This is a genomic window from Frankia sp. EI5c (assembly GCF_001636565.1).
GTDB lineage: Bacteria > Actinomycetota > Actinomycetes > Frankiales > Frankiaceae > Parafrankia.
The window spans coordinates 1-94,731 of record NZ_LRTK01000017.1 but is presented as its reverse complement, the minus strand read 5'-3'; the positions used below and the strand labels follow the sequence as shown (position 1 = coordinate 94,731).

General features: G+C 72.5%; 65 protein-coding genes and 29 pseudogenes. 40 read left to right on the top strand and 54 right to left on the bottom strand.

Annotation, left to right across the window (positions count from 1 at the left end; translation table 11 throughout):
- Nucleotides 1-559: 559 nt before the first annotated feature.
- Nucleotides 560-1,027, top strand: coding sequence for a hypothetical protein (locus UG55_RS10655; protein ID WP_066066580.1), 468 nt, complete (start codon nucleotides 560-562; stop codon nucleotides 1,025-1,027).
- A 207-nt stretch (nucleotides 1,028-1,234) separates the two neighbouring features.
- Nucleotides 1,235-1,954: an ABC transporter ATP-binding protein gene (locus UG55_RS10650; RefSeq protein ID WP_066066530.1), complete on the top strand. Its 720-nt coding sequence runs from the start codon at nucleotides 1,235-1,237 to the stop codon at nucleotides 1,952-1,954.
- Between the two features lie 47 nt (nucleotides 1,955-2,001).
- Here the strand turns inward: UG55_RS10650 and UG55_RS35195 are convergent.
- The 3 genes and pseudogenes from UG55_RS35195 to UG55_RS10645 form a co-directional block, all read right to left on the bottom strand.
- Nucleotides 2,002-2,174, bottom strand: a pseudogene (locus tag UG55_RS35195) (arginase family protein); the annotation flags it as partial.
- Nucleotide 2,175: 1 nt separating this feature from the next.
- Nucleotides 2,176-2,241: pseudogene (locus UG55_RS35190) on the bottom strand (hypothetical protein); the annotation flags it as partial.
- A gap of 1 nt (nucleotide 2,242) precedes the next feature.
- On the bottom strand, nucleotides 2,243-3,072 hold an 830-nt coding region (locus tag UG55_RS10645; protein ID WP_242424139.1), incomplete at its 3' end, for an agmatinase family protein.
- A 144-nt stretch (nucleotides 3,073-3,216) separates the two neighbouring features.
- On the opposite strand from UG55_RS10645, the gene UG55_RS10640 reads away from it, so the two are divergent.
- Entirely contained in the window at nucleotides 3,217-3,681 is a 465-nt protein-coding gene (locus tag UG55_RS10640; RefSeq protein ID WP_128422929.1) for a DUF2752 domain-containing protein, read from the top strand.
- 662 nt (nucleotides 3,682-4,343) lie between these two features.
- Here the strand turns inward: UG55_RS10640 and UG55_RS10635 are convergent.
- Nucleotides 4,344-5,207: an RNA methyltransferase gene (locus UG55_RS10635; RefSeq protein ID WP_066066525.1), complete on the bottom strand. Its 864-nt coding sequence runs from the start codon at nucleotides 5,205-5,207 to the stop codon at nucleotides 4,344-4,346.
- 186 nt (nucleotides 5,208-5,393) lie between these two features.
- On the opposite strand from UG55_RS10635, the gene UG55_RS10630 reads away from it, so the two are divergent.
- Both UG55_RS10630 and UG55_RS10625 read left to right on the top strand, forming a co-directional pair.
- Nucleotides 5,394-6,761: an 8-oxoguanine deaminase gene (locus UG55_RS10630; RefSeq protein WP_066066520.1), complete on the top strand. Its 1,368-nt coding sequence runs from the start codon at nucleotides 5,394-5,396 to the stop codon at nucleotides 6,759-6,761.
- 390 nt (nucleotides 6,762-7,151) lie between these two features.
- Nucleotides 7,152-8,510 carry a DUF6986 family protein gene (locus UG55_RS10625; RefSeq protein WP_066066517.1) on the top strand — a complete coding sequence of 453 codons (1,359 nt, stop codon included), beginning with the start codon at nucleotides 7,152-7,154 and terminating at the stop codon, nucleotides 8,508-8,510.
- Here the strand turns inward: UG55_RS10625 and uraH are convergent.
- The 6 genes from uraH to UG55_RS10595 form a co-directional block, all read right to left on the bottom strand.
- Nucleotides 8,495-8,821: a hydroxyisourate hydrolase gene (uraH, locus tag UG55_RS10620; RefSeq protein ID WP_066066514.1), complete on the bottom strand. Its 327-nt coding sequence runs from the start codon at nucleotides 8,819-8,821 to the stop codon at nucleotides 8,495-8,497. The genes UG55_RS10625 and uraH overlap by 16 nt on opposite strands.
- A gap of 91 nt (nucleotides 8,822-8,912) precedes the next feature.
- Entirely contained in the window at nucleotides 8,913-10,475 is a 1,563-nt protein-coding gene (locus UG55_RS10615; RefSeq protein ID WP_066066511.1) for an allantoicase, read from the bottom strand.
- A gap of 49 nt (nucleotides 10,476-10,524) precedes the next feature.
- Nucleotides 10,525-11,931, bottom strand: coding sequence for an allantoinase AllB (gene allB / locus UG55_RS10610; RefSeq protein ID WP_066066508.1), 1,407 nt, complete (start codon nucleotides 11,929-11,931; stop codon nucleotides 10,525-10,527).
- A gap of 5 nt (nucleotides 11,932-11,936) precedes the next feature.
- Complete coding sequence (gene pucD, locus UG55_RS10605) at nucleotides 11,937-14,270, bottom strand: xanthine dehydrogenase subunit D (protein ID WP_066066505.1); 2,334 nt, start codon at nucleotides 14,268-14,270, stop codon at nucleotides 11,937-11,939.
- The gene (locus UG55_RS10600) at nucleotides 14,267-14,872 is read right to left on the bottom strand and encodes a (2Fe-2S)-binding protein (RefSeq protein ID WP_066066502.1); all 606 of its coding nucleotides are present in this window, start codon (nucleotides 14,870-14,872) and stop codon (nucleotides 14,267-14,269) included. The genes pucD and UG55_RS10600 overlap by 4 nt, the downstream gene beginning before the upstream one ends.
- Nucleotides 14,869-15,762, bottom strand: a complete 894-nt coding sequence (locus UG55_RS10595) for a xanthine dehydrogenase family protein subunit M (RefSeq protein WP_066066498.1) — start codon at nucleotides 15,760-15,762, stop codon at nucleotides 14,869-14,871. The genes UG55_RS10600 and UG55_RS10595 overlap by 4 nt, the downstream gene beginning before the upstream one ends.
- A gap of 158 nt (nucleotides 15,763-15,920) precedes the next feature.
- Here UG55_RS10595 and UG55_RS10590 point away from each other — a divergent pair, with 158 nt between their 5' ends.
- Together UG55_RS10590 and UG55_RS10585 are read left to right on the top strand one after the other, a co-directional pair.
- The gene (locus UG55_RS10590; protein WP_242424134.1) at nucleotides 15,921-17,171 is read left to right on the top strand and encodes an aromatic ring-hydroxylating dioxygenase subunit alpha; all 1,251 of its coding nucleotides are present in this window, start codon (nucleotides 15,921-15,923) and stop codon (nucleotides 17,169-17,171) included.
- Nucleotides 17,134-18,420, top strand: coding sequence for an ATP-binding protein (locus UG55_RS10585; RefSeq protein WP_242424133.1), 1,287 nt, complete (start codon nucleotides 17,134-17,136; stop codon nucleotides 18,418-18,420). Before UG55_RS10590 ends, UG55_RS10585 begins: the two co-directional genes overlap by 38 nt.
- Before the next feature lie 76 nt (nucleotides 18,421-18,496).
- Here UG55_RS10585 and UG55_RS35185 read toward each other — a convergent pair.
- The 8 genes and pseudogenes from UG55_RS35185 to UG55_RS10560 all read right to left on the bottom strand — a co-directional run.
- Nucleotides 18,497-19,114, bottom strand: a pseudogene (locus tag UG55_RS35185) (adenine deaminase C-terminal domain-containing protein); the annotation flags it as partial.
- Between the two features lies 1 nt (nucleotide 19,115).
- On the bottom strand, nucleotides 19,116-19,474 hold a 359-nt coding region (locus UG55_RS35180), incomplete at its 3' end, for an amidohydrolase family protein (RefSeq protein WP_242424137.1).
- A 1,388-nt stretch (nucleotides 19,475-20,862) separates the two neighbouring features.
- Nucleotides 20,863-21,311: pseudogene (locus UG55_RS35175) on the bottom strand (ABC transporter permease); the annotation flags it as partial.
- A 1-nt stretch (nucleotide 21,312) separates the two neighbouring features.
- Nucleotides 21,313-21,837 (bottom strand): annotated as a pseudogene (locus tag UG55_RS35170) (hypothetical protein); the annotation flags it as partial.
- Nucleotides 21,834-22,802: an ABC transporter permease gene (locus UG55_RS10570; RefSeq protein ID WP_396230866.1), complete on the bottom strand. Its 969-nt coding sequence runs from the start codon at nucleotides 22,800-22,802 to the stop codon at nucleotides 21,834-21,836. The pseudogene UG55_RS35170 and the gene UG55_RS10570, both read right to left, overlap by 4 nt.
- Before the next feature lie 85 nt (nucleotides 22,803-22,887).
- Nucleotides 22,888-23,231 (bottom strand): annotated as a pseudogene (locus UG55_RS35165) (ABC transporter ATP-binding protein); the annotation flags it as partial.
- A 1-nt stretch (nucleotide 23,232) separates the two neighbouring features.
- Nucleotides 23,233-23,751, bottom strand: a 519-nt coding sequence (locus UG55_RS35160; RefSeq protein ID WP_242424131.1) for an ABC transporter ATP-binding protein, incomplete at its 3' end; no start/stop codon positions are given.
- A gap of 2 nt (nucleotides 23,752-23,753) precedes the next feature.
- Nucleotides 23,754-24,839, bottom strand: a complete 1,086-nt coding sequence (locus UG55_RS10560; protein ID WP_066066491.1) for an ABC transporter substrate-binding protein — start codon at nucleotides 24,837-24,839, stop codon at nucleotides 23,754-23,756.
- Between the two features lie 358 nt (nucleotides 24,840-25,197).
- Between UG55_RS10560 and UG55_RS10555 the strand changes: the two genes are divergently transcribed.
- From UG55_RS10555 to UG55_RS10540, 6 genes and pseudogenes are all read left to right on the top strand, one after another.
- Entirely contained in the window at nucleotides 25,198-25,500 is a 303-nt protein-coding gene (locus UG55_RS10555; RefSeq protein ID WP_066066565.1) for an urease subunit gamma, read from the top strand.
- The gene (locus UG55_RS10550) at nucleotides 25,497-25,856 is read left to right on the top strand and encodes an urease subunit beta (protein ID WP_066066488.1); all 360 of its coding nucleotides are present in this window, start codon (nucleotides 25,497-25,499) and stop codon (nucleotides 25,854-25,856) included. The genes UG55_RS10555 and UG55_RS10550 overlap by 4 nt, the downstream gene beginning before the upstream one ends.
- Nucleotides 25,853-26,109: pseudogene (gene ureC, locus UG55_RS35155) on the top strand (urease subunit alpha); the annotation flags it as partial. The gene UG55_RS10550 and the pseudogene ureC (UG55_RS35155), both read left to right, overlap by 4 nt.
- A gap of 1 nt (nucleotide 26,110) precedes the next feature.
- A pseudogene (gene ureC / locus UG55_RS35150) lies at nucleotides 26,111-26,335 on the top strand (urease subunit alpha); the annotation flags it as partial.
- A 1-nt stretch (nucleotide 26,336) separates the two neighbouring features.
- The coding region (locus UG55_RS10545; RefSeq protein ID WP_242424130.1) for an urease subunit alpha at nucleotides 26,337-27,580 on the top strand (1,244 nt) is incomplete at its 5' end.
- A 135-nt stretch (nucleotides 27,581-27,715) separates the two neighbouring features.
- Complete coding sequence (locus tag UG55_RS10540; RefSeq protein ID WP_066066482.1) at nucleotides 27,716-28,060, top strand: cell division protein SepF; 345 nt, start codon at nucleotides 27,716-27,718, stop codon at nucleotides 28,058-28,060.
- Here the strand turns inward: UG55_RS10540 and UG55_RS10535 are convergent.
- Entirely contained in the window at nucleotides 28,041-28,928 is an 888-nt protein-coding gene (locus UG55_RS10535) for a phytanoyl-CoA dioxygenase family protein (protein WP_083986649.1), read from the bottom strand. The two genes, UG55_RS10540 and UG55_RS10535, sit on opposite strands and share 20 nt — an antisense overlap.
- A 161-nt stretch (nucleotides 28,929-29,089) precedes the next feature.
- On the opposite strand from UG55_RS10535, the gene UG55_RS10530 reads away from it, so the two are divergent.
- From UG55_RS10530 to UG55_RS47015, 4 genes and pseudogenes are all read left to right on the top strand, one after another.
- Entirely contained in the window at nucleotides 29,090-29,881 is a 792-nt protein-coding gene (locus UG55_RS10530) for an urease accessory protein UreF (protein WP_083986648.1), read from the top strand.
- A gap of 194 nt (nucleotides 29,882-30,075) precedes the next feature.
- Nucleotides 30,076-30,855, top strand: coding sequence for an urease accessory protein UreG (ureG, locus tag UG55_RS10525; protein WP_066066479.1), 780 nt, complete (start codon nucleotides 30,076-30,078; stop codon nucleotides 30,853-30,855).
- Nucleotides 30,813-31,229: pseudogene (locus UG55_RS35145) on the top strand (urease accessory protein UreD); the annotation flags it as partial. The gene ureG and the pseudogene UG55_RS35145, both read left to right, overlap by 43 nt.
- Nucleotide 31,230: 1 nt before the next feature.
- A partial coding sequence (locus UG55_RS47015; protein ID WP_242424129.1) for an urease accessory protein UreD occupies nucleotides 31,231-31,685 on the top strand: 455 nt, incomplete at its 5' end.
- 342 nt (nucleotides 31,686-32,027) lie between these two features.
- Here the strand turns inward: UG55_RS47015 and UG55_RS10520 are convergent.
- Nucleotides 32,028-33,119, bottom strand: a pseudogene (locus tag UG55_RS10520) (glycosyltransferase); the annotation flags it as partial.
- Nucleotides 33,120-33,559: 440 nt separating this feature from the next.
- Between UG55_RS10520 and UG55_RS10515 the strand changes: the two are divergent.
- The 3 genes and pseudogenes from UG55_RS10515 to UG55_RS35130 form a co-directional block, all read left to right on the top strand.
- Nucleotides 33,560-35,173, top strand: coding sequence for an MDR family MFS transporter (locus UG55_RS10515; protein ID WP_066066476.1), 1,614 nt, complete (start codon nucleotides 33,560-33,562; stop codon nucleotides 35,171-35,173).
- Nucleotides 35,174-35,180: 7 nt separating this feature from the next.
- Nucleotides 35,181-35,521, top strand: a pseudogene (locus UG55_RS35135) (TetR family transcriptional regulator); the annotation flags it as partial.
- Between the two features lies 1 nt (nucleotide 35,522).
- Nucleotides 35,523-35,855 (top strand): annotated as a pseudogene (locus tag UG55_RS35130) (TetR/AcrR family transcriptional regulator); the annotation flags it as partial.
- 341 nt (nucleotides 35,856-36,196) lie between these two features.
- Here UG55_RS35130 and hpnH read toward each other — a convergent pair.
- The 14 genes and pseudogenes from hpnH to UG55_RS10460 form a co-directional block, all read right to left on the bottom strand.
- On the bottom strand, nucleotides 36,197-37,204 hold the full coding sequence (gene hpnH / locus UG55_RS10505) for an adenosyl-hopene transferase HpnH (RefSeq protein WP_066066469.1): 1,008 nt from the start codon (nucleotides 37,202-37,204) through the stop codon (nucleotides 36,197-36,199).
- Between the two features lie 727 nt (nucleotides 37,205-37,931).
- Nucleotides 37,932-38,307 (bottom strand): annotated as a pseudogene (locus tag UG55_RS35125) (4-hydroxy-3-methylbut-2-enyl diphosphate reductase); the annotation flags it as partial.
- A gap of 1 nt (nucleotide 38,308) precedes the next feature.
- Nucleotides 38,309-39,800: 4-hydroxy-3-methylbut-2-enyl diphosphate reductase (locus tag UG55_RS10500; protein WP_242424128.1), on the bottom strand; the 1,492-nt coding region annotated here is incomplete at its 3' end.
- A pseudogene (locus tag UG55_RS35120) lies at nucleotides 39,797-40,737 on the bottom strand (prenyltransferase/squalene oxidase repeat-containing protein); the annotation flags it as partial. The pseudogene UG55_RS35120 and the gene UG55_RS10500, both read right to left, overlap by 4 nt.
- Nucleotide 40,738: 1 nt before the next feature.
- Nucleotides 40,739-40,823, bottom strand: a pseudogene (locus UG55_RS35115) (hypothetical protein); the annotation flags it as partial.
- Nucleotide 40,824: 1 nt separating this feature from the next.
- Nucleotides 40,825-41,974, bottom strand: a 1,150-nt coding sequence (locus tag UG55_RS35110) for a prenyltransferase/squalene oxidase repeat-containing protein (protein ID WP_304440399.1), incomplete at its 3' end; no start/stop codon positions are given.
- Nucleotides 41,975-42,062: 88 nt separating this feature from the next.
- Entirely contained in the window at nucleotides 42,063-43,079 is a 1,017-nt protein-coding gene (locus UG55_RS10490; RefSeq protein ID WP_066066462.1) for a polyprenyl synthetase family protein, read from the bottom strand.
- Nucleotides 43,076-44,770, bottom strand: a complete 1,695-nt coding sequence (gene hpnE, locus UG55_RS10485) for a hydroxysqualene dehydroxylase HpnE (RefSeq protein ID WP_066066459.1) — start codon at nucleotides 44,768-44,770, stop codon at nucleotides 43,076-43,078. The genes UG55_RS10490 and hpnE overlap by 4 nt, the downstream gene beginning before the upstream one ends.
- Nucleotides 44,767-45,669, bottom strand: a complete 903-nt coding sequence (hpnD, locus tag UG55_RS10480; RefSeq protein WP_066066456.1) for a presqualene diphosphate synthase HpnD — start codon at nucleotides 45,667-45,669, stop codon at nucleotides 44,767-44,769. Before hpnD ends, hpnE begins: the two co-directional genes overlap by 4 nt.
- Nucleotides 45,666-46,820 (bottom strand): squalene synthase HpnC, encoded by a 1,155-nt coding sequence (gene hpnC, locus UG55_RS10475; protein ID WP_083986646.1) that lies wholly within the window; start codon nucleotides 46,818-46,820, stop codon nucleotides 45,666-45,668. Before hpnC ends, hpnD begins: the two co-directional genes overlap by 4 nt.
- A 508-nt stretch (nucleotides 46,821-47,328) precedes the next feature.
- Nucleotides 47,329-47,810, bottom strand: a pseudogene (locus UG55_RS10470) (SDR family NAD(P)-dependent oxidoreductase); the annotation flags it as partial.
- A gap of 1 nt (nucleotide 47,811) precedes the next feature.
- On the bottom strand, nucleotides 47,812-48,057 hold a 246-nt coding region (locus UG55_RS35105), incomplete at its 3' end, for an SDR family NAD(P)-dependent oxidoreductase (RefSeq protein ID WP_313954601.1).
- Between the two features lie 512 nt (nucleotides 48,058-48,569).
- Nucleotides 48,570-48,908 carry a DUF192 domain-containing protein gene (locus UG55_RS10465; RefSeq protein WP_242424126.1) on the bottom strand — a complete coding sequence of 113 codons (339 nt, stop codon included), beginning with the start codon at nucleotides 48,906-48,908 and terminating at the stop codon, nucleotides 48,570-48,572.
- A gap of 246 nt (nucleotides 48,909-49,154) precedes the next feature.
- A complete protein-coding gene (locus UG55_RS10460; RefSeq protein ID WP_066066449.1) occupies nucleotides 49,155-50,198 on the bottom strand; it encodes a TetR/AcrR family transcriptional regulator in 1,044 nt (347 codons plus the stop codon).
- Between the two features lie 297 nt (nucleotides 50,199-50,495).
- Between UG55_RS10460 and UG55_RS35100 the strand changes: the two are divergent.
- From UG55_RS35100 to UG55_RS10450, 4 genes and pseudogenes are all read left to right on the top strand, one after another.
- Nucleotides 50,496-50,765 (top strand): annotated as a pseudogene (locus UG55_RS35100) (MMPL family transporter); the annotation flags it as partial.
- 1 nt (nucleotide 50,766) lies between these two features.
- Nucleotides 50,767-50,907, top strand: a pseudogene (locus tag UG55_RS35095) (hypothetical protein); the annotation flags it as partial.
- A 1-nt stretch (nucleotide 50,908) separates the two neighbouring features.
- On the top strand, nucleotides 50,909-52,683 hold a 1,775-nt coding region (locus UG55_RS10455), incomplete at its 5' end, for an MMPL family transporter (protein ID WP_242424125.1).
- A 255-nt stretch (nucleotides 52,684-52,938) separates the two neighbouring features.
- The gene (locus UG55_RS10450) at nucleotides 52,939-54,147 is read left to right on the top strand and encodes a glycerate kinase (protein ID WP_066066443.1); all 1,209 of its coding nucleotides are present in this window, start codon (nucleotides 52,939-52,941) and stop codon (nucleotides 54,145-54,147) included.
- 4 nt (nucleotides 54,148-54,151) lie between these two features.
- On the opposite strand, the gene UG55_RS10445 is transcribed toward UG55_RS10450, so the two are convergent.
- Nucleotides 54,152-55,294 (bottom strand): ABC transporter substrate-binding protein, encoded by a 1,143-nt coding sequence (locus UG55_RS10445; protein WP_066066440.1) that lies wholly within the window; start codon nucleotides 55,292-55,294, stop codon nucleotides 54,152-54,154.
- A gap of 56 nt (nucleotides 55,295-55,350) precedes the next feature.
- Complete coding sequence (locus UG55_RS28410) at nucleotides 55,351-55,896, bottom strand: NUDIX hydrolase (protein ID WP_128422930.1); 546 nt, start codon at nucleotides 55,894-55,896, stop codon at nucleotides 55,351-55,353.
- A gap of 691 nt (nucleotides 55,897-56,587) precedes the next feature.
- Here UG55_RS28410 and UG55_RS10435 point away from each other — a divergent pair.
- Nucleotides 56,588-57,397, top strand: coding sequence for an RluA family pseudouridine synthase (locus UG55_RS10435; protein ID WP_066066556.1), 810 nt, complete (start codon nucleotides 56,588-56,590; stop codon nucleotides 57,395-57,397).
- On the opposite strand, the gene UG55_RS10430 is transcribed toward UG55_RS10435, so the two are convergent.
- From UG55_RS10430 to UG55_RS10410, 4 genes are all read right to left on the bottom strand, one after another.
- A complete protein-coding gene (locus UG55_RS10430) occupies nucleotides 57,375-58,790 on the bottom strand; it encodes a DUF692 domain-containing protein (protein WP_083986654.1) in 1,416 nt (471 codons plus the stop codon). The genes UG55_RS10435 and UG55_RS10430 overlap by 23 nt on opposite strands.
- A gap of 1,720 nt (nucleotides 58,791-60,510) precedes the next feature.
- A complete protein-coding gene (locus UG55_RS10420) occupies nucleotides 60,511-60,843 on the bottom strand; it encodes a YnfA family protein (RefSeq protein WP_396230863.1) in 333 nt (110 codons plus the stop codon).
- Nucleotides 60,844-61,061: 218 nt separating this feature from the next.
- Nucleotides 61,062-61,637 carry an SRPBCC family protein gene (locus UG55_RS10415; protein ID WP_066066431.1) on the bottom strand — a complete coding sequence of 192 codons (576 nt, stop codon included), beginning with the start codon at nucleotides 61,635-61,637 and terminating at the stop codon, nucleotides 61,062-61,064.
- A 768-nt stretch (nucleotides 61,638-62,405) separates the two neighbouring features.
- Nucleotides 62,406-62,780 carry a nuclear transport factor 2 family protein gene (locus tag UG55_RS10410; RefSeq protein ID WP_066066429.1) on the bottom strand — a complete coding sequence of 125 codons (375 nt, stop codon included), beginning with the start codon at nucleotides 62,778-62,780 and terminating at the stop codon, nucleotides 62,406-62,408.
- A 587-nt stretch (nucleotides 62,781-63,367) separates the two neighbouring features.
- Between UG55_RS10410 and UG55_RS10405 the strand changes: the two genes are divergently transcribed.
- Together UG55_RS10405 and UG55_RS10400 are read left to right on the top strand one after the other, a co-directional pair.
- On the top strand, nucleotides 63,368-65,644 hold the full coding sequence (locus UG55_RS10405) for a glycoside hydrolase family 26 protein (protein ID WP_242424124.1): 2,277 nt from the start codon (nucleotides 63,368-63,370) through the stop codon (nucleotides 65,642-65,644).
- Between the two features lie 357 nt (nucleotides 65,645-66,001).
- Nucleotides 66,002-67,294 (top strand): sulfite oxidase, encoded by a 1,293-nt coding sequence (locus UG55_RS10400; RefSeq protein ID WP_066066544.1) that lies wholly within the window; start codon nucleotides 66,002-66,004, stop codon nucleotides 67,292-67,294.
- On the opposite strand, the gene UG55_RS28405 is transcribed toward UG55_RS10400, so the two are convergent.
- The 6 genes and pseudogenes from UG55_RS28405 to UG55_RS29940 all read right to left on the bottom strand — a co-directional run.
- On the bottom strand, nucleotides 67,249-67,518 hold the full coding sequence (locus UG55_RS28405) for a TerD family protein (RefSeq protein WP_128422927.1): 270 nt from the start codon (nucleotides 67,516-67,518) through the stop codon (nucleotides 67,249-67,251). The two genes, UG55_RS10400 and UG55_RS28405, sit on opposite strands and share 46 nt — an antisense overlap.
- Nucleotides 67,519-67,741: 223 nt before the next feature.
- The gene (locus tag UG55_RS47010) at nucleotides 67,742-69,526 is read right to left on the bottom strand and encodes an ABC transporter ATP-binding protein (protein WP_396230865.1); all 1,785 of its coding nucleotides are present in this window, start codon (nucleotides 69,524-69,526) and stop codon (nucleotides 67,742-67,744) included.
- Between the two features lie 349 nt (nucleotides 69,527-69,875).
- Nucleotides 69,876-71,485 (bottom strand): ABC transporter ATP-binding protein (locus UG55_RS47005; RefSeq protein ID WP_396230862.1); only part of this gene is annotated, 1,610 nt, incomplete at its 3' end.
- 406 nt (nucleotides 71,486-71,891) lie between these two features.
- Nucleotides 71,892-72,283: pseudogene (locus UG55_RS47000) on the bottom strand (LysR substrate-binding domain-containing protein); the annotation flags it as partial.
- A 1-nt stretch (nucleotide 72,284) separates the two neighbouring features.
- Nucleotides 72,285-72,578: LysR substrate-binding domain-containing protein (locus UG55_RS46995; RefSeq protein ID WP_396230864.1), on the bottom strand; the 294-nt coding region annotated here is incomplete at its 3' end.
- A gap of 45 nt (nucleotides 72,579-72,623) precedes the next feature.
- Nucleotides 72,624-72,821, bottom strand: a 198-nt coding sequence (locus UG55_RS29940; protein WP_206779357.1) for a LysR family transcriptional regulator, incomplete at its 3' end; no start/stop codon positions are given.
- A 429-nt stretch (nucleotides 72,822-73,250) separates the two neighbouring features.
- Between UG55_RS29940 and UG55_RS10385 the strand changes: the two genes are divergently transcribed.
- The 11 genes and pseudogenes from UG55_RS10385 (at nucleotide 73,251) to UG55_RS10355 (ending at nucleotide 80,196) form a co-directional block, all read left to right on the top strand.
- Nucleotides 73,251-74,027 carry an SDR family NAD(P)-dependent oxidoreductase gene (locus tag UG55_RS10385; protein ID WP_066066426.1) on the top strand — a complete coding sequence of 259 codons (777 nt, stop codon included), beginning with the start codon at nucleotides 73,251-73,253 and terminating at the stop codon, nucleotides 74,025-74,027.
- A gap of 27 nt (nucleotides 74,028-74,054) precedes the next feature.
- Complete coding sequence (locus UG55_RS10380) at nucleotides 74,055-75,689, top strand: rhodanese-like domain-containing protein (protein ID WP_066066422.1); 1,635 nt, start codon at nucleotides 74,055-74,057, stop codon at nucleotides 75,687-75,689.
- Nucleotides 75,690-75,734: 45 nt separating this feature from the next.
- A pseudogene (locus UG55_RS46990) lies at nucleotides 75,735-75,988 on the top strand (TauD/TfdA dioxygenase family protein); the annotation flags it as partial.
- A gap of 1 nt (nucleotide 75,989) precedes the next feature.
- Nucleotides 75,990-76,172 (top strand): annotated as a pseudogene (locus UG55_RS29930) (hypothetical protein); the annotation flags it as partial.
- Nucleotides 76,173-76,429: 257 nt separating this feature from the next.
- A pseudogene (locus UG55_RS46985) lies at nucleotides 76,430-76,627 on the top strand (ABC transporter permease); the annotation flags it as partial.
- A 1-nt stretch (nucleotide 76,628) separates the two neighbouring features.
- A pseudogene (locus tag UG55_RS46980) lies at nucleotides 76,629-76,741 on the top strand (ABC transporter permease); the annotation flags it as partial.
- A gap of 1 nt (nucleotide 76,742) precedes the next feature.
- The coding region (locus UG55_RS46975; protein ID WP_396230861.1) for an ABC transporter permease at nucleotides 76,743-77,074 on the top strand (332 nt) is incomplete at its 5' end.
- On the top strand, nucleotides 77,058-77,927 hold the full coding sequence (locus UG55_RS10365; RefSeq protein WP_066066413.1) for an ABC transporter ATP-binding protein: 870 nt from the start codon (nucleotides 77,058-77,060) through the stop codon (nucleotides 77,925-77,927). The genes UG55_RS46975 and UG55_RS10365, both read left to right, overlap by 17 nt.
- 26 nt (nucleotides 77,928-77,953) lie before the next feature.
- Nucleotides 77,954-78,508: pseudogene (locus UG55_RS46970) on the top strand (ABC transporter substrate-binding protein); the annotation flags it as partial.
- Nucleotide 78,509: 1 nt separating this feature from the next.
- Nucleotides 78,510-79,063, top strand: a pseudogene (locus tag UG55_RS46965) (hypothetical protein); the annotation flags it as partial.
- A 116-nt stretch (nucleotides 79,064-79,179) separates the two neighbouring features.
- Nucleotides 79,180-80,196 (top strand): aldo/keto reductase, encoded by a 1,017-nt coding sequence (locus UG55_RS10355; protein WP_242424123.1) that lies wholly within the window; start codon nucleotides 79,180-79,182, stop codon nucleotides 80,194-80,196.
- A 73-nt stretch (nucleotides 80,197-80,269) separates the two neighbouring features.
- Here UG55_RS10355 and UG55_RS10350 read toward each other — a convergent pair whose 3' ends face one another.
- The 3 genes and pseudogenes from UG55_RS10350 to UG55_RS35085 form a co-directional block, all read right to left on the bottom strand.
- Nucleotides 80,270-81,595, bottom strand: a complete 1,326-nt coding sequence (locus UG55_RS10350; protein WP_066066407.1) for an NtaA/DmoA family FMN-dependent monooxygenase — start codon at nucleotides 81,593-81,595, stop codon at nucleotides 80,270-80,272.
- Between the two features lie 18 nt (nucleotides 81,596-81,613).
- Complete coding sequence (locus UG55_RS10345) at nucleotides 81,614-82,957, bottom strand: NtaA/DmoA family FMN-dependent monooxygenase (RefSeq protein WP_066066406.1); 1,344 nt, start codon at nucleotides 82,955-82,957, stop codon at nucleotides 81,614-81,616.
- 351 nt (nucleotides 82,958-83,308) lie between these two features.
- Nucleotides 83,309-83,466 (bottom strand): annotated as a pseudogene (locus UG55_RS35085) (zinc ribbon domain-containing protein); the annotation flags it as partial.
- A gap of 97 nt (nucleotides 83,467-83,563) precedes the next feature.
- Between UG55_RS35085 and UG55_RS10340 the strand changes: the two are divergent.
- Nucleotides 83,564-84,769 (top strand): acyl-CoA dehydrogenase family protein, encoded by a 1,206-nt coding sequence (locus UG55_RS10340; protein ID WP_066066532.1) that lies wholly within the window; start codon nucleotides 83,564-83,566, stop codon nucleotides 84,767-84,769.
- A 378-nt stretch (nucleotides 84,770-85,147) separates the two neighbouring features.
- Complete coding sequence (locus UG55_RS10335) at nucleotides 85,148-85,402, top strand: hypothetical protein (RefSeq protein WP_066066402.1); 255 nt, start codon at nucleotides 85,148-85,150, stop codon at nucleotides 85,400-85,402.
- Between the two features lie 8 nt (nucleotides 85,403-85,410).
- On the opposite strand, the pseudogene UG55_RS46960 reads toward UG55_RS10335, so the two are convergent.
- The 5 genes and pseudogenes from UG55_RS46960 to UG55_RS10320 form a co-directional block, all read right to left on the bottom strand.
- Nucleotides 85,411-87,321: pseudogene (locus UG55_RS46960) on the bottom strand (RHS repeat domain-containing protein); the annotation flags it as partial.
- Between the two features lies 1 nt (nucleotide 87,322).
- A partial coding sequence (locus UG55_RS46955) for a toxin TcdB middle/N-terminal domain-containing protein (RefSeq protein ID WP_396230860.1) occupies nucleotides 87,323-91,329 on the bottom strand: 4,007 nt, incomplete at its 3' end.
- A gap of 1,276 nt (nucleotides 91,330-92,605) precedes the next feature.
- Nucleotides 92,606-92,862: pseudogene (locus UG55_RS46950) on the bottom strand (hypothetical protein); the annotation flags it as partial.
- A gap of 1 nt (nucleotide 92,863) precedes the next feature.
- Nucleotides 92,864-93,371 (bottom strand): annotated as a pseudogene (locus UG55_RS46945) (tetratricopeptide repeat protein); the annotation flags it as partial.
- Nucleotides 93,372-94,539: 1,168 nt separating this feature from the next.
- A partial coding sequence (locus tag UG55_RS10320; RefSeq protein ID WP_157901503.1) for an IS3 family transposase occupies nucleotides 94,540-94,731 on the bottom strand: 192 nt, incomplete at its 5' end.

Sequence of the window (94,731 nt, the reverse complement as noted above, 5' to 3'; positions counted from 1 at the left end):
CTCCGGCTCCGGCTCCGGCTCCGGCTCCGGGGAAGTGTCGAGCTTCGGTGCCGCCGGCGCCTCGGTCGTCGGGGGTGCCGAGTCGGAGGACTCGGCCTCCACGACNGGCGGCACGCACAGCCGATTGACAATCAGCCCACCGGGGCCCGGTCCTCGGTCCAACCTGCCCTGCGCCGCGAGACGGCGGCAGACCTGGTTCACCGTTGCGCGATTCGCGGCGATCGCCTCGGCCAGCGAGCCGTCATCCAGTCCGTCGGGAATCAGCGCGAGCTGCTCGAGAATCCGCTCAGCAACAGTAGCCACATTTGGGGACGCTATACGTTATCCCCTCCCCTTCCTCCAGCGGGGGTGTGCGAGCGAGCCGGCTACTGGACGGTCGGCCCGGTTAGCCCCGTCGGTCCCGGGAAGGGCCTTGGTCGGGGACGGCCGGAGCACCACCTGATCCCGGGCGCCGAGTGATCCGAAACACCGGCGACCCATCGCGCATGGTGCTCCGGCCGCCCCACCCGTGTTCACGCCGCATCAGCTCGGCCGTTCGCACCGGAACAAGGAGGCAGTGATGACATGGCCCGCCTCGGACAGCCAGCCAGGCCTTGACGTCCCCACCCTGGACGACAGCTCTCCGCTGGAACGCGCCGAGATCACCGACAGCGACGACCTCGGGTCGACCGACGCCGGACTCGACCCGCTCGACGACAGCTGGGACCCGCCGGATCGCCCCAGCGGCCTGATCCGCAATCCGATCACACCGCGGGAGGAACGCTCCTCGTCCTTCGATCGTCAGCTCGCCGCCGAGGTCCCCGATCTCGATCCATATGCGGAGACGGATAGCGGCGGGCTGGGCCGCGACGAGGACAATGATTTCTTCGCCACCGAGGGAACTAACGATTCGGCGTTCACTGATCCGGCGCCGGATGAAGTTGTGGAGAGCTCCGACGGGGCCCACCGACAGTATCGGTCCGCAGACCAGGAGTCGTGGCGGCGAACCGCGGAAGAGGACGCGCTCCACCTCGACCCGCGCTCCTGACCCAGGGCATCCGGCAGTGTACTGATCACTTGCCGGCCGAGGGTGCGTCCGAACTGAATGTTCGATAACCGCACGCCCAACGGGAATCCACCGAGGGCGTCCCGTGCAGCGCACGCAAAGGGGTGCCCGATCCGCTGTTCCGGCCCGGGTGAGACTGTCGTTTCCGCCCCGTACGCGCCGGGCGGGCCGGGGCAGCTGGGGGTGAGCATGGCGGAGGGTGGCCGTCGCGCCGGCCGGGTCGATCTGGTCGGGCTGAGCCGGCGGTTCGGGGACCGCACCGCGCTCGACGCGGTCAGCCTGACGGTCAATGCCGGTGAGTATTTCTGTCTCCAGGGCCCGCCCGGCAGCGGCAAGACGGCGGCGCTGCGGCTGGTGGCCGGCCTCGACCAGCCTTCCTCCGGCCACGTCCTGCTTGACGGCGAGGACAACACCGGTATGCCCGCCTACCGCCGCGCGGTCAGCGCGATATTCGGCGGCTACACACTGTTTCCGTTTCTTGATGTTGCCGCGAATGTCGCCTTCGGGCTACGGCACGCCCACGGCCCGGCCATGCCCGGCCGCGCCGAGACGTCGGCGCGGGTCCGGTCCGCGCTGGTGGCCGTTCAGATGTCCGAATACGCGCGGCGCCGCCCGCCCCAGCTCTCCGGCGAGCAGCAGCAGCGGGTGGCGCTGGCCCGCGCGCTGGTGGGGCGGCCGCGGATTCTGCTGCTCGATGATCCGCTCGGTGCCATGGACGAGCAACTGCGCCCGGCCCTGCGCGAAGGCCTCCGGACGCTGCAACGCCAGATCGGCGTGACCATCATGCACGCCACCCCCGACCGCGACGAGGCGCTGGCCCTGGCCGACCGGCTCGCCGTGCTGGACGGCGGGCGGATCCTGCGGGCTGGCACGGCCCGGGAAGTCCACCCGGAGCCCACGGCCGCCTGAAGCGAGCGGCCGCGGGCGGTGGCGAGCGGCGGTGGGCGGACGGCCCGTCAGGGCCGGGGAGCGTGACCGGGCTGGTCCGGGAAACCGCCGGCCTCGGTGCGGCGGCGGTGCGCCAGCGCGGCGAAGATCTCCAGCGCCACCCGGTGGGCGCTGTTCACGGTCGTCTCCGCGTGGTCGTACGGCGGGGACACCTCGACGATGTCCGCCGCGGCGATGGGCGNGTCGAGGGCGATCTGGCGCACGGCCCGCAGCAGGTCAGCCGGGGTCATGCCGCCCGGTTCGGGGGTNCCGGTGCCAGGCGCGAACCCCGGGTCGAGCACGTCGATGTCCACCGACAGATACAGCGCGCGGCAGCCGTCCACCGCCTGCGCGATCGCCTCGGCCACGACGTCACGGCTTCCCCGCTCCCAGATCTCGTGCATCAGATGCCAGCGCATTCCCTGCTCGCGCATCCAGGCGAAGACGTCCGGCGGCGGCCAGTAGCCGCGCAGCCCCACCTGGACGAAGTTGCGCCCGCGCACCGCGCCGGACTCGATCAGCCGGCGCATCGGCGTGCCGTGTGACGCGAGGTTTCCGTCGATGATGTCCGCGGTGTCGGCGTGCGCGTCGAAATGGAGCAGGCCGAGCTCGCCCCAGCCGACCGCCTCCGCGACGCCGCTGGCCGCCGGCCAGGTTATCGAGTGGTCACCACCGATGATCAGCGGCGTGATGCCGAGCCGGGCGATGTCACCGACCTTCGTCCGGATGTTGCGGTGGGAGACCTCGGTCAGGCCGTGGGGGCAGTGCGCGTCACCGGCGTCGACCACGTCGAGCCAGTCGTAGATCTCGATCCCGAGGTCGAGATGGTAGCTGCCCGGGTTGTAGGCCAGCGCGCGCAGCGCCCGCGGCCCGAAACGAGCGCCTGGCCGGTGCGTCGTGGCGATATCGAACGGCGCGCCGACGACGGCGACGTCCGGACGGCGCGCGCGCAGTTCGTCGATGCCGGGCAGCCAGGGCAGCCCGGCGAACGTGGCGAGGCCCGCATACCCCGGAGCATCCGGCCCGGGGTCATCCGGAGGGAGGATTCGACCCGCGTAAGGGGGAACCGGAGCGGACGCCGCATCGCCGCCGTGTGTCATACGTTCCACCCCAGTCCAATACCGTTGGANGTCCGTGCCACGGCCGATCGTCGGTCGGGCGGCGCCCCGGTCAGGCGTCAGCGCCGGTCGGATTCCAGCCTCTCGCACCCGCCAGGTGCCCGCATCTGGCCCTACCCTGAGTCGGTGGATCTCCGCACGTTCGGCAGGTATGTCCTCACCCCGCGCCGGGACTACTCGCCAGGGGCGCGGCTGGCGGGGCTGACCGCTGTCGCGGCGATCGCCGCCGGGGTGTCCGCCCGGATCTACCTGGTGGACCCCGCGGAGCCGGGGCATTACCCGAGCTGCCCGTTCCGGGCTCTGACCGGCTGGGACTGCCCGGGCTGCGGCAGCCTGCGCGGGCTGCACCAGCTGCTGCACGGCCAGCTGACCGCCGCCGCCGACCACAACGTTTTCATGGTCGTCGCGGTGCCCGCGCTCACCCTGGCCTGGCTGGTCGCCGTCGCCCGGGCGGCGGGCTGGCGACGGCGGCTCCCGGCCGTACCCGTCCCCGCGCTGACCGCCCTGCCCATCCTGGTCGGCGTCTTCTGGGTGCTGCGGAACCTGCCCCTGCCGGTGGGCGACTGGCTGGCGTCCGGGAGCTGGCGGTAGCGGCGGTAGCGGTAGCGGTAGCGGTGGCGGTCAGTGTGCTTCTTCGGCTGTCGAGCCGCGCCCAGCGCTGGTCACCGTCAGCGATCTGACGGTGGTGGATGGCGTTTCGGGGTGCGGATCCCGGTGTTCCGGGCGCGGGTGTGAGCGTCGCGTTCCCGCGCCTATAGGGCTTTCCGTGTCCCGCGCGCAGAACCTTGACCACCACCATCGCGGGAGGGCCGCAACCCCTGGGCCGCGGAGGACACAGGCAGCCCTATAGGCGCGGACACCGCACATTCTCCGGACCTGGCGGATGGTGCGGGTGACCGTGTCCCGGACCTCTCCGCCGTCTGAAGGCCCTGGTAGCGGGCCTGCGGCCAGACTGCCGCCGGCGACGGCGGCCCGGCCCACCTGCCCCGGCGCCACACCGCGGTAGCGGGGTTCCTCCTCGAAGCCGTAGACGCCGGGCGGGTGGACGATCAGCGACCCGCCGCGGGCCCCGCCCCGCGGACCCGCACGCCCCACACCCCACCCGACCGCACGGGACATCCCACCCGATCAGACATCGTCGTCACCTCGGCGCTCGGGCAGCCACCGAACCACCGAACCAACGCCGACGGCCGCCGACGGTCGCTGACAGCCGCTGACAGCCACTGACGGCCGCCAGCCGAGCGCTGACCCGGTCAGCAGCGGATTCCCAGCACGTAGCAGGCGATCGCGGCTGTCGCCGCGACGTTGAGGGAGTCAACCCCGTGGGCCATCGGGATCCGCGCCCGTCTGGTGGCCTGGGCCAGCACCTCGTCGGTGAGCCCGTTTCCCTCGGTACCGAGCAGCACCGCGACGCGGGCCTGGGCACCGGCGCCGACGACGGCACCGGCACTCGCAACCACCGCCAGTTCCTCGGCGTCCGGTGCGGGGGTCAGCGCCACGACCTCGAACCCCGCCGTGCGCAGCAGCTCCAGGGCGGCGGGCCACGGCTCCAGGCGGGCGTACGGGACGGCGAAGACCTCACCCATCGACACCCGCACCGAGCGCCGGTACAGCGGATCCGCGCACCGCGGGCTCAGCAGGACGGCGTCCATGCCCAGACCGGCGGCCGACCGGAAGATCGCGCCGAGGTTGGTGTGGCTGACGAGGTCCTCGCACACGAGCACCCGCCGTGCGGAGGCGAGCAGCCGCGCCGGGTCGAGCGGCGGCCGGCGGCACATCGACGCAAGCGCCCCGCGATGGACCTCGAACCCGGTGATCGCCGCCAGTACCGACGGCCCCGCGACGTACACGGGCGGGGCGGCCTCGCCGGGCGGAGGCACCGCCCAGAACCGCGTCGGAACCGCGTCGAGCCGCGCCGGCGACACCAGTGCCGAGCGGGGCGGGTAGCCGGCACGCAGCGCTCGTTCGATCACCCGCTCACCCTCGGCGATGAACAGCCCCTGCTCCGGTTCGCGGCGGCGGCGCAGCGCGACGTCGGTCAGCGCGACGTAGTCCGCCACCCGCGGGTCCGCCGGGTCGTCGATCGGCACGATCTCCCGGCCACGCTGCGCGCTCACCCGTCCCCCGTCCACCGCGCCGCCGCCCGGTTGTCTTTCCCACGAAACCCACGACCAGCAGAATCAGCCCTCATGACCGCACCCGGACCAGCGGACGGCCGCGCCGCCGGCAGGAACAGCACCGCAGCCACCAGACCGGCACGCCCCAGCGAAGCTCCGCCACACCCGGCCGCGGCGGATCTTCTGGTGCTCGGCGCCGAACTGGTCGCGACGGTCGACGCCGATCGCCGGGAGATCGCGGGCGGCTGGGTGGCGATCACCGACGGGCTCGTCAGCGCGATCGGCGGCCCCGGGCAGGCACCGCCCGCCGCCACCCGGACCCTGCGCGCCGACGGCTGCCTGGTGACGCCGGGGCTGGTGAACACACATCACCACATCTACCAGAACCTCACCCGCTCCTTCGCCCCGGCACTCGGCGGAACCCTTTTCACCTGGCTGCAGACGCTCTATCCCCTCTGGGCCCGGCTGGACGAGGAGGCCGTCCACACCTCCGCCTTCGTCGGGCTGACGGAGCTGGCACTCGGCGGCTGCACCACCTCGACGGATCACCTCTACGTCCACCCCCGGGGCGGCGGCGACCTCATCTCGGCCGAGATCGCGGCGGCGCGGTCGCTGGGCATGCGCTTCCACCCCACCCGCGGCTCGATGTCCCTCTCCGTGAAGGACGGCGGGCTGCCACCGGACTCGGTCGTGCAGGACCCGGACGAGATCCTGGCCGACTCGGCGCGGCTGGTCGCCCGCCACCACGACCGGTCCCACGGGGCGATGGTGCGCATCGCGCTCGCGCCGTGCTCCCCGTTCTCGGTGAGCCCCGAGCTCATGAGGGCCACCGCGGAACTGGCGGAGTCCCTCGACGTCCGGCTGCACACGCATCTGGCCGAGGACCCGGAGGAGGACGACTACTGCCTCGCGGTGTTCGGCCGGCGGCCGATCGACCAGTTCGCCGAGGTGGGGTGGGGCAGCGACCGGGCCTGGGTCGCGCACTGCATCTGCCCGAACGACGAGGAGGTCACCCGGCTCGGCGCCTGGGGCACGGGGGTCGCGCACTGCCCCAGCAGCAACATGATTCTCGGCGGCGGACTCGCCCCGGTGGCGGAGTTCCGCGCCGCCGGCGTCCCGGTCGGGCTGGGCTGCGACGGGTCGTCGTCGGCCGACTCCGCCTCGCTCTGGCTGGAGGCGCGCACCGCCATGCTCCTGGGCCGGCTCCGGCGGGGGGCCGCGGCGATGTCGGCCCGCGACGCGCTGGAGATGGCGACCCGAGGTGGCGCCGCCTGCCTCGGCCGGGTCGGCGAGATCGGCGAGCTGTCCGTGGGCTCCGCGGGTGACCTGGTGATCTGGCCGCTGGACGGGGTCGCGTTCGCCGGGGCCCTGTCCGACCCCATCGACGCGTGGCTGCGCTGTGGGCCGACCGCCGCCCGGCACACGGTCGTCGCCGGGCGCCTGGTGGTGGAGGACGGCCTGCCGGTGCATCCGGATCTGGGCGAGATGCTCCACAACCACCGCCGGATCGCCGGTGGCATCCAGGCCGCGTTCGAGGGTCCCGATCATGGCTGACCCCGGCTGCCGGCACTACCGTCACCGCTGCCGATACCACCGGCGCCGCCGGGGCCCGGCAGCGTTCAGCCTGGTCACCGGGCCTCAGCGGGCTCGTCCACGTTGGCCCCGGTTGGTCGCTGCCTGCTCCGAAGCAGTATTCTTGGGCAGAGGATCCGCGACTCAGAAGGCTCGCCCGCCATCTGGCGGCCCGGTGCCCGGCCGGTTCCTCGGCGGCCGAGCCTGGATCGCGACCCAGGCAGCCGCCGTCGGTGCCGACCGCCGAATCCCCCGATCGGCCCAGTCAGCGCCGGCGGCGGCGCGATGCGCACCGCCCACCCGCCACCGGCCGGCGCCCGGCCGACATCACCCGAGTGGGCGGTATGCGCAGGGCGGACCGGTGCCGCGTTGATGTCACCTTCCACGCCCGGGCCCGACGGCCGGCGGCCGCCAACCCTCCCCGCGGGCACCGTCGCCGCGCTCACCGCGAGGCTGGGGCGGCTCGACGCCGTGCTGGCCGCCCGGCTTCCCGGCGATCCCGGTACCCGCCAGCCGGTCCACACCTGCTACGTGCCCGCCGACCGGATACATCCGGAGATCGTCACCCAGTGGGGTGCGGCCGCGCGCGACGCTCTCCGCCGGCACGCGCCGGACCCCGGCACGCTTGCCGCCGTCACCCTGGGCCGCACCCCGCAGCGCGGTGCCGAGGCCGCGGGCAACGACGATCCCGAGCTTGCCGCGGATGTGTACGCGCATGTCGTCGGGGCGCTGTCGGCCGAGCCGATCCAGGATCTCAGAGTCGATCTGGAGGACGGCTACGGCCCGCGCCCCGACGACGCCGAGGACACCGACACCGTGGCGGCGGCCGAAGCCCTGCGGGCCGCCTCCGCCGCCGGGCTGCTGCCGGCCTCGTACGGCCTGCGCCCCAAATCGCTCGACCCGGCCGTCCGGGCGCGTGGGCTGCGCAGCCTCGACCTCTTCCTCACCACCCTCGCCGGGGACGACGGGCCACCGCCCGGCCTGGTGGTGACCCTGCCGAAGGTCAGCGCACCGGAACAGGTGAAGGTCTTCGCGGACGTCCTCAGCGTGCTGGAACACCGGCTCGGGATCCCGCCGACCGCGCTGGAGATCCAGGTCGAGACGCCGGCCGCGGTGCTGGGCCTGCCGGCGCTGGTGGCGGCCGCCCCCGAACGGCTGACGGGTCTGCATGTCGGGACGTACGACTACTCGGCGGCGCTCGGCATCTCCGCGGCCGACCAGGCCAGCGATCACCCCGCGGTCGAGCTCGCCACCTCGCTGATGCAGCTCGCCGCCGCGGGCACCGGCGTCCGGGTGGCCGACGGCTCGTCGAACCTGCTGCCGGCCGGAACGACCGCCGAGGTCCACGCCGGCTGGCGGCGCCACGCCGGGCTGATCCGCCGCGCCTGGTCCCGAGGGCTCTACCAGGGCTGGGACCTGCACCCCGCGCAACTGGTCAGCCGGCACGCCGCGGTCGGCGGCTGCCTGCTGAGCGGTCTGCCCGCGGCCCTGCGCCGCCTCGCCGACTATGCCGCCGCCCGCGCCGGCGGATCGGTCGCCGACGAGCCGGCGACCGCGCGGGCGCTGGCCGGCCACGTCCTGCGCGCCCTGGACGCCCGGCTGCTGGACGATGCCCGGTTGCGCGCCGCGGGCCTGGACCACGCCACCGTCGCCCGGCTGGGCGGCCGGGCGGACCCCCGGCCGGCCGAACCGGTTGCCGGCCGGCCGGGCCGGGATCAGGCCCCGCGGTAGGTGGTGTACCCGTAGGGCGCGAGCAGCAGGGGCACGTGATGGTGCTCGGCCGCGTCCCGGATGACGAACACCACCGCGACCTCGGGGTGGAAGGCCGAGTGCCCGGCGGTGTCGAACACCAGGCGCCAGGTGCCGGCACTGTCCGCGGGCAGGTCCCCCGCGCGCCCGTCGGCGTCCGTCACCGTCTGGGCGACCGGGCGCCAGCCCTTCACCGCGCCGTCCAGCGTCAGCGCGGCCCGCTCCAGCCGCACGGGGACGCCTACTGCCGGCTTGCCCGCGCCGGTGTCCAGCACATGGGTCGACAGGCTCACGCACACCGCCTTCTCCGACCGCGCCGCGGCGGTTGCCGGGCCGCGGCCTGTGTCATCACTGCCACCATTTGTTACTGACCGGAACCACCNGTCACTGACCGGTGATCAGGTGCCGCAGGCGCAGGGCCGTGATCTCGGCCTGCTGACCGGCCGCCACCCGAAGCTCGGTTTCCGGATCGTTGGCCATTCTCGCGCGCAGCAGCTCCAGCATCTCCTCCGCGCCACGCCCGGCGGCGCGGACCAGGAAGACGAAACCGAAGCGGTCCTCGTAGGCGGCGTTGCCCTCGGCGAGTGCCCGCCGGACCTCGTCACCGGCCTGCTCCAGCGCGGCCTGCTCCCGGCGGGGGGCGTCGATGGTGACGACGGTGGCCCGGGAGGACGTGGGCGGGGTCGGCGCGGGCGCCGGGCGCTCCCCGATGCGGGGGTGCGCGGTGAAGGCTTCCAGCCAGGCCGACTCGGGCAGATCCCACCAGGCCTGTTCCGCGGCGGGCAGCAGCGCGGCGAGGGTGCCGAAGGGGCGGCCGGCGACGACGGCGTCCGCCCAGTCCTCGGAGCCGCAGCAGGCCAGCAGCTCCTCCCGGGCCGCCGCGGGCGCCAGCGAGTCGAACCAGCGCATGGCGAGCGCCTCCCGCCCGGTCGGGGTCGGGTTCCCGAGGAGCCGCAGCCGGGCGAGGCCGCCGTCCGGGATCGCGTCGACGCGCACATGGGTCGCCTCGACCGGCACCTCGAGGTCGAACAGGTGCCGGGTGTTCGGCTGGACGCGGGTGCGCGGCAGCAGCGGCCGCCAGTCGGTGATCGCCGCCAGGCCGCCCGCCGCGGCCTCGTCGTCACCGACCTCGGGAGCGTTCGCCGCCCACAGGGCGACGGCGCGCGGGGCGTTGCCGCGGAAGTGCCGGGTGTCGACCTCGGCACGCACCACGGTCCCCTCGGTGCTCAGCCGGACCACCGCCCAGTCGTGCCCCTCGCCACGCCGGCGCCGGGTCTCCCAGCCCTCCCCCATGACGCGGGCGTCGCCGGAGGCGTTCAGGTTGTGGCGGTCGCCGTAGTGCATGTCGCTGGCCGCCACGACGACCCCGCCCAGATAGGCGGCCGCGAGGTCGGAGGTGACCCGATCGAGCAGCCGCGGGTCCGGTACGACCACGCCGTGCACCCGCAGCCGGGCCACCCCGCCGTCCGGGTGGATGGTCAGCCGCAGGTGGCTGATCCGGAACCTGGCCTCGACCGGCACCGACAGCACGTTGACGGAATCCGCGGACACCGGCGTGCGGCTGACCAGCGGCACCCAGGTGACGGAGTCCTCGGCGACCTCCTCGGCGGACGGGTAGCCGGCCAGGGTGGCCCCGTGCAGCTCGACCGACTCCGGGGCGTTGCCGGTGAAATGGGTCGTGTCGACGGTCACGGCGTGCACGATCCCGGGCGAGCCGAGCCGCACGATCGCCCAGTCCGCTCCGGGCAGGTCCCGGCGGCGCCGGGTCTCCCACCCGTCGGTCCACTGGCCGCGCTCGGTGAACACCCCCGGGCGGACCGTCGGCGCCTCGGGCAGCAGCATCCGCTCGGCGAGAGCGAAGAACTCGTCGTTCACCGCGACGACGGAACCCCCGAACCGGGCGGCGGCGAGATCGACGAGGTTCGTCAGGTCGGGCGCGTCGGTCATTCGGGCTCCTTCGACTCCGGCGGGCGGACAGCCGGCTCCCCGGCGACCGTCACCGCGTGAGCAACCGGCCCCGGACTGGTCGGTCACCGTCCGCCCGGTGCCCCCGCAGATACGTCGCGAGCACCACACCATCCAGCGTTCGCCCAGCGTATGGCGTCAGCGGGTGGCGATGACGCAGCAGGGCCGGTTCGACGACGAAGCTCAGGTCGGGGTCGAGCACCACCAGATCGGCGTCGGCGCCGACCGCGATGCGGCCTTTGGATCCGGCTGGGGCCGCGCCGGCACCGGGCACCCCGAGGCCGGGTGCGCCGAGGCCGGCGAGATCGGCCGGTCCCGAGCACATCCACTCGACGACGTCGGCGAGGCCGTGCCCCCGCCGGCGCGCCGCGGTCCACACGGCCGGGAGCCCGAGCTGAATCGACGCGATCCCGCCCCAGGCGGTCCCGAAGTCGCCGGTGTCGATCGACTTCAGCGCCGGGGTGGCCGGCGAGTGGTCGGTGACGACCCCGGCGAACAGCCCGGCCGCCAGGCCGTCCCACAGCCGGTCCAGGTTCGGCCGCTCCCGGATCGGCGGCGCGCACTTGAAGACGGTCGCGCCGTCGGGCACCTCCTCGGCGGTGAAGGTCAGGTAGTGCGGGCAGGTCTCCGCGGTCAGCGGCAGGCCCTCCTCGCGGGCGGCGACCACGTCGTCGAGCGCCTCGGCCGCCGCCAGGTGCAGCACGTGCAGCGGCGCTCCGGTGGACGCGCAGAGGGCGGCGAGCGAGGCCACCGCGGCGCGCTCGGCGGCCGGCGGCCGGGAGCGCAGCCAGCTGGCGAAGGCGCGGCCCGCCGCCGGCGGCGCGCCCGCGAGCACCGACGGCGACTCGGCGTGGACCACGGTGAGGGCACCCAGCCGGGCGGTGTGCCGCGCCGCGGCGGCGAGGGCGTCCAGGCTCACGTGCGGGAACTCCTCGACCCCCGACGGGGCGAGGAACGCCTTGAAGCCGAAGACGCCCGCGTCGTGCAGCGCCGCCAGGTCGGCTAGCCGGCGGGCGTCGGCACCGATGATGCCGCCCCAGAAGCCGACGTCGACCGCGACCCGGCCTGCCGCGGCGGCCCGCTTCGCCGCCAGGGCCGCGAGCGAGGTGGTCGGCGGGATCGAGTTCAGCGGCATGTCGATGATCGTCGTGACGCCGCCCGCCGCCGCGGCGCGGGTGGCGGTGGCGAACCCCTCCCACTCCGTTCGGCCCGGCTCGTTGACGTGGACGTGCGTGTCCACGACACCGGGCATGAGCACCAGGTCACCCAGGTCGGTGACCGCGGCACCGGCGGGGACCTCCGTCGGGGCGGTGACGGCGGTGATCCGCCCGTCGGTGACGTGGACGGCCGCTGGTCGCACGCCGGCCGGCAGCACGACCCGGCCCGATCTGACCACCTCGACGGATTCGGGCAGCACCACCCGGTCAGGCCCCGGCATCCCGCTCAACCGCCCAGGCCGACATCGCCCAGGCCGACATCGAGCAGGTCGACCGGACGCACCGGGACCCGGTGCAGGTCCCGCCCGGTCGCGTCGCGGATGGCCGCGACGATCGCCGCGGTCACCGTGCAGGTCGGGGCCTCACCCACCCCCTTCGCCCCGTAGGGGGCGTCCGGGTGCGGATAGGTGAGCGCGGTGAAGTCCAGCGCCGGCACGTCCGCGGCGGTCGGGAGGAGGTAGTCATGCAGGGTCGGATTGGTCACCACACCCCCCACGGTGACCAGTTCCTCCATGACCGCCAGACCCAGCCCCTGGGCGGTGCCGCCCTCCACCTGCCCCCGCAGCGACAGCGGATTGATCACCGTGCCGCAGTCCTGGGCCAGTGCCAGCGAGACGACCCGGACCAGGCCGAGATCGAGATCGACGTCGACAACGGCCCGGTGGGCCGTGGCGGCGAAGGCCACATGCGGATCCCCCTGGCCGTGTTCGTCCAGCGCGGTCGTGCGCCGGTGGCGGAAGGTGTACTCGGCCTCCACCGGGCCGGCGGCGAGCGCCTCCGCCAGGGAGATCCTGGTCCCCGTCTCGGCACCGACGATCTCGCCCCCCTCGATCACCAGCGCCCGCCGCGGCGACTCGACCACCTCGGCCGGCAGGCCCAGCGCGCGCGCCACCCGAGCCAGCAGCCGGTCGACCACCGCCGCGCAGGCACCGCGCACCGCCCCGCCGCTCATCCAGGTCTGCCGCGAGGCACTCGTCGAACCGGCACTGCCGACCAGGGTGTCCGCCGGCGCCAGCTCGATCCGCTCCACGCCGAGCTCGGTGCGCGCGATCTGCCCGGCGATCGTGACGAAGCCCTGACCGACCTCGGAGCAGGCGCTGTGCACGACCGCGTACGGCTCCCCGGCCCCGGCCCCGCCGCTGCCGCTGCCGAGGGCGAGTCGGACCCGCGCTGTGGAGGAGTCGTCCATCCCCTCGGAGAACAGCAGGTTCTTGTACCCGAGGGCGAACCCGACCCCGCGCCGGACGCGACCGAGATCCGCGGCGACGGCCTGCCCTCCCGGGCGCGCGGTGTCCGGGGAGTCGGCGGTCAGCGCGGGCGGCAGCGGGCGGGCGGCCACGACCTCGATCGCCTCCCGCGCGGGCAGCGGCGGGTCCAGGATCTGCCCGGTGGGCAGGACGTCCCCGGGCCGCAGCGCGTTGCGGACCCGCAGCGCCACCCGGTCCATCCCCAGGCGGTCGGCGAGCCGGTCCATCTGGGCTTCGTGACCGATCACGACCTGCGGCACACCGAACCCGCGCATCGCCCCGCAGGGCGGATTGTTCGTCCGGACGACCAGGCCGTCCAGGCGGGCGTTGGGTACCCGGTAGGGCCCAGCGGCGTGGGTGACCGCGTTGGTGAGCACCGCGGGGGACGAGGAGGCGTAGGCACCGCCGTCCATCAGCACCCGCGCCGCAACGCTGACCAGGTCGCCCTCCGGGGTCGCGGTGTGGCGGAACCACATCCGGGCCGGGTGGCGGTGCGGGTGGCCGAGGAACGACTCGACCCGGTCATAGGCGATGCGGACCGGCGCGCCGGTGGCGAGCGCCAGCAACGCTCCGTGGATCTGCAGCGTCACATCCTCGCGCCCGCCGAACGCCCCGCCGACCCCGGCGAGCTCCAGCCTGACCAGCGCCTCGGGCAGGCCCAGGCAGGCGGCGATCTGCTCGCGGTCCGAGTGCAGCCACTGGGTGGCCACCCACATCCGCAGCCCGCCGTCACCCGCGGGGACGGCGAGCGCCGCCTCCGGGGCCAGGAACGCCTGGTCCTGCATGCCGACGACGTAGCTGTCCTCGACGGCGACGGGCCCCGCGGCGGCCGGGTCGCCGTGCCGCAGGGTGATCTCCCGGAACACGTTGCCGGCCGGATGGAGTGGCTCGGCCTCCGGCGCGGCGGACCGCTCCGGGTCGACGATCGGCTCGAGCGGCTCGTACTCGACCTCGATGGCGGCCAGGGCACGCCGCGCGACCGCCGCGTCGACCGCCGCCACGGCCGCTACCGGCTCGCCGGCGTAACGGACCTCGGTGGCCGCGAAGACGGGCTGGTCGGCGGTGATCAGTCCGTAGGTCGCCACCCCGGGGACGTCCGCCGCGGTGACGACGGCGGCGACGCCGGGCAGGCGCCGGGCGGCAGCGGTGTCGACCCGCCTGATCCGGGCCCGCGGGTGCGGGGAGCGCAGCGTCCGCGCGTGCAGCATGCCGGGCATGCTCAGGTCACCGGCATAGGCGAAGGCCCCGCTGACCTTCGCGGGCCCGTCGGGACGAAGCTCGCGGGCCCCGACGCCCCGGCGACGCGCGGTCACGCCGGGCCGCCTCGGCGGCGAGCCCGGCCAGCACCGTCAGCCCGGCCAGCACCGTCAGCCCGGCCAGCACCGTCAGCCCGGCCCGCCCGATCGGCACGTCCGGCCAGGCCCGTCTGAACCTCCCGTACCGCCGCGAGGATCCGGCCGTAGCCGGTGCACCGGCAGATGTTGCCCGCCAGCGCCTCGCGGATCTCGTCCTCGCCGGCCGACGGGCGGCGGCTGAGCAGATCGGTGACGGCCACGACCAGGCCCGGCGTGCAGAACCCGCACTGGACCGCGCCGTGGTCGAGGAACGCGGCCGAGATCTCGGCCGCCGGCCCGCCGGTGCCGAGCCCCGCGACCGTCACCACCCGGGCGTCGGCCGCGTCGGCGGCGAGGACCGTGCAGGCCAGGACCAGGCGGTCGTCCAGCAGGATCGAGCAGGCTCCGCACCTGCCCTGCTCGCAGGCATCCTTCACCGAGGTCACACCGAGCCGCTCCCGCAGGACGGTCAGCAGCGACTCCGCCAGCCGCGCGCCGGCCACGACCTGCCGGGCACCGTCGACGTTCAGGTGGTAGGTGAGCCCGTCGGCGTCGGCCGCGGGCTCGCCGCCGGCACTCACCCGGACCTGCCCGCTCCGGGGACGGCTCCCAGGCACCGGGCGAATGCCCGCGCCGCGAGGACGCCACCCGCGTGGACGCGGTACTCGGCTGGATGGCGCGGGTCCTCCGGCAGCGGCGGTGCCCCGCGCAGCGCCTCCGCCACCAGTTGGCCGAAGCGGCGCGCCACCGCCGCCGGGGCGGTTCCCGTCACCCAGTCCACCTCGTCGCGGACACCGCGCTCGGCGGTCGCCACCCGCCAGGGCCCGGTGGCGACCCCGCCCACCGCGCAGCAGACCCGCTCGCGCACCCGGTCGACGAGCAGCGCGCAGGACACAACGGCCGGAAACGCGGCCTGCCGGCCGCCGATCTTCAGATATGTCTGCGGGCCGCTCGGTCGGGCCATCCGCACCGCCGTCACCAGTTCGCCGGGGTCGGGCCCGGTCCGCAGGTAGTCGGCGATTCCGGTGGAGCGGTTCCCGCCCGCGGTGGCGAGCAGCACCTCCGCGTCCGCGGCCGAGAGGAAGGTGAGCAGGTCACCGCGCGGATTGGCGGAGCCGAGTGCGCCGCCGACCGTCCCGCAGTTGCGGATCTGGGCCGAGCCGACGGTACGGGACGTCGCGGCCAGCCCCGGCGCGAGCGACCAGCCCTCGAGATCGGCGTAGGTGACACCGGCCCCGACGGTGAGCGTGTCCGCGCTGGCCCCGCGCACGCGCAGTTCCAGCACCCGGCGCAGGGCGACGATCGCCGCCGGCCCGCGGACGGCGGCGCGCAGCGCGGGGACGAGATCCGTCCCGCCGGCGAGCAGCCGCACCTGCCGGCCCGCGGACGCCTCGGCGGCCAGCGAGGCCACGGCCTCGCCGACGGTCCCGGGCCGGTGCAGCACGGTCGACCCACCGCCGAGCGTCGTCATGGCGCCGACAATAACGGTGGCAGGTTACGTCGATGTTCGACCGACTGCCACCGTCCGAAGTCCTCGCCGGACGTGCGCGGCCTTGTCGGGGCACTCCCAGCTGCGACGTGTTACGACGTGGATGTGCTCCGGAAACAGAGAATCGATTCGGTGGTGCGATGACGACCGGTCGCCTGACGAACCTCCACCCGGCGCTGCGGCACGGCTGGCACCCGGTGGCCCGCTCCACCGAGGTCACCACCGACCCCGTCGCCGTGCGGCTGCTCGGCGAGGCCTGGGTCCTGGCCCGGCTCGACGGCCGGGTCACCGCGTTCGCCGACCGGTGCCCGCACCGCCTGGCTCCGCTGTCCGCCGGGCGGGTGGAACACGGCGAACTCGTCTGTGCCTACCACGGCTGGCGTTTCGCGGCGTCCGGGCGGTGCACCGCGGTACCCGCGCTCGGGCCGGGCGTGCCCGCGCCCCGGCGGGCCCGGGCCGCCGCGCCCTGGGGTGTCACCGAACGACACGGCCTGGTCTGGCTGGCACCGGCGGAGCCGGTCGCGGACATCATCGACCTGCCCGAGGCGGACGAACCGGGGTTCGACAGCGCCTGGTTGCCCACCTCGCGGACGACCGCCTGCGCGGGCCTGCTCGCCGACAACTTCCTCGACACCGCGCACCTCCCGTTCGTCCACGCCGGCACGATCGGTGCCGGGGAGGGCACCGTCGTCGCCCCCTACCGGGTCGAGGCCGAGGGCGCGGGCTTCCTGTTCCGGATGGAGCAGGACGTGGCGAACCCGGAGGACCCGGGGGTGGCGGCGGGGCTGCGGCCACTCGTCCAGCGCCGCGTGTCGACGTACGTCTACCAGCCACCGTTCATGCTGCGGCTGCGGCTGGAGTATCCGGCGGCGGCCATCACCAACACGATCCTGTTCTGCCTGCAGCCGGAGGACCTGGACGCGACCGGCGTCCACACCCTGATCGTGCGCGACGACCTCGGCGGCGACCCCGCCCGGCTGGCGGAGGCCGTCCACTTCGAGCAGACGGTGCTGGAGGAGGACCTGGCACTGCAGGAACGCTTCACCGTCAACGGCCTGCCGCTGATCCCCGGGGGCGGCGCGGAGCCCGAGGAGGTGAGCATCCGCGCGGACGCGGCCGGTGTGGCGCTGCGCCGGGCCCTCACGGCCCTGGTGGCCCGCGCCGCACCCGCACCCGCCCTCGCACCGGCACCCGCCCTCGCATCCGCACCCGCGGCTGGTGCACGGTCGGCGGGTCAGCGGATATCCGACACCGAACCGGCTTCGGCCGGGTCCGCGTCGGACCTACCATGTGATCGGTACGCGGCACCGGGCGACCTGGCCACGGCGCGGGAGGCCCGGAAGGTGGTGCCTGGTGCGGAACAGCGCCGAGCTGGCGGCGGAGCCCGATGACACGCTCCCCCGCACCGACCTGCCGCTCGGCCCACCGACGATGGCAGCGGCCGCACCGGCCAGGCCGGTGCCGGCACCGGCCACGGCAGTCGCGGCACCGGCAGCGCCGACCGCCCCGGTGAACCCCGACTTCGCCGCCCGCCGCACCTCCGCTGGCTGGCGCGACCTCGACCCGCGGGAGTTCGACCGGCTGCGCCGCCTGGTCGGCGCGGCCGGCGGCCGGGGGGACAGCGCGCTCGCGGCCATGTCGGACGAGCAGATCGCCCGCTCCCTGGGGCTGGTCGTCACCGAGGGCGGCCGCACGCACGTCCTCGCGGGCGCGGTGCTGCTTTTCGGCCGACCCGACGCCCTCCGGCGGCACGTGCCCAACCACGAGGCCGCCCTCCAGATCATCGGGCCGGAGACCGGCGAACCCGGTGCCAAAGTGAACGACTTCTTCCGCTGGCCGCTGCTGCGTCTCACCGAGGAGCTGCTCGCCCGCTTCCGTGCCCGCAACCCGGAGCGCGAGGTCCGCTACGAGCTGGTGCGCGCGGGCGTGCCCCGCTACGCCGAGCAGGCGTTCCGCGAACTGCTCGCCAACGCCTTCGTCCACCGCGACTACTCCGCGGCCGGAGCGGTGCATGTGCAGTGGACCCGCACCGGCATCGAGATCTCCAGCCCCGGTGGCTGCCCGGCCCCCGGGAGCGGCGACGCCCTGGGGCTGGCCGCCCGGCCACCCCGGCCGCGCAGCCCGCTGCTGGCGGACGCGTTCCGCCGGGCGGGCATCACCGACCGCACCGGGCGGGGGATCCGCCGGGCCTGCGCCGCCCAGCTCCGCGGCGGCCTGCGGCCACCGGATCATGGCCGGTCGACGTCCGACTGCGTGATCGCCGTGCTGCCGAGCATCCCCCCGGATCTCGCGTTCGCGCTGTTCGCGCTCGGCCGGGCCTGCGCCGGCGCTCCGCTCGACCTGCCCGAACTGCTCGTCCTCACCGCCGCGACCCGCGATGGCGTACTGCGGACCAGCGACGTCGCCGCGCTGCTCGACACCGACAAGGACCACGCCCGCCGGCACCTGACGGACATGGTCGGCCGCGGGCTGATGGAGATCGGCGGGCTGGGCGGCACCCGGGTCTGGTCACCGTCGAGCGAGGTCCGGCGCGCGCTGCGCGAGGCCGGCACCCAGCTCTCGGCCCGGCCCGGCCGGCCCGGGCTCCGGCCGGCTCCCGCCGGTCACCCGCGGGCCGCGGGCCGCGCGTCCGAAGCCTGACCGGCCCAGACCGGCCCGGACCGGCCCGGACCGGATCGCCCCGGATCGGAACGCCCCGGATCGGAACGCAGCCCGGTCAGGGCCGGACGTACAGTTCCCGGCCGAGCTGGGAGAGCGTGCGCAACGGCGAGGCGAGGCGGCAGCCGAGGTCCCGGGCCGTGGTGTCCACCGCCGCGAGCTGGCCGAGCACCGCCTCCCAGGGAGCGTCGCTCATCAGGCCGGCCACCGGCAGCGGGCAGGCGGCCAGCACCCAGCCGCGTTCCACCACGACGAATCCACCGCCCATGCCCTCCAGCGCCCGGGCCGCGGTGAGCATGTCCGCGTCGCCCGCCCCGACGATCACCATGTCGCCGGGCGCCGCCACGGCGGTCGCGCCGAGCGCGCCTCGGGTAAGCCCGATTCCGCGGACCATGCCGACGCGCACCCGGTCCGCGCGGCCCGACCGGTCGAGCACCGCCGTCTTGAGTAGATCCCGGGACGGGTCGGCGACGACGACGCCGTCACGCAGGGTCGGTTCGAGCCGGACGACGCCCACCCGCGGGACGCCCTGGTCCGCCCCGGGGAAGCCGGCGCCCGCGGCGGACTCGGGATCTCCCGGAACGCGGACGTCGACGGCGGTGAGTCGGGTGTCCCGCCGGCTGCCCCAGTGCATGCACGGCGAGGTGAAGGACCCCGTGTAGAGGCCGACGGGCAGNCGCACGGACGACTGCGCCCACTGCGGGGCCGGGTCGAAGTTGTCGAACAGGGCACGGCCGCGTTCCGCGGCGATCCGGCCGCCGGCGATCACCACGTCGGGCGGGACCCGCGCGGTCAGGTCCCGCACGATCTGCAGGTCGGCGAGGCGGGCTGGCGCGATCAGGCCGAGCACGTGGTCGAGACCGAACGCGCGCGCCGGAGTGAGGGTGGCGGCCCGGACCGCGGACGCCACGCCGGCACCCGCCCGGATCTCCTCCCGGACGAGGTCGTCGAGATGGGTGAACGCGAACGCGCCCCCGATCGAGTGCGGCGGCGCCTCGGTGCCCGGGTGCACACCACGCAACCGCGGGCCGGGCATGTCCGGAGCCAGCACGTCCGGCGGCAGCACGCTCGGGGCCAGCGACTCCGCGCCCAACAGGTCCGCGCCCAGCAGGTCCGGGGCCAGCAGATCTGACGCCAGCAGATCCGGAGGCAGCAGGTTCGGGGCCAGGGCGTCCGGAACCAGCGTGTTCGAGACCGGCAGGTCCGGCGCGGGGAGGTGGGTGCCCGGGAGGAAGGCCGCGGAGCCGCCGGCCGCCGGGCCGGCCTGGCGCGGCACGACCTGCGAGATCGTCACCCCGGCGGCGCCGGCGGCGTTCTCCGCACCGGGCCACGCCTGCGCGGGGTCGCCGTCACCGCCCTCGACCGGCCCGCGGGGCAGCACCCGGATGGGCGTGTCGGTCCGCAGCACCAGCGTGCGCCCTCGCGGGCCGTACAGCCGTTCCAGTTGCGCCGGGTCGGTCAGCACCGTGACCGTGCCCCGGGGGACGACGAGCCGGGCGAGCTCGCCCGGTGGAAGCAGAGTGCGCTCGACCGAGGTGCGGGCGTCCACATACGCCGGCAGCACGAACCGGCCGGCCGCGTCGAGGCTGCGGCGCGCCCGCTCCGCGCCCGGCCGGGTGATCGCCGCGATGTAGCGGCCCGCGATGAGGATGTCACGCCGCAGCAGCTCACCGGTCTGCACGACCAGCACGACGCCACCGCGGATGGCGAAGTCGGCCTCCGTCCGCCCCATCGCGATGGAGCGCAGCCGCTCGATCTCCGCCGGGGTCGGGGCGAGAGGTTCGCCGAGCCCGGCCGGGGCGGAGGTGCGGGGCAGGCGCGCGCCACCCGCCGAACCGGAGCGCCCGTCCCGCGGCTGCGGGCGGCGGCGGGCCGGTACGGCCGGCGCCGCCGTCACGGCCGGCGCGACCAGCGGCGGCAGCCCGCGCAGCGGACCGGCGGCGGGGCGGTCGCGCCCCACCGGGGGAACCCCCGAGGCGACCTGCGGCGCACCCGCGGGCGGAACCGGCGAGGAGGGTGCCGGGACTACCGACGCCACCTGCCCCGGAGGGGCGCCGGTGGGGGCCCCGCTGGAGTAGAAGGCGTCGACCGTCGGGTCGACGTCCCGCTCAGCGGCCATGACCGTCCTCCGGAGCTCACCGGTCGACCCCGCCGACCACCCGTCACAAATCCACGCGCTGCATCTTCGCCCTGACAGGTCGACGCTGACCACGCCAGCACGCGACCAGGCAGGCACGTTCTGACGCATTGCTCTACCACCGCATTCTCGTACGAGACCGGCGGCACGCGTGGTCAGGTGTCGGAAAGCAAGCAGTGCCAGGTACGCCACATCACGCAAGGTGACGAAAAACCGGGGTAATGCATGCTTCACGGCGACCGACGGTGGCCCGCCACCCGGATCCGCTCGACAACGGGCGGCACCACTCAACCCCGCCGGGACGGCTCGGGGCCGTAGCGGGCGAGGACGACCGCCTCCACGAACCCGACGACCGCGTAGACAGCCACGCTGGCTACGGTGATCACAACGGTGGCGGCCCACACACCGCCGTAGTCGAAGGTCTGCTGCGCCCGCTGCATGAGATAGCCGAGGCCCTTGCCCGTCGCCAGCCACTCCGCGAGCAGCGCCCCGATGACCGCGCCCGGCACGGAGATCCGGGCCGAGACGAACAGCGCGGGCAGCGCGCTGGGGAGGGCCACCTTGCGCAGCACCGTGAGCGGGCCACCCCCGTGGGCGAGGACGAGGTCGGTGGACGCGGCCGGTGCCGAGCGCAGCCCGAAGACCAGGTTGACCAGCGACGGGAAGAACACGACGATGCCCGCGAGCACCGAGACGGCCAGCAGTCCGCGGCCGAAGACGAGCGTGAGCAGCGGGGNCATCGCGACCAGCGGCACCGAGCGCAGCATCATCGCCACCGGCATCAGCGCCTGCTCGACCGAGCGGCTGAGCACGAACGCGATCGCGACCCCGAGCGCGGCGATCGTTCCGGCGACATAGCCGACGGCGGCGTCGCCGAGGGTGTGCCACAGCCCGTCCAGGATGACGTCGCGGTGCTCCGCCGCGGCCGGTTCGGTGAACAGGTACCGCCAGACCGCCTGTGGGTCCTTGGCCACCAGCGGGTTGAGGTCGAAGACCTCGATGAAGGCGTACCAGAGACCGACGATCACCGCGGTGGAGGCGACCACCGACACCAGTGTCCGCCCGACCCGGACGAGGACCGCGCCCGCCACCGGATGTCCGCCGCCGAACCGGCCGGGCACGGTGGACGCGGCCGCGGCGCCGGCGGGACTGGTGGCGTCGGCGGACCTGGTGGCGTCGGCGGGGCCTGCGGCGTTGGTGCCGGCCGAGGCGTTGGTGCCGGCGGGGCCATCGGTGGCGGCGGTGGTCGTGGCGGCGCTCATCGGGCTCCTCCGGGGTTGCCGCGGGGCGCCCATGGCACGAGCAGCCGCGCCAGCAGGGCCGTCACGGCGTAGCCGAGCCCGGCGACGGCCGAGGCGACGATCGCCAGCGCCCAGGTTCGCGGGACCTCCAGGGCCTGCTGCGAGTGGACCATCGCGATGCCGAGGCCACGGTCGGCGCCGAGGAACTCGCCGACGATCGCGCCGAGGACCGCGGCCGGGGCCGCGATCTGCAGCGCCGCGAACGTGCTCGGCAGCGCGGCCCGCAGGCGGACGTACCGCATCTGGTGCCGGATGCCGCCCCCGCAGGCCCGGACTACATCCAGACTGGCCTGGTCGGGTGCCCGCAGGCCGAGCAGGGCGCCGACCAGCGTGGTGAAGAAGACCGAGATGCCGGCCAGGGCCTTCTGGGGGGTGCTGCCGTCGAAGACGGTGGTCAGGATCGGGCCGATCGCGATGACCGGCAGGCAGTAGGAGGCGACTCCGATCTGGAGCAACACCCGCTCGACGACGGGCACGCCGAAGAGAAGGACGGCGAGCCCGATCGCCAGACCGTTGCCGACCGCCCACCCCTGAGCGGCGATCGCCACCGTCGCCCGCGCCGAGCGCCACATGAGCACGCGGTCCACCCACAGCGCGCGGACCACCTCCCACGGGGTCGGGACGACCCCGCCACGGTCGAGCAGGGTGACGGCGAGCAGCCACCACACGGCGACCAGGCCGGCGACGCCGACGGTGCCGCCGACCCAGGAGGACCGCGACGACCCCCGGCGGCCGGCGCCCGCGGCGGCGGATCCGCCGGTCCGGCCCGCGACGGACCCCGCGGCAGTCCTCCCACCCACGCCGCCTGTGCCCTCGCCGGTGCCGTTGCCCTTTCCGGGCACCGCGCCGCCGGCTGAACCGGAGCCGCGGTCGAGGCCGGCGTCGAGGCCGGCGTCGGCGTCGGCATCCCCGCCCGGCACCGACATCGACACCCACGAGGCGGGTGACGACGCCGACGCGGCGGTCAGCACCAGATCGGGGACATCGGTGCGGGCCTGCGGAACCTCCTGGTCAGCCATCTCGCCGCCCACCACCGGCCGGAACCGACTCGGCGGGGCCGGCACCCGCGAAGAGCACGGTCGAAAGCAGGTCGTGCAGCTCGTGGAAACGCGCGGTACGCAGCATCTCCGGGACGCGCGGCCGCGGCAGGTCGATGGTGACCCGCGCGGCGATCCGGCCCGGGCGGGCGCTCATGACCGCGACGGTGTCGGAGAGGATCACCGCTTCGGGGATCGAGTGGGTCACCAGGATCGTGGTCGTGGCGCGTTCGCTCCAGATCCGCAGCAGCTCGAAGTTCAGCCGCTGGCGGGTCATGTCGTCCAGGGCACCGAACGGCTCGTCCAGCAGCAGCACCTNCGGCTCGACGACGAGGGCGCGCGCGATCGCCACCCGCTGGCGCATCCCGCCGGACAGCTGCGCGGGCCGGGCCCGCTCGAATCCGGTCAGGCCGACGAGTGCGATCAGGTCCTTGATGACCTTCCGATCGGTCCGCAGGCCGCTGATCTCCAGCGGCAACCGGATGTTCGCCTCGACCGACCGCCAGGGCAACAGCGCCGCGTCCTGGAACGCGATGCCCAGGTGATGCGCGCGGCGGGCCACCGCGGGCGCCTCGCCGTGCACGAGCACCCGGCCCGCCGTGGGTGCCTCCAGGTCGGCGAGGATCCGCAGCACGGTGGACTTGCCGCAGCCCGAAGGCCCGATCAGCGTCAGGAACGAGCCCTCGGCGGTCGAGAGGTTCACGTCGTCGAGGGCGACGACCTGGCCCCGGCCCATGCGGAACTCCTTGCGGAGTCCGGCCACGCTGACGCCCGTCCCGTCGACGAGCTCCGGCGTGACCGGGTCGGGTTCGAGGCCCGGGAGGGGCGTGGCCGGCATCGTCACACCAGGTCCGGCTTCGCTTCGTAGAGCTCGTTGAGGATGGACAGGTCGAACAGCTCCTCCGCGGTGATGGCGACGCCGGCGATCCCGAGGGTCCTGATGTTCTCCTCGATCAGCTCGTCGGTGATCGTGAACAGGCCGTTGGCCCTGGTGTCCTCGGTGAGGATCAGCTTGTTCTGGTCCGTGCTCTCAAGCACCTGCTCGGCCTCGTCCAGACCGAGGTCCTTGCCGTAGACCGTCGCGGCGAGGTGCGCACCGAGCGCGGGGTCGGCCAGTGAGTCCTTCCAGCCCCGGCTGTCGGCCGTCAGCACAGCCTTGATCTTGTCGCGCTCCTTCTCGATCGACTCGGTTCGGACCATATAGGTCTCGGAGACCAGCGGATAGTTGTGGTCGGCCAGCATGAACGTGGCCACCTCGAAGCCTTTGACCCGCAGCAGGTTCGGCTCGTTCGTGACGAAGGAGAACCAGCCGTCCACAGTTCCCGTGGTCAGCGGGAGCGGGTCGAACTCGACCGGAACCTTCTCGATGGACGACGGGTCGAGGTCATTCGCCTTGAGAAACGTCGACCACACGCTCTCGTTGGTGGCCTGCACACCGATCTTCTTGCCGATCATCTCCTCGGGGCCATTGATCGGGGTGGCCGCCATCGAGACGATCGCGAACGGGTTCTTCTGGTACTGCGCACCGATGATCTTTATGGGCGCGCCGTTGAGGATGGCGTTGGCGGTGATGTCCGGCGAGGAGATTCCGATGAACGCCTTCCCGGTCGCCACATCGGTGTCCTGGGGTGTCGCCGACGGCCCGCCCGCCATCAGGTTGACCTTGGAGAAACCGGCCTCTCGGTAGTAACCACGCTGGTCAGCGATGTACGCGCCGGCGAACTCGACGTTCTTGATCCAGGACAGCCGCATATTCAGGGTGCCGAAGCCGCTCTCGCCATCCTCATTGTCGTCGCCACACGCGGCCAGCAGACCGCCGCCGCCGAGAGCCAGCAGGGCCGCTCCGGCCGTGACTCCCGCACCCGAACGCAGAAAACCGCGCCGGTCGAGACCCGTGGTAATACCTGTCGCCACGCTAACCCCCATCAAACGCGCCCCATGGCCCTCGCTCGCGGTGCCGTTCCCATCGGCCTGCCCGGGCGGCCCCACGGACGCTAGGAAGAACCGGTGTCGGACTTATCGCGGCGAGGTGAATTGCCAGTAACCAGTGGCTGGTGATCAGCACCGCCGGGCCATCCGGTAATGAGCCGACTCCGGTCCGGACAGGGTAAACACGCAAGATCGGCCGCGTATTCACCATGACCACGGGAGGAAACANGGAGGAAAGATTCCATGCCGGTCGGGCATGTGGATCGCCGCCCGCGCGGGCACCTTCGCGGGGCACGCCCCGGCCGCGGTGTCGCACGGTCGGGACCCGCCCGCGGTGCGTGTAGGCTCCGCGGTCGTGCTGCTGAGCCCGCATGAACAGGAACGCCTGCTCATCCACGTGGCCGCCGGCCTGGCCCGCGAACGCCGCGGGCGGGGGCTGCGCCTCAACCACCCCGAGGCCACGGCCCTGATCACCTCCTTCCTCCTGGAGGGCGCGCGGGACGGCCGCACGGTCGCCGACCTCATGTCCGCCGGGCGCGAGGTACTCACCCGTGACGACGTGATGGAGGGGGTGCCGGAGATGCTGGTGGAGATCCAGGTCGAGGCGACTTTCCCGGACGGCACGAAGCTCGTCACCGTCCACCAGCCGATCCCGTGATCCCCGGGGAGATCGTCACCGCCGACGAGGCGGTCCGGCTGAACCCGGGCCGACCGGTCCGCACCCTCGTCGTCCGCAACACCGGCGACCGGCCCGTCCAGGTCGGGTCGCACTACCACTTCGCGGCCGCGAACCCCGCCCTCGACTTCGACCGCGACGCGGCCTGGGGCTACCGGCTCGCCGTCCCGGCGGGCACGGCGGTGCGCTTCGAACCGGGAGCCGAGCGCGAGGTCGAGCTGGTCGAACTGGCCGGCGCCCGTGTCGTACCCGGCCTGCGCCCCGAGTGGGCCGGCCCGCTCGCCGCGGGGCGACCCACCGGGAACCGTTCCCCCGCAACCGGAGAGGGCCGCGCATGACCGAGTTGACGCGTTCCCGGTACGCGACCCTGTTCGGCCCGACGGTGGGCGACCGAGTGCGGCTCGCGGACACCGACCTGTTCATCGAGGTGACCGAGGATCTCAGCCGTGGCCCCGGCCAGGCGGCCACCGGCGACGAGGCGGTCTTCGGCGGCGGCAAGGTCATCCGCGAGTCGATGGGCCAGGCCCGCACCACCAGAGCCGACGGCGCGCCCGACCTCGTGATCACCGGGGCGGTGGTCCTCGACCACTGNGGAGTCGTGAAGGCGGATGTCGGCATCCGCGACGGGCGGATCGTCGCCCTCGGCAAGGCCGGCAACCCCGACATCATGGACGGCGTCCACCCGGACCTGGTGATCGGCCCCAGCACGGAGATCATCGCCGGGAACGGGAAGATTCTCACCGCGGGCGCGGTCGACACGCACGTGCACTTCATCTGCCCACAGCAGGTCCCCGAGGCCCTCGGGTCCGGCATCACCNCCCTCATCGGCGGCGGCACCGGCCCCGCGGAGGGCACGAAGGCGACCACGGTCACCGCCTCGCCGTGGAACCTGCACCGGATGATGTCGTCGATGGACGGCCTGCCGGTCAACGTCGCCCTGCTCGGCAAGGGCAACACCGTCAGCGAAGAGGCGATGTGGGAGCAGCTACGGGCCGGTGCCGCCGGCTTCAAGCTGCACGAGGACTGGGGCACCACACCGGCGGCCATCGACGCCTGCCTGCGGGTCGCCGACGCCGCCGGGGTGCAGGTCGCGCTGCACTCCGACACGCTCAACGAGGCCGGGTTCGTCGAGGACACCCTCGCCGCCATCGCCGGCCGTGCCATCCACGCCTACCACACCGAGGGCGCCGGCGGCGGGCACGCTCCGGACATCATCACCGTCGCCTCCCACGGCAACGTGCTCCCCTCGTCGACGAACCCGACCAGGCCGCACACGGTCAACACCCTCGACGAGCACCTCGACATGCTGATGGTCTGCCACCACCTGAACCCCACGGTGCCCGAGGACCTCGCGTTCGCCGAGAGCCGCATCCGCCCGTCCACGATCGCCGCCGAGGACGTCCTGCACGACCTGGGCGCCATCTCGATGATCGGTTCGGACTCGCAGGCCATGGGCCGGATCGGCGAGGTCGTGATCCGAACCTGGCAGACGGCCCACGTCATGAAGCGCCGCCGCGGGTCGCTGCCCGGCGACGGCGCGGCCGACAACAACCGCGCCCGCCGGTACGTGGCCAAGTACACGATCTGCCCGGCCGTGGCGCACGGCCTGGACGCCGAGATCGGTTCGGTCGAGGCTGGCAAGCTGGCTGACCTGGTGCTCTACGAGCCCGCCTTCTTCGGGGTGCGGCCGTCACTTGTCATCAAGGGCGGCTTCATCGCCTGGGCGGCGATGGGCGACGCCAACGCCTCCATCCCCACCCCGCAGCCGGTGCTGCCCCGGCCCATGTTCGGCGCGGCCCCCGGGCCCGCCGCCGCCGGATCGATGATGTTCGTCGCGCCCGCGGCGCTGGAGGACGGCCTCGACACGCGGCTGGGCCTGGCCAAGCCGATGGTCGCCACCGCGGACGTCCGCCGGCGGGGCAAGGCGGACCTGCCGGAGAACAGCGCGACCCCCGACATCCGAGTCGAACCCGACACCTTCACCGTGCGCATCGACGGCGAGGTGGTCGAACCCGACCCGGCGACCGAACTCCCGATGGCCCAGCGGTACTTCCTGTTCTGACCGAGCCACCCGACCGGGCGGCGATCCGTCTCCTCTCGTAGTGGTCCCGGGCCGGCGTGTCGCGGTCCGGACCCGCGTTCTGTCGGAAATCATGGGTCCTGCCCCGCCATGGCCCGGCTCACGAGAGGCACCCCGATGGACGCGACCACGCCCCGAAAAGCCCGGGCTCGGGCCACCGTGCCGACCGTCGCACCGACCACCTACGACGATTTCCGCCAGCCGGTCGACCGGCTGTGCGACGGCATCCCCATGCTGGTCGACTTCGATCACGGTGGTGAGCAGCTGGAGCGCAGGTTCCTGGACTTCGCCGCCGGCGCGGTCTACGCGTTGTCCGGGCACATCGAGCGGATCGCCCCGCACGCCTACCTGCTGGTGCCCTCGGGCGTGGACCTGCCCCCCGAGGACGTCCACCACCTGCGCGAGCGGCACCTGGCCCGCCGGCACAGCCCGGCGCCGGGCATCAGCGTGCGGCGTTTTTGAGGAACTGCGGCCGGTAGGCCGACTCGGCCCCGGCGAAGAACGACCCCCGCACATGGCGGCGCAGCCCGGCGTCGTCGGTGGCCCGCGCCGCCGAATGCCAGAGGTAACCGTCGTGCAGCAGGATGTCCCCCCGCTCGGCGTAGAGGGCGATCTCCCCCGGCACCTTCTCGAACCTGAGCGGCATCTCGACCGGTGGTGGCGTCTCGGTGTATCCCCCGGTCGGACGGGCGTCGTCCGGGACGGCCACCCCGTTGATGTTGCGGTACGGCGCGGGTGTGGCCCACTGGTGGCTGCCGGGCACCACCCGCAGGAAGCCGTTGGCGGGGCTCGTCCCGTCGATGTGGATCGTGATCGCGAGTCCGGGCCAGACGTCCAGGCTCGGCATCGCCTGCCAGTCGGAGTGCCAGCCGATGCGGGTGTAGCCGGACTCCCGGCCCGGGCGGGCGTCCTGGTAGACGAGCCCGGACTTGTCCGAGCCGCTGAGCCAGATGCGCGCGCCGATCAGCCGGCGCACGACTACGGTGAGGTCCGGATGCTCCACGGTCAGTCGCACGGACGGCGCGAGTTCCTCGATGTGCTCCACATAGTTGACGAAACGCTCGGCCTTCGCCGCGTCGTCGAGGTACTGGGTGGACCCGTACCGGGCCGGCAGGTCGCCAGTGAGCACGCCCGTCTGGGCGGTCTGGCACTCCCGCTCCAGGCGGGCGACGGCCGCCTCGCCCAGCAGACCACGGAGGATCACGAAGCCGTGCTGCCGATAGAACGCCTCGATCTCGTCGAGGCCCGGGCCCGCGGCGGAACCGGAACCAAGCTCACCGAGCCGGAAGGCCCCGGCCTCGACGAACTGCGTGAGTACGGACGATCCCATCCACTGCCTCCAGCGTCACCCGGCTCTCCACACAATAGGTACGCGGTGTTACAGGCAACCTCACGGACGTGGCGGATCACGGCTCGTCACCGGTCAGGCCGCCGCCGCCCGGAGTGCGGCCCGGCCAGGCCCGCGCGGCCGGAAGGGACAGGCGAGGTTCGATGAGCACGCAGCTGAACACGCAGCTGGACGCGCGGCGGCCGGCGACGGGCCACCCGGAGACCTCGGCCGCGCGGGCGGCACCGGCGGCAGGGGCGGCGCGGGCGGCGCTGCTGCTCCTGTCGGACAGCCGACTCCCCGCGGGCGGCCACGCGCACTCCGGCGGTGTGGAGGCCGCGGTGCTCGGCGGCCACATCACCGGGCTCACCGACCTCGCGGACTTCCTCCGCGGCCGGCTGGCGACCTCCGGCCTGCTCGCCGCCGCCTTCGCGGCGGCCGTGTGCCGCGCGGTCCGCCTGGCGGAGCGGACGCGGACGGACACCCCGCTTGCGGAGATCCTCGCCGCCTTCGACGAGGAGGTCGACGCCCGGACACCGTCGCCGGCCCAGCGCGCCGCCAGCCGCGCCCAGGGCCGGGCCCTGCTACGGGTGGCCCGCGCGGCCTGGCCCGTGCACTCCCCGCCCAGCCCGCCGCACCACTGCGTGGCACTCGGCCTGGCGGCCGCCGCGGCCGGACTCGAACCCCACGACGCGGCGCTCGCGGCGGCGCACGTCGCGGTCAACGGCCCGGCGACCGCGGCCGTGCGGCTCCTCGGGCTCGACCCGCTGGCGGTCACCGGTGTCCTCGCCCGGCTCGCCCCCGCCGTGGACGACACCGCCGCGGAAGCGGACGCGGCAGCGGCGGACGCGGCAGCGCTCGGAGTCGCCGCCGGCCTGCCCGCTGGCAGCGCGCCGCACCTGGACCTCCTCGCCGAGCGGCACCGCACGGCCGAGGTACGCATGTTCACCTCCTGAGATCCACCTCCTGAGATCACGTCCCGGCGGATGCGAGGGCGCCCCGGAGTCGGGAGGTGCCCTCGCCGTCGGCGGTGGGCGGCGCCCCTGGTGGCGGCCGGGGCGTGCGGCGCTGTACGGGGTGTGCGGGGCTGTTGGGTCGCCGGGCGGAGCTACGCTTCGCAGGACATCGCAGGCGGGAACGGGAGCGGCCGGTGCACCTTGATCACGATCGACTTCGCGCGGATGGCGGCTCGCCGCCGAACGGATCGCTGGTCGACGGGACGAGCCGGTCCGTGCCCAGCTCGGCGACCCCGCCACCGGCACGCTGGCAGCGCCCGCCCGGCAGCCCCGCCAGGCCGGTGCCCACCGACCGCGCGCTGCGGGTCGGTGTCGGCGGGCCGGTCGGCAGCGGCAAGACGGCGCTGGTGGCCGCGCTGTGCCGGGCCCTCGCCGGCCGGATCCGGCTCGCTGTGGTGACGAACGACATCTACACGACCGAGGACGCCGACTTCCTGCGCGCGGCCGGCGTACTCGATCCGGGGCGCATCCGCGCGGTCGAGACCGGCTGCTGCCCGCACACGGCGATCCGGGACGACATCACGGCCAACCTGGACGCCGTCGAGGATCTCGAGGCCGAGCTCGGCCGGCTCGACCTCATCCTGGTCGAGAGCGGCGGCGACAACCTGACCGCGACCTTCAGCTACGGTCTCGTCGACCGGCAGATCTTCGTCATCGACGTCGCCGGCGGCGACAAGGTGCCCCGCAAAGGTGGGCCGGGCGTCGCCAACAGTGACCTTCTCGTCATCAACAAGACGGACCTCGCCCCGCTGGTCGGCGCCGATCTGGGCGTGATGGCAAGTGATGCGGCCGCGATGCGCGGCGGGTCCGCGGACCGCCCGGTGCTCTTCACCAACCTCCGCTCGGACCCAGGCGCCGACGAGGTCGCCGACTGGATCCTCGCCCAGCTGCGGTCGCCCGCCCGGCCACGGTGAGCCCGCGGTCGGCACCGTCCCGCACGGCCGTCCGGGCGCGCGCGGCGGTCCGGGTCGAGCTCGACGCGGGCGGCACCGCGAGAGTCACCGAGCTGCGCTCGGCAGTGCCCGTAGTGGCCCGGCGCACCGGTGGGTCGGGGCGGGTCGTGGTGATCCATCTGGTGGGCGGTGCGGGCGGGCCGCTCGCCGGCGACGAGCTCGGCCTCGACCTCGCGGTGGGCGCGGGGGCGCAGCTGGTGGTGCGCTCGGTGGCCGCGACCGTGGCACTGCCCGGCCACGGCAGTAGGCCGTCGACGTTCGCGGTCCGGGCCCAGGTGGGGCCGGCGGCGGCGCTGTCCTTCCTCCCGGAGCCGACGGTGGTCGCCCAGGGCGCCNGTCACCGGATGACCACCGAGATCATCCTGGCGGCGGACGCGTCGCTGCGCTATCGCGAGGAGATCCTGCTCGGCCGGTTCGGGGAGCCGGGCGGTCGCCTCGAGACCTCGCTGCGCGTGGACGTCGAGCGGGCCGCGCCGCGGCGGCGGCCGCTGCTGCACCAGGAACTCCACCTGGGCCCGGATGTTCCGGGCGTGGCCGGGCCGGCCGTGCTCGCCGGCGCGCGGGCGGTCGGATCAGTCCTGATCGCCGGCCCGGCGATCAGCCCCGATCCGGTCGGCAGCTCGGTGGGCGACGGCGTCGCACTGCTGCCCCTGGCCGGAGCGGGCGTCCTCGTCAGCGCGCTGGCCGACGGTGCGGTGACGCTGCGCCGCCGCCTCGACTCCCTGGCCGGCCCCCTGATCGGCTCCCTGGGCGATGCCCCGGCCCACCACGAGGGACGCCCGCGCACCTGAGCCGGAGGGGACGGTGTCGCCCGCCCGCCCCTGGACGTCGCCCGGATCCACCCGTCCCCGCTGGCGGACGACGTTCTCCGGCTGCGCCGACGGGTTCTCCGGCTGCGCCGACGGGTTCTCCGGCTGCGCCGACGGGTTCTCCGGCTGCGCCGACGGTGCCACGGGCCGCAGCCTGACGTGCCGCGGCTCGACGTACTGCGGCTCGACATGCTGCGGCTCGACATGCTGCGGCCCGATGTGCTGCGGCCCGGTGTGCTGGCCGGCGCGCTTTCCCTCGGGGGCCGCGTAGGTGCGCCCCTTCCACGCGGCGCCGCGACCGGCACGGTGCCGGCGGGCGGAGTCCATGGTCATGGCCAGGTAGAGGGCGGCGGTGAAGGGCAGCGTGAGCGCGTTGCGCACCGGCTGGTCGTAGTACCGCAGCATCGGCGTGAACGTGGTGATCATGATCGACCAGGCCAGCAGGCCAGCGGCGGCCACGGCGACGTCACCGGTTCCGATCCCGACGATCGTCGCCACCACCGGCGCCACAAAGACCACCGCGAGCCCGAGGACCGTGCCCGCCAGGAGCAGCGGGGACCAGAAGAGCTGTGCGTAGGCGGTGCGCGCCACCATGTCCCACAGATCGGCCAGGCGCGGGTACGGCCGACAGCTCGAAACGTGGTCGGCGAGGCCCAGCCAGGTCCGGCCGCCGCGTCGCTTGACCAGTCGGGCCAGCGCGACATCGTCGATCACCGCGTCCCGGATCGCGTCGAGGCCGCCGGCCTCGGCGAGCACCTGGCGACGTACGAGCGAGCAGCCGCCGGCCGCCGCGGCGACCCGTGACCGTGGGTTGTTGGACCACCGGAACGGATAAAGCATCGCAAAGAAATAGACAAAGGCCGGGACGATGAGCCGCTCCCAGCCGGTGCTGACCCGCAGCCGGGCCATCTGCGACACGAGGTCCAACCGGTGGTCGGTGGCAGCCTCGACCAGCGCGCGGACCGAGCCCGGCTCATGCGCGATGTCGGCATCGGTGAGCAGCAGGAACTCCGCCCCGCCGGCCGCGGCGATGCCGTGGCGCAGCGCCCAGAGCTTGCCCGTCCAGCCCTCGGGCGGCTCGCTGGAACCGATGACGGTCAGCCCCACCACCGCTTCCGGGCGGTCGGCCGCCGCCTCGGCGGCGAGCTTCCGTGCCAGGTCACCCGTCCCGTCCGTGCTGGCGTCGTCCACCAGAACGATGTTCAACGACCCGGGGTAGTCCTGGGCGAGCAGTGAGGGAAGCGTGCGGGGCAGCACCTCGGCCTCGTCGCGGGCGGGTACCACCGCGACGACGGCCGGCCAGTCGGCGGACGGCCGTGGCCCCCGCGAGCGGGGCAACCGCTGATCCGTCCGCCAGAAGAACCCCCAACCCAATGCAAGGAAGATCCAGGACGCGAGCGAGATCAGCGCGATCACCAGCAGTGGAAGCACGCCAGGCAGGATGCCACAGGCCCCGGACGCCCGGGCCCCGAAAAGGCGATCGAGACTCCCCCGCCCCGGACCAGCGGCTTTGGGACCGCCGCCCCGACAGAGCACAGCCGGGCCGACCGAGCGCAAGGTCACACCCGTGAACGGGTGTCCGCCCCGCCCGGGGCCTCGTCAGCGAGTCAGACACGTGCTTTACTAAATTTAGTTGTATCAACCAACAAACATGATCGGCAGGAGGGCCAGCCACGTCGACCTCGACCCCGCCGCCGTCAGGTCCCCCCGGCGGCGACAACCAACGCGGCAGCCGTCGCGGCAGCCGCCAGCGCGCCACCCGCCTCACCGAGCCCACACCGCAGCCCCGCCCCGACACCGCCGAGGAGACGCGTCAGCGCCGGCTCAGCCCGGCCGGGCTGACGCACCGGGAGACCATGCTGGCTCTGACCGGGCTGCTCCTCGCCCTGTTCGTCTCGATGATCTCGTCCACGGTCGTCACGAACGCACTGCCCAGGATCATCTCCGACCTGCACGGCAGCTCGACCAGTTACACCTGGGTGATCACCGCGACGCTGCTCGCCATGACGGCGACCACACCGATCTGGGGCAAGCTCGCCGACCTGTTCAACCGCAAGCTCCTCGTCCAGACCGCGCTGGGGATCTTCGTCACGGGCTCCGCGCTCGCCGGGCTCTCGACCTCCACCACCATGCTCATCGTCTTCCGGGTGGTGCAGGGGATCGGGGTCGGCGGGCTGTCCGCACTGGTCCAGATCGCGATCGCCGCCATGATCGCCCCCCGGGAGCGCGGCCGCTACAACGGCTACCTGGGCGCCACCTTCGCCGTCGCCACGGTCAGCGGCCCCCTCATCGGCGGAGTGATCGTGGACGTGCCCGGTCTCGGCTGGCGGGCCTGCTTCTACCTCGGCCTGCCGATCGCCGTGGTCGCGTTCGCGGTGCTGCAGCGCACCCTGCGGCTGCCCGTCGTGCGCCGGGAGGTCTCCATCGACTACCTCGGCGCGACGGTGATCGCCGCCGGGGTCAGCTGCCTGCTGATCTGGACGTCCCTGGCCGGAGCCAGTTTCGCCTGGGTCAGCGCCGAATCCGCGCTGCTGCTCGGGGGCAGCGCGGTACTGCTCGCCGCCGCCGTCGCGGTGGAGGCCCGGGCGAAGGAGCCGATCGTGCCGCTGCGGCTGTTCCGCGACCGCACCATCGTGCTCACGGTGATCGCCAGCGCCTGCGTCGGCACCGTCCTCTACAGCGCCAACCTCCTGTTCAGCCAGTACTACCAGCTTGGTCGGGGGATGAGCCCGACGTTGTCCGGCATCCTCACGATCCCCATGGTCGGCGGCCTGGCGATTGCCTCCCTGATCGCGGGACGGGTCATCAGCCAGACCGGGCGGTGGAAGCACCTGCTGATCCTGGGGACGATCCTCGTCGGCACGGGCCTGGCCCTGCTCAGCACGATCAGCGACCGCACCCCGCTGGTCATGGTGGCGCTGTTCGCCGCCGTGATGGGAGCGGGGATGGGCATGACCCAGCAGAACCTGGTGCTCGCCGCCCAGAACTCGGCCTCGGCCACGGATCTCGGCGCCGCGAGCTCCACCGTCGCCTTCTTCCGCAGCCTGGGTGGCTCGACCGGCGTCGCCGCCCTGGGCGCGCTGCTGAGCAGCCAGGTGAGCGGCGCCACGATCTCCGGGCTACGCGATCGGGGCCTGCCGCCCGACACTCTCGGTGACGGCCGTTCCGTGCCTGACCCCTCGGCGCTGCCCGAGGCCGTCGCGGCCGTCGTCCATCAGGCGTACGGGCACGGCGTCGCGGTGGTCTTCCTCGCCAGCGTGCCGCTGGCCGCGTTCGCTCTGCTCGCGGTGCTGTTCGTACCCGAGGTGCGGCTGAAGTCGACCGTGGGGGCCGAAAGCCTGGAACGCGTGCCGGCGAAGCGCCCGGTACGCAGTCGGCTGATGGACGATCATGACGGTGACAGCACCGAAAATGTGGAACTGACCGCCTGGCGGACGGCGGCCGGTGCATCGGCCGAACCTGCACCATAATCAAGGGGTGACACGCAGCCGTCGGCCCGAACAGACGGCCGATACCCGTCAGGTACTGCTGGCCGCCGCCCGGCGCAGGTTCGCCGAGCAAGGCTACGCCGCCACCGGAACCGAAGAGATCGTCGCGGACGCGCGGGTCACCCGAGGGGCGCTCTACCACCACTTCCGCGACAAGGCGGACCTGTTCCGCACCGTCATGGAGCAGGTCGCGATGGAGGTCGCCGAGCAGCTCGTCGCCGGTGAGCTCGCCCGCGGTGCCGAGCTGCCCAGCGACGCCTGGACGCAGCTGCGCACCGGCTTCCAGTCACTGCTGGACATCTCCACGACGGACAGCGACTTCCAGCGCATNGTGCTGATCGACGGCCCCGCGGTACTCGGTAACGACGCCTGGGACCAGCTGGTCGAACAGCACGGCTACCGCCTGCTGTCGGAATGGCTCGAACGTGCTGCCGCCGAGGGCCGCATCGACCCGCTGCCGGTCGCCCCGCTCACCCGGCTGGTCGCGGCGCTGCTGTCCGAGGCCAGTCTCTACACGGCGCGCGCGGCGGACCCGGACAGGGCCCGCACCGAGGTCGGGATCGTGCTGGACCGCCTGCTGCGTGGCCTCGGCCGCCGCGGCGGCGACCTGGCCGACCAGCCGGCCGTGAGCGCGGGCGCCCCCCGCGCCTCCGACACCGTCTGACGCCGGGCCGGGGAGCCGTCCGCCGTCGGCATCCCCCGCCGGACGGCGTCCCCCGCCGGACGGCGTCCCCGCGCCGAACCGTTCCGGCCAGCTCGAGTGCCGTTGCGCGACACCCCTTCCTGTCGCGCAACGGCGCCGTTCGCCTGATGCCGGATCAGGGCCTCGCGCGCGACCCGGAAACGCCGGCGCGACCCGGAAACGCCAATGTGGCCTCGACCCTGTACAGGGTCGAGGCCACATTGGTCAGTGCTTTTCCGCCGGGTGCCCGGCTGGCAGGCCCCCGGCGGCGGTACCGGTACCGCGCCGGCGCGCCGGATTCGGGCGCCGGGCCTTCAGGTTGTTCAGGCGCCCATCCGGGCGGCCCGGATCGACTCCTTGAGCGAGCCCATGGTGGCCAGCACGGCGGAGGTCTCGTAACCGCAGTGCGCCATGCAGTTGGCACAACGCGGGTCCTTGCCCCGGCCGTAGGCGTCCCAGTCCGTCGTCTCGACGAGCTCCTTGTAGGACGTCACGTACCCGTCCGACATCAGGTAGCAGGGCTTCTGCCAGCCGAACAGGGAGTAGCTCGGGATCCCCCACGCGGTGCAGGAGAGTTCCTTCTTGCCCTCCAGGAAGTCCAGGAAGACCGGCGAGTGGTTGAGACGCCACCGCTTGCGCCGGCCCTCGCCGAACACCTTGGAGAACATCTGCCGGGTCTCCTCGACCGCGAGGAAGTGCTCCTGGTCAGGAGCCTTCTCGTAGGCGTAGCCCGGCGAGAGCTGGATCTGGTCGACCTTGAGCTCGTCGTTCAGGAAGTTGATGACGTCGATGACGTCCTGCGGGCTGTCGTTGTTGAAGAACGTCGAGTTGCTGCCGACCTGGAAGCCGGCGGCCTTCGCGGCCTTGAACGCCGCGACGCACTCGTCGAAGGTGCCGGGCTTCTCGACGATCGCGTCGTGCCGGTCCTTCAGCCCGTCGATGTGCAGCACGAAGGTGAAGTACGGCGACGGAGTGAAGTTCTTCAGCTTCTTCTGCAGCAGCAGCCCGTTGGTGCAGAGGATGACGAACTTCTTGCGCTTCACCAAGGCGTTGACGATGTCGTGGATCTGCGGGTGCATCAGCGGCTCGCCACCGGCGATGGCGACGACCGGCGCGCCGCACTCCTCGACCGCGGCGAGCGCGTCCTCCACGCTCATGCGCTGCTTCAGGACAGAAGCGGGGTGCTGGATCTTGCCACAACCCGTGCAGGACAGGTTGCAGGCGAACAGTGGTTCGAGCTCCAGTACGAGCGGAAAGTGCTTCCGGCGGAGCAGCTTCTGCTTCGCCAGATACGTTCCAACGCGGAGTGAGTACCGCCAGGCGACAGCCACGGCTCACGCCCCCCTTTCATCGGTCGCATCGGTGGCGACCCGAGGTCTTGGTGATGACCATACAGGGTGTACGTACAGGCTGCATGTCGATCAGTGAATGAGGTCTGGCACACATCACGGGCAAAACAGTGCGCAACCGAGCGGGACCGTGGCGACAAGGCCGCGATACCCCCGGCCGGGGGTATCGGTGGATGCCTGGACCGTTACACCGTCACGGCCGGTGGCCACAGTGGGGTCAATTTGATTCCCGTCGGTCACCCTGGGCGAATGGGACCCGCCGGCAAGACGGGAACGCCTTGCGCGGGTTGACGTATTCACGACACCGCGCGCTCGGCACCTTCGCCCNGGCACCCCGTGTCCGGGGACGGTAGCACCGTGGAAGCACACCGGAGAACCCCCGCTGTAGGGGAGCCGTGATGTCACACCGTGGAAGTGGCACAGCACTGTGCTGCCACGGCACCGGGCTGCCTGCCAGCGCTGTGCCGCCTCAGCGTTGTACTGCCACAGCGTTGTACTGCCACGGCGTTGTACTGCCGCCAGCCGACGGCGCAGTGCCGCCACCACAGCGCGACGTATGCGCCGCGGTACCGCGGTAAGCGCCGCGGCCGCGCATCCCGGCCGCCCGAACATGCCGACGGCCCGGGTCGAAAGTTTCGACCCGGGCCGCCCGGTACTCCGCGGACAGTGCGCTGGCGAAGGTGCGCGAGAAGAAAAACCCGCGCGCCGGTCACTTCCGTTCTGACAGCGGCCGACGCACTTCCTTGGGGAGATGGAAGGAGATCGACTCGGCACCTACCGAGCGAACCGTCACCGATGCCGAGCCGAGCCCGGACAAAGCGGTCGTAAGCTCCTCGACAAGCAGCGGCGGCGCCGAGGCACCGGCGGAGATGCCAATGGTGCGCACGCCCCGGAGCCACTCCAGCTGGACGTCGCCGACGCTTTCCACAAGGTGGGCCTGGGCCCCCTCGCGCTCGCTGACCTCCACCAGCCGGCGCGAGTTCGAGCTGTTCTCCGAGCCGACGACGAGGACGAGATCGGCCTCGGCCGCGACCCGGCGCACCGCGTTCTGCCGGTTGGAGGTGGCGTAGCAGATGTCGGCCGAGNCCGGGCCGACCACGGCCGGGAAGCGGCCGCGCAGCGCGTCCACGACCTCCTCCGCCTCGTCGACGGCCAACGTGGTCTGCATGAGGTACGTGACCCGCTCGGGGTCGTCGACCTCGATGTCCTTGACCGCCTCGGGTGACTCGACGAGCTGGATGCGGCCCGGCACCTCGCCGAGGGTGCCCTCGACCTCCTCATGGCCGGAGTGCCCGATGAGCAGCACGGTGTCGCCGCGGGCGGTGAACCGCCGGGCCTCGGCGTGCACCTTCTCCACCAGCGGGCAGGTCGCGTCGATGACGTCCAGGCCGCGGTCGCCGGCCTGCTCCCAGACCGCGGGCGCGACCCCGTGCGCGGAGAACACCACGGTCGCCCCGGCGGGGACCTCGTCCAGCTCCTCGACGAAGACCGCTCCCCGGCTGGCCAGGTCGGCGACGACATGGGTGTTGTGCACGATCTGCTTACGCACGTACACCGGTGCGCCGTGGATCTCCAGCGCGCGCTCCACCACCTCGATGGCCCGCTCGACCCCGGCGCAGAACGCCCGTGGCTCCGCGAGCAGCAGGCGGCGGCTGCTCACCGTCTCGACCCAGGTCCGCAGGGCCGGGCCGAGCGCACTGATCGTGCGCAGCCCGGTGACACCGCGGCGGAACAGGTCCAACCGGCCGAGTGGCTCGGCCGAGGTGTCCACGATCACGCGAACCGCTGCCAGCGGCCGGTCACCGGCACCGGGCGCGAGCGCGGCGGATTCCATGTCCACGGCGATCGCCCCGGTCGCGGCCAGCTCGGCGCGGGCCGCGCCGACCGCCACCTTCTCGACGGAGACCATCGGGCCGACGTGCACCCGCAGGCCGGCCCGCCGCAGCTCACCCGCGAGCAGCGGCGCGGTCGGACAGGTGGCGACCACCGTGCCGTCGGGCTGCCGCAGCTCGCTGGCCACGACCACGTCACCGGGGCGGGTCTCCTCGGTGAGCCCGCCGGCCAGTCCGACGATCGCCAGCGCGTCGGGCCGGGCCTGGCGCACCGCCCGGTTCGCCCGGTGCGCCCGGTCGGGTCCCATGCCGGTCCGCACGATCACGGTTCCGGGCGGCAGCTCCGCCCGGCCGATCGCGAACGCCTCAAGGCGAAGCGCGGCCGCGATCACCAGGCGCTGTGCCCGGGGTGCCGGCTGGACGGGAGACCCCTTGCCGCTCACCGCGCCCGCGGACGCCGGCTCGGCGGAGGCGCGGCCCGGCCCGGAGGCCGGGTCCAGCGCCGCGACGGTGTCCGGCGCCTGGGCCCACCGGGCCAGTGCCAGCGGGGAGGCGATGCCGGCCCGGGACGGACCACCCGCGGGCGGCACGGCGCCGGCCTGCTCGGGAATCGAGGCCCGCGGCGCGCCACCACGCGGAGCGACGGCCGCCGGCCCCGGGCTCGGGGCCTGCCCGTCGTGGGCGGTCCCGGGACGCGGCCCACCGCGGTCGGCCGTGCCCCCGTTGTCTGCTGCCGGGATGGTCATGGCGTCAACCTGCCGGTGAGGCTCGCATACCGACCGAGGGCGGTCACCGGAAAGACCAGCCGGTACAGGTGGTAGTTGATGGAGAAGTCCCAGGGGAAGCCGGTTCCGGTGAACTGCGGCTCATCCCAGGTCCCGTCGGCACGCTGGGTGTCACACAGCCACCGCACGCCCCGCTCGATCGCCTCCCACTCGACGCTGCCCCGCTCAGGTTCCGCGGCCAGCAGGGCCAGCAGGGCCCAGGCGGTCTGCGACGCGGTGGCCTCGCCCCGACCGATCCAGGAGTCGTCCCGGTAGGAGCGCAGGTCCTCGCCCCAGCCGCCGTCGGGCGTCTGGTGGTCGACCAGCCAGTGGAGGGCGGCGACGATCGCCGGGTGGCTCGGGCTGACTCCGGCGGAGATCAGCGCGGGCACCACGGCGCCGGTTCCGTACACGTGGTTCACCCCCCAGCGGCCGAACCACGATCCCCCGGCCTCCTGGTTGTCCAGCAGCCACCGGACCGCGCGCTGGGTGACCGGGTGGTCCGCCCGGCCCAGCAGCGCGAGCATCTCGACCATGTGCGCCGTGACGTCCGCCGACGGCGGGTCCACGACCTCACCGAAGTCGCAGAACGGGATCTTCGTCACCAGGGTGCGGACGTTGTCCGCATCGAAGGCGCCCCAGGCCCCGTTCGACGAGCGCATGCCCACCGACCAGTCGACACCCCGCTCGGCGGCGGCGCGCAGCTGGCGGGCGAGCTCCGGATCCGCCGCGGCGATCGTGCCGGCCCCGGGTGCCGCGGTGGCCGCGGCCTCCGCCGCCACCGCGGCGGCCGAGCCCGGGCCGGAGCCGTCGGTGTGGTCCACCGGGCCGTGCCCGTCCCCGAGCAGGCGGTGGATGGCGATGACCACCTCGGCGGTGTCGTCGACGTCCGGGTAGAAGTCGTTGTCGAACTCGAAGGNCCAGCCACCGGGTGCCAGGGCGGGGCGGCGTACCGCCCAGTCACCGGCGACCCGGATCTCCTCGTCCGCGAGCCAGCGACCGGCCNGGACCATCGCCGGGTGGTCCCCGGCCACGCCCGCGTCCGAGAGCGCGACGACCGCGAGCGCGGTGTCCCAGACCGGCGACTGGCACGCCTCGATCCGGCGCACCATCCCCTCGGGCGTCTGCTCACGGATCGTGAAGCGGTCGAGGGCGCGGAACGCCATCGAGATCACCGGGTGGTTGAGCGGGTAGCCCATGAGGTGCAGGGCCATGATCGAGTAGACCATCGGCGGCTGGATGCCACCCCAACAGCCGTCCGCCTCCTGGCGGGCGATCACCCACTCAGCGGCCCGGCGCAGGGCGAGCCGGCGCAGCGGCTGGAAGGGCCGCTTCTCGTACCGGTGCAGCACCACGTCGAGCCGCTCGAACGCGCCGGCCCAGCTGCGCAGCGGTGACCTGCGCGGCTTCGGCGCCGGGACGCGCAGTTCGTCCAGGGTGAAGCCGAGCGAGCGCACCGGCCGCAGCGAGCCGACGATCGTCAGCGCCACCACGGTCTGGCGGGCCCAGCAGGCGAAATCGTAGATGTTCAGCGGGAACCAGGGCGGCAGGAACGAGAGCTCCGCGGGCAGCACCGGGACCTCGTCCCAGGACCACTCCCCGAACAGTGCCAGCCAGATGCGGGTGAACACCCGGGCCGCGGCGATGCCGCCGGCGGAACGCACCCACTCGGCCGCCGACCGCATGTGCGGGGCCTGCGGATCGTCACCGGCCAGCCGCAGGGCGACGTAGGCCTCGATGGTGGTCGAGATGTCGGACGGCCCACCGTAGAAGGTGGCCCACCCGCCGTCCTCGAGCTGCTGGGAGCGGATCCAGCGCCCGGTCTCCGCCGCGGTCTCGGGCGTGAGGATGCCGAGGAACTGCCGGAGCATGAGGTCCTCGGCGTCCATCGTGACGTTGGTCTCCAGCTCCCCCTTCCACCAGCCGTCCTCGGACTGCAGGGCGAGCAGGTGGTCGCGCCCGCGCCACAGCGTGCTGAGGGCGGGGTCGACCTGGGCCGTGGCGGCGGAGGTGGGCTGCGGTGCGTCGGTCAGCACAGCCGCGCCGGCCTCGAACGTCCCCGCGTCCTCCACCGGCGCCGCCGACGGGGACGGGACTCGCGGGTTCGGATGCGCGGCCGTCGGGGCAGCCGAGGACTGGTCCGAAGTCAGGCTCATCGACGACTCCCCTCGTCGTACAGGTGCATGTACAGGTCGTGCGGACCGCCGGGCGTCCGGCGGGCGGGTACTGCCACCTCGCTCCCCCTCAGCGATCTCGTTCGGTCACGAAGCGCGCCATCGCCAGCAGCTCCGCCTCGGCCGACGCCGGGATCGAGATCGAACGCAGCGCGTTCTCGCACGCCTTGAGCTGGCGGTCGGCCTCGGCGGTGGTCCAGTCACGTCCGCCGGCACGTTCCACCAGCGCGGCGATGTGCTGCAGCTCGGCCTCGGTGGACTCACCCTCACCGGTGAGGAAGGCGCGCAGTTCGTCGGCGTCGCTGCCGCCCGCCTCCAGGGCCACCACGACCGGCACCGACTTCTTGCGGGAGCGCAGGTCGTTCAGCACCGGCTTGCCGGTCACCGCCGGGTCGCCCCAGATGCCGAGCAGGTCGTCGATCAGCTGGAAGGCGGTGCCGAGCCGGGCGCCGTACTCGGCGAGCCCGTCCACGACCTCGGTGGGGGCGCCGGCGAGTACCGCGCCGAGGGAGGCGGAGCAGGCCAGCAGCGCGCCGGTCTTGCCGTCCTCCATGTGCAGGGTCTCGGCCACCGAGACGTCCGAGCGGCTCTCGAACAGCAGGTCCTCGGCCTGCCCGCGCACGAGATCCTGGACACCGGCGCCGAGGATGACCGCGGCGCGCCGGCCGGGCTCGCCCTCGACCTCCAGCAGGACCTGGGTGGCCAGGCCCAGCAGCGCGTCACCGGCGAGGATCGCGCCGTCGGCGCCGAAGACCGTCCACGCGGTGGCGCGGTGGCGGCGCTCGGTGTCGCCGTCCATCAGATCGTCGTGCAGCAGCGAGAAGTCGTGCACCAGTTCGACTGCCACCGCGGCCGGCAGGCCGACCTCGGCGGGCGCGCCCGCGGCTTCCGCCGAGAGCAGGGCGAGCGCTGGGCGGACGAGCTTGCCGCCGTTGCCGGGGACCGGCGCACCCGCCGCGTCCACCCAGCCGCGGTGGTAGGCGACGACGTGGCGCAGGCGGGGGTGGAGCCGGTCCACCGTTGCGCGCAAGGCGGGCACCGTGAGGTCGCGGCCGCGCTCGATCGCTTCCGGAACCGATGTGGTCATACCGGGAATCCCCCCGTGGACGTGGACGTCTCTGTCTGGGTCGTCACTTTGTGTGTCGACGCTGGATCGGTCACCGCGGCGCCGGCGGTCACCGTCCCGGCCTCCGCCGCGCCCGCCGCTCCTGCCGCCGGCTCGGTGGCGGGAGCGGCGGGCGCGGCGGGCGCCTGGCCCGCGACGTCCCAGGACTGGGTCGGCACCGCAGCGAGCGACTCACCTCGGTTCGCGGACGGACCGTGCTCTACAGCGGACAGCGCGCTCCCCGATACCGCCATGGTGGCGAGGGTCTCACGGGCAGCAGCTATCCCGCTACGCACGGCACCTTCCATGGTCGCCGGCCAGCCGGTGTCCGTCCAGGTTCCCGCCAGCGCGAACCCGGGCAGGCCGGTCGCCTGATCCGGGCGCAACCCCAGCGAGCCGGGCGCCTGGTCGAAGGTCGCGGTGCGCTCCCTGGTCACGAAGACCTCCAGCAGCTCGGCCTCCCGAGCGGCCGGGAACAGCCGGCGCATCTCCTCGACGAACAGCGCCCGCAGATCGTTCGCGGGCTGGTCGACCCACTCCTGCGCCGCCGACTGGGACAGCGCGAGGTACTGCGCCCCGGGCGGCCCGACCTTCGCCAGCCCGGAGGAGATCGTACGGTCGAAGATCCACTGAACCGGCGAACCGACGACGGCGAGCATCGGGACGTCCAGCACCGGCCGATCGAAGATCATGTGCACGTTGATGATGGGCGAGGCACCCAGCGCGCGCAGCTTCGCCGGGTCGACGCCGGTTCCCTCCGGCAACAGCCCGGCGGCGGCCGGCGGCGGAACCGCCAGCACCACACCGTCCGCGGTGAGCACCTCCCCGCCGTCCAGCGTGACCTCCCAGCCGGTGGACGTCCGGACGACGGCCCTGGCCTTGGTGCCCGTCCGGACAGTGCCGCCCACAGCCGTCAGCGCACGCACGGCGGCGTCGCCGTGGAGCTCCTGCAACGGGGCCTCGGGCCAGCCCAGGTCACCCGCATCGGCCCCCTCCAGCAGACCGGTGCGGACCACCTTGGCGGCCAGGCCCAGCGAGGCATCCGAAGCCGGAGCGTTGAGAGTGGCGACCGTGAGCAGCTCCCAGAGCGCCTCGGTGGCGACGGCGCTCTGGCCGTGCCGCTCCAGCCACCCGCCGAAGGAGTCCCCGTCCACCTTCGGGTCGCGCTGGTCCAGCCGGCCGATCCGCAACGCCGCCAGCGCGGCCCGGATCCGGTCAGCGGGCGGCAGTGCCCGGTAGCCCAGCAGCGCCGGCGCGAGGTGCAGCGGCGCCGGCAGCGGCACCCTGGTGCGGCGCAGCCTGGTCCGGGTCAGCGAGCCGGCGATCAGCACCTCGACGTCGAGACGCGGTTGCAGGGTCGTGAGGTGGGTGACCCCGAGGCGGGCGAGCAGCCCCCGGTAGGCGGTGCAGCACCGCATGAAGACGTGCTGGCCGGTGTCGATCCACAGCGAGCCACCCTGGAACGACCGCTGGAACGACGTCGTCGCGCCGCCGAGGCGCGGGCGGGCCTCCAGCAGCACCGGCTCGACGCCCTCGTCCGCCGCGACCAGCGCGGCGGCGATTCCGGCGAGCCCGCCGCCGATGACAACGACGCGCCCCCGGCCGGCGGGCGCGGCGGCACCGCCGCCCTCCCGCGACCAGTGGACCGGTGGTGTGTCCCCCCGAACGCTCATGCCGCCCTCGACTCCGATCTGCCGGCGAGGCTGCGGGCGGCCACCACGGCCTTCTCCCAGCCCGGCAGCGACAGCCGGCGCTCAAGGACCGCGGTCGGGTCCTGCCGGATGCGCCGGTTCAGGCGCAGGTAGATGCCGGCCATCGCACCACAGCAGGCGGCGCTGCGCCGGTCGAGCAGACCGAGCAGGGCCAGCCCGCGGGTGTACCACTCGTCGGCCCGGGCCGCGCAGTCACGCAGGTAGTCGACGAGCGCGTCCTCGGGGCCACCGAGCCGCCCCGCCGCGTTCACCGACAGGATGACCCCGGCCTTCTCGAGCTCGGTCGACGGCAGGTAGGTCCGCCCGTTGAGCAGGTCCTCACGGACATCCCGCAGGATGTTGGTCTGCTGCAGCGCCACGCCGAGGGCGTCGGCGATCTCGGCGGCGCCCTTGTCGCCGGCCGCCCCGTTCACCCCGAAGATGCCCAGCGAGAGCCGGCCGATCGTGCCCGCGACGAGCCGGCAGTAGCCGACCAGGTCGTCGAAGGTCTCGTAGGTCGCGCCGCGCACGTCGCTCTCGACGCCGTCGGCGAGCTCGATGAAGGCCTCCAGCGGGATGGGGAAGCGCCGCGCGGTGTCGGCGAGCGCGACCATCACGGGGTCGGAGCTGTTCGGATCCAGCGCCCGGACGTCGGCGCGGACCTTCTCCAGCCCGGCGAACTTCTCCTCCGCCGGCAGATCGCCGTCGCCGAGGTCGTCGAGCCGGCGGGCCAGCGCGTAGACCGCGGACAGCGCACCCCGCTTCTCGGCCGGCAGCAACCGGATGCCGTAGCTGAAGTTCCGCGCGGCCTCCCGGGTCAGTGCCTCGCAGGAGGCGTACGCCTCGGCGACCGTGGAGCTGCCCGGCACACCCGCGCTCATCTGGTTCCCCCCGTCGTGACCGTCGCGGTTGTGGCGGTCGTCGCGGTCGTCGTCGCAGTTGTGGCTGGCGTCTCTGTTGTGACTGGCGTCTCTGTTGTGGCTGGCGTCTCTGTTGTGGCTGGCGTCTCTGTTGTGGCTGGCGTCTCTGTTGTGGCTGGCGTCTCTGTTGTGGCTGGCGCGGCGGTCGCGGCCGGCGGGGCGGCCGGCGCGGTCGCGGCCTCGGTCCCGGCGGCACGGGCCGCCGCGCCCGCCCCCGGCACCGACGAACGCACCAGCGCGGCCCCGGCGAACATCGCGACCCGCGTGTTCGGAGCCTTGGGAGCCCCGCCGAGCACGTCGTAGTCGGCCCGCCGGACGGCGTCGAGGGCTGCCCGCCCGCCGCCCACGAAGCCCGCCATCGCCAGCCGCAGGCGGCCCCCGACCAGGCCCACCAGCGGCGCGCCCGAGTCGAGCAGGGCCCGGGCCCGGGCCACCTCGAAGGCCATCAGGTGACGGACCGCGGGCGAGGCGCTCGGCGCGGCCAGGTCGGCCTCGGTCACCCCGAATGCCTCCAGATCCTCCAGCGGCAGGTAGATCCGGCCCGCGGCCAGATCCTCGGCGACGTCCTGGAGGTGCTCGGCCAGTTGCAGCGCGGTGCAGATGCGGTCGGACAGCGCGATCCGCGCCGGAGTCGCCAGCCCGAACACGCCGAGCACCATGCGGCCGATCGGGTCGGCCGACAGGGTGCAGTAGTGCAGAAGATCGTCGTAGGTCTCGTACCGGCTGACAACCTGGTCCTGCCGGTTCGCCTCCACGAGTCGGCGGAACGGCTCGGCGGGCAGGTCACAGGCCCGCACCGTCCGGGCGAGCGTCTGGTGGACGGGCAGCTTCGGTTCCCCGCCGGCCCAGATCAGCTCCAGGTCCGCGGCGAGCTCGTCCAGCAGGGCCAGGCGGTCGCCGGGGGCCTCGTCACCGATGTCGTCGACGAGCCGCCCGAAGACGTACAGCGCGTTCAGGTGCTCCCGCAGCCGCGCCGGGAGCAGCCGTGAGGCGACCGGGAAGTTCTCGGCGGGCGCGGCCAGCAACACCTGCTCGGTGGGCGTGGTGAGGGCGGTCGCGCCGAGGGGGGCAGACGGACGCGGTGGGCCGGTTCGGGCGTCGATTGCGGTCATACGCCTCTCCTTAACGTGGCGGTCTGCGCTCCGGGTGCGCGGTGCGGTCTGCGTCGTGTGCGTCGTGTGCTGTCGTCAGTGCGGGCACCGCCGCGGTGCCGACCGCGGTGGTGCCGGTCATCCTGCGGGCCAGATCGCCGGGACCGCCACCCCTGACCGGGAGGTGCGCCGGCCAGAGGTGCCGGCGGTCCGCCTGGCACGGGTCGGTCCCGGTGCATGGTCCCGGTGCGCGGGCCCGGTCTCGGCGACGTGACCGGGGCCGCCCCGGTCAACATGGTCAGGTCGGTCAGGGGCAGGCGAGGGACGGGGGCCGGACGGTGGGCCCGCCCGGACGCCGCGCACCTTGGCCGAAGGCACCGCGCCGCGGGTTCATCGCGGCACGGCCGGGGGCACCGCCGATCGGGCCGTGCCCCCGGATCCGCCTCCTCACCGGTGTCCCCACCGGTGACGACTGCTTGGTCCGCTCCGTTCACTCACCTCCCGGACCGGCGGCCGGATGATCCGAGGATCATCCGAAGACACCGGCCAGGCGGCGGTACAGCGACGGAGCCGCGCCGTGAACGCGCGCGGCGGCGGACAACCAGCGGGGCACCCACACTTCGGCGTCCCCCCGGCCCGTGGCGGTGAGCATTCGCTGCGCTACCAGACCGGCCGGGATGGGACGTGGCCACCGGCGCACGTACGGAGCTCCGCGCCGGTGGAAGAAGGGGGTGTCCACAGCTCCCGGTAAACACAACGTGACACCGATGCCACGTCCTGCCACTTCGGAGCGCAGCGCGTCGGCAAAGCCGACCATCGCCGCCTTCGAGGCCGAGTACGCGACCTCACCCCGGACGCCCAGCGCGCCCGCGACACTGCCGACCAGCAAGATCCGGCCCTGCCCCCGGTCGAGCATCGCCGGCAGCATGGCCCGGACCAGCAGCATCGGGGCGAGGACGTTGACGGCGATGAGATCGTTGATCGCTGCCGGTGACATCACGTCGAACGGCCNGGCGGCACCGAGACCTGCCGAGCAGATCAACAGGTCCACGTCCCCGAGCAGTTCCGAGGCGCGGGACGCCACTGTCACCTCGCCACCGGGACGTGCCAGATCCACGGCTATCCGGTGGCCCTGCGTCGCGGCGGCGACCTCGTCGAGAGCCGCCCCGTTGCGGCCCACCAACAGCGACCGACAGTTCTGATCAGCGAGCAGGAGGGCCGCCTCCCGACCGATGCCGGAGCTGGCTCCGGTCACCACGGCAGTACGTGGCGGCCATCCGCCCGGCGAGGTGGTTCGCGCGCCGCCCGACATGACGGCCGGGCCCCCTTCGCGGGCAGCCACGCGGGGCCGTGCGCTCACGACCCACCACCTCGGGTCACACGGTCCCCCCCGGTGTCCCGTTCCGGCACAGCTATCACGTCACCTACTGCTTCCGTTTATGTCGCCCTCCACCATCGGCGTTCCACGTGCGGCGGGATCTGACCTGCACTCCCGCCCACCGCCGGCTCGCTTCGAGCGGCTCCACCATTTCATCGTCCCGAGGCCGGGTCGTCCATCGTCAGATGGACGACATCGGACCTTGCTCCCTTATCACACATTCCCGAGGCCAGCGGAGGACCAGATGCGGATTCACCTCGCCGAAGCATCAGCCGGAATTCCACTCAGGTTTTCGAACGGAATGACACAGCATTGACATCTACCGGACATCGAGACGTAGCTCACGCCCGTGGGAGCCACCGCACCTGCCGACCATCGGATACACCCTGCCGTCAGTCCGAACCAATCGCCACCGGATCACCGATGGTGACCTCGGCGAAGGTGTACGCCGGAGCCTCCACCGCATGGGTGTAGACACCGTCCGAGTAGTAGACGGGGCAGAACGACGGATCATCCCCCGAACAGGGCGTCATCTCCCGCACGCCGACAACCCTACCGTCCCGGACAAACATGATCGAAAGCGGCAGTAACGTCTGGAACATGTAGAAGCCCGACGTCGTCTCGCCGCCGAAATCAAAGATCATTCCATGGCCCGGCGGAAGGTCGGTGCGAAACATCAGGCCCCGGCGCCGCTCCGCGTCACTGTCGGCGACCTCCGCATCGATGGTCAACCCACGAACCCGGACAGTGACCGTCGATCCGGCACCCCGGCCCTCATCTCCGCCGACTCCCCCGGCCTCGCTACAGGCCGCGACGAACGCCGCGGCGGCGACCAGCACTCCGGCCGGCCGACCGGCGAAAGGCCTCACACCGCACGACCCTCTACCGGACGGCGCCACCGGGGACATCCCGCTGGACGACACACCAGCCGACTTTGCGCCGGACGGCACGGCGATGGACCGTCCGGGCTGGGCCTGTTACTCCGCCGACGGCTCCATGGACTGCTCTGGTCCGAGCGCGGCAAGGGCGGCCTCCACGATCAGACGCTGAAGTTCCTCGGGCAGCAGCGGCGCGAACGGGGACAGCGCGTCGACGCCCGCCGGCGCACAGGTACCCGTGGATGTCACGTTGGTGCCAGCCACGGGGTGCGCCGGCGAAGCCTCGCCAGCTGTCCCGATGCCCGGCGCCACGGAAGTGCCCGGCGACTTCTCCGGTACCGCCGTGTCGGTCGGGCCATCCGCACCGCTGTCTCCAGTAAATCCGGTCAGGCTGCGAATGCCCGTTCGCCTCCCCACGCCAGTGGTGGTGGCCCAGCCAACATTCGCCCCGCCGCCGGAGCCGGACCCAGCACCGAGACCACCCGGCACCGCCAGCGCCGCCGCCACTCCCGACACTCCCGACGCTTCCGAAACAGCGGACGCGGCAGACGCCGCCGACCCGGCCGGCTCCGCCGACCGCGCGTCCGACCTCTCCGCCCCCGCCGCTACCACCGGCACGCCACAGGTGGAGACACCCCGGCCACGCATCCGATCCATCGCGCTGCCCATGACGCCGTTCTGCACACATCCGACCGCGCAACGGGCCCGCATAATCCGCGCCGCGGTCGGTTGCGGGCCGGCGAGCGCGCCAATGACAGCCTCCTGCCGGGAAAAGATGTTGTCCTTGCCGATCCGGTGGTAGAGCACCGACGGATCATTTGCGAAGGCACAGAGGACCGCACCGGTGTCCACCAGCAGAGACGTGAGCGCGACCAGGATCGCCCGCGGCGGAGGCGGCGGATCACGCCGGGCCAACTCGACCAACTGGGCGAGACCGGACTCGAACGGCGAAATCAGTGCCTCGAGAATCATCTCCTTGGAGGAGAAGTGGTAGTAGAGCGCGGCCTTCGTCACTCCGAGTCGCTCAGCGATGTCGCGCACCGAGGTGCCCGCATACCCTCGTTCCACGAAGAGCTCGACCGCGGCCGCGAGGATGCGCGTGCGGGTGTCGGCTCCCTGCGAACGCGAACGTCCGGCGACCACCAGTTCTCACCCCCAGAGGACGGGTCAGCCGCGAATGCTACTCTGACACCTACCTACTGGCCGATCGGTAAGTAGGGTTGCCCGCGAGGGTCCACGGGCAGCCCTCGCCGGCGAGCCTGTCCATCAGCAGGGCCGCGGCTGGCCACGGCAACTACCGGCGGCGGAGAGCGGCAGACCGGTCACGGAAAGAGGCAGACCGGTCGTGAACAGCGGCCGACCGACCAACCAGCACCTCCGAAGGGAAACCATGGCAAAGCTCGCGCGCTGGTGCTTCCAGCACCGCTGGCTCGTCCTCTNCCTGTGGGTCGCGGCTCTTGTCGGGCTGGCAGGGCTCGGCCGAGCGACCGGCGACGACTACAAGGACACGTTCTCGCTCCCCGGGACGGACTCCCAGCGGGCGATCGACCTCCTCGAGCGTGACTTCCCCGCCCAGTCGGGTGACAGCGCGACCATCGTCCTCCACGCCCGCTCGGGCGCGCTGACCGACTCCGCGCTGCGCACGCAGGTCACCGACCTGGTCGATCGGGTCTCCGGGCTGCCGCACGTCGCCGAGGTCGTCGGCCCGTTNAGCCCGGACGGCAGCGGCCAGATCAACGCCGCCGGCACCACCGCGTTCGCGACCGTGGCCCTCGACCTGCCGGGCAACGAGCTCGCGCGGGGCGACATCGAGAACCTGGTGGACACCGCCCGCTCCTACGACAACGGAGCCNTGCAGGTCGAGACGACCGGCCAGGTCGCCGCGGTCGTCGAGCAGGCCGAGCAGAGCGCCAGCGAGCTCATCGGCATCGTCGCCGCCGCGGTCATTCTCTTCCTCGCGTTCGGCTCGCTGCTCGCGGTCACCCTGCCGCTGATCACCGCGCTGGCCGCGCTCGGCGTCGGCATCAGCCTCATCGTCCAGGTCTCGCACCTGACCTCGGTCGCCGAGTTCAGCACGATGCTCGCTACCCTGATCGGCCTGGGCGTCGGCATCGACTACGCACTGTTCATCGTGAACCGCCACCGCATCGGTCTGCGGGCCGGCCGTTCCCCGGAGGAGGCCGCGGTCAACGCGGTCAACACCTCCGGCCGCGCCGTGATCTTCGCCGGGCTCACCGTGTGCATCGCGCTGCTGGGCATGTTCGCCCTCGGCGTGACCTTCCTCTACGGTGTCGCGCTGTCCGCCGCGCTGACCGTCGCCATGACCATGCTGGCCTCGGTCACCCTGCTGCCCGCCCTGCTCGGCTTCTACGGGCAGAAGGTGCTCAGCCGCCGGGAGCGCCGCCGGATCGCCGCGAACGGGCCCGAGCCGGAGCGGCCGTCGGGCTTCTGGTGGCGGTGGGCCAAGGGTGTGGAGCGCCGGCCGGCCATCCTCGCGGTACTGGCCACCGGAGCGATCGTCGTGGTCGCGATTCCGTTCCTGTCGCTGCGGCTCGGTTCGTCCGACCTGGGCAACGGCTCGGACACCAAGAGCAGCAAGCGGGGCTACGACCTGCTCGCCGACGGCTTCGGCCCCGGCTTCAACGGGCCGCTCATGCTGGTCTCCGAGATCTCCTCCCCCACCGACCTGCAGACCCTGGACCAGGCCATCGAGGCGGCCCGCGACACCGAGGGCGTCGCCTCGGTGACCCCGGCGCGGCAGAGCCCCAACGGCCGGGCCGCGATCGCGACCCTCTACCCGACGTCCAGCCCGCAGTCCCCCGACACCGCGAAGCTGCTCGACCGGCTGCGTGACGACGTGATCCCGTCCGCGACGGCGGGGGCCGCGGCTCCGGTGTACGTGGGCGGCCTCACCGCGGTCTTCGAGGACTTCTCCAACGTGCTGTCGGGCAAGCTGCCGCTGTTCATCGGCGTGGTCGTGGTGCTCGCGTTCATCCTGCTGGTCGCGGTGTTCCGCAGCCTGCTCATTCCGCTGACGGCGTCGGTGATGAACCTGCTCGCCGTCGGCGCGGCGTTCGGCGTCGTCGTGGCCGTGTTCCAGTGGGGCTGGCTGTCCGACGTGTTCGGCCTCAGCCCCGGGCCGATCGAGGCCTACCTGCCGGTCATGCTGTTCGCGATCCTCTTCGGGCTGTCCATGGACTACGAAGTGTTCCTGGTCAGCCGCATGCACGAGGAGTGGACGGCCCGGCGGGACAACCGCGTCGCGGTCTCCCTCGGGCAGGCCGAGACAGGGCGGGTGGTCTCCGCCGCGGGCGCCATCATGACCCTGGTGTTCGCCTCGTTCATCCTCGGCGACGAACGTGTCATCAAGCTGTTCGGGCTGGGTCTGGCACTCGCCATCGCCATCGACGCCTTCGTGATCCGCACGATCCTGGTGCCGGCACTCATGCACCTGTTCGGGCGGGCCAACTGGTGGCTGCCCAGCGGCCTGGACCGGATCCTGCCGCGCCTGTCGGTCGAAGCGGCGGACGACCTCGGGGAGGTCGAGGCCCCGGTGGTGTCCCACAGCGCCATGGGCGAGGTGCCGGCACAGCCACACGATCCGGCCCAGCCCGAGCGGGCCCGCTGACCCGCAACCGCTGACCCGCAACGCCTGATCCAGAACGTCGGCCTGACGGCGACACCGGTCTGGCAGGCAGGACATGACAGCGCCCGGCACGCCCGCCCGCAGGGGTGGACGAGCCGGGCGCCGTCATGTGCGGGCCCGATCCCCCGCCAGGTGCGTGCCCGGGCCCCGCCGCGTCCGGACCCGTGGCCGCGCGCCGTGCTGGACCCCGCTCGGTACCGTCAGCGGCGCGGCACGCCAGCGACGACAGGAGTTCCGATGTCCGTTCCCCCCGCATCGTCTCCCCCCGCGGCGTCCGGACGTCCGCTGCGAGTGGTGATCGCACCCGATTCGTTCAAGGGAACGGCCTCGGCGACCCAGGCGGCCGCGGCGCTGGCCGCCGGGTGGTCGGCGGCCCGCCCGGACGACATCGTGGTGACGGTTCCGATCGCCGACGGCGGCGAGGGCACGTTGGACGTGTTCGCCGCCGCCGTCCCGGACGCCCGCCGCGAGGTGCTGGAGGTGACCGGGCCGGATGGGCGTCCCGTCCCCGGCGCCGCCTGGCTGGCGCTCCCCGACGGGTCGGCCCTCGTCGAGCTGGCCCAGGCCAGTGGCCTGCCGTTGATGCGCGGACTGGACCCGCTGCACGCACACACCATCGGGCTGGGCCAGCTGATCGGCGCCGCGCTGGCGGCCGGGGCCCGCGGTGTGCTGGTGGCGTTGGGAGGTTCCGCGTCCACCGACGGTGGCACTGGTGTGCTGCGAGCCCTCGGGGCCCGCTTCCTGGACGCCGCGGGCCAGCCGCTGCCGCCCGGCGGCGGGGCCCTCGCCGACCTCGCCGCCGTCGACCTGCGGGGCCTGCCGGCCGCACCGCCGGAGGGAATCCGCTGCCTGGTCGACGTCGCCGCTCCCCTGCTCGGTCCCACTGGAGCGGCGGCGGTCTTCGGGCCGCAGAAGGGCGCGGGGCCCGCCGACATCGCCCGGCTGGAGGCCGGACTCGCCCGGCTGGCGGAGCTCATGCCGGGAACCGGCTCTGCCTCCATGCCGGGAACCGGCGCTGCCCTCGCCGACCAGCCGGGTACCGGCGCCGCCGGCGGAACGGCCTACGGCCTCGCCGCCGCGCTCGGCGCCACCCTCGTGCCCGGCGCCCGCACCATCGCCGAGCGCGCCGCGCTGCCCGCCGCCCTGGCCGAGGCCGACCTGGTGATCACCGGCGAGGGGCGCTTCGACGCGACCTCGCTGACCGGCAAGGTCGTGGGCGGAGTCCTGACGATGGCCGAGCAGGCCGGGGTGCCCGCCCTGCTGGTCGCGGGCCGGGTGGACGGGCCCGTTCCGCCCGGGGTCAGCGCCGCGGTCGCGCTCGTCGACCTCGCCGGCAGCCCGGCGAACGCCATCGCCGAGCCAGGCCGCTGGCTCACCCTCGCCGGCACGCGCCTGGCCGACACCAGCCATCAGTCAGCGCCAGCCGGGCGGCTATTGCGCCAGTGAACGCTCAGACACCGTCCGGGCTCAGCGTCACCTCGACCGGTTCGAAGCTCTCGCCGGTCACGTCGACACCGGCGGCCCGCAGGTTCCGCAGCGCGGCGCGGGCGAACTCGTCGGTGTAGGCCAGCCCCGCCGGATCAGCGCGCAGTACCGTCTGCCCCTGCGCGTTGCGGGTACCCCGCGCGATCCGGACCGTCCGGTCCCAGGACGTCCGGTCGACGACGCCGATGCCCTCCGGAGTAGGCCAGATGAGCTTGTTGACCTCGTTCATCTGCCAGAGCTGGTGACTGGCGCCGAGCTGGGAACCGGCGGCGACGACCAGGTCCCGGCATTCCTCGGCGTTGTCCCGGCAGTAGGCCCAGCCTCGCAGCGAGGCCTCCAGGAAGCTCGTCGTCGTCTGCCGGTAGGCGGCGTCGGCCTCCAGCCTCGGGGTGACGGCCCAGATCGCGTCCTGCAGCATCGCCGTGCCGACCTCGTTCCAGTCGATGACGGCGAGGTCCCGGCTGGTGTAGAGCTTGCCGGTGGCGGGGTTCACCGCCTCCAGGATCTGGGCGTACTCGTTGTAGCTCATCGCGGCGACGGCGTCGATGTCACCCGAGAGCAGTGCCGTGACGTCGAAGTCCTGCTGCACCAGGGCGACGTCCGACCCCGGGTCGAGGCCGGCGCCGGAAAGGCCGGCGAACAGTTCGTACTCGTTACCGAAGCCCCAGGTGCCGACCCGCCGGCCGCGCAGGTCCGCCGGCCGCTCTATCCCCCTGTCCGCGAAGCTGACCTGCCAGGTGCCCGACCGCCGGAAGATCTGGCCGACCTCGGTGATCCGGGCGCCCCGCTCCCGCGAGGCGAGGGCCTTCGGCACCCAGGCGATCGCGAAGTCGGCGTCACCGCGGGCGAGCACCTCCTGCGGGACGACGTCGGCGCCGCCTTCGAGGATCTCCACGTTCAGGCCGACGTCCGCGTAGAAGCCCTTGTCACGGGCGGCGATGTAGCCGGCGAACTGTGCCTGGGTGTACCACTGCAACTGCAGCCGCACCGCCGTCAGCCGACCCGCGACGCCGCGGTCGCCCGGCTCGTCCCGGCTGGCGCCGCAGGCCGCCAGCACGGCCATCATGACGAGTCCCGCGGTGGCTCCCGCCGCAAGACCTCTTCTCATCGAGCCCGCCCCTCCGCACGTCACCGGCCTCCAGTGTCGGTCGGCGGGACGTCCCGTCAGCCGGCGGGGGCGGCCGGGTCGGCGGGGGCGGCCTCGTGAGGGGCGTCGGTTGGGTCAGCGGTGTCGGTGGTGTCGGTGGTGTCAGGGATGCCGGTGGGCACGGGGTAGCCGTGCTCGAGGTAGCCGGCCCCGCCGCGCCGCCCCCGCAGACCCGCGGCCCCGCGGATCCGGCGCGCGTGCGGGACGGGCAGCCGGTCCGCCACCTCCGCCAGTGGAGTGAAGGCGCAGTTGATGATCTCGTCCATGTCGAGACGGATCCGGTCCCGCCAGTCCGCCGGCAGCAGTCCTCCGTCGAAGACGAAGAGCAGCATGTCACCGCTGTGCTCGTCGGACGCCCAGTCCACCACGAGCAGGGGCCCGATCGGCGGGACGATGCCGATCTCCTCCTCGACCTCGCGCACGCAGGCCGCGTAGGGCGACTCGCCGGGCTCGATGAAGCCGCCGGGAATGTCCCATCCGGGCTTGTAGGAGGGTTCCACCAGCAGCACGCGCCCCTCCTCGTCGAAGAAGAGCGCCCCCGCGGCGGCCCGCGGCCGGGCCATCGGCGGGCCGACGCTCGCGTTGACGCCACTCACGTTCCGGTCTATGCCGGCCGCCGAGGTCACCACCTGGTGGGCGCCACCGACGCGGCCGGCAGTGCGCGCATGGCCCGTCGCGGCGCCCGCGCCGCTCACCGTGCCCGCGCCGCTCACCGTGCCCGCGCCGCTCACCGTGCCCGCGCCGCTCACCGTGCCGGCGACCGCGGCCGTGCCCGCAACCGCGGCTGTGCCGCCGCGAGTGCCGGCCGCGGTGACGCCACCGGAGGGGGCGACGCACGCGCGCTGCGCGATCTCCGCGGACGAGGCCATGGGCTGGGAGGGCACGGAGGCAGTCAGCCCCGCGGCGCGCGTAGCCCCCGAGGANGGTGACGGTTCGTCTGGTCGACGGGAGCCGGCAGTCATGATGGTCCCTTCTGCCGCTAGGGGCGAACTAGCTGGTACTGGGCTTACTACACGAATCGGCGCGGAATTCCGACGTCAGGTTGCGCACTATGCGCCGGGCGCCGGGTGCGGCACCGATCCGACCCGCCGCGCGGAGCCGCCGGGCGCCGCGCCCCGGAGCGTCGGGGAAACGTCGTCGGCCGCCCGTGCCCGGTCAGAACAGACCGCTCCTTCCAGGAGGTTCTCGTTCACCCGGTCACCGCGTGGCGAATACTTGAATTGTGAGCATCGACACTGGGGGATGGGCGGTCTCGTGACGGAGTGGACAAGGATCCGACAGGAGCGGACGCTCTTCGAGGACGAGGCGGTGCTCGCCCTGGACAAGCCGGTGGGCGTTTCGGTCGTGGGTGAACGCCACGACACCGACCTGGTCTCCATGGCGAAGGAGGCGGGCGAGGAGCTGTTCCCCGCGCACCGCATCGACAAGGTGACCTCCGGGGTCGTCCTGTTCGCCAAACAACTACGCGTCCACGGCGACCTGACCAGGCAGTTCAACCGGCGCACGGTGGAGAAGACCTACTTGGCGCTGACCCGCACGCGAGGACTGCCGGCGGCGGCCACCATCGACCTGCCGCTGAGTGTGGGCCGCAAGAACCGCGTGCGCATCGCGGCCAACCGCGCGGACATCGTCGCCGTCCCGGCTGCCTCCGGCGATGCGGGCGATGCCGGCGATGCCGGCGCGGCGCTTTGGACCGTGCCCGCGGCGAAGACGTTTCCGCACGTCAGGACCTATCCGTCCGTCACCCGGCTCACGCGGGTGTGGGAGGGGAAGGAACACACGCTGATCGCCGCGCACCCGGTCAGCGGCCGACGGCATCAGATCCGGGTCCACCTGGCGTGGGTCGGACATCCCATCGAGGGCGATCCGCTCTTCGAACGCGCGCCGACCACCCGCACCTTCCTGCATGCCTGGCGGCTGGACTTCGACGCGCCCGGGGAAGGCGGGGCCCGGATGCACGCCGAGGCCGCACCCGGCCCGGATTTCTGGCTCGCCCTGGAGGGCGGCGAGGCCGCGGCCGCCGCGGCCGCCCTCGCCGCGTTCACCACTCCGGCGGAGGCCTGACCGCACCCCGGAAGCCCGCCGCCAGCTGGCGGGCGAAGGCCTCGGAGTCACCGCACGCGTCACCCGCCGGTCGCGGCCGGCCGGTGGCGTAGGCGCGGAACAGCGGCCCGAACCGCTCACCCAGCAGATCGACCAGATCCGGCCGATGGTGGGCGGCCACCCACATCCGCTTGTCGATCAGCGCCCTGGCCTGGACGCCCACCCGGTGCCGGTCGAAGCCCGCCGGTGCCGGTGCCCCGGCGACCAGGGCCGCCAGGAGCCGCCGCTGGGAACCGGCGAGACGTCTCCGGTCCCGTCGGCCGAGCGTCCCCCATGTGACGGACCGGCCCGGCGCGGTGGGTGCCGCCGGGGTGGCAGACCTCGCCGGGGTGGCAGACCTCGCCGGGGTGGTAGGCCCCGCCGGGGTGGTAGGCCCCGCCGGGGTGGTAGGCCCCGCCGGGGTGGTAGGCCCCGCCGGGGTGGTAGGCCCCGCCGGGGTGGTAGGCCCCGCCGGGTCGGGCGGCTCCGCCGCGGGGAGACGCGGCGGGCTGGGGAGTGCCGGCAGCGTGACGGCTGACGCCACCGTCGCGCGCAGCATCGCGAGCTCGGCGGCAAGCTCGGGGCCCGGCGGGAAGGCACCGTCCCGCTCAAGCAGGACGCCGGGCAGCTCGACCCGCGCCGCCAGCTCGGCCAGAAGATCCACCACCGGGGAGGTCACGGGGTGGGTGTGGGTGTCGTGCCAGATTCCCTGCCGTTCCACCCCGCCGGCCATGTGGACGTAGGCGAGACGTTCCAGGGGTAGCTGCGCGAGCACCCGGGAGGGGTCGAGGCCGAGGTTGACCCGGGCGGTGTGCAGGTTGGCAAGGTCGAGCAGGAGCCGGGCGTCAGCCTGCTCGACGAGCTCGGCGACGAACTCTCCTTCGGAGAGCTCCTCCGCCGGCCAGCCCAGCAGCGGCGCGATGTTCTCCAGCGCCAGCGGGACGGGGAGATGCTCCCGCGCGAAGCGAACATTGCTGACGATCACTCGCAGGGCCTGCCGGGTCCGGGGAACCGGCAACAGGTGCCCGCTGTCCAGCTTCCCCACCCGGCAGAAGGCCACGTGCTCGCTGACCAGCGGCGCTTCCAACGCCTCGGCGACCGCGGCGAGATGGGCCAGCCGACCGCGGTCGGGTCGTCCCGAGCCGCCCAGGTTCAGGGAGACCCCGTGCGGAACCACCGTCACCCCGCGGGCGCGCAGCTGGAGCAGGGGCGGGGGAAGCCGCCGCGGGTCGAGGTTCTCGGCGATCACTTCGACGAAGCCGACCCCCGGCAGTCCCTCGATCAGGCTGTCGATCTCCGGGCGCCAGCCGACACCGAAACCCAGTGACGGTCCGCCGTCTCCGAACGGAACTGATCCGATCGCTGGGACAGTCATCCGCCACCACACCCGCCGCCACCACCACACCCGCCGCCACCACCACCGCCACACCCGCCACCGCAGCTGCTGTGGCCACCGTCGGACGCACCCGCGTCGTTGGTACTGCCTCCGCAGCCGCCGAAGTTGCCACTCCCGCCACCCCACCGACTCCGGCCGCGGCCCGCGCCACGGGCGTGCCGGCCATGCGGTGCGCCGGGCCTGGGAGCGCAACCGACGGCTACGGCGAAGGCATCGAGGTCGAAGGTTATGTGACCGATCCATTCGCGGCCCCGGTCGCCCGCGGGGGCCGCCTCGGAGTCAGCCGCGCCGGCCCGCTGCCTCCCGGCCACCAGTTCGCGGGTGGCCCTCCTGATCTCCGACCGCACGTACGGGTCGGATCTGCGGTAGACATCACGTAGAAGCGTGCCGTCCGGATCCAGCTGGGCGTAGGCACGCAGATCCCGGGTGATGAAGCAGAAAAGCAGTCTCTCGTCCGCCGCGGTGGGGTACCAGCCGGCGTCCCGCACGATGGCCAGTGCCGTCGGGCTGGTCCGCGCCNGCCGGCACAGTTGTTCCCGCGGGCGGCCCGGCGGCAGTTGCGCGAGCAGCCGGCCGCAGTCCCCTTCGAGACCCGGGGCGGGCGGATCGGTGGCGCATTTCAGCAGGACGTCGACCGTCCCTGGATCAGTCAGGTCCAGCAGCTCCAGGCGGCGCTTGAGAACGATGACCCGCAGGTCCTCCCCGACCCGCCGGGGCAGGTTCGGATTGACACTGATCACCTGACGGAGCGCGTCCTTTTCCGCAGGAATCCAACTTTTCGACCAGCAGGTCACGAGTGCCCCGAGAAGTTCCGGTTCGGCGGTCACTGAAAACAGCCCGGAGAGTTCCCCGGGCCCCCCGCGACGCGCCAGTTCGGCCGCGAGCGCCGCCGCGACGCGCCCCGGGAACTCAGCGGGCACGGGCTCACCGCCGACAAACCGGGCCACCCGGCCCGCAGCCAGCAGAGCCAGCACGCGCGCACTGCGGCCGGGGGTCGGGCCCGGTGCGAGCAGAAGCGACAGGAAGTACTCGGAATACCGATGCTGGCGCACTGCTTCCGACCAGTCCCAGGCCAGGGTCGCGAAAACCGCCGGATCGCTGTCACAGATCCTCTCCAGCGCCGCCCGGGCGAGCAGGGCCGCCCGTCCCCCCGGCCGGCTCGCCACCCGCAAAAGTTCCCGCAGGCCGGCCCGGTCAGGACCCGTTCTCAGCTGGGCGACAAGGAGCCGTGTCGCGCATTCCGCCCGGGCCCGGCCGAACCATCTCCACTCATCAGGAACTCGTGTTCCCATGGCCACACCAATCCGANAGGGTCGAGGGATCGTGTCGCCGCCGGGTCGGATCCGCGGACTTCCGCTCGCCATCCCGCGATGGCCGTGGCGCAGTGCTCGGAGGGGTCGCCAGGGTTACCCGCGCCGCCGCATCGGAGGCAGCCTGATGATTCCGCGCCGACGGGTCGCCGTACCAGGCGTAGAACCATGTCGAACACCCGACACCGTCACGGCTGCCCGGCCTGGGCGCAAATCATGGCGCGAGCTGGGGGCGAAGTTTCAGGCCGCTTTCCTTCGACCCCGCTCGCGACGGTCATCACGCTAGTTTTCGATGCTGTGCGCTCCCGGCGGGGAGGCTTTGACGGGCAGCCGGCCACGTTGCGGAAGGGTGCCGGCCCGCGGCGCACCCGGTCCGACGCGAACCGACGTCAACCGCCGCGAGGCGCGAACATGATGATCGCCATTCCGGCGAGGCAGACCGCGGCACCGGCGACGTCGAACCGGTCGGGGCGGTAACCGTCGGCCACCATTCCCCAGGCGATCGAACCGGCCACGAAGATCCCACCGTAGGCGGCGAGGATGCGGCCGAAGTCGCCGTCCGTTTGCAGGGTTGCGGCGAAGCCGTACAGGCCGAGGGCGACGACACCGGCGCCCACCCACAGCAGGCCGCGATGCTCGCGCACCCCCTGCCAGACCAGCCAGGCGCCACCGATCTCACACAGCGCGGCGACGATGAAGAGGGCGAGGGTTCGGGCGACCATCACAGACTGGCGGCTCTCTCGGACAGCGGTGGACGGCCCGGCACCGCCGCGGCACCGCCGCGGCTGCGCCGCCGCGGCGGTGCACGCGAGAACCGGGCCGGAGCGCACGGCGCGCTCGCGGTTGACGCTAGTCCGCGGGGTGGGCCTCGCATACGTTCGTCCCGCCGCCCGGCATCACAGGCGGCGGGACGAGAACGGCACTCCCAGGGCTGGATCAATCAGAAACCGCCGGCCCCCGGCTGGCCGGTGGACCCCAGGCCGCCGGATCCCGGGCTGGCGGGCTGCTGGCCGGTGGACCCCAGGCCCGCGGGACCGCCGGCGGTGGTGGAGGCGTCCGGGCGCGGCACGTCACCGCGCCAGCCGCCGGACTCCTGGCCGCCGCGGCGCTCGATGAATGCCTTGAAGCGCTTGAGATCGCCCTTCACACGGCGCTCGTCCGCGCCGATGACCGCGCCGGCCTTCTCCGCGAGACCCTCCGGCTCCCAGTCCATCTGGACCGTCACTCGGGTGGCGTCGTCAGCCAGCCGGTGGAAGGTCACCACACCCGCGTGCTTGGTGCCGCCGGTGCTCTTCCAGGCGACCCGCTCATCCGGGTGCTGCTCGGTGATGGCCGCGTCGAACTCGCGCTCGTTACCACCGACCTTGATCCGCCAGTGGGTGTGCGTGTCGTCGATCTGCTGGACGGACTCCACGCCTTCCATGAAGTTCGGGAAGGACTCGAACTGGGTCCACTGGTTGTAGGCCGCCCGTACCGGCACGTCCACGTCGATTGACTCCTGCACCACGCTCGCCATGCTTCCTCCCAAGAGCTCCGAGTCGGACGCGACCCGTCATCCCCGGAGACCGGGCGCTAACACCCTCGCTCCCCGCCGGGAAGCCCGAAACCTCGGGGAGCCTGGTCAGGCGGCGGGTGGCCAGGGGCGGGTGGCCAGGCTGGTCACCCGTCCGCCTGGCTGAACCAAGCCGAGCCTCGGGTGACACAGCTGTCTGATCAGACGGGACACCCCGGCCGTCGGGCCGGCCGCGAGGCCCGGCGGGCGGCGGCTCCGGGCCGGTACCGGGACCGCGCCGTGCCGGCTGTTCGACGTCCACGATCCCGCGTGCGGGCGCCTTGGCCGGTGAAGATCCCGCCGCGGTGCGACCGTCGGGTCGCCGGCACCCGGCAGGCCCCCGCTGCAACGGCGCTACCTGGGCTTTCAGCGCGCCGACAGGCCCCGCAACACCCGTCGCCCACCCGTGCGGCGCGGGTCCGTGAGGATTCGCCGACAGCGACTGAAGGGCTTTGTGTGTCCTTCGCTCGCAGGGGTTGCGGCCCCGGCATCGCCGTGGTCGTCAAGACGTCTCGGTGGGAGACACAAGGAGCCCTTCAGGCGCGCGATCGGCACTCCCGGGCCCGCGCCCAAGACGCTGACCACCATCGTCAGATCACCGAACGCACCNGCCCGGAACCCGCGTGCGCGTCCGCCGAGCACCCGCCCACCCTCCGCCAGAACCCGACCGCGCCCCAAAGAACCCGCACGAGTCAGCGCCCGCACGGGTCAGGATCCACAGAAATCGGTCGGCTAGGGAACCGCGGCGATGTGGGCGGCGAGGATCCGCCAGCCCGCGCTCGGGTCGTAGGTCCACGTGCGGGTGTAACGCAGCCGCGCCGAGGACGGCTGGCCGTTGAAGATCCCGGACACGGTGCCGAGGAAGAGGGTCACACCTGTGGTCCCGGCAACAAGCACCTCAAGGTCCTCCTCGACGAGCTCCGTGACGACGGAGGTGCCGGCACGGTAGGCGTCGAGGTCGTCGGACCTGGAGTAGCGGGCGCCGTCCGGACCGATCGCGACCAGCCGCTCGTCGAGCAGCCGGGAAAGCTCGGCCACATCGCCCGCGCGCTGGGCGGCCTGGAGCCGACGCTCAGCTCGCAGCAGGCCCTCCGTGGATGCGGTCACGTCGTCACCCGTCCCATGTCGCGTATCCCCATCTGGCGCTCGACTCCCCTCCCGGCCCCGGCCGCACTCGTCCGTCGCCGCGCTCGACGCACTGACCCCGGGCATCCTCCCGCGTCCGCGCGGGGGACTCCAACTTCCACCCGCGCCCGGAGGGCCGGCATGAACAGGTGAGCCGGAGATCGCGCCCAGCGCACTTCGCACGCGGACTTCACGGGCAGTTGACGGGGAGTTTGCCGGCAGTTTGTTGGCCGTATTTCCCGGGCTGTCGAGCCCAATCTCCGCCGACCTCCCACCGATGCGAGCCGCCATGATCCTACGGCGGCCACGGACCCCATAGATTGAGATTCTTGCGCGTCGACGCCCCCGAATCACCGGAAATTTGCCGAGCTCTCGGTGAAACCAGCAGGTGATTTAGCTTGAGTCGCTGTCCACAGTCGCGCCCTCCTTCTGCGGAGCGGTGCGGTCGCATTAGCTTACGGCGGGATACGAGGATGCGCAGGAACATCAACTATGTAGGGGCTAATTCATGTCGGGTGGAACGTTCGGGGAGAACCGACCGACTGCGCGCAGGTCCGACACTGCTCATAGTGGGCCTTGTTGTGCTGGTCGGGATCGTCACGGCCTTCGGGCCGGCAGCGGGGCCCGCAGGTGCGCAGACGACCACAACCACCATCGAGGACACCGCCGTCGGCACCGGCGACAACCAGGTCTCCTATTCGGGGGCCTGGTCGGTGTGCACCGGCTGCGGCCCCGCGACGGCGAACCGGAGCTTCCGTTACTCATACGCAAGTGGCGCCACGATCACCATCCGTTTCGTCGGCACCCACATCACCGTACACGGCATCAAGAACCCACTCGGCGGCTTCGCCGCCTTCGCCCTGGACGGCGGAACACCGACAACGGTCGACACATACGCCAGCGCCTCGGTCGTAGCCCAGCAGTACAGCTCCGCAGCGCTGCCGCCGGGAACACACACCCTGACCATCAGGAACGTGCACCAGCGCGGCCCCGCCTCGTCGAACTACTACGTGGGATTCGACCGCGCCGAGGTTCTCAACGAAACGGTGACACCGCCACCACCGACCACGTTCACCATCGAGGACACCGCCGTCGGCACCGGAATCAACCAGGTCTCGTACGCGGGGGGCTGGTCGGTGTGCACCGGCTGCGGGCCCGCGACACCGAACCGCAGTTTCCGGTATTCCTACGACTCTGGTTCCATCGCCACGATTCGCTTCGCCGGTTCCCAGATCTCCGTCTACGGCATCCAGAACCCGCTCGGCGGGTTTGCGGCGTTCAGTATCGACGGTGGCACACCAACCGTGACGGACTTCTTCCTCGACGCCTCGGCGGTGGTCCTGAACTACAGTTCCCCACAGCTGTCAGAGGGTGTTCACACGCTGAGCATCGCGAACGTGCGGCAGCGGAGCGGCGCGTCGTCCAACTACTACGTGGGATTCGACCGCGCGGTGGTCGGCGGCCCCACAGTGCCGCCGCCGCCGCCGGCGACGCCACCGGTCACGGTCGAGGACACCGCCGTCGGCACCGGGGCGAACCAGGTCTCCTACGCCGGAAACTGGACCCAGTGCGTCGGCTGTGTGCACGTCTCCCCCAACAACAGCGTCCGGACGTCCACGAACGCCGGCGCGGCGGCCACCATCCGCTTCGCCGGAATCCAGGCGAACATCTACGGGGTCAAGGGCCCTGACGGCGGTCTCGCCACGGTCAGTGTGGACGGAGGACCGACCCAGTCCATCGACACGTACGGGCCGAGTCCGTCGATCACACTGCTGTACAGCTCCGAGCGTCTCGCCCAGGGAAACCACTTCATCACGCTCACCAATCTGGGGCAGCGCAACTCGTCTTCCTCCGGGTTCGCGGTGGGTCTCGACCGGGTCGAGGTTCCCGCCGGCCTGACGTCGCCTCCGGACCTGCCGCCGTGGACGGGACCCCGCTCCGGCAAGCCGTGGATCTCAGGTACCTACCCGGATCCGGTGATGAACCCGGCGAATATCGACGCCTTCTGCGCCTGGCGGGGAGCTCCCTGTGACTTCGCCCTGTTGTACACCACCCGCAACAACTGGGTGAATGTCACCCAGCCCACGAGCCTTCTGCAGACCTTCGCCCCGTGGCCTGGCCGGCTGATAATCGCGACCCCACCGTTCCCGGAGAACATCGGCGCCAGCCTTTCGACCTGCGCCACCGGCGCATACAACAGCTACTGGCGGAACTTCGGCAATATTCTGAACACATTCGGCCGCCAGGACTCCATCATCCGACTCGGCTGGGAGGCGAACGGAAACTGGTACCAGTGGTCCGCCACCAACCCGACAGCCTTCATCAACTGCTTCCGCCAGGTGGTGGACTCCATCAGGGCCACCGCGGAACCTGACCCCATCATCTCCTGGAGCCTCAACGCGCACTACTCGCAGAACCCGCCGAGCCACAATGCGATCGACATGTACCCGGGCGACCCCTGGGTCGACGTCGTCGGTCTTGACGCCTACGACGCCTGGCCGGCGTCCCGGACGAAGGCGGAATTCGACGCTCAGGCCACCGCGGTAGGCGGTATTAGCTACTGGTACAACTTCGCCAGAGCGCACAACAAGCTCTTCGGCATCGGCGAGTGGGGCGTGGTGAGCGGCAACGGGACGAACGGCGGTGGCGACAACCCCAACTTCATCCAGTGGATGCACGACTGGTTCGCGGAGCACGCCGGGAAGGGATTCGCATACGAGTTCTACTTCGGCAACTGTGATCCGGGGAACGTCGGCTCCAATCTGTACCGGCCACTGGGGCCCGGCTGTGTCTTCCGAAACCCCAACGCGGCCGCCCGCTACCAGCAACTTTGGCGGCGGACGTAATTCGGCCCAGGTGAGGAGAAGCCACTACCACCACCAGTTTCACCCGGGCGCTGCTCCAGATCGCCCGGTCACCGTCCCGGCTCTGGACAGGAGGACGGCCCCAGGCCACGTATACGCGACCCCCGTACCCCGCTCACCCGGGTGCGTACACGCCTTCCAGAGCCCGGCGCCCGCTGGCCGGTAGATGGTGTCGGACCCCCGGGGCCCTGGTGCCAGATGGCACCAGGGCCCCTCGGTGTGGATCCCCGCCGCACCCGCCACCAGCCGGCGCTTCACCTGCTTCTCGATCGTCTTTCTAGACAAATATTCCGTTCCGCCTGACGGGTCCGATGGTGCGGGCTAGCCTGACTCAGCGTGATCGAGCCCATCGGCGATGAGACCGCCTATGACCAGGAGCGTTTACGACAGTTCGTGCGGGGGGAGGCCCACGCCCACGGTCTTTCCCGCCGTTCCCTGCTGCGGTTGCTGGCCCTGGCGACCGGGCCGGTGACCGCGGTCGCAACATCCGCGGTGCCGGCCATGGCCGGCACGCCCGGCATCCCCACGATTGTCAAGCCGCTGCCGCCGGAGGTGTTCACGGTCCGCGGCACGAACGCGGAGACGAATTTCCAGGCGTTGGCCGGGCTGGGGCGGAACGAACCGGCCAGTCATTTCTTCGTGCGTAATCACACCGCGACTCCGAACCTGGACCCGGCCGTCTGGCGGCTGCGGGTGTTCGGCGACGGGCTGCGCGGCGCACCGTCGGTCGCCGAGGCCGCCACATTCGATTACCACGCCCTGCGTCGCATGCCGGCCCGGACCGTGGACGCCGTCGTCGAATGCGCCGGAAACGGGCGCGGCTTCTACGCGACCCAGCAGGGTCAGGCAGTCACCGGGACGGCCTGGCGGTTGGGTGCCGTCGGCCAGGCCCGGTGGCGGGGCGTCCCGCTGTCGACAGTCCTGCGCCGGGCCGGGATCACACCCGCCGCCGTCGACGTGATGCCCCAGGGCCTCGATGACGAGTACGTGGCCGACGGGGTGAACCTCGGCCGGGTACGGCGGCCACTGCCGGTGGCCAAGGCGCTTGACGACGTGCTGTTGGCATACGAGATGAACGGCGCTCCACTGCCACCTGACCACGGCTATCCGGTCCGGCTGATCGTGCCGTCCTGGGTCGGCATCGCGTCGATCAAATGGGTCGGAGACATCGAAGTCTCCACGCGACCGCTGTTGTCCCCCTGGAACACCCAGTTCTACCGGCTGTTCGGCGACGACTGGCCGGGCGGCGCGAGCCCGCCGCTGACCACCCAGGTGACCAAGAGCGCGTTCGAGCTGGCGTGGAACGCCACCCTCCGCGGCGGCACCACGGGCGGCACCACCCGCCGGGTCCACCTCACCGGCCGGTCGTGGTCGGGGCGAGGACGGGTCACGAAGGTCGAGGTCAGCACCGACGCCGCCGTGAGCTGGCGGCCGGCCCGCCTGCTCGACCGGCCAGCCAGGGACCAGTGGGTCCGTTGGGAGTACGACTGGCACCGCCCCACCCTCGGGCCCGCGGTCCTGGCCGCGCGGGCCACCGACGAGACCGGCGCGACCCAACCGACCAGCGTCGCGTTGAACGCCCAGGGCTACCTGTTCGGCGCAGTCGTCCTGCATCCGGTGACCGTGACCTGACCCAGCCAGCTGACAGGCGCGATCAGGAGGAGACCTCGATGCCGTAGTCGCGGGCCAGCCCGGCGAGACCAGCGCTCCCAGCCCTGGCCGACGGCGCGCAGGCGCCATCCGCCCTCGCGTCGGTAGCTCTCGGCGGCGACGGCGGCTGCTTCGGTACGCAGGCCCGTCAGCGGGAAAACCGCGACGGTCTCGTCCGCGGTCACCGCGATACGCAGCCCGGTCACCGCGGCCAGTATCGGTGCGCCGCTGCCACCCAGGCTCGCCGCGTCGCCTCGCAGTTGTCAGCGTGCGCGCACCGAGGACGGAGTGGACGCGGGCGCTGTCACGGCGATCGTCTGCCAGTCGTCAGGTGCGCAGCCTGCTCGCGACGGATCACATGCCCGCCTGACCCGAGCGCGCCGGCCCGGTGGGCGAGGCGCGGCTCACCAGCACCCCGCGCTGTGAGACTCATTGCGTTCCTCGGACACTCTGCAGGAACAGAGGGGGCGCGGTAAGCGGCGCGACGTCGGCGGCCGCTGCCCACAGCTCGGCGTAGCGGCGGCCGAGGGCGATCAGCTCGTCGTGCGAGCCGTCCTCGACGATGGTGCCGTTGTCGACGACGAGGATGCGGTGCGCGGCTCTGGCCGTGTGCAGGCGATGGGCGATGAGCAGGGTCGTGCGACCGCTGGACACCAGGCCCATCGCCCGCTGGACCCGCGCCTCGGTGGCGAGGTCGAGGTTGGCCGTGGCCTCGTCGAGCAGGAGGATCGCCGGGTCGACGAGCAGCGCCCGCGCGAGGCTGAGCAGCTGGCGCTGCCCCGCGGACAGCGAACGTCCCTGCTCGGAGACCGGGGTCAGGTAGCCCCGCGGCAACCCGGCGACGAACTCGTGGGCGCCCACCGCCCGCGCCGCGCGTTCGACCTGGAGGTCGCTGGCGTCCGGGCGACCGTAGGCGATGGTGGACCGGATCGTGCCGGAGAACATGAACGGTTCCTGCGGGACGTAGCCCAGCTGGTGCCGGTAGGCGGCCAGGTCGAGCTCGGTCAGTGGGATGCCGTCGATGCGAACAGTGCCCCGCGAGGCATCGTGGAAGCGGGCCACCAGCTTGACCAGCGTGGACTTGCCGGCGCCCGTGGTGCCGACCAGCGCCACGACCTGGCCGGGCGGTATGGACAGGCTCACGTCGTTCAGCGCCACCAGGTCGGTCCCCTCGTAGGCGAAGGTGACGTGCTCCAGGCTGATCTCGCCACGCAGCCGGCAGGGCGGCAGCACCGGGTGAGCGGCCTGCGGGGTGGCGGTGCTGGTCCGGAGCAGCTCGCCCAGCTGGCGCGCGGCCGCGTTCGCCTGCAGCCACTGGTCGAAGACGGTGGACAGCTGCTGGATGGGTGTGAAGAACTGGTCGAGGTAGAGCAGGAACGCGATCAGCAGGCCGGGGCTCAGGGACCCGTCAGCCACCTGGTTCGCCCCGACCACCAGCGCGACGGTCTTCGCGGCGGTGCTGAGCAGCTGCAGGAACGGGAAGTAGCGGGCCTGGTACTCCGCCGCGAGACATCGGGCCTGGCAGTAGGACTCCGCGAGCGCCGCGAACCGGGCCTCGTTGGCCGGCTGTTGGCCGTATGCCTGGCTGACCACGACGCCGGCCAGGCTTTCCTGCAGCTCGGCATAGAGCACCGAGATCCGCTCGCGCGCCACCTGGTAGGTGCGGCCCGACGCCCGCTGGAACCAGTAGGTCGAGGCGGCCAGCGGCACCAGCGCCACGGCGACGGCCAGGGCCAGCGACGGGCTGAAGACGGCCAGCGCCACGGCGATACCCGCCATGCCCACCAAGCTGATCATGGCGGTCAGCAGGCCCTGCTGCAGCAGCAGGGCGAACGCCTCGATGTCGGAGGTCATCCGGGTCATGATCGCGCCGGCCGGGCTGCGCTCGTAGAAGCTCAGCGACAGCCTCTGCAAGTGCGCGAAGGTGCGCACCCGCAGGCCGAAGAGCATCCGCTCGGCGGTGTGCTGCGAGCGGTAGGTCATCGCCCGTGCGTTGAACCAGACGATCACCTGCACCACCAGCAGCGCGGCGCAGACGACGGCGAGCACCCGCACGGAACCACGGGAGACGCCGTGGTCGACGCCGAAGCGGATCAGTGCGGGGATCCCAGCACCTGCGGCGGCGTCCACCGCCACCAGCGCCGCGACCAGCGCCAGCGGCGCCCGGAACCGGCCGAACTCGGCGCTCAACGAGAACCCGTCCACAGGCTGCATCGCCTCGGCCAGGTCGACGTCGGGTTCACCGCCGAGCGCCGGCAGGGCCGCCACGGCGGCGAGCAGTTCGGCCGAGTCAGTCGTGAGCCCTGCCAGCCGTGCGGTGTCGCCCGCGGGTCCGACGCCCGGACCGCCACCGGCCGCGGCGATGACTTCACTCCCATAGCTGCTTGTCTTCGGCGCGCCGGCCCGGTCGGCGTCCACGGGCCACGCGGCCAGGTCGATCGCGTCCACCGGCCGGGCTGAGGTGGTCGGCCCGGCACCGGGGTCCGGGCCGGTGAGCAGCTCGCGGAACAGTGCTGACCGGGCGAGTAGCTCCTCGGTGGTGCCCTCGTCGACGATGCGTCCNGCGTCCAGGACGACGACGCGGTCGGCGAGGCGCAGCGTCGAGAACCGCTTGGCGATCAGCACGGTGGAGCGGGTGCCGAGAACCTCTGTCAGGGAGGCGTGGATCGCGTGCTCGGTGCGGGCGTCGATGGCCGAGGTGGCGTCGTCGAGAACCAGCATCCGCGGGCCGGCGAGCACGGCCCGGGCCAGGGCGAGGCGCTGGCGCTGGCCGCCCGACAGGGTGTAGCCGCGTTCGCCGACCACGGTCTGGTAGCCGTCCGGCAGTCCGGCGATGAAGCCGTGCGCGTGTGCGGCGACCGCGGCGTGCTCGATCTTGTCGTCGGTGGCGTCGGGGCACCCGAAGGCGATGTTGTCGCGGATGGTGCCGGAGAACAGGAACCCCTCCTCCGGCACGATCCCGATCGAGGCGCGCAGCGAGGCGAGGGTGTAGTCGCGAACGTCGCGGCCGTCGACCCGCACCGTGCCACGGTCCGGGTCGTGGAAGCGGACCAGCAGCTGGGCCAGCGTCGACTTGCCCGATCCGGAGGCGCCGACGATCGCGATCCGTTCGCCCGGTGCCACCCGCAGGCTGACGTCGCGCAGGACCGGTTTCCCGTCGGCATGGGCGACGTCGACGTGGTCAAGTTCGAGCAGGCCGACCGGGTCGCGCAGCGGCACGGCGTCCGGTGCCTCCACGACGGCCGACTCCGTGGCGAGCAGCTCCACGAGCCGCGCTGCGCCGGCCCGCGCCTGCTGGCTGGTCGCCAGCATGCCGGACAGGAAGCGCACCGGCGTCACCAGTTGCAGGACGTAGCTGGAGAAGGCGAGGAAGACACCGAGCGAGGCATGGCCGCGCAGCACCAGGAAACCGCCGAGGGCGAGCACCGCGAGCTGGGTCAGGCCGGGGATCGTCTCCAGCGTCGCACTGAAGAAGGCGGTGATCCGCGCGGTGCGCAGCCGGGATTGGAACAGCGCCCGGGCGGCGCGACCCAGCTCCGCCTGCTCCTGCGCGTCCTGCCCGAACGCCTTGACGACCCGAACCCCGGTGACCGCCTCCTCGACGACCCCCGCGACCGCGCCCTTGTAGTGCTGGTCGGCCCAGCTGGCGGGGAAGGAGCGGCGGCGGAAACGGACCGCGACGGCGAAGAACACCGGAACGGAGACCGCCATCACCAGCGCGAGCAGCGGCGCGAGGATCACCATCACCACTACGGCGACGACCAGCAGCGTCAGGCTGCCGAACGTGATGCCCAGCTGCTGTAGGAACATCTGGATGAGCGTGAGGTCGGACGTCGCGCGCGACATCACGTCGCCGGAACGGAACCGGTCGCGGCCGGTCGCGTCGAGGTACTGCAGGTGGTGGTGGACGCGGATCTGCAGGTCGCGTTGGCTGCGCACAGCCGCCCTGAAGCCGACGCGGCGGCGCAGGTAGTTACCGAGGTAGCTCGCCACGCCGGCGACCATCAGGAGCGTGGTCCACACGGCGAGCGAGCGGTCGTGACGCAGGATCGCGTCATCCAGAATGATCTGCTGGATCAGCGGCAGCAGACCCAGCGTCGCCTGGCCGGCGACCGCGAGCGCGATGGCCCACCGGATCGAGCGGAGATTTCGCCCCAGCAAAGGGGCGAGCATACGCAGAGCACCCTTGCGCGCCATGATCACGCCGACCTTTCCGAAGGGGCCGCCTGATTTCCGGCGTGCGCGGTCGAGGGGACGGGCGGCACCACGCGTGAGGCCCGGCATCCGCCCGTCGGACGGCGCGACTCAGCCCCGCCGCCGCCGTTCCCTGCCGACGGACATGGGCGGCTCGCCCGACTCGTCAGAGGTTAACGCAGGGCGGAGGAATGTTTATTAAGTTTCCCTACAGCAATGATTGAGCAACAATTTATTGATTGTCGATGTGCTCGACCCGGATCGTGAGNGGCGGCCACCCGCAGCTGTCCTACCGTCCCGCGGAGGACCCGTGGAGGATTCCCGGAATGCCGAGGTTCGCGCACGCACCGCACCGCACCGCACCAACACCGCTGGCATCATGCGGTCACGAAGCGGCGCTCAGCTGCGGCTCACCCAGCGCCTGGGCGCCGATCACGCGCAGCGTGCGCAGGATGTGCGCGATGTTCGGGTCACCGCGACGCCTGGTCCGCACGACCGCGCTGACCGTGCGATGCCCGACCGGGATGCCCTCGACGATGAGGTGCTCCAGGTGCGGTGGCACCGACAGCCGGGGCACGATCGCCGGGACGACGCCGGTGGCGGCGAGGTCGCAGACGATCTGGGCGGTCACCAGCCGGTGCATGATCCGCGGGGTGAAGCCGGCGCGCTCGGCGGCGCGCAGCAGAGCGATGTCCAGGCACGAGTCGACCAGGCCTGTCACCCACGCGAGGTCCGCGAGGGCGGCGAGCCCTCGGCTGCGCACCCGCGGGTGCAGCCNGGTCGGTACCAGCAGCACGAACGGCTCGACCAGCAGGGCCTCCTGGGTCAGCCCGCCGAGCATGTCCTCAGCCTCGAAGTCGCAGCGGTAGGTGATCGCGACGTCCACCTCGTTCTGGCGCAGCAGGCGCAGCGCGTCGCCCGGGTCGGCCTGCTGCAGCCGGATCTGCAGATGCGGCTTGTCCGTGCTCAGGCGATGTACGAGCGGCGCGGCGAAGGCGGGGATGCCCAGGTTGTAGGACGCGACGGCGACCTGGCCGGAGATCTGGTCACGCTCGGCCGCCAGCGCGCTCATCGCGTCGTCCATGGCGCCCAGCACGACGCGCGCGTGCTCGACGANGACGCGGCCGCTGCGGGTGAGGCCCAGGGTCCGCCCGTCCCGGCGGAACAGGATGGCGCCAGTCTCCTGCTCAAGCACCCGCAACTGTTGGGATACGGCGGAACTGGTGATGTTGCGCCGCTCGGCGACGGCGGTGACCGTGCCGAAGTCGGCGAGATCGCGGAGCAACATCATGCGGCGCAGGTCGAGAATGCTCATTATCACCTCGGAGGTGAGCGAGTTGACCGCCACGACGCCGGGCAGGGCCGGCCGGCATCGACGGTGGACGTCTGGAAAAGGCGCGACGGGCCCGACCACCAGCGGGGCGGGCCACCATTCGGTTACCGGACGAAGCGGATCAACAACAACAGGCGGCGGCGCAGGCACGCATGAGATCCACATGCAGACGTGCGACGAGGTCCATCCTGCTGCTCACCCGCCGATGATGACACAGACCCTCACGGAAAGACCACCTTATCGATCGATCTGGTCGACTTGCGGCGGGGCCGGGCGGCACGTGGCCACGGTTAAGCCCAATTCCATCTTTTTCAGTAGAGAAACTTGCTTGTTCGGAGTGTCGTCGGCCCCGCAGGCTGAGCCGATCCCGGCAGCCGAACGCTGCCACCGTGCACTCGATCGGGGAAACCTGTGGGTCTCGAACTGGCCGGCAAGCGCGCGATCGTCACCGGCGGCGGCACCGGCATCGGCCGTGCCATCGCCGAGGAGCTGGCTCGCGAGGGCGCGCGGGTCGCGATAGCGGGGCGTCGCGAGGACGTGCTGGACCAAGCGGCCGCCGCGATCCGGAAGTCGACCGGCGCGGACGTCCTCGCCGTGCGGGCCGACACCGGCGACGACGACTCGGTGCGAGCCCTGGTCGACACCGTGCGGACGGCTTTCGGCAGCGTCGACATCCTCGTGAACAACGCCGCCGAGCAGCCCGCCCAGCACGGCCCGAGCCTGCACGACGCCGACGACGCGTGGTTCCAGCGGCAGCTCAACACCAAGGTCATCGGCTACCTGCGGACGATCCGGGCAGTCGCCCCGCTGCTGGTCGAGAACGGCTGGGGCCGCATCATCAACGTCAGCGGCACCGGTTCCCGGTCCACGGTCTCGGTCATCGGCTCGGTGCGCAACGCCTCGGTCACCGCGCTGACCAAGAACGTCGCCGACGAACTCGGCCCGCATGGCATCAACGTCACGGTCGTCCACCCCGGGCCCACCCGCACCGAGCGCTACACCGAACTGGTCGAAGCGAGGGCGCCCGGCTCCGCGGCGGGGCCGGGGACGAACACCGTCATCGGGCGGGTGATCGAACCGCACGAGGTCGCCTGGGTCGTCGCCTTCCTCGCCTCCCCGCGCAGCGTCGCCATCACCGGGGACGGCGTCTTCGCCGGCGGCGGCGTGCCCGGGTCCATCTACTACTGAGCCCCGACACCAGCCCGGGAGAAACCCATGACCGCCTTCGCCACCTTCACCATCGACGCCGCCGGACTGCGTGCGCTGCTCGGCGGCGGCGCGGAGTACGCGCTCGTCGACGTCCGCGAACCGGGCGTCACCGCCGAGCAGGGCTCGATCCTGCTGGCCGTCTCGATCCCGCTCAGCGTCCTGGAGCGCCGGGTGGGAGCGCTCGTCCCCCGCCGGGACACGCCGGTCATCACCTACGACGGGGGCGACGGCGACAGCGGGCTCGCCGAGCGCGGCGCGGCCCGGCTGCGCGAGCTCGGCTACACCGACGTCCGCGTGCTCGAGGGCGGGCTCGCCGCGTGGGCCGAGGCCGGGTACAAGGTCCACAGCGGCGGAGACCACGTCATCGGGCAGGCCTTCGGCGAGTGGATCGAGGAGATCTACAAGACGCCGCACATCAGTGTGCCCGAGTTCCTCGAGCGCCGGGCCGCCGGCGAGGACATCGTGCTGCTGGACAGCCGGCCCATCGGCGAGTTCACGAACCACAGCCTGCCCGGCGGGACGTCGATCCCCGGCGCCGAGCTCGTCTACCGGGCCGCCGAGGTGGTGCCCTCGCCCGAGACCCTGGTCGTGGTCAACTGCGCCGGGCGCACGCGCAGCATCCTCGGCGCCCAGGTCCTGATCAACGCCGGCCTGCCGAACCGGGTCGTGTCGCTGGAGGGCGGCACCCAGTCGTGGGTGCTGGAGGGCCACGAGCTCGACCACGGCCAGCGGTCCGAGGCACCGCTACCGAGGGGAGCGGCGCTGGACGCGGCGCGGGCGGCCGGAGACCGCTTCCGCGAGCGTTTCGGGATCCAGTACATCGACGCGGCGACGCTGGCGCGCTTCGCCGCGGACGACACCCGCTCGCTCTACGTCCTCGACGTACGCACGCCCGAGGAGTTCGCGGCCGGCCACCGACCCGGCTCGCGCTCGGCGCCGAGCTGGGACGTCGCGCCGTGGGTGTTCCGGTATGTCGGGACGCACGGTTCCCGCGTGGTCCTCGTCGACAACGACGGCGTGCGGGCCACCGTCGCCGCCTCCTGGATCGTCCAGCTCGGCTGGGCCGAGGTCTTCGTCCTCGACGGCGCGCTCGACGGCGTCGAGCTGGAGACCGGGCCGGTAGTGAGCCCGGACCTCGGCCTGCCGACCGACGGCCCGCGCGCCGTCACCCCCGGCGAACTGGCCAGCGCGCCGGCAGGGGACACACTCGTGCTCGACGTCGCCCCCAGCCCCGACTACCGGGCCGGTCACCTGCCCGGTGCGTACTTCGCCATCCGCGCCCAGCTCACGGAGTCGCCCTCCGCCCTGCCTGCCACCGGGCCGACCGGCACCGGGCCGATCGTGGTGACCTCCCCCGACGGTGTGCTCGCCCGGTACGCCGCCGCCGACCTCACGGCCGTCACCGACCGGGAGGTGCTGGTGCTCGACGGCGGTACCGCCGCCTGGCGTGCCGCGGGCCTGCCCGTGGAGACCGATCAGGTCACCTGGCTGCACGAGCCGAACGACGTCGTCAGCTCCGGCTGGCGCGAGACCGATCCCGAGGCCCGCAAGGCGGGATTCCGCCGCTACCTGGCCTGGGAACTCGGCCTTGTCGCCGAACTCGACCAGGACGACACCGTCCCGTTCACGACGTTCGTCTGACCGCGTCAGGTCCGCCTGACCGCATCAGCCAGTAAGGACCGGCTCATGAGCACACTCGCCTCAGGCCCACGATTTCGGCGGCTGAACGCCCACTTCGGCGCCGAGGTCACCGGCGTCGACCTGGCGGCGGACCTCGACCCGGCGACCATCGCCGAGCTGCGGGCCGCCTGGCTGGAACACCAGGTGCTCCTCTTCCCCGGCCAGCACCTGGACCCGGCCGAGAGCGCGGCGATCCTGAAGATCCTCTACGACCGCACCGCCCGGTTGGAGAACGTCATCCAGTACCACTGGCGGGAGGGNGACGGGGCACTCTGGGACAACCGCGCGGTCTGGCACCGCCGCGTCGCGGACAACGACCCGAGCGAGATCCGCGTCATCCACCGCGTCCAGCTGCGCGGAACCCGTCCCGTGGGCGCCGGTGACAGCAACAGCGTCGGGGCTGGCGTCGGGGTCGGGGTCGGGGTCGGGGTCGGGGTCGCGTGATGGCGACCATCGAACTCGTCACCGACGCCGCGCCGGCGCCGGACCGCAACGGCGCCGCGAAGGCCACCCTCGACCGGGCGCTGGTCGATCTCAGCCCGGATGGCCACGGCCGCGTGGTGGAGATCCGGCGGCGGATCCGTTTCTGGAGCGGCTGGACGCTGCGCATCGGCGTCCCCGTCTTCCTGGTCGTCTTCTGGCAGCTGGCACTGAACTGGAAGNGGACCTCCGAGGACACGCTGCCCTCGCCGAAGACGATCGTGGAAGCCTACAAGTATCTGTGGGACAACGGATCACTGCAGGACGCCATCCCGGTGTCGCTACGCCGTGCCGGCACGGGCCTGCTGATCGGCGGTTTCACCGGCCTGCTCCTCGGCATCTTCGCCGGCCTGTGGAAGATCGGTGAGGAGATCTTCGACGCCACCCTGCAGATGCTGCGGACGGTGCCCTTCATCGCCNTGGTTCCGCTGTTCGTCACCTGGTTCGGCATCGACGAGCCGTCCAAGCTCGCACTCATCACCGCGGCCGCGCTTTTCCCGCTCTACCTGAACACGTTCCAGGCGGTGAAGAACNCCGACCAGAAACTCATCGAGGCCGGGCGGACCTTCGGGCTCAGCGGTTTCCAGATCGCCCGCCGCATCATCTTCCCGACGGCGCTGCCCGGGATCCTGACCGGTCTTCGTTTCGCCTGTTCGTTCTCGCTGCTGTCGCTGGTGCTGGCCGAGCAGGTCAACTCCACCGCCGGGATCGGCTTCCTGATCATCAACGCCCAGAACAACCAGCGCCCGGACATCGTCATCGCCGGTATCTGGATCTACGCGGTGCTGGGCATCCTCATCGACCTGTTCATGCGCGGCGTGGAACGCCTCGCCCTGCCCTGGAGGGCCCGTGTCGGCTTCAGCTGAGATCCTGGGCGACGCGACCGTCGCTGGGGCGACGCCCGCCGCGGCGCCGGCGGACGGTGCGGGCTACGTGGTCGACGTGCTGGGCGTACGGCGGGTCTTCAACGGCCGGGCGGTGCTCGACGGCGTCGACCTCCAGCTGCGCAAGGGTGACTTCGTCGCGCTACTCGGCCCGTCCGGGACGGGCAAGACGACCCTGCTGCGCATCCTCGGTGGTCTCGACACTGCCGACGGGGGACGTGTGGTCGTTCCCCGGGCGCGATCGACCGTCTTCCAGGAACCGCGCCTGATCCCCGCCCAGAAGGTGTGGCGCAATGTCGTGCTCAGCGCTCCCCGGCCGCGGGCCGCGCGCCGCCGAGCGACGGACGCCCTGGCCGAGGTCGGCATCCCGGGGCACGGAGACGCCTGGCCGCGAACGCTGTCCGGCGGTGAGGCCCAGCGGGTGGCACTCGCCCGTGCCCTGGTCACCGAGCCGGACCTGCTGCTGCTCGACGAGCCGTTCGCGGCCCTCGACGCCCTGACCCGGATCCGGATGCATGACCTGTTGGCGGCGCTGTGCGCGCGGCATGAGCCGGCTGTCGTCCTGGTCACCCACGACGTCGACGAGGCGATCCTGCTCGCGGACCGCGTCCTGGTGCTCTCCAACGGTTCGATCGCCCTGGACCAGGCCGTCGCCATCGACAAGCCCCGCAATCGCGACGATCCCCGGTTCCTGGCGTTGCGGGCGACGCTGCTCGAGCAGCTCGGCATCGCCCGCACCGTCGGTGCCGGCGACCCGGGCGCCGTCATCCCCGCCGACGGCGACTCCGCAGGCGTCCGTTCCGCCGACCAGACATCCGCCACGGATCCTCAGTGACCAACCCACGAGAAGGACCGCTATTCATGTTCACCAGAAAGAAACCCTGGCGCCTCCTCCACCGCGCGTCCGCCGCCGCCGCGACCGCCGCCCTGGCCGCGGTGGTCGCCGCCTGCGGGAGCGATGGCGGATCCTCCACCGGGAGCGGGGCTTCGCCGGCTGCGGGCGGTGCGGCGGGCGGGTCCGCCGTCGACCTCTCCGATGTCAGCCTCAAGATCGGCTATCAGACCGCCGACTTCCCGGCGCTTCTCAAGGCGTCCGGGCTGTTCGAGGACACCCCGTACAAGTTCCAGATCCCCATCATCGCCGGGCCGGCGAACCAGCTCGCCGCGCTCTACGGCAAGCAGATCGACGTCGGCCAGACCGGCGAGAACACCGCCGCGTTCGAAGCCGCCAACGCCGCCACCCCCTGGGCCGAGGACGCCGCTCCCATCCAGGGCTTCGCCGTGACGTGGACGCCCGACGCGCCCTACCTGTCGGCCGTGTACGTGACCAAAAGCTCCGGCATCAAATCGCTGGCCGACCTGCGGGGCAAGAAGATCGGCTACAACTACGGCGGCAACATCTACGCCGAGTACGTCNTCGCGCTGGAGAAGAGCGGTCTCGGTCTCGACGAGGTGCGCGGCGTGCAGTTCCCGAGCAACCAGGCCGCGGCCAACGCCTTTCTCGCCGGCAGTCTGGACGCCGCCGTCACCAGCTACAGCTATGTGAAGAAGCTGGCCGACTCCGGTGACGCGTTCCAGATCGCCGACATGGCCTCGCTCGGCCTCCTCGGCGGCAGCGGTTGGATCGCCCGGACCGACGTACTGGAGAACCCGGCCAAGCTTGCCGCGCTCAAGGATTTCTACGGGCGGCTACGAACCTTCTACGAGAAGTGGATCCCGACCCACGAGGCGGAGTACGTGAAGGTTCTGGTGGACCAGGTGGGACAGAAGCCCGACGTCGCCAAGGTGAACTGGGAGAACGCCCGGCACTCGACCTTCTACCGGATCGGCGATCCGAAGTTCCTGCAGATCCAGCAGGCGACCGTGGAGGCCGCGTTCAAATACGGCGGGCTCAAGAGCAATATCGCGCCCAAGCTCGGGTTCAACTACACGACGGCCCTGGACAGCGTCACGACCGGCCCGGCCAGCTGATCCGCCGCTGGCCCCCGCCCGGCTGGGCCCTCCGCTCGCGGCAGGCTCGGCCGGGCTTTCGCATGACCTGACGATCCGCATACTGCAGATCCGCGCGACCGAGGGAGAGAACGACGGTGACAGGCATTATTGCTCGACGCAGGCTCGGCGCCCACGGCCTGGAGGTCTCCGCGCTCGGCCTGGGCTTCATGAGCTTCGTGCGCTCCGCCGACGACGACGAGCAGAAGCTCGCGACGGCGCTGGTCAACGAGGCGATCGATGCTGGCATCACCTTCTTCGACACCGCCGACGTCTACGGCCCGGACGTCAGCGAGACGCTGCTCGGCCGCGCCATCGCCGGGCGCCGGGACGATCTCGTGATCGCCACGAAGTTCGGCAACGCACGCGACCGCGACACCAACCCGAACGCCCGCGGGGTGGACGGGCGCCCGGAGTACGTGCGCGCGGCGGTGGAGGGCTCACTGCGGCGCCTCGGCATCGACCACATCGACCTCTACTACCAGCATCGCGTCGACCCAGCGGTCCCCATCGAGGAGACCGTCGGTGCGCTGGGGGAGCTCGTCCAGGCAGGCAAGGTCCGCTACATCGGCCTGTCCGAGCCGGGGCCGCGGACCCTGCGCCGCGCGCATGCCACCCATCCGGTCACCGCGATCCAGAACGAGTGGTCGGTCTTCAGCCGGGACATCGAGGCCGAGACGCTGCCGATCGCCCGGGAGCTGGGCATAGGCATCGTCCCCTACTCGCCGCTCGGGCGGGGATGGCTGACCGGACGGGTGCGCAGCCGCGCGGACCTGCAGGGGCGCCGGCTGGCGCATCCCCGGTTCGCGGAGGAGGTCTTCGACGCCAACCGGGCGCTCGCCGACGAGGTCGCGGCGATCGCCACCGAGGTCGGTGCTCTGCCCAGTCAGGTCGCCCTCGCCTGGGTGCTCTCGCGCGGCGAGGACGTCGTCCCGATCCCCGGCACCCGCCACGCCGAGTACCTGCGCGAGAACGTCGGGGCGCTGGGCATCGCCCTCGCGCCGGAGCAGGCCGAGCGACTGACGGGGATCGCCGGGCGGGTTCGGGGTGAGCGGGCCCTGCGCCCGGCCGCGATCGGGGTGGAGGCGCCCCCGCTCACGGGCGCCCTGTCCTGACACGGCCGGGCGCGGCGGGGCACGGCGCCGCCGCGGGGCGGGGCAGGGCCGGGACCAGCCCCGGCGCCGCCGTTCAGCGGGAGGACGGTGCCGGAATGGGCAGGCCGAGGTGGCCGCGCAGCGTCGTGGACTCGTACTCCTTGCGGAAGATGCCGCGGCGCTGCAGCTCCGGTACCAGCTGGTCGACGATGAGATCGAGACCATCGGGATAGAAGTCGTGGTTGAGGTTGAAGCCGTCGGCGGCGCCCGCGGTGAAGAACGCCTCGATCTCGTCGGCGACCTGCTCCGGGGTGCCGACCACCATCCGGTGCCCGCCGCCGGCGATGTGCCGCTCCAGGAGGTCGCGGACCGTGAGGTTCTCGTTGCGGGCGGTCTGGAGCACGGAGTTGGCGAAGCCGCGGCTGGACGGATTCCAGTCCGGCGAGTCGATCAGATCCCACGGCGGCTGCCGGTCCGGTCGCAGGCTGTCCACCGGCAGGCCGAGCTGGGCGGCGAGTGAGGCCAGCGCGTCGGTGTCGTCGGTGGACAGGCTGGCCAGCAGGTCGCGGCGCTCGCGTGCCTCGGCCTCGGTGCTGCCCAGCACCGGCCACAGCCCTGGCAGGATCAGAACCTCGTCCGGGTCGCGACCATAGGCGTCACGCGCCCGGGACCTGACCTTGCGCGCGAAGTCCAGGCCCTGCTGGAGGCTGTGTTCGGCGCAGAACACCGCGTCGGCGTACTTCGCGGCCAGGTCGATGCCCTGCGGCGACGCCCCGGCCTGCAGGACGACGGGGTAGCCCTGCGGCGAGCGCGGTACCTGGTACCAGGTCCGCAGCCGCAGGTGTTCGCCGGTGTGCTCGACCTCCCGGACCCTGGCCAAGTCGGTCAGCTCACCGGAGTCCTGGTCGCCGACAAGGGCGTCCGGGTCCCACGACTGCCACAGTGCTCTGATCACCGAGATCGCCTCGTCGGCCCGGCCGTAGCGGGCGTCGCGGTCGGGGTGGGCGTCCAGCCCGAACTGGGCGCCGGCCCGCGGCGACTGCGTGGTGACGACGTTGATGGCGGCCCGGCCGCCGGAGACGAGGTCGACGGAGGAGGCGAGGCGGGCGATGTGGTACGGGTGCCGGTAGGTGGACGACACCGTCGCCACCAGCCCGACATGCGTGGTCGCGCGCGCGATCGCGGTCAGTACGACGAAGGGGTCGAGCGCGTTCCAGGGCCGGGTGAAGTCCTGGTGGGCGAAACCGTGTGTTTCGGCGAGGAACACCGCGTCGAGCAGGCCCCGCTCGGCGGTCCGCCCAAGCTTCTCCCATTCGGCGATGTCGACGAAGCCGAGCGGGTCGTCGCGCAGGCGCCACCCACCCGGCGCGCGCCCCAGCGCGTTCGCGTTGACGTTCAGATGCAGCTGGCGGGTGCTCACGGTCCGGTGTTCTCCTGATCAGGCGACGGTCGTGACCGCCGCAGTGGCGGCGGGAGATGCATCGGGTGTGAGCGGCGGGAGGCCGTAGTGGCCGCGCAGGGTGGTGGAGGTGTACTCGCGGCGGAAGATCCCCCGTCGCTGCAGCTCCGGGATCAGCTGGTCGGCCACCTGCTCCAGGCCGGACGGGAAGATGTCGAAATTGATGTTGAAGCCGTCGGCGGCTCGCCGGGTGAACCACACCTCGATCTCGTCGGCGACCTGCTCCGGCGTCCCGACCAGGGCGTTCTGCGCGTGCACGCGCCGTTCCAGCAGCTGGCGGACGGTGAGGTCCTCGCGGCGCGCCACCGACAGCACCGCGGTTGCGGCACCCACGCTGCGCGGCCGCCACTCGGGAGAGTCGACGACGTCCCAGGGCAGCGTCCTGTCCAGGACCAGCAGATCCACCGGGATGCCGAGCTGCGTCGACAACGCGCTCAGGCTGGCGGCGTCGGCGGTGGCCGGACCGTCCAGGGCGGCGCGGCGTGCCTTCGCCTCGGCCTCGGTGCCGCCGAGCGTGATGTTCAGGCCGGGCAGGATCAGCAGCTCGTCCGGATTGCGGCCGTGGGCGGCGGCGCGTGCCTTCAGCGTGCGGTAGAACTCCTGCGCGGTCGGGATGGTGTTGGCCGCGCAGAACACCGCGTCGGCATGCTGGGCGGCGAGGTCGATACCCCGCGGTGACGCGCCGGCCTGAACGATCACCGGCTGCCCCTGGGCGGAGCGTGGGAACTGGAAACGCCCGGTGAAGCCGACGTGCGCGCCGTCGTAGTCCACTGTCGGGACCAGGGGCTCGTGCACCAGCTCACCGGTCTCGGCGTCGGCGACGAGGGCCGCCGGGTCCCACGAGTTCCACAGCCGCTTGACGGCGATCAGCACCTCCTCGGCGCGGGCGTAGCGGACGTCTCGCTCGGGCAGCGCACCCCGGCCATACAGCGCCGCCGCCGCGTCCTCACCCGAGGTGACGATGTTGACCGCCGCCCGGCCGCCGGAGGCGAGGTCGAGTGTCGCGGCGCGGCGGGCGACGTCCCATGGCTGGTAGAAGGTCGCCGACAGCGTCGCGACCAGGCCGATGTGGCGGGTCGCGCGGGCCACGGCCGTCTGGAGCATGAACGGGTCGAAGGCATGCCAGGGCTTGCTGAAATCGGTGGCTCCCAGATGGTCGGCGAGGAACACCGCGTCGAGCAGGCCGCGCTCGGCGATCCGCCCGAGCTGCTCCCACCGGGCGAAATCCAGAAACCAGGTCGGCGGATCGCTGCGCCGCCAGCTGTTCGGCGGCTTCGCGAGCCCATTGCCGTTGACGTTCAAATGCAGGAGTCGTTCGGCCACCCCTGCATCGTTCGGGGCAGCCGCCCCCCGAGGAAGGAGGAACGGCTACAGGTTCGGTGAAGCACGTCTTCGCAGTCGGCGGCGGCGCGGCCGGGGCGGGTCCGGCCGCGACAGTTAAGCGCGGGGCGTCCCATCGCGTTAGCCGGAGCGCGTTGATCCCGCTCGCGCCGGGAGGCGAAGCTTGAGTTGCCACGCCACGCTGAGAAGGGGCCCTGTTGACGTCCTCCCCCCTCGCGAACGAGGGGGATTCCCACTCCTACACACCCACCAGAGGACGTGCGCGGTGTCGAGGTTCGCGGTTCGCGGTTCGCCGACCGGGCCAGCGCCGTGCCTCCCCGCGCGGTCACCGCNCGGCCTGCGGCGATGGTGCACGCTGCGTTGATCCGCGTTGGCCGTGTACCCGCAGGTCGCGCACCGGAACACCGCCTGGCTCTCACGGTTCCCGACGCCGTGTGCCCGCAGGCCGAGCAACACTGACTCGTGTAGGCGGCCGGGACCTTCTCCGCCCTCTACCGAAAGGATTTGTATGTGTTCCCGCGCGGTGCGCCGTTTCCTCCCCGGCCTGAAGGCCAGGGTATCCACGGCGGTATCCACGACGAGGCCCTGATGACCGACCTTGCCGAAGCCACCGCAGCCGTAACCTACGGCTCCCCCCGGTTGCGGGAGCTGATCGAACACATCGCACAGGGCGCCCTGGGACGCGACGAACGCGACGAGCTGCCGTTCGAGGCGATCGACGCCGTCCGGCGGGCACGGCTCGGCGCGATCCGGCTGCCCGTCGCCCAGGGCGGCGGCGCGTCACTCATCGAGCTCTACAAGGTCTTCATCGAACTGAGCGCGGCCGACTCCAACGTCGCGCACATCCTGCGCAGCCATTTCGGTGTCGTGGAGAACCTGCTGCGCGGCACCGGCCCCGGTGCCGCGCGATGGCTGGAGCACGTCGCCCGAGGAGAGCTCATCGGCTCAGCGACGACCGAGCTCGGCGCGAAGGCCGGCGCGACCGACTTCCCGTACGAGACCACGATCACCCAGACGCCGGACAGCCAGCGTCTGAACGGGACGAAGCACTACACCACCGGCAGCCTGTACATGGACTGGCTGCTGGTCAGCGCCACCGGCGTCGACGGCGAGAAGACGCAGCTGATCATCCCTGGTGACCGCCCGGGCGTGCACCGGCCCAACGACTGGGACGGCTTCGGCCAGCGCTTCACCGGCAGCGGCACGGTGACCTTCGAGAACGTCGCCATCCACCCCGAGGACTACTTCGGCACGGACGCATCGGCCGGCGATACCCTCCCGTACCCCGCGACGTTCTTCCACATCCAGCTGAACGCGATGATCGCCGGCATCCTGCGACGGGTGGCCAGCGACGCCGTCGAGCAGGTGCATCGCCGCACACGGGCCTTTTACCACGCGAACGCCGACACGCCCGCCGACGACCCGATCGTGCAGTACAGCGTCGGGCTGCTGCACAGCCAGGCGTTCACGGCCGAGGCTCTGGTTCTCACCGCCGGGGCGGCACTGCAGGAGGCCTACGCGGCGCACGGCACTCCCGAGGAGGCTGAGCTCTCGTTGCGGGCGGCGCTGCTGAACGCCAAGGCGAAGGTCGTCATCGACGAGCTGGCCAACCGCGCGGCCTCGGAGCTGTTCGACGTCGGCGGCGGCTCCCTGGTCCGCCGCAGCGCCCACCTGGACCGACACTGGCGGAACATCCGCGCGATCGCCGCCCACAATCCGAAGACGCTCAAGGCGGTCGCGGTCGGCCGACACGCACTCCACGGCACGCCGCCGCCCAACCAGGGCTTCTTCTAACACCTGCCGCGCCGCCGCCGACGCCCACCGATGGGCGGCACCGGCCTGGCCACGTGAGGCGGTGCGACGGGACGCCCTTCCTGGAGTCGCTCGTGCGCGGCTTGGGGTCCGGGGCCTCGGCCCCGGGGCAGACATAATCGGGAGGTGCCCGGGATATTATCCGGGCCCCTCCCACACCACCGGACGTGCGGGTCTCGCATCCGGCGGTGTCAGGCCGTTCTGAAGCGGTTCCAGAGTTGTGACAGGGTGCGTAGGGCGCGGGCTGCCCAGTAGCGGCGCGGCAGCGCGCGTTGGAGGACTGAGAGCCCTGCGGCCCGGGGCGGTCCGCGAGTCAGACCGGCACCCTCCACTCAGAGCACAGCCGGGAGCAGCGAGTGCGTGGCGGACATCACCAGCCGCCCGCTCTTGCTTCCCCACCCGCAGGCGGGAGTCGCGGTCGTGGCGGCCGGTTCGGTGGTATTCGCCGGCCCGATCCGAAATTCGCTCGACGATTCCGAGCCCGCACCGGCCGCGATCGTGGCCATGCAGCCCGCTGCGTCATCCGACCTCGCCAACTGGGGGCGTCGCGTCGCGCGGGTCCATGACTATGACCACCGCCCGCATGTGACCGCGGCGAGACCGGGCGGTGGCTGACAGGCCCGTCAGGCGATTGGGATTCCCGCGGTCACCGTCTGGTTGTCGCCGCCGAAGGTCTCGATCATCCAGGCTCTGATGGCGTCCCAGTCGTGCCAGACGGCCGCCTGGCTGACGGAGCCGACACTGGCGAAGACGAACGGCTGCGCGGTGGCCTCCAGGGCCCGCTGCGCCCAGGTCGCCGGGGTCTGCGCGGCCGACTGCCAGAAGCTCTGGGCCGGCCCGGGTATCGGCACGTTCTGCGTCACCGCGGCCCCGGTCGGGCCCAGCACCGGCTGGCCGGTCACCGGGTCGACCTGCTGTACGGGCAGCTCGCCCGCGCGGTTCACCATGGCGGTCCGCACGTCCGGCATGCTGTACCGCAGGTAGCCGGCGAGGCCGCCGAGGACGGCTCCCACCGCGAACCCGGTGGCCATGGCGAGGAGGATGTCCTGCGCCGTTCCCGCGCCGCCCGCGTATCCGACGATCGCGCCGTTGCCGGCGCCGACCACCGCGCCCTGGGCGGCTCCGGACAGGACCGCGCCCCAGGCGCCGCTGATCCCGGCCGCGCCGACCGCCGCGCCGAGCGCGTACCCGCCGGCGCCCGCCGCGGCGCCGACCAGCGCGCCGAAGAGGAAGCCGTCCGCGAGATCGCCGCCGCCCCGCCAGGCGGCGTAGGTGCCCACGCCGGCGCCGAGCGCCGAGCCGATCGAGGCCGCGAGCAGGATGCCGAAAGCGAAGCCGGCGCCGCCCGTGACGATCCCCACGACCACCGTCGCGGCGACCAGCGCGGCGATGAGCAGTCCACCGAGCAGCCATTTCCAGAACGCGCCCTCCGGGTCGGCCTGGCGGAGCGGGTTGTTGGACGCGTATGCGTACGGGTTCAGCGCGGACGGCAGCCCGAGCAGCTGTTCCGGATTGAGCAGCGTGAACAGGTCCGGCGAGACGAACCGGCCGAGCCCGGGGTGGTAGTACCGCGACCGGCAGTAGACCAGCCCGGTCTCGTCGAGCTCGTTGCCGAGGAACCGGAACGGGGTGTCGCCGGGGCCGGCGGCGAAGGCGGGCGTGCCGAACGCGTGGTGCCCGAGCCGCAGGAGGATCTCCCCGGTTGCGCCGGTGACGAGCACGACGTGCCCGAGCGCGTCGTGGTGCAGGAACTGGGTCCCGCCTGCTCCCGTCGCGCAGAGCCGGGTATCGCCGTTGGTGACGAACCGGGTGGCGGCACCGTCCCGGACCTCGTGCAGCCCGTCGACATAGAGGGTCTCGGCCGTCGTTCCGCCCGGCGGCGTGACCCGTTTGCGCACCCGCATCCCGGCGTGGTCGTAGGCGTACTCCACCACCGTCCCGTCCGCCTTGTCCACGCGCACCAGCCGCCCGCGCGGGTCGAAGGTGAGCGAGAGGCCGGGAGCGGACACCAGGTTGCCGTTCGCGTCATGCCCGAACAGCTCGGTCTCGGCGCCGCCCGCGGAGGTGGCCCCGCGCAGCCGGTTCGTCCCCGGCTCCAGGGTGATCTCGCCGGGGCCGAACTCGCCGTTGCGCCGGAAGTTCCCGGCGGCGTCGTAGGAGTACGTGTGCTGGAACGCGGCCCCGGCGGCCGAGCCGGTCACCTCGGTGAGCCGGCACAGCGCGTCGTACGCGCAGGTCCGGTCGAACACCGGATGCCCGGGCGCGCTCACCCCGTCGGTGATCGTCAGCGGGTTGCCCACCGCGTCGTAGGTGTAGCTCATCCTGTAGTAAGGGTCGGGCGACGCCGGGCCGCCCGTCTCCGCGTCCAGCAGGAAGAACGACGCCGGGTCGTAGGAATAGGACGAGGTGGTCCCGTTGGCGTAGCGCAGCTCCGTGAGCTGACCGAGCGCGTTGTACGACGCGCCGTCCACGACCCCCGGCACCTCGGCCAGCAGGCCGCGCTCGTTGTAGGAGTACCCGACCACGGCGCCGTCNGGATGGGTGACCGAGGTCATCCGTTCCAGCGCGTCGTAGCCGTAGGCCAGCGTGAACTCCATCGAGCCGCCGAGCGTGGCCGTCTCCCTGGTCTTCTCGGTGAGCAGGCCGCGCGGTGAATAGCCGAACCGCGTGGTGCCCGCCGGGTCGGTGACCTGGGCGAGCCGCCCGATCAGGTTCGTTCCGGTGCCACTGTCGTAGCTGAACGTCTCGGTGACCACTCCGGCGACGGACGTCGCCAGGCGCCGGCCCACGGCGTCGTAGTCCAGCGTGACCTTCCTGCCGGCCGCGTCGACGAGCAGGGCGAGGTCGCCGCGCGCGTTGTGCGCCGCGCGCCGCACGCCGGCGTCCGCGTGGCTGATCTGGATCTTGTGGCCTCGCAGGTCGTGCACGTACTCGGCGAGACGCAGGCCGTTCGGATCCGTGATGCGCACCAGCCGGCCGAGCGGGTCGTGGTCGTACGCCGTGACCAGCGCGGACGACGCGGACAGCCCTTCCTCGACGGCGATCAGGCGGCCGCGGGCGTCGACGCGGTCCACGCGCGGGGTGTCGAAGTGGCCGCGGGCGACGTTGTCCGCGCTCGCGTCGGTGTCGCTGACGTCGTACCGGGTGATCCGTCCGGCCTCGTAGCTGATGCGTGACGGCCGGCCATCGGGAGTGATCGTCTCGACCACGCGCCCCACCGCGTCATAGGTGAACTGGTACCGGAAGGGCGGCGCGGCCGCGTCGTCGGCCTGGTAGTCGAACCCGGTCGAGAAGAACGGGATCGTCCGCTCGGCCTCCAGAGCACGCGCGTTGTAGGTCCGGCCTCCGTCGACCAGTACCTTGCCGTCCTCGGACGCGCTCCGTCGCTGTACCGTACGCCCGAAGCCGTCGAAGTACTCGACGGCGTCCAGCGTGGCCGTCTCGCCACCGACCGGGCGGAGGCTAATTCGCACCGCCAGCGGCAGGTCCGCACCGAGATACTCGAAGGCACTCGTCGGCAGCGCGAGGCTGTCCCCAGGCTTGACCACCGCGATCAGCCGGGCGACCCCGTCGTAGCGGTACTGGGTCCGCGCGCCGTTGGGGTCCTCGACCAGGCTCACCTGTCCCGCGCGCAGGTCGTACTCCACGGTGTGGAGGTGACCGAGCGGGTCGGTGACCTCCACAGGGAAGATGCCGTACGCGTCGTAGACGGTCGTGCCGAGACCGCCTAGCGGGTCCCTGCGCCGGTCCGGGTTGCCGATCGGGTCGTGCCCGTCGGCCAGGCCGTTCACGCCCCACCCTGTGACCCCGTCGCCCGCGTCCATCCGGTGGTACCCGAGGGTGGGGTAGTCCGGGGCATCGGCCCCATAGACCGCCGTCACCTGGTCATCGGTAATCACCAGGTCCTCGCGCCGGGTGAGGTTGCCGAGCTCGACCTCGCCGAGAGGCAGCCCTTCGAAGGGGGCGCCGTCGTAGTAGTACCGGCTCAGGCCGAGCAGCTGTCCGTCCACGCGGGCGCCGCGCAGCTCGACGGGGAGGTTGAGGATCCATCGGGTGGTGTCCTCGGTGTACCGCATGGTGGTGACCAGTTCCCGCGTGGCGCCAGCGCCGCCCGCGTCCCAACGCTCGTGCTTGCCGACCACGTTGCCCAGGTCGTTGTAGGTGAGCGTGGTCGTGTCGGTGAGCGGCGTGTCGCCCCGTTCCACGATCTGGACGGCGGAGCTGGCGAGATGCGGGAACAGGACGCCGGACCCAAGGTCGCGCACGGCGTAGGTGTTCTCCTCGACCCGCAGCGGCCGGTCCGCGTGCGGCCCGCCGTCCGGGCTAGTGATCTCCAGCCGGGCGAGCTTGCCCGCGAGCGCGTCCCGCTCCGCCTGGCTGGCACCCGGCGTGACCCCGCGCACGCCCTGGTGGAACCATGACGTCGTCCGCGCCGGGGGAGCGCCCGCGCCGCCCTCGTCGAGGACCTCCACCCGGCCGAAGCCGCGGAACTCCCGCCCGCGGCCGTCGAACAGCCCGTCGAAGTACCGGATCCGCTGGGTCGTGACGGCGCCGGTCACCGCGTCGCGTTTCGTGACGCGCGTGACGGTCTGGACCGGGAACGGCAGCGTCGTCCGCCAGGGTGTGCCGTCCTCGGCCGCCCTGATCATGTGCTCGGTCGACGGCCGGTACTCCACCTCGGTCACGAGACCGGTACCGTCGTCGACCGAGGCGAGCAGGTGGGGGCGGACCCCGCCGGTGAGGTCGAGATAGCGGTAGTTCCCGCCGGTTCGGTCGGTCGCGGCGGCCGACCACACCAGGCCGGCGGTTCCGGTGCCGAGGAGGTCCGCGGCCTGCGTGCTGGTGCCGCGCTGTGGCGGGATGTGCGCGACGTCGGCGGTGAGGACGAGTTCCCGGCCACCGCGGTTCGTCCACACCAGCGCGTGGCCGTCCCCGAGGTGGACGACGTCAGCGACGCCGTCGCCGTTGACGTCCATGAGCAGCAGCCGGTCCGGGGAGAAGTCGCGGCCGAGGGCCGGGGAGAGGCCGAGCGTGACCCGCGCGCCGAACCGGCCGTTGCCGTAGTTGGGCCAGTAGTCGAGGCGGCCGCCGTGTACCCAGGCGATGTCGGTGAGCCCGTCGCCGGTGAGATCTGCGAGTTTCACCCGGGGATCGGAGAAGAACACGTCGGGAAAGCGAGCCCGGTCGTGCACCCGGGGGATCGCGACCGGTCGCGCCCAGCCGTCAGGGCCGAGATTGCGGTACAGGTAGAACTGCCGCTGCCCGGTCCGCAGCGCGTCCACCAGGCCGTCGCCGTTCAGGTCGAGCAGGCGCAGGTCGGGATCGTCGGGGGCGAACTCCGGCGGCCGCCGCCAGCGGGTGCGCTGGGTCGGCCCCTTGCCGGGCTCGTTCGCGAGGTAACCGAACGGGGAGGCGCGCAGGAGCAGCAGGTCGGCGGTGCCGTTCCCGTCCATGTCGGCGAACGCGACCGCGGGGTCGGAGAGGGTCAGCGGGGCCGGTACGTGGCGCAGCGTGCGGGGCGCGCCGAACCTGCCGCCGTGGTTCGGCCAGTACCGGCGGGTCTGCCCGCTGAGCTGGACGACGCCGGGCAGCCCTTCGGCGTCCAGGTCGACGAGGTTCATGCTGGGGTCGTCGAGCCCGAGCGGTGGGGGCGCGCCCGCCGCGGCACGCAGCGCCTGGTACCGCCGGCCGGGCCGGTAGGGCGTGTAGCCGAGCCGCAGCGTCGGCAGCGCCGCGATCTGCCCGTCCCGCTCGCCCGCGCAGGTCACCTCGACGAGCCGCGAGATCTGGGTGTGCGGGCATTCGTCATAGCCGAAGGCGTACGTCCGGAACGGGTCGTCCTCGCCGGTGAGCCGGTAGTCGACGGCGGCGAGCCGCAGCGCCGTGGTCAGGTCGAAACCGGCTCTGCGGTCCGTGACGACGTCCGGGCGGGCCTCGTAGGCGAGGTCGATCCGGTACGGGCCATACCGGATCTCGCTGAGGTAGAGCCGGCCGCCGTCGCGCAGGTAGCGGTAGTCGATCGCGTTGGCGTTGCGGTCGGCGGCGCGCTCGACCAGCCAGGCCAGGGTGCGCCGGCCGCCGGCGTCGTCGACGCGCTCCACCCGGGCCGCCGCGCCGGTTCCGAGCAGGAAGCGACGCCCACCGCGGTCACGTACCGCGAACCCGTCGCCGGACGTCGTGATCCGGCGGAACTGCTCTTCTCTTTTGGCCCGGTAGCCGCCGGGCGTGGCGACCAGTTCCTCGCCGTCGACGAGGAGCGTGTCGGTGTCGTTATAGGCCGGCAGCCTCCGGTCGGTGCGCCGCGCGATGGTGAGGACCGGCAGGTGCCAGCCGATGCCGTACGGCCCGTTGCCCGCGCCACTGGAGTAGACCAGGCCCATCTCGGGCTGGAATCCGCCCGGCCCGCGGGGGAACCACAGCGGAATCCGGTAGCTCCCGGTACCCGTGTGCAGATCCGGTGACAACGTGTCGCCGATTCCCCGGATCGTGCCGCCGCCGCGCGGCAGCGGCACGACCTCGGGGGCGACCCCGGACTGGTCCATCGTTCAGCCCTCCACCCGGTTGCCGGAACTGTGCCCGCGATCGTGGCGGGAACGAGCCTCGTCGCCGGGACCGCGGTGGCCGTTGCGCGGGTGGAGCGCGTGACGCGGGCAGCGCGCCATCAGACGGGCCGGACCGCGAGGTCGAGGAACCGCGCGTTCGGGTTGGCCCACGCGTAGCAGCCGACCCGGCCCGGGGCGGCGATGGCGCCGTCACGGCCGCGCAGGATCTCCACGCCGTCGAGCCAGGCGATGACCGCGTCGCCGACCATGCTCACGGTGATGTCGAGATCCGCCCCGACGTCGTACCCGGCCGTCAGGTCGACGGCGGGTGTGGACAGCTCCTGGAACGCCCCGGCGACCTTCTTGCCAAGCCGTCGGTAGAGCCGGGCGGAGTCCAGGAGCAGGAAGTAGAAGTTGTCCGGGTCCTGGTAGCGGAAGATGAGGCCTATCCCGTCCGGGCCGTCGGAGCGCAGCCGGGCGCGCAGGGTGAGGTCGCGCAGCGCCGGCCAGTCGGGCGTGATCTTCCTGACCAGGTACGCGCCGGGCTTGTCCGGACTCGTGAGGGAGGCACCGGGGCCGTGCGCACCGCTGGTCTGGCGCACCAGGCTCCCGGCGGCGTCATGGGACCAAGCCGCCGGCCCGTTCGTCGTCGCGCCGGCGTCGGTGACGACGTCGAACCCGGCCATCGGGTCGGCGTCGAAGGTGTCCAGGGATTCGGGCCGGCCGCGCGGGCTGTAGTCGTACTCGGCGAACAGCGTGATCTCGTCGACGCTGGCCGGGTCGAAGCCGGGGTTCGCCGCCGGGTCGACGCGGACCACCCAGTCGCCGGACAGCGGCTGCCCGCGCAGCGCGTTCATCGCCGCGCCACCACCACCGTCGTCCGTCCCAACCATGCCGTCCGCGTCGGTGGCTTGGGTGGCCGACGCCCCGCCCACCCGCGACACCTCGACGCCGAGCCCTTCCGCCGCGCCTCCCCTACCTGACTGGACGCGCAGCTGCAGCTCGCGCAGGCGCGGCTCGGCGTGGTTGAACGGCAGGTACGCGGTGTCCACGGTGAAGCCGACCTCGCCGGTGTCCTGGAAGCCGAAGAACTCGTCGGGGTACTGCTGGCTGAGCGAGAGCCCGAGCGTGTACTGATACACCGCCGTCCCGGCGAGCTCCGCGCGCACGACGTCGGCCACGTCGTCCCCGTAGAAGGCCTCGGCGTAGAGCACCAGGTGCACGTTGCTGATCGCGCGCAGGTCCACGTCGTTGGCGTCCAGCGGGAACTCCAGCNCCCAGCCGGTCGCGAGGGCGCTGTTCTCGAACACGTCCAGGACGTCCTCGTCGGAGGTGAACACGAACCCGTCGCCGCGCAGGTCGAACCGGGACAGCAACAGAGTCTCTGGCGGCTGCAGCCTGATCCGCCGACCGCCTCGCCGGTCCCGTACGAAGCCCGTTCCGGCGTTGGTCAACCTGCCATGCAGCCCTTCGGGCCCGACGAGGCCCTCGACCACGACCTCCACCCGGCGCAGGGTCGCGAGGTGTGCCCCCNGGTACCGCTGGTCGAAATCCTCCAGCAGGGTCTGGAACTCCAGACGACCTGTCCGCTGGAACCGCTGGACGAACGGGAAGGGGTACCGCTCGGCGAGCGGGATCGTGATCTTGAGTGGTAGCCGTTTCCTGGTCTCCAGCAGCCGGTCAACGCTGAACTGGTCGATGTCGGAGAGCAGGAAGTCGGAGGCCAGGAGACCGTGCAGCGCGCTGCGCTCGTAGTCGAAGCGGACGCGGTTGACCACGACGTCGTACTGATACTCGAAGGCCCGCTCCATCAGGAACGCCGCCGCGATCGCCCGGTCGAGATAGGTACGGGAGAGCTGGCGGAGCGCCTGGGCGAGGTTGTCCCAGAGCTCGGAGGTGAACTCCTCGCTGTCGAAATGCTCGAGCTGTGCCCTGGCCTGCTCCAGCCTGAGCTCGGCCAGCTCCTTCTGCCCGCGCGCGACGTCGGTCATCCTCTCGGCCACGGTTACCTGGCCGGTCGCCGCCGCGAGCGCGGCGTTCATCTCGTCGATCTGGCGGGTCATGTTCTGCAGCTCGTACTCCCGGGAGAGCTGGCTACGCCGCCGGGTGAGCAGCTGGATGAGCAGGTTGGGGTCATGGTCCCCGGAGCCGACGTCGAGCAGGCGTGCCCAGTCCGCGTTGATGCGGATCTTCACGTCGCGGATGCCGCTCGCGTTGGTGAACGCGGTGATCTCATCCAGGTAGGCCAGCCGCCGGCTCAGCCGCGTGTACTCGTCCTGCTGCGCGACCGCGTTGTCCCGGCGGGTACGGGCGAGCTTGACGGCGGACCGCGCGGCGCTCTCCTGGGCGAGCGCGGCGTTGACCCGGGCCTCCTCGACGTCGACCGCGGCGGCCTGGGCGTCCACGCCCTGTTCCAGCGCGAGCCGGGTGAATGACTCCTTTTCCGCGGTGTCCTGGAAGGTGATGTAGGCGCGCTCCGCCTGGATGGCCTGGGTTGCCAGGTAGCGCGCGACGTTCTGCAGATACCGCCAGGAGTGGATGGGGACGATCTCGTCGGGGAAACCCAGATAGTTGATGCCGCTGCGGATCTGGCCGAGAAAGCCGAGCGCCTCCATCAGCACGGCGCGGCGCGCGAAGTCGAGGGCGTCGAAGCCGACCTTGTCGGGCGCCTCCAGGAAGGCCGTGGTCTGCCCGGTCAGGTCGGCGAAGGCCCCGGTGTAGAGGTCACCCGAGAGCTCGAACCCCCCGCCGGGGAGGATCTTCACGATACGTTCGTACTGTTCCCGGGCACCCGCCATGTCGCGGTCACGATAACGGCGATGGGCGTCCTGGAGGATTACCCGCGCCATCTTCGCCCAGAGCATCGGGCGCTCGATCGGCAGGTTCAGGTACCGGTAGTCGCGCGCCTTGAGATAGAACGACACGGCGCGGCTGTGGTCGCCCAGCGCCGCGTACGTGTCGCCGATCGCGAGTGGCAGCACGAATCCCTGCACGTGCGCGAGGTACGTCACAAACTGCGTGACGCTACCCAGATACGGCTTCAGCCGAACGAGGCTGTCCTGGTCGATGCGCGCCGAGTAGACCGAGGCCTCGAACTGGCCGGCGGCGTCGCCAGCGAGGTCGAACATCACCGCGATGCCGTCCAGCAGCACGCTGGCGGACCTCGTGTGATGCGCCCCTTTGAATCCGGACAGGTCCTATTAAGCTGATTTACGCGGCATCCTGCTTTTTCAGGTATTCGTCGTAGGCCTGTTGTGGGGTGCGGTAGCCGAGCGCCGAGTGGCGGCGTGTTGTGTTGTATCGGAGTTCTATGTACCGGGCGATATCGCGTCGGGCGTGTTCACGGGTGGGGTAGGCGGTGCGGTGGACGCGTTCATTCTTGAGAGCGGCGAAGAAGGACTC

Excerpts from the sequence above, each read along its gene's own strand:
- UG55_RS10655 (WP_066066580.1), top strand. The coding sequence starts at position 560 with ATGACATGGCCCGCCTCGGACAGCCAGCCAGGCCTTGACGTCCCCACC.
- UG55_RS10650 (WP_066066530.1), top strand. The coding sequence starts at position 1,235 with ATGGCGGAGGGTGGCCGTCGCGCCGGCCGGGTCGATCTGGTCGGGCTG.
- UG55_RS10625 (WP_066066517.1), top strand. The coding sequence starts at position 7,152 with ATGTCACCTTCCACGCCCGGGCCCGACGGCCGGCGGCCGCCAACCCTC.
- UG55_RS10615 (WP_066066511.1), bottom strand. The coding sequence starts at position 10,475 with ATGACCGACGCGCCCGACCTGACGAACCTCGTCGATCTCGCCGCCGCC.
- allB (WP_066066508.1), bottom strand. The coding sequence starts at position 11,931 with ATGCCGGGGCCTGACCGGGTGGTGCTGCCCGAATCCGTCGAGGTGGTC.
- UG55_RS10595 (WP_066066498.1), bottom strand. The coding sequence starts at position 15,762 with ATGACGACGCTCGGCGGTGGGTCGACCGTGCTGCACCGGCCCGGGACC.
- UG55_RS10590 (WP_242424134.1), top strand. The coding sequence starts at position 15,921 with ATGACGACCGGTCGCCTGACGAACCTCCACCCGGCGCTGCGGCACGGC.
- UG55_RS10570 (WP_396230866.1), bottom strand. The coding sequence starts at position 22,802 with ATGTCGGTGCCGGGCGGGGATGCCGACGCCGACGCCGGCCTCGACGCC.
- UG55_RS10560 (WP_066066491.1), bottom strand. The coding sequence starts at position 24,839 with ATGGGGGTTAGCGTGGCGACAGGTATTACCACGGGTCTCGACCGGCGC.
- UG55_RS10540 (WP_066066482.1), top strand. The coding sequence starts at position 27,716 with ATGGACGCGACCACGCCCCGAAAAGCCCGGGCTCGGGCCACCGTGCCG.
- UG55_RS10535 (WP_083986649.1), bottom strand. The coding sequence starts at position 28,928 with ATGGGATCGTCCGTACTCACGCAGTTCGTCGAGGCCGGGGCCTTCCGG.
- UG55_RS10530 (WP_083986648.1), top strand. The coding sequence starts at position 29,090 with ATGAGCACGCAGCTGAACACGCAGCTGGACGCGCGGCGGCCGGCGACG.
- UG55_RS10515 (WP_066066476.1), top strand. The coding sequence starts at position 33,560 with ATGCTGGCTCTGACCGGGCTGCTCCTCGCCCTGTTCGTCTCGATGATC.
- UG55_RS10490 (WP_066066462.1), bottom strand. The coding sequence starts at position 43,079 with ATGACCACATCGGTTCCGGAAGCGATCGAGCGCGGCCGCGACCTCACG.
- hpnE (WP_066066459.1), bottom strand. The coding sequence starts at position 44,770 with ATGAGCGTTCGGGGGGACACACCACCGGTCCACTGGTCGCGGGAGGGC.
- hpnD (WP_066066456.1), bottom strand. The coding sequence starts at position 45,669 with ATGAGCGCGGGTGTGCCGGGCAGCTCCACGGTCGCCGAGGCGTACGCC.
- hpnC (WP_083986646.1), bottom strand. The coding sequence starts at position 46,820 with ATGACCGCAATCGACGCCCGAACCGGCCCACCGCGTCCGTCTGCCCCC.
- UG55_RS10450 (WP_066066443.1), top strand. The coding sequence starts at position 52,939 with ATGTCCGTTCCCCCCGCATCGTCTCCCCCCGCGGCGTCCGGACGTCCG.
- UG55_RS10445 (WP_066066440.1), bottom strand. The coding sequence starts at position 55,294 with ATGAGAAGAGGTCTTGCGGCGGGAGCCACCGCGGGACTCGTCATGATG.
- UG55_RS28410 (WP_128422930.1), bottom strand. The coding sequence starts at position 55,896 with ATGGCCCGGCCGCGGGCCGCCGCGGGGGCGCTCTTCTTCGACGAGGAG.
- UG55_RS10430 (WP_083986654.1), bottom strand. The coding sequence starts at position 58,790 with ATGACTGTCCCAGCGATCGGATCAGTTCCGTTCGGAGACGGCGGACCG.
- UG55_RS10420 (WP_396230863.1), bottom strand. The coding sequence starts at position 60,843 with ATGGTCGCCCGAACCCTCGCCCTCTTCATCGTCGCCGCGCTGTGTGAG.
- UG55_RS10415 (WP_066066431.1), bottom strand. The coding sequence starts at position 61,637 with ATGGCGAGCGTGGTGCAGGAGTCAATCGACGTGGACGTGCCGGTACGG.
- UG55_RS47010 (WP_396230865.1), bottom strand. The coding sequence starts at position 69,526 with ATGCAGCCTGTGGACGGGTTCTCGTTGAGCGCCGAGTTCGGCCGGTTC.
- UG55_RS10380 (WP_066066422.1), top strand. The coding sequence starts at position 74,055 with ATGACCGCCTTCGCCACCTTCACCATCGACGCCGCCGGACTGCGTGCG.
- UG55_RS10340 (WP_066066532.1), top strand. The coding sequence starts at position 83,564 with ATGACCGACCTTGCCGAAGCCACCGCAGCCGTAACCTACGGCTCCCCC.